This window comes from Streptomyces sp. SP17BM10, assembly GCF_036322405.1.
Classification (GTDB): domain Bacteria; phylum Actinomycetota; class Actinomycetes; order Streptomycetales; family Streptomycetaceae; genus Kitasatospora.
Window position 1 is genome coordinate 457,872 of record NZ_JAQYXB010000661.1, and the last position, 96,781, is coordinate 554,652.

General features: G+C 75.3%; 67 protein-coding genes and 1 pseudogene (1 of these 68 running past the window's edge). 34 read left to right on the forward strand and 34 right to left on the reverse strand.

The features are described 5' to 3' along the window. Both PUR71_RS32700 and PUR71_RS32705 read right to left on the reverse strand, forming a co-directional pair. On the reverse strand, positions 1-131 hold the 5' end (the start) of the coding sequence (locus tag PUR71_RS32700; protein ID WP_329930798.1) for an ABC transporter substrate-binding protein. 1,246 nt of this gene lie to the left of the window's left edge; the window shows 131 of its 1,377 coding nt (coding positions 1-131); its start codon is at positions 129-131; its stop codon lies beyond the left edge, outside the window. Then, on the reverse strand, positions 122-721 hold the full coding sequence (locus PUR71_RS32705; protein ID WP_329930799.1) for a hypothetical protein: 600 nt from the start codon (positions 719-721) through the stop codon (positions 122-124). The genes PUR71_RS32700 and PUR71_RS32705 overlap by 10 nt, the downstream gene beginning before the upstream one ends. A gap of 132 nt (positions 722-853) precedes the next feature. Here PUR71_RS32705 and PUR71_RS32710 point away from each other — a divergent pair, with 132 nt between their 5' ends. The 4 genes from PUR71_RS32710 (at position 854) to PUR71_RS32725 (ending at position 5,016) form a co-directional block, all read left to right on the forward strand. Continuing rightward, positions 854-1,480, forward strand: a complete 627-nt coding sequence (locus PUR71_RS32710; RefSeq protein ID WP_329930800.1) for a hypothetical protein — start codon at positions 854-856, stop codon at positions 1,478-1,480. Between the two features lie 5 nt (positions 1,481-1,485). Continuing rightward, positions 1,486-3,471 (forward strand): branched-chain amino acid ABC transporter permease, encoded by a 1,986-nt coding sequence (locus PUR71_RS32715; RefSeq protein WP_329930801.1) that lies wholly within the window; start codon positions 1,486-1,488, stop codon positions 3,469-3,471. A gap of 109 nt (positions 3,472-3,580) precedes the next feature. Continuing rightward, positions 3,581-4,324 (forward strand): ABC transporter ATP-binding protein, encoded by a 744-nt coding sequence (locus tag PUR71_RS32720; RefSeq protein ID WP_329930802.1) that lies wholly within the window; start codon positions 3,581-3,583, stop codon positions 4,322-4,324. After that, on the forward strand, positions 4,324-5,016 hold the full coding sequence (locus tag PUR71_RS32725; RefSeq protein ID WP_329930803.1) for an ATP-binding cassette domain-containing protein: 693 nt from the start codon (positions 4,324-4,326) through the stop codon (positions 5,014-5,016). The genes PUR71_RS32720 and PUR71_RS32725 overlap by 1 nt, the downstream gene beginning before the upstream one ends. Before the next feature lie 156 nt (positions 5,017-5,172). On the opposite strand, the gene PUR71_RS32730 is transcribed toward PUR71_RS32725, so the two are convergent. Then, complete coding sequence (locus PUR71_RS32730; protein WP_329930804.1) at positions 5,173-6,102, reverse strand: NADP-dependent oxidoreductase; 930 nt, start codon at positions 6,100-6,102, stop codon at positions 5,173-5,175. Between the two features lie 158 nt (positions 6,103-6,260). Here PUR71_RS32730 and PUR71_RS32735 point away from each other — a divergent pair, with 158 nt between their 5' ends. Continuing rightward, positions 6,261-7,637, forward strand: coding sequence for a helix-turn-helix transcriptional regulator (locus PUR71_RS32735; RefSeq protein ID WP_329930805.1), 1,377 nt, complete (start codon positions 6,261-6,263; stop codon positions 7,635-7,637). Positions 7,638-7,759: 122 nt separating this feature from the next. On the opposite strand, the gene PUR71_RS32740 is transcribed toward PUR71_RS32735, so the two are convergent. Then, the gene (locus tag PUR71_RS32740; protein ID WP_329930806.1) at positions 7,760-7,882 is read right to left on the reverse strand and encodes a hypothetical protein; all 123 of its coding nucleotides are present in this window, start codon (positions 7,880-7,882) and stop codon (positions 7,760-7,762) included. A 95-nt stretch (positions 7,883-7,977) separates the two neighbouring features. Here PUR71_RS32740 and PUR71_RS32745 point away from each other — a divergent pair, with 95 nt between their 5' ends. Together PUR71_RS32745 and PUR71_RS32750 are read left to right on the forward strand one after the other, a co-directional pair. Beyond that, positions 7,978-8,436: a protein-tyrosine phosphatase family protein gene (locus PUR71_RS32745; RefSeq protein WP_329930807.1), complete on the forward strand. Its 459-nt coding sequence runs from the start codon at positions 7,978-7,980 to the stop codon at positions 8,434-8,436. Next, positions 8,421-8,852 carry an SMI1/KNR4 family protein gene (locus PUR71_RS32750; RefSeq protein WP_329930808.1) on the forward strand — a complete coding sequence of 144 codons (432 nt, stop codon included), beginning with the start codon at positions 8,421-8,423 and terminating at the stop codon, positions 8,850-8,852. Before PUR71_RS32745 ends, PUR71_RS32750 begins: the two co-directional genes overlap by 16 nt. A gap of 44 nt (positions 8,853-8,896) precedes the next feature. Here PUR71_RS32750 and PUR71_RS32755 read toward each other — a convergent pair whose 3' ends face one another. The 8 genes from PUR71_RS32755 to PUR71_RS32790 all read right to left on the reverse strand — a co-directional run bounded on the left by PUR71_RS32755 (position 8,897) and on the right by PUR71_RS32790 (position 15,709). Beyond that, the gene (locus tag PUR71_RS32755) at positions 8,897-9,928 is read right to left on the reverse strand and encodes an urease accessory protein UreD (RefSeq protein WP_329930809.1); all 1,032 of its coding nucleotides are present in this window, start codon (positions 9,926-9,928) and stop codon (positions 8,897-8,899) included. Continuing rightward, complete coding sequence (ureG, locus tag PUR71_RS32760; RefSeq protein ID WP_329930810.1) at positions 9,925-10,545, reverse strand: urease accessory protein UreG; 621 nt, start codon at positions 10,543-10,545, stop codon at positions 9,925-9,927. The genes PUR71_RS32755 and ureG overlap by 4 nt, the downstream gene beginning before the upstream one ends. Before the next feature lie 41 nt (positions 10,546-10,586). Further along, positions 10,587-11,360 carry an urease accessory protein UreF gene (locus PUR71_RS32765; RefSeq protein ID WP_329930811.1) on the reverse strand — a complete coding sequence of 258 codons (774 nt, stop codon included), beginning with the start codon at positions 11,358-11,360 and terminating at the stop codon, positions 10,587-10,589. Beyond that, a complete protein-coding gene (gene ureC / locus PUR71_RS32770; RefSeq protein ID WP_329930812.1) occupies positions 11,357-13,081 on the reverse strand; it encodes an urease subunit alpha in 1,725 nt (574 codons plus the stop codon). The genes PUR71_RS32765 and ureC overlap by 4 nt, the downstream gene beginning before the upstream one ends. Further along, positions 13,081-13,491: an urease subunit beta gene (locus tag PUR71_RS32775; RefSeq protein ID WP_329930813.1), complete on the reverse strand. Its 411-nt coding sequence runs from the start codon at positions 13,489-13,491 to the stop codon at positions 13,081-13,083. Before PUR71_RS32775 ends, ureC begins: the two co-directional genes overlap by 1 nt. A gap of 108 nt (positions 13,492-13,599) precedes the next feature. Continuing rightward, on the reverse strand, positions 13,600-14,427 hold the full coding sequence (locus PUR71_RS32780; RefSeq protein ID WP_329930814.1) for a cobalamin biosynthesis protein CbiX: 828 nt from the start codon (positions 14,425-14,427) through the stop codon (positions 13,600-13,602). Then, a complete protein-coding gene (locus PUR71_RS32785; protein ID WP_329930815.1) occupies positions 14,428-14,733 on the reverse strand; it encodes an urease subunit gamma in 306 nt (101 codons plus the stop codon). A gap of 67 nt (positions 14,734-14,800) precedes the next feature. Next, the gene (locus PUR71_RS32790) at positions 14,801-15,709 is read right to left on the reverse strand and encodes an urea transporter (RefSeq protein ID WP_329930816.1); all 909 of its coding nucleotides are present in this window, start codon (positions 15,707-15,709) and stop codon (positions 14,801-14,803) included. A 746-nt stretch (positions 15,710-16,455) separates the two neighbouring features. On the opposite strand from PUR71_RS32790, the gene PUR71_RS32795 reads away from it, so the two are divergent. From PUR71_RS32795 to PUR71_RS32820, 6 genes are all read left to right on the forward strand, one after another. Further along, positions 16,456-16,767 carry a hypothetical protein gene (locus tag PUR71_RS32795; RefSeq protein WP_329930817.1) on the forward strand — a complete coding sequence of 104 codons (312 nt, stop codon included), beginning with the start codon at positions 16,456-16,458 and terminating at the stop codon, positions 16,765-16,767. 686 nt (positions 16,768-17,453) lie between these two features. Then, positions 17,454-20,288: a sensor histidine kinase gene (locus tag PUR71_RS32800; RefSeq protein WP_329930818.1), complete on the forward strand. Its 2,835-nt coding sequence runs from the start codon at positions 17,454-17,456 to the stop codon at positions 20,286-20,288. Then, the gene (locus PUR71_RS32805; protein WP_329930819.1) at positions 20,285-20,746 is read left to right on the forward strand and encodes a roadblock/LC7 domain-containing protein; all 462 of its coding nucleotides are present in this window, start codon (positions 20,285-20,287) and stop codon (positions 20,744-20,746) included. Before PUR71_RS32800 ends, PUR71_RS32805 begins: the two co-directional genes overlap by 4 nt. Positions 20,747-20,808: 62 nt before the next feature. Beyond that, on the forward strand, positions 20,809-21,171 hold the full coding sequence (locus tag PUR71_RS32810) for a DUF742 domain-containing protein (RefSeq protein ID WP_329930896.1): 363 nt from the start codon (positions 20,809-20,811) through the stop codon (positions 21,169-21,171). Positions 21,172-21,173: 2 nt separating this feature from the next. After that, positions 21,174-21,749, forward strand: a complete 576-nt coding sequence (locus PUR71_RS32815) for a GTP-binding protein (protein WP_329930820.1) — start codon at positions 21,174-21,176, stop codon at positions 21,747-21,749. A 34-nt stretch (positions 21,750-21,783) separates the two neighbouring features. Continuing rightward, positions 21,784-22,917: an FAD-dependent monooxygenase gene (locus tag PUR71_RS32820; protein ID WP_329930821.1), complete on the forward strand. Its 1,134-nt coding sequence runs from the start codon at positions 21,784-21,786 to the stop codon at positions 22,915-22,917. A 114-nt stretch (positions 22,918-23,031) separates the two neighbouring features. Here PUR71_RS32820 and PUR71_RS32825 read toward each other — a convergent pair whose 3' ends face one another. The 4 genes from PUR71_RS32825 to PUR71_RS32840 all read right to left on the reverse strand — a co-directional run bounded on the left by PUR71_RS32825 (position 23,032) and on the right by PUR71_RS32840 (position 29,733). Beyond that, the gene (locus tag PUR71_RS32825; protein WP_329930822.1) at positions 23,032-23,793 is read right to left on the reverse strand and encodes a serine hydrolase; all 762 of its coding nucleotides are present in this window, start codon (positions 23,791-23,793) and stop codon (positions 23,032-23,034) included. Positions 23,794-23,943: 150 nt separating this feature from the next. After that, positions 23,944-25,476, reverse strand: a complete 1,533-nt coding sequence (locus tag PUR71_RS32830; RefSeq protein WP_329930823.1) for a hypothetical protein — start codon at positions 25,474-25,476, stop codon at positions 23,944-23,946. Positions 25,477-25,576: 100 nt separating this feature from the next. Next, positions 25,577-26,329 (reverse strand): leucyl/phenylalanyl-tRNA--protein transferase, encoded by a 753-nt coding sequence (locus PUR71_RS32835; protein WP_329930824.1) that lies wholly within the window; start codon positions 26,327-26,329, stop codon positions 25,577-25,579. Next, positions 26,326-29,733, reverse strand: coding sequence for an amino acid adenylation domain-containing protein (locus PUR71_RS32840; protein ID WP_329930825.1), 3,408 nt, complete (start codon positions 29,731-29,733; stop codon positions 26,326-26,328). The genes PUR71_RS32835 and PUR71_RS32840 overlap by 4 nt, the downstream gene beginning before the upstream one ends. A 170-nt stretch (positions 29,734-29,903) precedes the next feature. Here PUR71_RS32840 and PUR71_RS32845 point away from each other — a divergent pair, with 170 nt between their 5' ends. Then, positions 29,904-33,110 carry a putative bifunctional diguanylate cyclase/phosphodiesterase gene (locus PUR71_RS32845; protein WP_329930826.1) on the forward strand — a complete coding sequence of 1,069 codons (3,207 nt, stop codon included), beginning with the start codon at positions 29,904-29,906 and terminating at the stop codon, positions 33,108-33,110. A gap of 6 nt (positions 33,111-33,116) precedes the next feature. Here PUR71_RS32845 and PUR71_RS32850 read toward each other — a convergent pair whose 3' ends face one another. From PUR71_RS32850 to PUR71_RS32865, 4 genes are all read right to left on the reverse strand, one after another. Beyond that, positions 33,117-33,359: a helix-turn-helix domain-containing protein gene (locus PUR71_RS32850; protein WP_329930827.1), complete on the reverse strand. Its 243-nt coding sequence runs from the start codon at positions 33,357-33,359 to the stop codon at positions 33,117-33,119. Between the two features lie 207 nt (positions 33,360-33,566). Further along, a complete protein-coding gene (locus tag PUR71_RS32855; protein ID WP_329930828.1) occupies positions 33,567-34,316 on the reverse strand; it encodes a hypothetical protein in 750 nt (249 codons plus the stop codon). 90 nt (positions 34,317-34,406) lie between these two features. Then, positions 34,407-34,940, reverse strand: a complete 534-nt coding sequence (locus PUR71_RS32860; protein WP_329930829.1) for a PadR family transcriptional regulator — start codon at positions 34,938-34,940, stop codon at positions 34,407-34,409. Between the two features lie 27 nt (positions 34,941-34,967). Then, a complete protein-coding gene (locus PUR71_RS32865; protein ID WP_329930830.1) occupies positions 34,968-37,007 on the reverse strand; it encodes an NADPH-dependent 2,4-dienoyl-CoA reductase in 2,040 nt (679 codons plus the stop codon). Positions 37,008-37,166: 159 nt separating this feature from the next. Between PUR71_RS32865 and PUR71_RS32870 the strand changes: the two genes are divergently transcribed. Then, positions 37,167-38,414 carry an FAD binding domain-containing protein gene (locus PUR71_RS32870; protein ID WP_329930831.1) on the forward strand — a complete coding sequence of 416 codons (1,248 nt, stop codon included), beginning with the start codon at positions 37,167-37,169 and terminating at the stop codon, positions 38,412-38,414. Between the two features lie 137 nt (positions 38,415-38,551). Here PUR71_RS32870 and PUR71_RS32875 read toward each other — a convergent pair whose 3' ends face one another. Beyond that, entirely contained in the window at positions 38,552-39,127 is a 576-nt protein-coding gene (locus PUR71_RS32875; RefSeq protein WP_329930832.1) for a TerD family protein, read from the reverse strand. A gap of 246 nt (positions 39,128-39,373) precedes the next feature. On the opposite strand from PUR71_RS32875, the gene PUR71_RS32880 reads away from it, so the two are divergent. Next, positions 39,374-39,667, forward strand: coding sequence for a hypothetical protein (locus PUR71_RS32880; RefSeq protein WP_329930833.1), 294 nt, complete (start codon positions 39,374-39,376; stop codon positions 39,665-39,667). Between the two features lie 18 nt (positions 39,668-39,685). Here PUR71_RS32880 and PUR71_RS32885 read toward each other — a convergent pair whose 3' ends face one another. Continuing rightward, the gene (locus tag PUR71_RS32885) at positions 39,686-41,263 is read right to left on the reverse strand and encodes a glycerol-3-phosphate dehydrogenase/oxidase (RefSeq protein ID WP_329930834.1); all 1,578 of its coding nucleotides are present in this window, start codon (positions 41,261-41,263) and stop codon (positions 39,686-39,688) included. After that, complete coding sequence (locus PUR71_RS32890; protein ID WP_329930835.1) at positions 41,260-41,898, reverse strand: TetR/AcrR family transcriptional regulator; 639 nt, start codon at positions 41,896-41,898, stop codon at positions 41,260-41,262. The genes PUR71_RS32885 and PUR71_RS32890 overlap by 4 nt, the downstream gene beginning before the upstream one ends. A 20-nt stretch (positions 41,899-41,918) precedes the next feature. Here PUR71_RS32890 and PUR71_RS32895 point away from each other — a divergent pair, with 20 nt between their 5' ends. Together PUR71_RS32895 and PUR71_RS32900 are read left to right on the forward strand one after the other, a co-directional pair. Continuing rightward, the gene (locus PUR71_RS32895; RefSeq protein WP_443077649.1) at positions 41,919-43,541 is read left to right on the forward strand and encodes an FAD-binding oxidoreductase; all 1,623 of its coding nucleotides are present in this window, start codon (positions 41,919-41,921) and stop codon (positions 43,539-43,541) included. After that, positions 43,538-44,443 (forward strand): diacylglycerol kinase, encoded by a 906-nt coding sequence (locus PUR71_RS32900; protein ID WP_329930836.1) that lies wholly within the window; start codon positions 43,538-43,540, stop codon positions 44,441-44,443. Before PUR71_RS32895 ends, PUR71_RS32900 begins: the two co-directional genes overlap by 4 nt. Positions 44,444-44,556: 113 nt before the next feature. On the opposite strand, the gene PUR71_RS32905 is transcribed toward PUR71_RS32900, so the two are convergent. From PUR71_RS32905 to PUR71_RS32935, 7 genes are all read right to left on the reverse strand, one after another. Beyond that, a complete protein-coding gene (locus tag PUR71_RS32905; protein WP_329930837.1) occupies positions 44,557-45,477 on the reverse strand; it encodes a DUF6891 domain-containing protein in 921 nt (306 codons plus the stop codon). 78 nt (positions 45,478-45,555) lie between these two features. Next, positions 45,556-46,914 carry a DUF2252 domain-containing protein gene (locus tag PUR71_RS32910; RefSeq protein ID WP_329930838.1) on the reverse strand — a complete coding sequence of 453 codons (1,359 nt, stop codon included), beginning with the start codon at positions 46,912-46,914 and terminating at the stop codon, positions 45,556-45,558. Positions 46,915-47,118: 204 nt separating this feature from the next. Then, on the reverse strand, positions 47,119-48,681 hold the full coding sequence (locus PUR71_RS32915) for a multicopper oxidase family protein (RefSeq protein WP_329930839.1): 1,563 nt from the start codon (positions 48,679-48,681) through the stop codon (positions 47,119-47,121). Further along, the gene (locus PUR71_RS32920; protein WP_329930840.1) at positions 48,678-49,148 is read right to left on the reverse strand and encodes a hypothetical protein; all 471 of its coding nucleotides are present in this window, start codon (positions 49,146-49,148) and stop codon (positions 48,678-48,680) included. The genes PUR71_RS32915 and PUR71_RS32920 overlap by 4 nt, the downstream gene beginning before the upstream one ends. 182 nt (positions 49,149-49,330) lie before the next feature. Then, entirely contained in the window at positions 49,331-50,122 is a 792-nt protein-coding gene (locus tag PUR71_RS32925) for an aminotransferase class IV family protein (protein ID WP_329930841.1), read from the reverse strand. A 61-nt stretch (positions 50,123-50,183) separates the two neighbouring features. Further along, complete coding sequence (locus PUR71_RS32930; RefSeq protein ID WP_329930842.1) at positions 50,184-51,065, reverse strand: GNAT family N-acetyltransferase; 882 nt, start codon at positions 51,063-51,065, stop codon at positions 50,184-50,186. Positions 51,066-51,304: 239 nt separating this feature from the next. Next, positions 51,305-52,273, reverse strand: a complete 969-nt coding sequence (locus tag PUR71_RS32935; protein ID WP_329930843.1) for a DMT family transporter — start codon at positions 52,271-52,273, stop codon at positions 51,305-51,307. Between the two features lie 154 nt (positions 52,274-52,427). On the opposite strand from PUR71_RS32935, the gene PUR71_RS32940 reads away from it, so the two are divergent. From PUR71_RS32940 to PUR71_RS32955, 4 genes are all read left to right on the forward strand, one after another. Further along, positions 52,428-53,324: a LysR family transcriptional regulator substrate-binding protein gene (locus tag PUR71_RS32940; protein ID WP_329930844.1), complete on the forward strand. Its 897-nt coding sequence runs from the start codon at positions 52,428-52,430 to the stop codon at positions 53,322-53,324. A 144-nt stretch (positions 53,325-53,468) separates the two neighbouring features. Then, the gene (locus tag PUR71_RS32945) at positions 53,469-54,953 is read left to right on the forward strand and encodes an MFS transporter (protein ID WP_329930845.1); all 1,485 of its coding nucleotides are present in this window, start codon (positions 53,469-53,471) and stop codon (positions 54,951-54,953) included. Further along, a complete protein-coding gene (locus PUR71_RS32950) occupies positions 54,943-55,926 on the forward strand; it encodes an Lrp/AsnC family transcriptional regulator (RefSeq protein WP_329930846.1) in 984 nt (327 codons plus the stop codon). The genes PUR71_RS32945 and PUR71_RS32950 overlap by 11 nt, the downstream gene beginning before the upstream one ends. A gap of 279 nt (positions 55,927-56,205) precedes the next feature. Beyond that, complete coding sequence (locus PUR71_RS32955) at positions 56,206-57,411, forward strand: carbohydrate-binding protein (RefSeq protein WP_329930847.1); 1,206 nt, start codon at positions 56,206-56,208, stop codon at positions 57,409-57,411. A gap of 155 nt (positions 57,412-57,566) precedes the next feature. On the opposite strand, the gene PUR71_RS32960 is transcribed toward PUR71_RS32955, so the two are convergent. The 3 genes from PUR71_RS32960 to PUR71_RS41380 all read right to left on the reverse strand — a co-directional run bounded on the left by PUR71_RS32960 (position 57,567) and on the right by PUR71_RS41380 (position 60,974). Further along, complete coding sequence (locus tag PUR71_RS32960; RefSeq protein ID WP_329930848.1) at positions 57,567-58,403, reverse strand: hypothetical protein; 837 nt, start codon at positions 58,401-58,403, stop codon at positions 57,567-57,569. Between the two features lie 162 nt (positions 58,404-58,565). Next, positions 58,566-60,008, reverse strand: a complete 1,443-nt coding sequence (locus tag PUR71_RS32965; RefSeq protein ID WP_329930849.1) for a glyceraldehyde-3-phosphate dehydrogenase — start codon at positions 60,006-60,008, stop codon at positions 58,566-58,568. 453 nt (positions 60,009-60,461) lie between these two features. After that, on the reverse strand, positions 60,462-60,974 hold the full coding sequence (locus PUR71_RS41380; RefSeq protein WP_443077651.1) for an ATP-binding cassette domain-containing protein: 513 nt from the start codon (positions 60,972-60,974) through the stop codon (positions 60,462-60,464). Between the two features lie 174 nt (positions 60,975-61,148). Here PUR71_RS41380 and PUR71_RS32975 point away from each other — a divergent pair, with 174 nt between their 5' ends. Further along, positions 61,149-61,580, forward strand: a complete 432-nt coding sequence (locus PUR71_RS32975; RefSeq protein WP_329930851.1) for a PPOX class F420-dependent oxidoreductase — start codon at positions 61,149-61,151, stop codon at positions 61,578-61,580. A gap of 85 nt (positions 61,581-61,665) precedes the next feature. On the opposite strand, the gene PUR71_RS32980 is transcribed toward PUR71_RS32975, so the two are convergent. Next, the gene (locus tag PUR71_RS32980; RefSeq protein WP_329930852.1) at positions 61,666-62,550 is read right to left on the reverse strand and encodes an LLM class flavin-dependent oxidoreductase; all 885 of its coding nucleotides are present in this window, start codon (positions 62,548-62,550) and stop codon (positions 61,666-61,668) included. A 307-nt stretch (positions 62,551-62,857) separates the two neighbouring features. On the opposite strand from PUR71_RS32980, the gene PUR71_RS32985 reads away from it, so the two are divergent. The 11 genes and pseudogenes from PUR71_RS32985 to PUR71_RS33035 form a co-directional block, all read left to right on the forward strand. After that, entirely contained in the window at positions 62,858-73,717 is a 10,860-nt protein-coding gene (locus tag PUR71_RS32985; protein WP_329930853.1) for a type I polyketide synthase, read from the forward strand. A gap of 82 nt (positions 73,718-73,799) precedes the next feature. Beyond that, a pseudogene (locus PUR71_RS32990) lies at positions 73,800-76,586 on the forward strand (beta-ketoacyl synthase N-terminal-like domain-containing protein); the annotation flags it as partial. Between the two features lie 80 nt (positions 76,587-76,666). Then, positions 76,667-77,107, forward strand: a complete 441-nt coding sequence (locus PUR71_RS32995; protein ID WP_329930855.1) for an ester cyclase — start codon at positions 76,667-76,669, stop codon at positions 77,105-77,107. A 45-nt stretch (positions 77,108-77,152) separates the two neighbouring features. Continuing rightward, positions 77,153-79,519, forward strand: coding sequence for an acyltransferase domain-containing protein (locus PUR71_RS33000; RefSeq protein ID WP_329930856.1), 2,367 nt, complete (start codon positions 77,153-77,155; stop codon positions 79,517-79,519). Further along, a complete protein-coding gene (locus PUR71_RS33005) occupies positions 79,516-86,064 on the forward strand; it encodes a non-ribosomal peptide synthetase (protein WP_329930857.1) in 6,549 nt (2,182 codons plus the stop codon). Before PUR71_RS33000 ends, PUR71_RS33005 begins: the two co-directional genes overlap by 4 nt. Continuing rightward, entirely contained in the window at positions 86,054-89,131 is a 3,078-nt protein-coding gene (locus PUR71_RS33010; RefSeq protein ID WP_329930858.1) for a type I polyketide synthase, read from the forward strand. The genes PUR71_RS33005 and PUR71_RS33010 overlap by 11 nt, the downstream gene beginning before the upstream one ends. Further along, entirely contained in the window at positions 89,128-93,552 is a 4,425-nt protein-coding gene (locus PUR71_RS33015; protein ID WP_329930859.1) for a non-ribosomal peptide synthetase, read from the forward strand. Before PUR71_RS33010 ends, PUR71_RS33015 begins: the two co-directional genes overlap by 4 nt. Position 93,553: 1 nt before the next feature. Further along, the gene (locus PUR71_RS33020) at positions 93,554-94,396 is read left to right on the forward strand and encodes a methyltransferase domain-containing protein (protein WP_329930860.1); all 843 of its coding nucleotides are present in this window, start codon (positions 93,554-93,556) and stop codon (positions 94,394-94,396) included. A gap of 2 nt (positions 94,397-94,398) precedes the next feature. Beyond that, positions 94,399-94,605 (forward strand): MbtH family protein, encoded by a 207-nt coding sequence (locus tag PUR71_RS33025; RefSeq protein ID WP_329930861.1) that lies wholly within the window; start codon positions 94,399-94,401, stop codon positions 94,603-94,605. 238 nt (positions 94,606-94,843) lie between these two features. Beyond that, positions 94,844-96,385: a DHA2 family efflux MFS transporter permease subunit gene (locus tag PUR71_RS33030; protein ID WP_329930862.1), complete on the forward strand. Its 1,542-nt coding sequence runs from the start codon at positions 94,844-94,846 to the stop codon at positions 96,383-96,385. A 207-nt stretch (positions 96,386-96,592) separates the two neighbouring features. Beyond that, positions 96,593-96,781: aspartate 1-decarboxylase (locus tag PUR71_RS33035; protein ID WP_329926540.1), on the forward strand; the 189-nt coding region annotated here is incomplete at its 3' end.

The window sequence follows — 96,781 nt, forward strand, 5'->3', positions numbered from 1 at the left end:
CCCGGGCCGCTGGGGGTGGGGCGGGCGGTGAACGCGCCCACCGGGAGCCGGGTGCCGCAGGCCGTCAGCAGCAGCAGGAGCACGGCCACCAGGGCGGCGGGCACCCGGCGGGGGACGCCCGTCAGCTGCATCCGGGGATCGGGGTGCCGCTCGCGCCCGCGGCCTGGGTGAGGAGGCCGCAGAGCGTGGCGCGGCCGACCTTCCAGGTGCCGCCCTCGAGGACGGCCTGGCCGGTGGCGTTCGGCTCGACGACGGTGCCCTGGAGGGAGAGCGCATAGGTGACGGTGGCATGGGTGGCGTCGGTGAACGTCACGTCGGAGACCTTGGCCTGCACCTGGCCGACCCTCGGGTCCTGCGAGAAGCCCTGGAGGACGGGGAGCAGCACGTCACCGTTCTGGAGCAGCACGGCCTTGTCCGCGATGGGGGTGGCCGGGTCGAAGAACTTCTCCCAGTTGGCGGTGATCTCGGCCTTCGCGGCGGCCGGGTCGGCGGGCGCGGTGCCGCTCGCGGAGGCTCCGGGGGACACGGCGGCGCTCGCGCTCGCCACCGCCGACGAGATGGCGGCCGACGCCGAGGCCGCGGCCGACGTCGCCGCCGAGGACGCCGCCGACGAACCGGACTTGCTGCTGCTGCACGCGGCCACCGACCCGGCCAGCAGCAGCGCGAGCAGGGCGCTCGCCGTCCGCAGGGCCCTGGGCTTGCCGCTCTCCGTCATTGGCATTGCTGTTCCCTTTCGGGTGTTCCCTCGCGGGTTGGTTCCCGAGGCCGATCGCGTGGTGTGGCGCGTGGTGTCCCGGATGCCGTTCCAGGCCAATCCTGGAAACGTCGCAAGTGACACCATGAAGGCGGATCCATGGACGAATCGCAATCCGGCGGACGAACCGCCCGGAACGCCGCGCGGGAGTCCCCCGCGCGGCGTGGCGCCCGTCCGCCGCGGGCCCTGAAGGGCGCGCGCGAGTGGGCCGGCTGGCTGCTCGTCGCGGCTGGGGCGGTGCTGTGCGTGCTGGGCTGGTACGGGGTGTCCGGCGAGCGCTTCGCCGAGCAGCAGATCCCCTACCTGGCGTCGTCCACGATCCCCGGCGCGGCGCTGATCGTGGCGGGCGCGGTGCTGGTCGCACTGCGGCCGCCGCCCCCGCCCGGGCACGGGGACCCGCGCGGAGACCTGACCGACCTCCGGGTGGAGCGGCTGTACGCGCTCCTGGTCGAGCCGGACGGGCCGGGGGAACCGGCTTCGTCCCCACCCGCCGAGGGAGGCGAGTGGCTCACCGTGCCCGGCGGCACGCACTACCACCGGCCGGACTGCCCGCTCGTCACCGGGAAGGACACGGCCGTACGGGTGGACCCGGAGGCCCTCCGGGCCCGGGGGCTGACGGCCTGCCCGGTCTGCGAACCCCCCGCCGCACCGGACGACCGCCCGGGCCCTCCCGGTGGCCCCGCCCCCGCCACCCGTCCGGGCGAGTCCGCCCCGCCCGCCGGCTGAGCCCGATGGCAGCCTCCGACTCCCTCGGCCTCACCGTCGACCTCGCCCTCGCCGGGCTCACCGTCGGCAGCGCCGCCGCGCTCAGCGGCATCGGCCTGGTGGTGTGCCACCGCGCCACCGGCGTGCTCAACATCGCGCAGGGCGCGCAGGCGATGGCCATCGCCTACCTGCTGCGCGACCTCGTCGTGGTGCGGCACTGGCCGGTGTGGCCCGCGGTCGCGTTCTGCCTGCTGCTCGTCGCCCCCGTGCTCGGGGTCCTGCTGGACGTCCTCGTCTACCGCCCCTTGCAACGGCGCGGCGCCGGCCCGGCCGACACGATGGTCGCCGGGCTCGGCGTGTTCGTGCTGCTCATCGGCGTCGTCGTGCTGCTGTGGGGCGCCGCGCCGCTGGCCGGGGCGCCCTCGCCGCTCGGCGGCGCGCCGATCCGGCTGCCCGGCGGGCACGCGCTGCGGCCCGACACCGTCGCCCAGCTCGCCGCCATCCTCGCGCTCGCCCTCACCGTCGCCGCCACCACCCGCTGGACCCGCTTCGGCCTGCACCTGCGCGCCGTCGTCGACGACCGCCGCCTCGCCGGCCTCGCCGGGGTGGACGCGAACCGGGTCTCTGCCGCCGGGTGGGCGTTCGGCTCGTTCACCGCCGGACTGGTCGGCATCGCCCTCGCGCCGTACCTGCTGCTCGACCCGTACGGGCTGCCGCTGCTCGTCATGGAGACCATGGCGGTCGCCGTCGCGGCCCGGCTGCGCAGCATCCCGGTCGCCGTCGTCACCGGGCTCGGCCTCGGCATCGCCCAGGCCGAGCTCACCCGGCTGCGCCCGGCCGGACAGCTCCTGCCGCTGGTGCAGGCGGTGCAGTCGAATCTGTTCGTGATCGCCCTGCTCGCCACCGCGCTGCTCGCCGGTCCGCGCATCTCCGGGGAACGTGCCGGCACTGCGTCACTCGCGGTGCCGCGGGCGGCAGGGCGCGGCGGCGGGGCGGCAGGGCGCGGCCGCGGGGTGGCGGGGCGCGGCCGCGGGGTGGCGGCGGTGTGCCTCGTTCTGCTCCTGCTGCCGCTCGGGTTCCGGGGCAACGACCTGCGCAGCGCCCTGCTCGTGCCGGCGCTCGCCCTCGTGCTGCTGTCGATCGTCGTCGTCACCGGGTACGGCGGGCAGATCTCCCTCGGCCAGGCCGGGTACGCGGGGATGGGCGCGCTCGGCACCGCGCTGCTGATGTCGGGCCGGGTGCCGGGGCTCCCGCCGCTGCCGGCCGCGCCCGCGCTGCTGCTCGCCGTGCTCGCGACCGCGCCGCTCGGGCTGCTCACCGGCTGGCCGGCGATCCGGCGGCGCGGGCTGGCGCTCGCCCTGGTCACGTTCGCGGTCGGGACGGCGATGAGCCGCTTCGTGTTCCAGCAGCCGTACGCGACCACCGGGCTCACCCTCGACCGGCCGGCCTTCCTGGCCGGGGACCGCGCCTTCTACGTCGCCGAACTCCTGCTGCTGGGGCTCGGGTTGGCGGTCGTGCGCGGCCTCCACCGGGGGCGCCCCGGGCGGGCGCTCACGGCGATGCGCGACCATGAGGCGGGCGCCGTCGCGGCGGGGGTGGACGTACCCGGCTTGAAACTGCTCGCCTTCGTGGTGGGCGCGGCGCTCGCGGCGCTGGGCGGCGGGCTGATCGGACTCGCGGGGCGGGCCTTCGACGCGGCTTCGTTCGACCCGGTGCGAGGGCTGCTGTGGTTCGCGGCGGTGGTGGTCGTGGGGGCGGACAGCGCGTTGGGGGCCGTCCTGGCCGCCGCACTGCTGATCGGCCTCGACGCCGGCACGGTCGCGGGCGTGTCGGCGGTGGCGGTGGGCGTGTTCGCCACGGCCATCGGCCGGCTCCCCGGCGGACTCGCCGCCCTGGCCGGCCGCGGGCCCGCACAGGCTCCCCCGTCGCTGCCGCCCGGACGCCTCACACCGGCGGGGCGGCGGGTGCGGGCGATGATCGCGGGGCGGGTAGCCGGGGAGGCGCGGCGGTGAGCGGGCGGGCCTCCGCCGCCGCGCAGCGGACGGCGAACAACTTTCAGATCACAGATTTCAAAATCTGTTATCTGAAAGTTGTCATCTGTCACTCCCCCGCGAGGCTCCCATGACCGCCCGCCTCACCGCCCGCGGCATCGTGCGCCGTTACGGCGGGATCGAGGCGGTCGGCGGCGTCGACCTCGTCGCGCCCGCCGGGCGGATCACCGCGCTGATCGGGCCGAACGGGGCCGGGAAGAGCACGCTGTTCGACTGCCTGGCCGGGACGGTCCGGCCCGACGCCGGCCGGGTGCTGCTCGGCGGACGGGACGTCACACGGGTCGCGGCGCACGCGCGGGTACGACTGGGGCTCGCCCGGACCTTCCAACAGATCGCCGTCTTCCCCACCCTCTCCGTCGCCGACAACGTCCGCGTGGGCGCCGAGCAGCGGCGCGACCGGGCGGACGTCCAGGGGCGCACGGAGCGGGCCCTCACGCTGCTCGGGCTGCGGGACGTGGCGGGCGAGTCGGCCGGCGCACAGCCGACCGGCGTGCTGCGCCTGGTGGAGCTGGCCCGGGCGCTGGCGGGCGAGCCGAGGGTACTGCTGCTGGACGAGCCCGCGGCGGGGCTGGATTCGGCGCAGACGGCTCGGCTGGTGGCGGTCCTGCGGGGGCTGGCGGGACGCGGGATGGCGCTGCTGCTGGTGGAGCACGACGCCGGGCTGGTCGCCGAACTCGCCGACACCGTCTACGTGATGGCGGACGGCCGGGTGGTGGCGGCCGGTCCGGCGGCGGCGGTGCTGGCGGAGACGCGGGTGGCCCGGGTGTGGGGCGGGGCGGCACCGGACGGGGTGACGCCGGACGGGGTGACATGATGCCGGTAGAGATCGCGTTGCGGTCGGCGCGCGTCCGGTACGGGCCGCTCGAAGCGCTGCACGCGGTGGATCTGGCGTTCCCGTCCGGGCTGGTGAGCGTCCTGCTCGGGCCGAACGGCGCCGGGCGCACGAGCGTGCTGCACGCCATGGCCGGGCTCGTGCGACTGTCCGGGGGCCAGGTGCTGTGGCGGGGCCGGGACGTCACCGGGCTGTCGGTGCGCCGACGGGTGCGGATGGGGCTGACGCTGGTGCCGTCGGAGCGGGCGGTGTTCGCGTCGCTGACGGTGGCCGAGCACCTCCGGCTCGCCTCCCGCGACGGAGGAACGGAGTCGCTCGACCTCTTCCCCGAGCTCGCCCCACTGCTCCCCCGCCGGGCCGGCACTCTCTCCGGCGGGCAGCAGCAACTCGTGGCCCTCGCCCGGGCGTTGGCCTCCGATCCCGAGCTGCTGCTGCTCGACGAGCCCGGGCGCGGCCTGGCCCCGGGCGTCGTCAACCGCCTGCACGCGCACTTGCTCGCCGCCGGCACCACGGTCGTCCTGAGCGCCCAGGAGCTCCCCCGCACCCTGGCCGGCGCCGCCGTCGTGCACGTGTTGCACCGCGGCGAGGTCGCGTTCTCCGGCGAGCCCGGCGAACTCACCGCTCCTCCTGGGCGAGGCAGCCGCCGTCCACCGGGGGGACGGCCACCGCGATGAACGACGCCTCGTCGGAGGCCAGGAAGCACGGCCGTCGCGACCTCCGCCGGGGCCAGGAACAGCACGGCCGCCGCGACCCCGCCGGGGAGCCGAGCCGTGCCCATCGGGTGGAGCTTCTCGATCGCGGTGAGGCACTCGGGCCCGCCCGCCCGGGCCTCACACCGTGAGGACGATCTTCCCCCGCAGGTGCCCGTGCTCGCTCACCCGGTGCGCCTCCGCCGCCTCCGCGAGCGGGAGCACGCGGTGCAGCGGCAGCCGCAGGTCCCCCGCGGCGTGCAGCGCGAGCGCGGCCTCGAACGCGCGGCCGTAGTAGGGCTCGACGCCCTCGGCGCCGCCGGTGAAGCGCACCCCGTGCTCCGCGGCGCCCGCGAAGTCGGCGATCGTCAGCACCCGGTCGGCGCCGCCCGTCAGCTCGATCGAGAGCGGCAGCACCCCGCCGGCCCCGGCCGCGTCCAGCACCTTGTGCACGCCGCCGGGCGCGGCGGCCCGCACGCGCTCGGCCAGCCCGTCGCCGTACTCCACCGGGATCGCGCCGAGCTCGCGCAGGTGGGCGTGGTTGGCCTCGCTCGCGGTGCCGACGACGGTGATGCCGCGGGCCCGGGCGAACTGCAGCAGCACGGTGCCGACCCCGCCGGCCGCGCCGTGCACCAGCAGCGTCTCGCCGGCCCGGACGTCCAGGAGGTCCAGCGCCCGCTCGGCGGTTTCCGCCGCGACCGGGATCGCGGCGGCCTCCGCCCACCCCAGCGTGGCGGGCTTGCGGGCCAGCTGGGCGGCGGGCACGAGCACGTGCTCGGCGTGCGCGCCGCCCATGACCACGCCGAACACCTCGTCGCCGGGCGCCCACGCGGTGACGTCCGCGCCGACGGCCCGGATCACGCCGGACAGCTCGAAGCCGGCGACGAAGGGGAAGGCGACGGGGAACAGGGCGGTGAGCAGGCCGGCACGGATCTTGTGGTCCAGCGGGTTGACGCCCGCCGCACGGACCTCGACCAGGACCTCACCGGCGCCAGGGGCGGGCAGGTCGAGGTCGATGGGGCGCAGCACGTCCGCGCCGCCGTACTCGGAGAAGGCGATCGCCTTGGTCATGGGAAAGTCCTTGCCGTGTCGAGGAGTTCGTGGACCCCGTGTTCTCGTACGGCTCCATCCTCGGCGCCCGGCGGGCACGCCCCGGCCCGCCTTTCGGACGGTTCCGCCCCTCCTGATGGCCAGGTCGGCCGGACGCTCCCGCCGCTAGGCTGGAGGGCATGAGCGGAGTGAGCGCGGGCGTGGACTGGCAGAGCGTGTGGGGACGTCCGGAGGACGCGCTGGCGCGGGCCGTCGAGGTGCTGCGTGCGCCGCGGCCGACGCTGCTGGTCCGGCTCTCCGAGGTGCTCGGCACGCTCGTCCCGCACGTGGCGCTCGCCCAACTCAGCGGCATCTGCACGTACTCGCCCGCGAACACCCTCGGTCTGCCGGAGGTCGCCGGGGAGGTCGCCAGCCTGGAGCTGGCCCGGCTCGCCGAGGCCACCGCCGACGCGACCGCGCAGGGCCGGCCGTGGCAGGGCGAGACCCTGCTGGCGGGGCGTCTGCGGCCCGTCGTGGTGGCCTCGGCGGCGCCGGGCACCGGTGGCGCGGTAAACGCCGAGCCCCCCGGCCCCGGCGGAGCCGCGCTGCTGGTGCTGGTCCGCGCGAGCGCCGAGCCGGTGCCCGAGGGCGCGCTGGCCGTCCTCCAGCAGCTGTGGGAGCTGCTCGTGACGCACTCGCACCACCGCGCCACCGACGCGGGCCCCAAGCACGCGGCGACGTCCCGGGCCTCGGCGAACGCCCGGGCCCGCGCGATCGCCGAGTTCACCGGCATGCACAGCGCCGCGCTCACCGCGATCCTCGGGCCGCTGCGCTCACCCGCCCTGGACGACGCGACCGCGCGCCGCAGCGCCGCCGAACTGGCCGTCACGGCGCTGCTGGACCTGCGCGCGGGCGCCGAGCTCGACCGCACGCTCAGCGAGGAGCCGGCCGACGCCGCGTTCGCCCGGCTCGCCGAGGAACTGCGCCCGCTGCTGCGGCACGGCCGGGTCCGGCTGGACCTGGTGCCGCCGGCGGAGTCCGCCCGGTCCGTCCCCGCGGACACCGCGCACACCGCCCGGGACGCCGTCCGGGCGACCGTGCTCACCATGCTCGACCAGGACGGGCTGACACGGCTGCACGTGAGCTGGACGTTCGCCGGTGACGTGCTGCGGGCGGTGGTGCGCGACGACGGCCCCGGCCTGCTCGCCGCCGACGCCCTCACCGTGCACCGCACCGCCGACCGGATCGCCGCCCTCGGCGGCCGGGCCGCCGTGGAGGCCGTGCCCGGCTGGGGCAGCACGGTGACGGTGGACCTGCCGCTGGTCGCCCCCGGACCGGCCCTCGCCGGGGACCCCCTGGACGGCCTGCAGCCGCGCGAGCTGGAGGTCCTGGACCAGGTGGCGCGCGGCCGGCGCAACCGCGAGATCGCCCGGGAGCTGCACATCAGCGAGTCGACGGTGAAGTTCCACGTCGCCAACATCCTGGCGAAGCTGGGCGTCGCCTCGCGCGGCGAGGCCGCCGCCCTCGCCCACCGCGCCGGGATGCCGACGGCGGCGGGGTTGTACGTCGCGTCGTGACCGACGCTCAGGAGTTCTTCGGCACCTGATCGGATCAGCGCCTCATCGGATCCGTGGTTCAGAGGATCCGTGCTTCAGAGGATCCGTGGTTCAGAGGATCCGTGCTTCAGTGCTTCAGCAGTTCAGCCGGCCGCGCCCGGGACGGCGTTCCAGCCGGTGTCGTTGGTGCCGGAGTCGGAGCCCGACCCGGAACCGGAGCGGATGGCGGCGCAGGAGGAGACCGGACAAGGGACGTACGCAATCATGGACATCTCCCTCGACAAGGGGCCGGACAGCGACCCTGGCGACGATTAAAATCGCCAGCCTCGCTCCAGCACAAGCGAAAATCCGAAGGGATGACGTGCCCGAGACAACGTGGGACCCGAACGCCCCCGGCATCCTGCGGCTCCCGTCCGGCCGCCTCCTGCGCGGCCGGGGTCTCAGCCGCCCGCTGCCGCCCGGCCCCGCCCCCGACTTCGCGCTCCACCTCCTCGGCCACCGCCCCGCCCGCGTGCCGTGGGAGGCGCGCTGGGTGCGCTGGCCCGACTTCCGCCTGCCCGCCGACCGCGCCGACGCCCGCGCCGCCTTCCTCGAGGCGTGGCGGCGCTGCGCCGCCGAGCGCGTCGAGGTGGCCTGCCTCGGCGGCCGCGGCCGCACCGGCACCGCGCTCGCCCGCATCGCCGTCCTGGACGGCGTCCCGCCCACCGAGGCCGTCGCCTACGTACGGGCGCACTACGGCCCGCACGCCGTCGAAACGCCCTGGCAGAAGCGCTACGTCCGGCGGGCTCTGGAAGACTCCCCTCCATGTGGCGACAACTGATCCTCGAACTGGCCCCGGACGCCGAGCTCGCTGCTCCGGCCTCGGACGACACCCTGGCGGACGTCGAGCGGGCACTCGGACAGCGGGTGCCGCCCGACCTCGCCGGTCTGCTGCGGGAGTGCGACGGCGTCGTCCGCCGCGGGCTGGACGTCGTGTGGGACGCCGCACGGATCGCGCGGGACAACCGCGGGTTCCGGACGACCGAGGACTTCCGGCAGCTCTACATGCCGTTCGAACCGCTGATGTTCTTCGGGGACAACGGCGGCGGCGACCTGTTCGCGTTCGTCCGCACGCCCGAGCGCGACCACGACGTGTTCGTCTGGGACCACGAGACCGACAGCCGCTCGATGGTCACCGGCAGGCTCCGGCAGTACCTCGAACGGAGCCTGCGCGAAGCCGGGGACTGGTACCTCTAGGGTCACGGCGCCGGGCCCGTGGTCCCTGGCCCCCTGGATGCCCGTCAGGTCTTGCGCAGGTCCGGGGCCGGGGCGCCGATCAGGAGGCGGCGCACGGCGTCCCAGGCGGTGCGCAGCGCGGCGGCGCAGGCGCGGGTGTCGTCGCCGAGCACCCGCAGCCAGGCGCCGGCGTCGTGCGGCAGGACGCTGACGCCGTACAGCAGGGCGCGGTCGGCGAGGGCCTCGTGCAGGGTGTCGGCGACCTGCGTGGCCGGGGCGAGCGGCGTGATCGCGTACAGGCTGGCCATGACGTCGTGTCCGGCGAGCACCGCCGGACCGGTGACCCCCGCGCCGGGAGGACGGCCGGGGGGAGCGCCGGGCTCCAGGCGGACGGTGTCCAGGGCGACCAGCCGGCCGTCCGGGCGCCGCACTTCGAGGTCGGAGGCGAACACCCGGTAGGCGTTGCGCTCGCCGCGGGCCAGGCGTCCGGCGAGGACGGTCTCGCCGGCGAGGACGGTGGCGGTGGGGTCGACGGTGAGGACGGTGCGCTGGTAGAGGCGGGAGTCGACGAAGGGGATGACGGGCTCGGGCAGGTACTCGACGTAGGCGCGGGGGCCGGCGTGCAGGTTGACGAGCTGCGTCGCGTAGTCGAACTCCATCCGGTAGACCTTGGTGGCCGCCTGGGTGGTGAGGTGTACCGCGGTGTCGGCGCCGCAGTGGAGGTCCGTGCGCAGCCGGTCGGCCTGGAGGATGCCGCCGCCGGTGGACATCAGGAGGGTGACGGCGAGGTCCGGGCGGGCCGGGTCGTAGTAGAGCGGGCGCATGATCTGCAGCGGCGACTTCTGGTAGTGGCCGGTGAGTTCGGTGCGGGCGCCGATCTTCTCGAAGGCGAGTTCCAGGAGGCCGACCTTGCCGGGGCGTCCGACCCCGAGGGTGTCGGGCGTCCCGGCGTGCCGGCGGACCTCGGCCGGGACACGGGCCGGCTCGTAGTGCCGGGGGTCGAGCCGCGGTGGTGGCGCGTCCGCGGCCACTTCGGCGGCCGCGCCCGCGGGCGCCTGCGGAGCCACGTCCGGGCCCGCCTGCGCAGCGGCCGTCATGCGGCGGCCTTGCGGAAGGTCTCCAGGAAGTCGGCGATCTCCTCCAGTCCGTCTCCGGTCAGGCAGTTGGTGAGGACGACGGGTCCGCCCTCGCGGACGCGGTGGGCGTCGGACTCCATGACGCCGAGGTCGGCGCGGACGTACTGGGCGATGTCGATCTTGTTGATCACCAGGAGGTCGGACTCGGTGATGCCCGGGCCGCGCTTGCGGGGCATCTTCTCGCCCTCGGCGGTGTCGAGGACGAAGAGGAAGAGGTCGACGAGGACGGGGCTGAAGGTGAGGGTCAGGTTGTCGCCGCCGGACTCGTACAGCAGGGTGTCGACGTCCGGGAAGCGTTCCAGGAGCTCGGCGCCGGCGGCGAGGTTCATCGTCGGGTCGTCGCGGACGGCGGTGTGCGGGCAGGCGCCGGTCTCGACGCCCACGACGCGTTCGGGGTCGAGCAGGCCGGCCAGCGTGCGGCGCACGTGCTGGGCGTCCTCCTGGGTGTAGATGTCGTTGGTGACGACCGCCGGGCGGTGGCCGCGGGCGATCAGGACCGGGACGAGGGCCTCGATCAGCGCCGTCTTGCCGGAGCCGACGGGGCCGCCGATGCCGACGCGGAGCACGTTCTCGGTCAAGTTTCCTCCTCTGGTGCGGTGTTGCCGGTTCCTCTGCGTGGTCAGCTCATGAACAGCCGGGCCTCGGCCCGTTCGTGCCGGCCGGACATCGCGTCCGCGACCGGCGCGCAGCCGCCGAGGTCGGCCAACTCCCGTTCGAGGGCCGCCCGGACGACCTCCTGGAGCACCGGCGCGAGCGACCGCAGCACGACCTGCGCCTTGCGGTGGTCGGTCAGGCGCAGCCTCAGCGCGGCGCCGACGAAGCTGGTGCAGAAGGCGAACAGGTCGCCGGCCAGGGCCTGTTCGGCCGGGACTCCGGCGGCGGCGTACGCGACCCCGGCGGCCACGGCCTGGGAGCCCGGGGCGCGTTTGTCGGCGACCAGTTCGGCGTACCGCTCCAGCGGTTCGCCGCCGAGCGACTCCCGGGCGATGTCCAGGAGTTGGCGCCCGGTCCGGGTGGAGGCCAGGCGCAGCTCGCGGTTGAGCTTGGTGGCGTGGAGCCGCTCGTCGACCTCGGCGAGCAGGTCCCAGTCGCCGGCCGTCGCGGCGCGGTGGGCGAGGGCGAGCGCGGTGGCGTCGCCCGGGCCCACCGAGTGGCGCAGCAGGTCGGTGAGCAGGTCCGGCATGGTGTCCGGGGTGACGGCCTTGGCCTGGGCGTAGCCCTCCAGCCCGTGGGAGAGGGTGTAGAACCCGCTGGGGAAGGCGGAGTCGGTGAGCTGGAGGCAGACCAGCAGGGCGTCCAGGGCTCCCGGGTCCGGGGCGACGGGGCCACCTCCGACGGGACCACCTCCGACGGGGTCGACTCCGACGGGGCCACCTACAACGGGGCCGCTCATGCGAGGTAGAACAGGTGGTTGAGCGGGAGTTCGCGGGCGGGTTCGATCGTGGCGGGCTCGCCGTCCAGGGTGACCTTGTAGGTCTCCGGGTCGACCGCGATCTTCGGCAGGGCGTCGTTGCGGACCATGTGCTGCTTGCCGACCGAGCGGCACCGCCGCACCGGCAGGACGCGGCTGTCGAGGCCGAGCGTGGCCGGGACGCCGAGGTCGACGGCGGCCTGGGACATGAAGGAGACCCGGGTGGCCTGCTTGGCGCGGCCGAGCGCGCCGTACATGGGCCGGTAGTAGACCGGCTGCGGGGTGGGCAGCGAGGCGTTGGGGTCGCCCATGAGGGCCCAGTTGATGACGCCGCCCTTGATGACCATCTTGGGCTTGGCGCCGAAGGAGTTGATCGGCCAGAGCACGATGTCGGCGAGCTTGCCGGGCTCCAGGGAGCCGATGTGGTCGGCGGTGCCGGAGGCGATGGCCGGATTGATGGTCAGCTTGGCGAGGTAGCGCAGGACCCGGAAGTTGTCGTTGCGGTCGGTGTCGCCGGCGAGCTTGCCGCGCTGGTCCTTGCAGTGGTGGGCGGTCTGGAAGGCGCGGGTGAAGGACTCGCCGATGCGGCCCATGGCCTGCGAGTCGGAGGAGAAGATCGAGATGACGCCCTCGTCGTGCAGGACGGTCTCGGCGGCGATGGTCTCGGCGCGCACCCGGGAGTCGGCGAAGGAGACGTCCTCGGGGATGTCGTGGCTGAGGTGGTGGCAGACCATCACCATGTCGAGCAGCTCGTCGACGGAGTTGACGGTGTAGGGCAGCGTCGGGTTCGTCGAGGACGGCAGGACGTTGGCCTCGCCGGCGATCCGCATGATGTCGGGGGCGTGGCCGCCGCCTGCGCCCTCGGTGTGGAAGGTGTGGATGGTGCGGCCGTCGATCGCGGAGAGGGTGTCCTCGAAGAAGCCGCCCTCGTTGAGGGTGTCCGTGTGGATGGCGACCTGGACGTCGTACTCGTCGGCGACGCGCAGAGCGGTGTCGATCGCGGCCGGGGTGCTGCCCCAGTCCTCGTGCACCTTCAGGCCGCACACGCCCGCCTCGACCTGTTCGCGCAGGGCGCCGGGCAGCGAGCCGTTGCCCTTGCCGAGGAGGCCGACGTTGACCGGGAGGTCCTCGACGGCCTGGTACATCCGGCCGATGTTCCACGGGCCGGGCGTGCAGGTGGTGCCCTTGGTGCCGTCGGAGGGGCCCGTGCCGCCGCCGATGAGGGTGGTGATGCCGTTGCTCAGGGCCTCCTGCGCCTGCTGGGGGGCGATGAAGTGGATGTGGGTGTCGATGCCGCCGGCGGTGGCGATCAGGTGCTCGCCGGAGATGACATCGGTGCCGGGGCCGATCACGAGCTTGGGGTGCACGCCGCTCTGGGCGTGCGGGTTGCCGGCCTTGCCGACGGCGGCGATGAAGCCGTCCTTGACGCCGATGTCGCCCTTGACGACGCCGAGGACCGGGTCCAGCACGACGACGTTGGTGATGACCAGGTCGAGCGCGCCCTGGACGGAGGTGGCGGCCGGGTCCTGGGCCATGCCGTCGCGGATGCCCTTGCCGCCGCCGTAGACGGCCTCGTCGCCGTAGTGGCCCTGGTTGAAGTCCTTCTCGACCTCGACCACGAGGTTGGTGTCGGCGAGGTGGAAGCGGTCGCCGACGGTGGGCCCGAACAGGTCGGTGTACTGCTTGCGGGAGAGCATGGCCATCAGCGGGTGCCTTCCTTGCGGTCGTCCTTGTGGTCGAGGTTGGTGCCCTTGAAGCCGAGCGCGATCGCCCGGCCGAGGGCGCGGGCGCGCGTGTCGGGGGACTTGATGCCGCCGTCGACGAGGTTGGCGAAGCCGACCAGGCGGCCGTGGCCGCCGAACTCGACGAGCGTGACGTCCTTGGTGTCACCGGGCTCGAAGCGCACGGCGGTGCCGGCCGGGATGTCCAGGTGCTTGCCGTAGGCGGCGTTGCGGTCGAAGTCGAGGGCGCGGTTGGCCTCGAAGAAGTGGTAGTGGGAACCGACCTGGATCGCCCGGTCGCCGGTGTTGCCGACCGTGACGGTGACCGTGGCGCGGCCGGCGTTGATCTCCACCGGATCGTCGCCGTACAGGTACGTGGCACCACCAGACATGGCTGGCCCTTCCTCTCCCTCGGTTCAGTGGGGCTCGTTGAGCGGGGGTCGCTTGGCGGGGGTCGCTTGGCGGGGTTCGTTGGGCGGGGTTCGTTGGGCGGGGTTCGTTCAGCGGTGCGCGTGGATGTGCGCGTGGCCGGGACCGTGGCCGTGGCCGTGCCCGGGTCCGTGGCCGTGCGCGCCGCCCGGGCCGTGGCTGTGGGCGTAGCCGTGCCCGTGCTCGGCGTCGAGTCCGGCCGCGATGCCGTCCTCGCCGTGGCCGAGCAGGTGCAGGGCCGCTGCCGTGCGGGCCGCGACCACCCCGGCGATCGCGGAGGGGCGCAGCAGCGGTCCGCCGTCGCGGACGCCGACCGGTGCCCCGGGCGCCACCGCCCGTCCGAAGGAGGCCGGGACGGCGGTGACCGTGCGGGCGCCGAGGAGGCGGCAGCGTTCGGCGCCCTCGGCGGGGTCGGGGTCGCCGCCGGCGAGGGCCACCTCGACCCAGCGGTGGTGCCCGTACTGGCGCACGAGCCGGGCGATCCGGAAGAGTTCGGCGTCCTCGAACGGGCCGGCCGCCGGCGCGGTGACCAGGACCGCGCCCTCGGGGTCGGGGCCGGTGCCGGCCGCGGCGCGCAGCCAGCCGACGAGGTGTCCGGCGGCGCCGAACGGCGCGGTGAGGGCGAGCCGGCCGCGGGCCTCTCCGGCGGCGAGCCAGTGCAGGGCACGGGCGCTGTCGGCGACGAGTTTCGGGTCGCGGCCGAGCGTCATGGGGACGACGCACACCGGTCCGCCGGTGGCGGCGAGCGCCGAGCGGACGGCCGCGGCGAGGTCGCGTCCCGGGGCGGCCGCCGCGTGGACGGCGGGCTCGCGGTCCACGAGGGGGGCGAGGTCGCGGGCGTGGCCGCTCTCGTGCCCGCCGGCCAGCACCACGGTGGCGGCCCGGCGGTCGGCGGTCACTCAGGCACCGACCGGGTCGTGGCAGGAGACGAGCTTGGTGCCGTCGAGGAAGGCGGCCTCGACCTGGAGCAGCGGGAGCATCTCGCGCACGCCGGGCATCACGTCGGCGCTGCCGACGACCTGCTTGCCGATCTCCATGCACTCGGCGACGGTGCGCCCGTCGCGCGCGCCCTCCATGATGGCCTCGCTGATCAGCGCGCAGGCCTCGCTGTAATTCAGTTTCACGCCGCGGTCGCGGCGTTTGCGGGCCAGATCGGCCACGACGTAGACGTACAGCTTGTCCATCTCGCGCGGGGACAGGTTCACGGGGACCACGCTTCCTTTCCGGCTTTTCGGAGAAACCCAGGGGGAGTTCGGGGAACGGGACGGACCCTCAGATTCGGCGCAGCCTCGGAACACCCGGCACCGCCGCGAGGAACAGCAATGTGGTAACGACGAACGGCCACGTGAAGGCATGGCTGCCGAAGGGCGCGGCGACGGCGTCGAGCGCCGGGGTCAGCACGGTCGCGGTGACCGCGCCGAACAGCGCGTAGGCCGCGCTCCAGGGGCCGGGGGCGACGAACACGCCGCACAGGGCCATCGCCACCAGCACGCCGTTGTAGCCGAGCACTCCCTCGCCGACGGCTTCGGCGGGTGCGCCGAGGGCCCAGGCGGTGACCAGCGCGGTGGCGCTGCCCGCGCAGGCCGCGAGGGCGGCGAGGCGGCTGGCCGCGAGGAGTCCGGCGAGGAGCAGCAGGCCGACGTACCACTGGGGCATGAAGAAGATCTGGCCGATGTTGGCGAAGAAGCCGTGCCACAGCTGGTCCCCGTTCGGCCCGGTGGGGCCGGTGGCGGGCAGGGGCAGGGCGGCCGGGGTGGGGGCGCCGTGCCACAGCTGCCGCAAGCCCGGCGCCGCGGCCGTGGTCGCGGTGGCCACGAGGCAGAACGGCGCGGTGAGCGCGGGCAGCCCGCGGGCGGCGAGCAGGGTGGTGAGGCCCGCGGTGAGGACGACGGAGCCGACGGCGCCGAGCACCGCGACGACAAGGGTCGCCGGGTGTCCGGGGTCGTGGAAGACCGCGCAGCTCAGGGCGACCAGGCAGCCGTTGCAGCCGAGCAGTCCCGCCCGGACGGCGCCGGGTGCGAGCTGCAGCGCGTACGCGGTGCCGGTGCCGACCGCGCTGCCGAGCAGGCCGTACGCGCCGTACCGCCAGCCGGCGGCGAACAGTGCGGCCGCGAAGAGGAGGCCGCACACCGCCGACGGCAGGAATTCCACCTGGGCTACTCCGCGCAGGACTTCGATCACCCATCTGACGGATATCGGGCGAGTGGCCTCCCGCGCCGCTGGTCCGTCCTTTTCCTGACCCATTCGTCGCACCAATTCCCGCTACGGCTTTCGGCCGCATGGCGAAGTACTCCGCGAAGCTGTTCGACGTGCTCTCACGAACGACCCGCGATTCCTTCGGAACCGTACTCCTGCGGATCGCCGACATGCTCGCACACGTCAGGTTACGGGCGAATGACATCGGGTGATCATCTCGGCGCTGAGCTGCAACAATCTGTTGAATCTGCAGGTCGGGCCCCGCCTGAAGAAGCCCATTCTTTGCGAAGTTTTACTCATCACCAACGAAAAGGAGGGGTGGCCGTGTCCATGGATTCCACCCGAATCCCCTCCTGACCGGCAATTCGGACACCCGGCTCCGCGGGAAGCGAGCGGTTTCCGTACCCGGGTGGACTCGGGGAGGGCGAGGAGGTGCTCGGGGGAGAACCGCAGAACGACCGGGACGACGAGCTCCGGGCCTTCATCGTCGCGGCTTGGCCGCGGCTGCTGCGGACGACACGGCCACCGAGCCGCCGCTCGTCACCACCGGGGACCCACCGGCCCGGTGGATCACGGCGCCCCGCAGGGCCGGCACCCGGGCCGAGACCTGGCGGCCATTCGGCCGCGGCGGCGCCGAGCCCCCGAACCGGCCGCCCGGGTTCCTGAAGTGACGGCGGGTTTCCCGGCGTGACACCGGCGTCGTCCGGTCCGCGGCGGGTAGGGGGTCGGGCATGGATGCGATATTGGTGGAAGAGGACTTCGCCCACATCGACGGCACCGACATGAACGCGATCCTCGAACTGCTCGGTCGGCTCGCCCTCGAGGCCGAGCCGACCGCCCCGCGCGGTGGCGGCGGCCGGGGCCGGCAGTGGGAACTGACGATGCACTGGCAGGCGACCGGTCCGATCTCGGAGGCCACCGAGGCCGGACTGCGCGACACGGCCGCCAGGATCAGGGAGCACTTCGTCACCGCCGGCAAGCAGGCCCCGTCCCGGGTCGTCCTGTGCGGGCGGGACGGGCTCGTGCTCCGGACCTTCCAGTAACCCGACCGGCACCGCCCGGCAGCGCCCGAACGGGAATGGGAAGTCGGCCCGGCCGACTTCCCGCTCCCGCACGCTCAGCCCCGCGCGCGACCGACGGTGCTCGGTACCGCCCGGACGTCGACGCCGACCTCACCTGAGCTACCGCCAACACACTGCACTCGCACCCTCCCCCTACGTCACCGCGCCGGACGTCCGACCCCGCTGTCCGCCGGGGCCGCAGCGTTGCCCTGGAGGCCACGCGGGCGCGGCCACTGGGGACCTGATGGCATGTCCGCGATGGGCGTCACACACTCTTCACACGGGCGCCACTCTCCGGGCGGCCACGTGCATGACACTGGGCCGCACGGCCGCGAGCAGGGGCCGTTCGCCGGCGAACGGTCAACGGGAAGGTGACATTGTGTCGGAGCGGTGAGCGAGCACCGTCCAGACAGCGAACGGGCTTTCACTCCAATAACACGGTATGACTAGTATCGCTTCGTCAAAAAGCCCGCCCTAAGGAGTCAGCTCTGCGCGCGCGTGCGAATCGGCGGCCCCCGGCGCCGAAGGCCCCCCGCAGGCGTCCGCGCCTGTCCCTGCGGACGGCGCTGCTCGTCCTGGCCGTCGTCCCCAGCATCGCCCTCGCCCTGCTCTGGGCGGTCACCAGCGGCGAGACGCTCTCCTCCTTCCAGCGGCAGGCCGCCCAGGGCATGCTCGCCCAGAAGGCCGGACAGCCGTCCAACATCGTCTACTACAACCTCCAGGAGGAGCGCCGGCTCAGCGCCGAGGCGCTCGCCCGGCCCGGTGCCAACGCGGACCAGCTGCGCCGGCAGCGCCAGCTGACGGACGATGCGGTGCGCCAATTCCAGGCGCTGTCCGGCGAGACCGCCGACGAGGCCCCCGCCGAGGTGCGCACCGCCGTCGCCGAGGCCCGCCAGGCGCTCGGCCGGCTCGGCGAGCAACGCGCCGCCGTCGACCGCGCCACCATCGACCAGCAGTCGCTGTACGCCTACTACACCGACCTGATCGCCGTGGACCTGCGGCTGTTCACCGCGCTCAGCCACGTCGACACCGGTGAGATCACCTGGATCTCCAAGACCCTCGTCAACGCCTTCTGGGCCAAGGAGATGCTCGCCCGCGAGGACGCCATCCTGGCCCGTGGCTGGCCCTCCGGGCGGCTCGGCGTCGCCGAGTACCAGCAGGTGCAGGAGGCGATCGGGGCGCAGGACCACCTGTTCACCGTCCAGATCGCGCCCTACGTCCCCGCCGGGGAGGCGCCGGCCTGGCACGACCTGATGAACAGCCCGTCCTGGCAGGCCAAGACGGCAGTCGAGCAGGCGCTCACCAAGCCGACCCCCGCCGAGCCGGGCGGCGCCACCGTCAAGCTGCCGCCGATGCAGGACCAGTGGCGCCAGGCCGTCGACCAGGTCAACCCGCAGCTCGTCAAGGCGATCGAGACCCGCACCGACGGCGTGGTCAAGGTCGGCCTGAACTCGATCCTCTCGCTGCTGACCACCGTCGTGCTGACCGCGGTCGTCGGCCTGGTCGCCGTCATCGGGATCGGCATCGCGAGCTGGCGCCTCAGCCGCTCGCTGCGCCGCCGGATCAAGGAGCTCCAGACCCAGGCCGAGGAGCTGGAGCGCACCCTGCCCGAGGTCGTCGAGCGCCTCGGGCGCGGCGAGCAGGTCGACGTCGAGGCCGAGAGCCGGGCCATCACGGCCGCGGCCGGCACCCTGCGCGGCGGCGGCACCGACGAACTCGCCGCCCTCGGCCAGGCACTCAACGCCGCCCGCACCTCCGCCCTGGCGACCGCCGTGCGCCAGGCCGAGCAGCACCGCGGCTTCGAGCGGCTGCTCCAGCGCATCGCCCGCCGCACCCAGCTGCTGATCGGCCGCCAGCTGCGCCGCCTGGACGAGCTGGAGCGCAAGCACGAGGACCCGGAGGTCCTGGAGGGCCTGTTCGACCTCGACCACCTCACCGCGCGCCTGCGCCGCTACGAGGAGAACCTCGTCATCATGGCCGGCGGCCAGCCGCAGCGGCGCTGGCGCAAGCCCGTCCCGCTGCTGGACGTGCTGCGCGCCGCGCAGGGCGAGGTGCAGGACTACCGGCGGATCATGCTGGACGTCGAGGGCCACCCCTGGCTCTCCGAGCGGGCCGTCGGGCCGGTCGCCCACGTGCTCGCCGAGCTGATGGAGAACGCCACCACCTTCTCCAAGCCGCCGACGCCGGTCGAGGTCAGGGCCGCCATGGTCGGGCGCGGGCTCGCCGTGGAGATCGAGGACCGCGGCCTGGGCATGGACCCGGAGCAGTACGACGCGGCCAACGCGCTGATGCTCCGCCCGCCCGCGCGCATGGACGTCCTGGAGCGCGGCGACGACATCCGCCTCGGCTTCCACGTCGTGGCCCGGCTGGCCGCCAACACCGGTCTGAAGGTCGAGTTCCGCCCGTCCGCGTTCGGCGGCACCCGGGTGGTGGTCCTGGTGCCGACCGAGCTCGTCATCGACGGCGACGCCGGGCTGCCCGACGCCGCCCACGGGCCGGCCGCGGCGACCGGGCCGATCCCGCTCGTACGGCGCTCGCGCAAGGCGCTGATGACGGCCTCCAACGAGGTGCCCGAGGCGCGGCCGGTCCAGGTGCTCGCTCCGGCGGAGGCCTTCGGGACGGCCGACTCCTTCGGACGCGTCGAGCACGCCGGGCAGGTCGAGCACGCCGGGCAGGTCGGACACGCCGGGCAGGTCGGACACGCCGGGCAGGTCGAGCACGCCGGGCAGGTCGGGCACACCGAGTACGCCGGGCCGACGACCGGGGCGCCGCACGAAGGGCCGTCCCCGGACCAGTACGCCCTTCAGCCCGCCGGCCAGTACGCCGTTCAGCCCGCCGGCCGGCACGCCGACCAGCCGATCGAGCACAGCTCCCCGGCCCCGGAGACGGCCCTCGACCAGGCCACCTCGCACGACGTCCCCGCGCACGACGTCCCCGTCCAGGACGCCCCCGCGCACGACGCGCCCGCCTACCCGGACATCGCCTACGCCCTGGTGACGGACGCCGAGGCCCCGTACGCCGACGAGCAGTACCGCCCGGCCGACCACTACCGGCTCGCCGAGCGGCGGCGCCGCCGCGAGTACGCCTCCGCCGTGCCGCTCAGCCCCGCCGACGGCCACCAGCCGCCGCTGCCGCAGCGCATCCGCCAGGCCAGCCTCGCGGCCGAGCTGCGCGTCCCGCCGCCCGCCGCGCAGGCCGAGCCCCGGCGGCCCGCGCCGGCCGCCCCCGCGGCGGACGGGCAGCCCGTCGGCGGCCCGTTCCAGCGCCCGGTGCGCCGCTCCGGCGCCACCATCGGCGCCTTCCAGCGCCAGTCCCGCGCGGCCCGCGCCCAGGGCCTCCAGGGCGGTGTCCAGGACGGTGGGGAGGCCGCCCTTCCCCGGGCCGCCGCCCCGCCGGTTCCCCCCACCGCCCCGGCCGGCTCCTCGACACACGCACCGGAGTCCTCCCCCTGGGCCCTGCCGGCCGCGGACCCCCGAACGACACGAACGGATGACCAGTCATGAACCGCACCACCGCCACCCACCAGGACCTCGACTGGCTGCTGGACGGACTCGTCGACTCGGTCCCCGGGACCAGGAACGCCGTCCTGCTCTCCGACGACGGCCTGGTCGTCAGCCACTCCCGCAGCATCGAGCGCGCCGACGCCGAGCGCCTGGCCGCCGTCGCCACCGGCCAGCAGAGCCTGGCCCGGGGCGTCGGCCAGCTCTTCGACGGCGGACCGGTCCACCAGGTGATCGTCGAGCTCGCCGAGTGCTGGCTGTTCGTCATCGCCGCCGCCCAGGGCACCCACCTCGCCGTCGTCGCCTCCCAGGAGGTCGACGCCGAGGTGATGTCCGTCGCCATGCACACCCTCGTACAGCAGGTCGGCCAGAAGCTCGGCACCCCCGTCCGCGGCGAGGCCGTCCCCGGCTCCTTCGACGCGTTCGCCGCCCGCCGGCCCGGCGCCACCGGACGGGGCTGACGCGGGTGGTCCCGCACTGGAGCGAACTCGACGACGAGGACGACGACTTCGACGCCGGGACGATGGTGCGCCCGTACACCATCACCCGCGGCCGCACCGCGCCCGAACGCGACGACCTCACCCTGATCACGGTGCTCACCACCGACGAGGAGGAGGCCGACCGGGCCCTCGCGCGCAGCCTCGGCGGCGTGCGCGCCCTCCAGCCCGAGCACCGGGCGATCCTCTACCGCTGCCGTCGACCGGCCGCGGTCGCCGAGGTGGCCGCCGGGCTGGACCTCCCGGTCTCGGTCACCAAGATCCTGCTCGGCGACCTGGTCGCCCAGGGCCTGCTGCGGGCCCGTGCGCCGCTCTCGGTGGCCCGGGCCGCCGGCGGCGCGGACCTCGGCCTGCTCACGGCCGTACGCGAAGGACTCCGGAGACTGTGACCATGGCAACGCCCCACCCCGCGGCCCCCGCCGCCGTCAAGATCCTCATCGCGGGCGGCTTCGGCGTCGGCAAGACCACCCTCGTCGCCTCGGTCAGCGAGGTCGCCCCGCTGCGCACCGAGGAGTACCTCACCAAGGCCAGCGTCGGCGTCGACGACCTGGCCGGGGTCGACCAGAAGGACACCACGACCGTCGCCCTCGACTTCGGGCGGATCACCGTCAGCCCGGAGCTCGTCGTCTACCTGTTCGGCACGCCCGGCCAGGAGCGCTTCTGGTTCATGTGGAACGACCTGGTCAACGGCGCCCTCGGCGGCATCGTCATCGCCGACACCCGGCGGCTGGACACCAGCTTCGCCTCCATCGACTTCTTCGAGAGCCGGGGCATCCCGTTCGTGGTCGCGATCAACTGCTTCCACGGCCACAACACCCGCACCCCCGAAGAGATCCGGGCCGCGCTCGACCTCGACCCGCAGGTGCCGATGCTGATCGGCGACGTCCGCGACCGGGCCTTCGGGCGCGACCTCCTGCTCGCCCTCGTCGACCACCTGATGGACCTCGCCGCCGCCCCCGTCGGCTGATCCGGCCCGCGCCCTTCACACCCTGGAGCCCCGCATGACCTCTCCCCTGCGCATACTCGTCCACGGCGGCGGCATCGGCGGCCTCACCCTCGCCACCGCCCTCGCCCGGCGCGGCCACCACGTCGACGTCGCCGAACTGCGCGACGGCCTGGAGGCGTCGGGCGTCGGCATCATCCAGCCGTCCAACGCCCTGCACGTGATGCGCGAGATCGGCGTCCTGGACGCCTGCCTGGCCGCCGGCTTCGAGTGGGAGGTGCTGACCATCTGCGACCCGGCCGGCACCACGCTCGCCGAGATCCCGCAGCCCCGCATGGGCGACGCCCCCGCCAACAACGGCATCCCCCGCCCCGCCCTCGCCGAGGTGCTCGCCGGCGCCGCCACCGCGGCCGGGGCCCGCCTGCGCTTCGGCACGACGATCGCCGAACTCGCCGACGACGACGCCGGGGTGGACGTCACCCTCACCGACGGCCACAGCGGCCGCTACGACCTCGTGGTCGGCTTCGACGGCATCGGCTCGCCGCTGCGCCGGCGCATCTACGGGGAGAAGTACGCACCCGCGTACACCGGCTTCGCCAACTGGCGTGTGACGCTGCCGCGTTCGCCCGAGGTGCGGGGCGTCGTGATGTCCGCCGGGAACCTCGAGGCCAAGGCGCTGCTCACCCCGATCAGCACCGAACTCATGTACCTGGGCTCGGTGTTCGCCGAGGCCGAGGACTTCCGGCCGGACCCGGAGCGCGCCCACGAGCAGCTCGCCGAGCGCCTCGCCGGCTTCGGCGGCCCCATCGCCGCGGCTCTCGCCCAGGTCACCGACCCGGCCGCGGTGGTCTACTCGCGCATCTCCCAGGTGACCGTCGAGGAGCCCTGGCACATCGGACGCGTCGCCCTCGCCGGCGACGCCGCCCACGCCAGCACCCCGCACCTCGCCCAGGGCGCGGCGATGGCGGTCGAGGACGCGCTCGTGCTCGCCCAGAGTCTGGACGCCGCCGACTCCGTCGAGGCCGCCCTGACCGCCTGGGAGGAGCGCCGCCGCCCGCGCGCGCTGTGGGTGCAGGCGCTCTCCCGCGCGATCCTCAAGCAGGAGACCGGCACGCCGACCACGCCGGAGGAGGACGAGCTCCTGAAGGTCGGCATCCCCGGCGCGGCGCACGTGCTCGTCAAGCCGTACTGACGGGCGGCCGCATGACCGACGGCCGATCCACGGGCGGCCTGACGGCAGGACGGTTCAGGGGCGGACGGTTCAGGGACGGACGGTTCAGGGACGGACGGTTCAGGGACGGACGGTTCAGGGGCGTGCGGTGATGTCTCGGCGGCGGTTCCAGACCGCCGCCGAGATCCGCGCGACCAGGCGGGCCGCCGGGTCGGCGGTGCCGTGGCCGGAGGCGAGCGGGCCGGTGTAGCAGACCGCGATCAGGTAGGGCGGGCAGTCGTCCGGGTGGACGACGCCCACGCTGTGCCGGGCGCCGGTGACCCAGCCGTTCTTGAACGCGATCCGGGTGCCCGGCGGCAGCCCGGCCGCGAGGTCCACCCGGTAGGCGTTGCGCTCCAGGAGGGCCAGCAACTCCGGCTCCCCGTCGAGGGACCGCAAGAGCCGGACCAGGTCGCGGGCGGTCACCAGGTTGTCGACGCCGGCCTCGCGCGCGGCGGCGTCCTCGATCCCGCGCGGGGTGGCGCTGTGCGTCGCCCCGGCCCGCCGCCAGACCTCGGCCACCGCCCCGGCGCCGACGGCGGCGAGGCACAGGTTGGTGGCCAGGTTGGAGGAGTGGGTGATCATCCGCTCGGCGAGCGTGCGCAGCGGAGCGGTACCGCCGAGGAGCTCCCAGGGCAGCGGATCGCCGTCGCCGTCACGGGTGTTGGTGAAGTCGCCGCCCACGGCCGAGTCGAACCGGTTCACCACGGGCACCTCGGCGTCCAGGTCGACGCCGCTGCGGTGCAGGGCCGCGAGCACGGCGACCTTCATCGTGCTCGCCGCGTAGTGCCGCACGTCCGCCGCCCGTCCGAACACCGGCTCACCGCTCCCCCAGGGAGCCACCACCACAGACAACATCCGGCAAGCGTAGGCCCGGACGACGGCCGACGGGCGACGACGAACAGAAAACCGCTGACAGCTGACAGATAACAGATAACAGATTTCGAAATCTGTTATCTGTCAGCTGTCAGTGCGTCACTCGCCGTGTGCCGCCGCGCGCTGCGGCCGTCAGCTGCTCGGACGCGGGGACGGGAGGGCGGCCGTGCCCGCGAGGAGCGGCCATTCGCGGTGGAAGGGCGGCAGCGGGAGCTTGCCCTCGATGATCGGCGTGCCGAAGATCTTCAGGTGCGCGGTGAGCGCGCCGTTCAGGTCGACGCCCCCGACCACCGACCAGTTGCCCTGCGCCTGCGGGGTGCCGCCCGGGACGTCGGCGCTCAGCGAGCCCTCCGCCTTCGCGCTCAGGTAGGGCGCGACCGTGGTCTCCACGCCGACCGTGTCGTACAGGCCGACGCTGGCCTCGGCGCCGAGCGCGGCGCGGACGCCGGCCTTGCCGTTCAGCCGCAGATGGACCGGGGACACCTTGGTGTCGGCGGCGTCGCTGATCGGGGCCCAACCCTTTCCGCCGGTGTAGTCGGCGCGCACCGACCAGGTGCCGGTGGCCTCCTGCTCGGCCTCGACGTGGACCTGGCCGTCGGCGCTGATCTCCAGGTAGCAGGTCAGGCCGAGGTTGACGACGACGGGCAGGCCCGCGACGGTGAGCACCGGGCTCGCCTGGAGCTTGGCGAACGGCAGCCGCACGGGCGCCGCGCCGGTGGTGCGGGCGAGGTCGCCGGTGACCTTCCAGTGGGCGTCGGCCCCGAGGTCGAAGCCGATGGACGCCGTGCGCGGGCTGCCCGCGGCGGCGCCGTGGTAGGCGAAGTGGACCGCGGGGTGCAGTCGGAGGGAGCCGGTCGCCGCCACGCTCGCGCCCTCGGGCAGCGGGATCGGGGCGTTGACGTCGACCTCCAGCGTGCCGGAGGCGTCGGCCTGCACGCCGCCGGAGCCGGCACCGACGCTCGCCTTGAGGTCCTTGACCAGCGGCGTCACCTTGATGCCGTGCGGGTCCACGGCGACCTTGCCGTCCGCCTCGGTGCCGCCGAGGAGTTCGGCGAGCGTGGCCGGGCGGGTGGCGAGCTTGATGCTGTCGCCGGCGCCGGGCTGCACGGCGGTGACGGCGACGAGCGCGCCCTGGGGCGCGGCGGCGGTCGGCGGGCTGGCGATCAGAGCGCCGGGCTGCACGGCGGGGGCGGCGGTCGCGGACGCGCTCAGTGCGGCCTTCGAGGGCGCGGCCGACGGGGCGCTCGGGCTCGCGGTCGGCGCGGCCGTGCCCGGGGCTGCCGACAGGACGGCCGTGCCGCCCGCCGGGTCGTACGCCGTGAGCTGGAGGTTGTTCGCGGCGGCCGTGACGGCGCCGCCGTCCTTGCCGGGCGTGCCGATGGCGGCCTGCTGGGCTCCGGCGGGGGCGGCCGCGACGGTCGCGGAGACCGTCGGGCGCCCGGTGGGCGCGGCGGCGGCCGTGGTGGCGCGGGCGCGCGGGGCGCCGGCGGTCGGAGCGGCGCCGGCGGGGCCGGAGCCGGTCGCCGTGGCGGCGACGGGGGTCGAGGCCGGCTCGGTGGCGGCCTGGGGAGTGCCGGGGGACGTCGGCCCGCACGCGGCGGCCCCGGTCAGGACGAGGGTGAGGAGGGCGGGGCGCACGGCCCTGCCTATCGAGCTGCTGAACACGCGGCGTCATGTTACTGACGGGGAATAACTTTGTCGAAGACAGGCCAAGTCGGGTAGGGGGCAACGGACCGGAGCCCGGTTCAGCCGCGCTCGGCCCCGTTCAGCCCAGCCGGGCCGCCGGCAGCCGGTCCGTGTCCAGCGGGCGGAGGTCCGCGGGCGCCGCGAGTTCCTCCAGGTAGTCGGCGCGGGGCAGTGACACCGCGCCGAGGCTGCGCACGTGCGGGCCGTCCCACTGGGCGTCGAGGAGCCGGCCCCCGGCGGCGGCGAAGCGGGCGGCGAGGTCGGCGACGGCGACGCGGGCCGCGTCGGGGCGGCGGTGGAACATCGAGTCGAGGCTGAGGACGGGCCCGGCGACGACGCCGAAGACCCCGCCGACCAGCTCCTCCCCCTCCCACACCTCGGCGCTGTGGGCGGCGCCGAGCGCGTGCAGCCCGGTGAGGCCGTCGATCAACTCGGCGGTCAGCCAAGCAGGTTGGCGCCCCTCCGCGCACCGCGCGAGGACCTCGCCGAAGGCCGCGTCGGCGCTGGTCCACCAGCCGAGCCGGTTGCGCAGCCGCCGCGCGAGCCGATGCCCGAGCCGGACCCCGCCGGGCGGGATGACGGGCCGGGGGTCGGGCGACCACCACGCGACGGCGTACGGGTCGTCGCCGCCGAGCAGGGCGATCTCCCCCGCCTCGACGGCCTCCTCGAAGCGCGCCTCGTTGTAGGCGATCGCGAACTCGTCGGCGGCCGGCAGGGGGAAGAGCCCGCACCGGTAGGCGGCGAGGATCCGTTCGGCCCCGAGCGCGGACCCGAACGCCACCGGCCCGTCGCCGGGTGCGGCCCGCAGGTCGACTCCGGCGAACGCGTTCACGGTCCCGCCCTGAGGTACCCGTCCGCCTCCAACTGCCCGAGGTAGAGGTCGAGCAGTCCGGCGTCCACCGCCGGGAGCCGGATGCCGCTGCCCGCGAGCGCCGCCTCGGTGTTGGTCCGGTCGAAGCGCGGGAACGTCGGCTGGAAGTACATCTCGCTGATCGACATGGCCGCGCCCGGGGCCCGGTCGACGAACAACGGGACGAAGGGGGCGATCGGGTGGGTCGGGTGCGCGGCGGCGTACCGGACGAGGCCCTGCACCCACTCCCGGTAGGGGACTTGGGACACCGGGTAGCCCCGCACCCGTAGCCGGTCGGCGAGGTCGGAGAGGTCGGCGGGCAGCGGCGAGGTCACGTGGTACACCTCGCCGTCGGCGGGCGCGTGGGCGGCGATGTGGACCACGGCGCGGGCGAAGCGGTCGGCGGGCACGTAGTCGAGTGCGAGTCGCACGTCGGGGCAAGTACCGCTGTCGGCCATGTACTTGATCAGCGCGCACATCTCGGTGCCGTGGTTCATGACGCCCGTCGCCAGGTCCCCGGTGACGTCGTTGGTGCGCAGGACGGTGACGGGAAGTCCGGCCGCGGCGGCATTGTGCAGCAGTTGTTCGGCGACCCACTTGCTCTCCACGTACCCGACGCCCAGCCGCTCCGGGTGGGCGAGCGGCGTCCGTTCGGTGACCTCGCGGATGCCCGCCGCGCCGAACCCGGCGATGACGGCGAGCGTGGAGAGGTAGTGCACGGGCACGCCCCGGCTGAGGCCGGCGAGGCGGACGACCTCGCGGGTGCCGCCGACGTTGGGGCCGCGCAGCTGGTGGTAGGGGTAGATGAAGTTGACCTGCCCACCGAGGTGGTGGACGGCGTCCAGGTTCCCCGCCATCCAGTCGAATTGACGCTTCGTCATGCCGAGCATCGGTTCGCCCAGGTCGCCGACGACCGGCACCACCCGGGCGTCCGCCAGGTCGTGGCGCAGGAAGCGCTGCTGGGTGGCGCGCAGCCGTTCGAGGGCGTGTTCCTCGTCGGGGGCGCGGACCAGGCAGTGGATGCGGGCGCGGGTGGTGGCGAGCAAGGCGTTCAGCAGGTGGGCGCCGCAGAAGCCGGTGGCGCCGGTGAGCAGGATCTCGGCGGGTTCGGCGCGACAGGGCGCGGGGTGCCAGGACTGGCCGACGGGGTGGCCCAGTTCGGCCTCGGCCGACCAGTCGACGGCGGTCTCGCGGGTGCCGGTGCCGCCCGCCCGCGCGTCCCGGACGGCGGCGGCGAAGGCGCGCAGCGTGGCGTCGCGAAGGAGGGCGCGGGTGAGGACGCGGATGCGGGTGACGTCGATGCCGAAGACGAGGCGGGCGCGGGCGAGCATCTCCATGGCGAGCAGGGAGGTGCCGCCGAGGGCGAAGAAGTCGTCGGCGGGGTGGACGAGTTCGACGTCGAGGAGTTCGGCCCACAGGTGTCCGACGGCGTCCTCGACCGCGCCGGCCGCGCCCGCTCCGGCGCCCGTTCCCGGGCTCGCGACTGAGCCCGCGGTGGAGTTGGTGCCGGCGCCGGTGTTGCCGGCGCTCCTCGCGGCCCCGCGCACCTGCGGCTCGGCCTGCGGGAGGCGGCGGCGGTCGACCTTGCCGGCCGGGGTGAGCGGCATGGCGTCCAGGGCCACGAAGGAGGCCGGGACCATGTACGCGGGCAGGCGTTCGGCCAGGTAGGAGCGGAGGCCGTCGCGGCGCCCGTCGCCGTCGGAGGCGGCGTGCTCGGCGAGCGTGTAGTAGGCGGTGAGGCGGCGGGAGCCGTCGGCCTCGGCGCCGTCGGCGGCGACCCTGGCCTGCCGGACGTCGGGGTGGCCGGCCAGGACGGCCTCGATCTCGGCCGGGTCGACCCGGTAGCCGCGGACCTTCACCTGGTCGTCGAAGCGGCCGAGGATCTCCAGCTGTCCGTCGGCCCGCCAGCGGCCGGCGTCGCCGGTGCGGTACATGCGCTCGCCGGGGACGGGGGCGTACGGGTCGGGCAGAAAGGATTCCGCCGTGAGGCCGGGGGCCCGCCAGTAGCCGCGGGCGAGGCCCGGCCCGCCGAGGTGGATCTCGCCCTTCTCGCCGGGCCGCACGGGGCTCATCCGGGAGTCCAGGACGTGCACCCGCACGCCCGGCAGCGGCCGGCCGATCGGCACCGGCGCGGCCGGGGCGGCCGCGCCGGCGTCCAGCACCGCGGCCGTCACCTCGCACAGCGTCGAGGTGACGGCCGCCTCGGTGAGGCCGTACGCGTTGACCAGGCGGACGCCGGGCAGCCGGTCCAGGCAGGTGCGGCAGTCGTCGGCGTGCACGACGTCCCCGCCGACGACGATCAGCCGCAGCGCCTTCGGTCCCGGCTCGCCGGCGGGCAGCAGCGCGAGCACGTGGTGCCAGTAGGCGGGGGTGAGGTCGGCGACGGCGAGGCCGAGTCCGCTCAGCCGGGCGACGAGCTCGAAGGGCGCCCAGGTGCGGATGCCGCCGAGGACGAGGGTGGCGCCGGAGAGCAGGGCGGCGAGCACCTGTTCGAGCGCGGTGTCGAAGCCGAGTGCGGCGAGCTGCAGGACGCGGTCACCGGGGGTGAGGCGGTAGGCGTGGATGACGCGGTCGAGCGTGAAGACGAGCGAACGGTGCGTGACCGCGACGCCCTTGGGGGTGCCGGTGGTGCCGGAGGTGTAGATCAGGTAGGCGAGGTCGTCGGGGGCGGCGGCGTCGGGCACCGGGGCCGGCGTCGCCTGGCCTCCCACCGGGACGGTCTCCATCCCCGGGACGGCACCGATCGCCACCTTGGCCCCGCTGTCCTCGACGAGCCGGGCCAGCCGCCGCTGCGGATTGGCCGGGTCCAGCGGCAGGAAGGCCCCGCCCGCCTTGAGCACCCCCAGCCACGCGACCACCAGGTCCGCGCCCCGTGGCAGGCAGACCGGCACGACCTGCTCCGCGCCGACGCCCCGGGCCCGCAGCGCGGCGGCCAACCGGTCGCTGCGCCGGTCCAGTTCGCGGTAACTCAGCGTGGCGTCGTCGGTGATCACCGCGGCCGCCTCCGGGTCGTGCGCGGCCCGCGCCCGGAACAGCCCGTGCACGGTGTCCGCGAAGCCGGCCGGTGCCCGGACGGCGGTGGCGTCCCGGCCTCCGGGCCGCCCGGACGACACGAACCCCAGGTCGTCCGGCCGCCATTCCCGCTCGACGTGCGCCCGGCACTCGGCCCGCCCGGCCGGCCCGAAGACGCGCCGCCAACCGTCGGGAACCGTCAAGTCGCCGGGCCAGATCGCATACTGACCGTTGTCATTGCGGACCACGGCGTGACGACCGGGGTCCGCGTCCCGCGGTGCGCCCTGTGCGCTGTCGACTGCGTCGTCCACCGGCTTGACCTCGTGGTGTGGCGGCAGAATGCTGGGAGGTGCGACATTTCCGACTATACGCACTCACGGCACATTGGGAACGTCCGGTGGTGATCCGCCGGAGGTCCCGGCACCGGACGGGACCGGGCGCCCCAGGACCGGACACCCGGCGACCGGACGCCCGGCGAGCCGCGCGCCCCCGTCACGCGCCCCCGCCCGACCGGCGGGGTGAAGTCGCGGAGGAGGTAGCCTCGTTGACACGCCGGCGACAACGCCTGATGGTCTGTTACCTGCTGTGGATGGTGGCCTTCATCGCGGCCTACTACTCCGACCCCTCGCAGCGGATCATCTGGTGGACGGGCATCGGGCTGGGCGGCGTGGCCGCCATCGTGATCGGCGTCCGCCTCAACCGCCCGTCCCACGCGCTGCCCTGGTACCTGCTGGCGCTCGCGAACCTCAGCTTCACCGCGGGCGAGGTCGTCCAGGCCGTCCAGTTGCAGATCCTGCACCTCGACAACCCGTTCCCGTCGGTGGCCGACGGCTTCTACCTCGCCGAGTTCGTGCTGTACGCGGCCGGCGTGCTCGGCTTCATCCGCTGGCGGACGGCCCATCAGGACCGCGCCGGCCTCCTGGACGCGCTCATCCTCACCATGGGCCTCGCCCTGCTCTCCTGGATCTACCTGATCCTCCCGAACGCGCGGAACGCCGACCTCGACTGGTTCCCGAAGGCCGTCTCCATCGCCTATCCGCTCGGCGACGTCGTCGTCCTCGCCCTGCTGTTGCGCCTGCTGACCCCGCGCGGCGGCAACAGCCGCTCGCTGCAGCTGCTCACCGTCGGCACCCTCGGCATCCTCACCTCGGACGTCCTGTACGGGCTGATCCAGTTGCACGGCACCTGGCACATCGGCGGGCCGGTCGAGCTCGGCTGGGCCGCCTTCTACACCGCGTGGGGCGCCGCGGCGCTGCACCCCTCCATGGTCGAGCTGACCCGGCCGGTGCCCACCCAGCAGCCCGACCTCGGGCGCGGCCGGCTCGCGCTGCTCACGCTCGCCTCGCTGATCGCCCCGGCGATCCTGATCATCGAGTCGCTGAACGGCAACACCAGCAACGCGGGCGTGATCGGCGCCTTCTCCGCCCTCCTCTACCTCCTGGTCCTGGCCCGCCTCGCGGTCGTCGTCGTGGCCCGCCGGGAAGCCGTCGGCCGCGAGCGCGCACTGCGCGTGGCCGGGGCGTCGCTCACCGCCGCCGTCGCCGTCGAGGAGGTCGCCGACGCCGTCCAGATGGCCGCCTCCACGCTCATGCCCACCGAGGCCGGGCACGTCGCGCTGCTGGCCGTCACCGAGGGCGGTGTCCTGCACGTGCGGCACGCCGAGCGCGGCGCCGCCCGGCACGCCGCCGCCGAGCACCCCGGCGGCCCGGACGAGGTGCTGGCGCTCGCCGTCTACCGCGAGACCCGCCTCCTGCCGGTCGAGGACATCGGCAGCGGCCTCGCCACCCGCCTCGACGGCATGCCCTGCGCGCTCCTGTGCCCGCTCACCCTCGCCGAGCGCCCCTCCGGCGACCCGCTGATCGGCGCGCTCATCGTCACCGGCACCGAGCAGGAGCTCACCAGCCTCTGGGGCTCGCTGGAGATCCTCGCCGCGCAGGCGGCGCTGGCCGTCGAACGCGTCATGCTGAGCCGGGAGATCAACCGCCGCAACAGCGAGCTGTACTTCCGCACCCTCGTCCAGAACGCGAGCGACGTCATCCTGATCCTCGACGCCGACGACTGCATCCGCTACGCCTCGTCCTCGGCCGAGCGGGTCCTCGGCTACCCCGAGCTGGAGGGCACCCAGTTCACCGAGCTCGTGCCGCCCGAGGACAGCCGGGCCGTCGGCAAGGCGCTGTCCCGCATGCGCGGACCCGCCGACCCGCCCGGGGCGCCGGAGCACTCCGGCGAACGGCCCCGCGACGCGCACCGCGAGCAGCAGCGCGAGCACTGGCGGCTGCTGCGCACCGATCGCACCCCCATCGAGGCCGAGGTCCGCCACACCGACCTCCGCAGCGACCCCACCGTCGGCGGCCTCGTGCTCACCCTGCGCGACGTCACCGACCAGCGCCGCATGGAGCGCGAGCTCACCCACCGTGCCTTCCACGACTCGCTCACCGGCCTCGCCAACCGCGTCCTGTTCCTGGACCGGGTCGGCCACGCGCTGTCGCGCGGCGAGCGCACCGGCGCCGTCACCGGGGTCCTGTTCATCGACCTCGACGACTTCAAGGTGGTCAACGACACCCAGGGCCACTCCGTGGGAGACGAACTGCTGGTCGCCGTCTCCCTGCGGGTCTCCACCGCGCTGCGCTCCTCCGACACCGCGGCGCGCCTCGGCGGCGACGAGTTCGCGGTGCTCGTGGAGGACGTGCTGCGCCCGGACGACGTGGACGCGATCGCCGAGGGCGTGCTGTCGGTGTTCGCCGAACCGTTCAAGCTGAGCGCCGGCGCGGTGCGGGTGACGGCGAGCATCGGCGTGGCGACGACCGAGGACAGCGTGGACGCGGCCGAACTGCTCACCCACGCCGACCTCGCGCTGTACTCGGCGAAGGCGGCCGGGCGCCGCCAGTCCTGCCACTACCAGCCGTCCTTCCAGGCCGGGCTGGTGGAGCGGCACGAGCTGAACGAGAACCTGGACACCGCGATCGCCGAGTCCGCGTTCAAGCTGTACTACCAGCCGATCGTCGACCTGCGCACCGGCGACCTGGTCTCCTTCGAGGCCCTGGTCCGCTGGCCGCACGACCGGCGCGGCATGGTGCTGCCCGACGAGTTCATCGCCCTCGCGGAGGAGAGCGGCCAGATCGTCCCGCTCGGCGCGTGGGTCCTCGAACGCGCCGCCCAGGAGGCCGCCGCGTGGCACGAGGCGAGCTCCGCGGCGCGCGCCGCCTCCGGGCGGCCGCCGCTGCGCGTCAACGTCAACGTCTCCGCCCGGCAGTTCCGCGACGCGGGCTTCGTCGACGTCGTGCGGCAGGCGGTCGCGGCCTCCGGGATCGACCCGCGCACGCTCGTCCTGGAACTCACCGAGTCGGTGCTGATGCGCCGCGACGAGCGCGTCCACGACGACATGAGCACCCTGTCCGGCCTCGGCGTCGGCATCGCCATCGACGACTTCGGGACGGGCTACTCCTCGCTGTCCTACCTGCGCGAGTTCCCCATCTCGATCCTGAAGATCGACAAGTCGTTCATCGACGGCCTCAGCTCCTCGCAGCAGCAGTACGCCCTCGTCGAGGGCATCGCCCGGATCGCCGACACGCTCGGCGTCCAGGTCATCGCCGAGGGCATCGAGCACCCCGAACAGCGCGACCTGCTCGCCGCCATGGGCTGCCCGCTCGGCCAGGGCTACCTCTTCGCCCACCCGCTCACCTCCGAGCAGGCGCGGGCGCTCGTGCGCACGACGACGAACGAGCCCGCCCGGCCGGGGGCCGCCCGCTAGGAGCCGCTAGGCGGTGAACGCGGTGCGCAGCGCTCCGGCGAGGACGGTCAGGAGCGGAAGGGTCGGCGCGGCACGGCCCGCCTCGATCGCGCGGATCCGACCTTCCGTCAACCTGGTTCGCTGCGCGAGCTCTTCGACGGAGAGCCCGAGGGCGGTGCGGCGCTCGCGGACGGCGTGGGCGAGGTCGGCGGCCGGGTCGCCGCCCGGGTGGGCGGGGAAGTCCTCGATCGGGCGTCTCGGCTCGCTCACTGCGTCTCCTCGTCTGCACGTGCCCGCGCGGCGGTGGGGCGCACAGCGTGGCACACCGCCGGATCCGGGCGTGCGAAGCGGCGGTCAAGGATCCTTGACCGCCGCTTGGGAGTTCGGGGGCCGGCCCGCTGAGGTGGTGGGACACGGCATCGTCGTAGCAGCACCGACCGCACCGCACCCCGACGACGCTCGCGGCCCGCCGCCGGCTCAGACCACCGCCGGCCGGGTGGTCGTGGCCGTGGCCGTGGGCAGCGTCGGGGGCGTGGTGCTGCCGGCGGTGCTGCCGAGGGTGCGTTCGGCCTTGGCCACGGCCGTGCGGTACTGGAAGGACGCCTCCTGGGAGCCCGCGTCCTGGCGTTGGAAGTAGCCGAAGACCATCGCGACCGTGCCGAAGCGCTCGATGCCGATGTAGGCGTTGAGCTGGACGCCGGCCAGGGTGCCGTCGAGGCGCACGGCGGGGGCGTCGGGGCGGTCGCCGAGGGTCACCGGGGCGACGGTGAAGCTCACCGAGTCCTCGGTGCCCGCGTTGAAGGTGATCTGGTGACAGCTGCGGAACGCGTCGGTGGCCGTGGTGAAGTCGGTGGTGAGCTTGCCCGCGTCCTCGGCGGTGAGGTTCTCGGTCACCATCGGGTTGCCGTCCTCGCCGTCGAGTTCGACCTCGACGTGCGGGCTCCCGGGCGTCGGGGTGGCGTCCGCGTGCATGTTGACGAGCGCGCTGAGGGCGTCACAGCCGCTGGCCGGGGACGGGTTCTCGCCGGGGCTGGGGCTGGCGGTCGTGGGGACCTCGGTGTAGCCGGGGCCGACGTCGTCGACGGTGAGCAGGGCCGCGCTGAGCTGGTCGGCCGTGGGGAGGTCCTGGGCCGGCGCCGCCGCGGCGGCCAGGTGCGCCGGGCCCAGGACGACCGCCGCGACGAGCGCTGCGGCGGTGAGGGCGTGGAGCGGCCTGGAGTGGGACATGCGGGCCCCCGGTCGAGAGTTCGGGCAGGGACAGGCCACCAGTGTCCCACCGGGGTCGGCGCGGAGCGCGCGGGGACGGAAAGCCGCAGGTCAGTCGCCCGGCAGGGCGTCCAGCGTCTCGGTGAGCCACTCCACCCAGAACGTCTCCAGACCGATGCCGGCCCGCAGCACGGCGTGGTGGAGCCGGTTCTCGTCGGCGGCGCGCTCGGGCGGGAAGTCGTGCCGCTCGATCGCCAGGTAGTCGTCCACCTGCGCCCGGTGGAGCTCGAGGTGCCGCCGCAGTTCGGCGTCGAGCCCGGCCGTGCCGACGACCGCTGCGGCGCGCAGCCGCAGCAGCAGCGGTTCGCGGACGGCCCGCGGGTCGGAGCCCTCGGCCGTCCAGCGTTCGAGTTCGGCGCGGCCGGCGGCCAGCACCTCGTACTCCTTCTTCTGGCCGCGCGCCGGGCCGGCCTGCGGGAGGGCCCGGATGTGTCCGGAGGCCTCCAGCCGGCCCAGCTCGCGGTAGATCTGCTGGTGCGTGGCGGACCAGAAGAAGCCGATCGACTTGTCGAAGCGCCTGGTCAGCTCCAGCCCCGAGGAGGGTTTCTCCAGGAGGGCGGTGAGGATGGCGTGGGGCAGCGACATGCGGTCGATCCTAGGGGCCGCGGCGGGTCAGAGCGCCGCCGCCAGCTCGGTGCCCTGCTTGATGGCCCGCTTGGCGTCGAGTTCGGCGGCCACGTCGGCGCCGCCGATCAGGTGCGGGGCGTGGCCGAGGGCGCGCAGCTCGGCGTCGAGGTCGCGGCGCGGTTCCTGGCCGGTGCACAGCACGACGGTGTCGACGGGCAGGAGCTGGCGCTCGCCGTCGATGGTGACGTGCAGTCCGGCGTCGTCGATGAGGTCGTAGGTGACGCCGGCGACCATCATGACGCCGCGGTGCTTGAGTTCGGTGCGGTGGATCCAGCCGGTGGTCTTGCCGAGTCCGGCGCCGACCTTGGTGGTCTTGCGCTGGAGCAGGTGCACCTGGCGCGGGGGCTTGGGCGGCTCGGGGCGGCGCAGGCCGCCGCGCTCGCGGTACTCCGCGTCGATGCCCCACTTGGCCTGGAAGACGGGCGGGTTGAGGCTGGCGGCGTCGCCCTGGTCGGTGAGGTACTCGGCGACGTCGAAGCCGATGCCGCCGGCGCCGAGGATGGCGACGCGCTCGCCGACGTGGGCGCCGTCGCGCAGGACGTCGAGGTAGCCGACCACGCTGGGGTGGTCGACGCCGGGGAGGTCGGCGGGGGTGCGGGGGGTGACGCCGGTGGCGAGGACGATCTCGTCGAAGCCCTCGGCGGCGAGCTCGCCGGCGGTGACGACGGCACCCAGGCGCTGGGTGACGCCCAACTCGGCCAGCCGGGTGCGGTAGTAGCGCAGCGTCTCGTCGAACTCCTCCTTGCCGGGGATGCGGCGGGCGATGTTCAGCTGCCCGCCGATCGTGTCGGCGGCGTCGAACAGCGTGACGTCGTGGCTGCGTTCGGCGGCGGAGACGGTGAACGCGAGCCCGGCCGGGCCGGCCCCGACGACACCGATGCGCTTGCGGAGCTTGGTCGGCGAGAGCACCAGCTCGGTCTCGTGGCAGGCGCGTGGGTTGACCAGGCAGGAGGTGATCTGGAGGTTGAAGGTGTGGTCGAGGCAGGCCTGGTTGCAGCCGATGCAGGTGTTGATGGAGTCGGCACGGCCGTCGGCGGCCTTGGCGACGAAGTCGGCGTCGGCGAGCAGCGGGCGGGCCATCGACACCAGGTCGGCGTAGCCGTCGGCGAGCAGCCGCTCGCCGATCTCGGGGGTGTTGATGCGGTTGGTGGTGACGAGCGGGATGCCGACCGAGCCCATCACCTTCTTGGTGACCCACGCGAAGCCGCCGCGCGGCACCGAGGTGGCGATGGTCGGGATGCGGGCCTCGTGCCAGCCGATGCCGGTGTTGATGATGCTCGCGCCGGCCTCCTCGACGGCCTGGGCGAGCTGCACGACCTCGGCGAGCGTGGAGCCGCCGGGCACGAGGTCGAGCATGGAGAGGCGGTAGACGATGATGAAGTCCTCGCCGACCCGCTCGCGGACCCGGCGGACGATCTCGACCGGGAAGCGCATCCGCTGCTCGTACGCGCCGCCCCACTCGTCCTCGCGCTGGTTGGTGGCCGCGACGATGAACTCGTTGATCAGGTAGCCCTCGGAGCCCATGATCTCGACGCCGTCGTAGCCCGCCCGGCGGGCGAGCTCGGCGCAGCGCGCGAAGTCCTCGACGGTCTGCTCGACCTGCTCGGCGGTGAGCGCGTTGGGGACGAACGGGCTGATCGGCGCCTGGAGCGCGCTGGGGGCGACGAGGTCGCGGTGGTAGGCGTAGCGGCCGAAGTGCAGGATCTGCATGGCGATCTTGCCGCCGGCCGCGTGCACGGCGTCGGTGACGACGCGGTGCTTGTCGGCCTCCTCCTCGGTGGTGAGCATCGCGCCGCCCTCCCAGGGGCGCCCGGCCTCGTTGGGGGCGATGCCGCCGGTGACGATCAGGCCGACGCCGCCGCGGGCGCGCTCGGCGTAGAAGGCGGCCATGCGGTCGAAGCCGTCGGGGGCCTCCTCCAGGCCGACGTGCATCGAGCCCATCACCACGCGGTTGGGCAGGGTGGTGAAGCCGAGGTCGAGCGGGCTGAGCAGGTGGGGGTAGGGGCTGCCGGGCGTGGCGCTCATCGACGTCTCCTGGGTCCTCGGGGCGCGGGTGCTCTGGATGCGGGTGCTCTGGTTACCGCAGAGTAGGGGACGCCCTGAGCCATGTGCAACTAGTTGCATAAGGACGCGGCGGTATCGTCCTGGTGGCATCGGAAGCAGTTGCGCAGGAGGGGGACGGACATGCGGGGTGGCTCGGTCGCCGTGGTCGGCGGCAGCATCGCGGGAAGCGCCTTCGCCGGGGTGGCGGCCCGGCAGGGGGCGGAGCGGGTCGTGGTCCTGGAGCGCAGTCCCGGCCTGCTGGAGGACCGCGGCGTCGGCCTCTGCATGCAGGACGCGCGGTTCGCGGAGCTCGTCGACGCCGGGCACGTCCCGGCCGACGTCCGCCGCCACCGCCTCGCCCTGCGCCGCTGGGTCACCCGCGACGACGCGCCGGGCGGCGACGGCGACGCTCGTGGACGGCGGCTGTGGACGCAGCCCTTCGAGTTCCACTCCTTCCACTGGGGCGTGCTCTGGCAGTCCCTGCGCGCACGGACGCCCGCGGAGGTGGAGTTCCGGCTCGGCACGACGGTGACGGAGGTCGGCGGTGACGACGACGGCGCCTGGGTGACCGACGGCGACGGGAGCCGCGAGACGTACGACCTCGTGATCGGCGCGGACGGCTACCGCTCGGCGGTCCGCGAGGCCGTCTGCCCGCGGGTCGGGCCCGAGTACGCCGGGTACGTGTGCTGGCGCGGCAGCTACGACGCCGCACTGCTGGAGCGGTTGCCCGGCGGCGCGGCGGCGTGGCCCGAGGAGGAGTGCGCGACCGTCTGCTTCCCGGGCGGCCAGGTCGTGCTCTACCGCATCCCGGGCGTCGATCCCGGCACCACGCAGGTGAACTGGGTCTTCTACGCGCCCACGCCCGACTGGCTGCGCCTGAGCGGGCCGACCAGCATCCCGGCGGGCGCGCTGGACGCCGGGCGGGCGGGCGGACTCGCCGAGCTCGCCGAACGGCGGCTGCCGCCGTACTGGGCGGCCGTGGTCACCCTGACCCCGCCGGAGCGCACCTTCCTCCAGCCGATCTACGACCTCGCGACCCCGCGGCGCACGGCCGGGCGCCTGGTGCTCGCCGGGGACGCCGCCACGGTCGTCCGCCCGCACAACACCAGCGGCGCGGTGAAGGCGCTCCAGGACGCGCACGCGTTCGAGGAGGCGGTGCGCGGCGCCGACGGTTCGTGGACCACCGCGCTGTCCGCCTACGAGCGCGAACGGGGCTCGGCCGGGCTGGAGTTGGTGGACCTGGGCCGTCGGCTCGGCGCCGCGCAGGTCGTCGACGCGCCGGACTGGTCGGCCATGGACGAGTCCGCGATGGCCGCCTGGTGGCACCGGCAGGTCACCGGCAGCGGAGGGTTCGGCGGCAGCCCCCTCGGCTCACGGCCGGGGGCCTGAGCACAGGGAAGCCAGAGCCCGGAAGCCTCACGCCCGGGGGAAGCCAGAGCCGGGGGGGAAGCCCGGACGAACGCACCGAGCGGGCCGCGCTCTCGCACGGCCCGCTCGCGCCGGCCCCGTGAACACGGGCCGGACGATCAGACGTTGACGCCGTAGTCGCTCGCGATGCCGCGCAGGCCGGAGGCGTAGCCCTGGCCTATCGCGCGGAACTTCCACTCGCCGCCGTTGCGGTAGAGCTCGCCGAAGACCATCGCGGTCTCGGTGGAGGCGTCCTCGCTCAGGTCGTAGCGGGCGATCTCCTGCCCGTTGGCCTGGTTGACGACGCGGATGAACGCGTTGCGGACCTGGCCGAAGTTCTGCATGCGCGCGTCGGCGTCGTAGATCGACACCGGGAAGACGACCTTCGCCACGTCGGCGGGCACCCGGGCCAGGTCGACCTTGATCTGCTCGTCGTCGCCGTCGCCGCCACCGGTCAGGTTGTCGCCGCTGTGCTCGACCGAACCCTCGGGGCTGCGCAGGTTGTTGAAGAACACGAAGTGCTGGTCCGACACGACCTTGCCGAGGGCGTTGCAGAGCAGCGCACTGGCGTCCAGGTCGTAGTCCGCACCGGTGGTGGTCCGGACGTCCCAGCCGAGCCCGATGATCACGGCGCTCAGGCCGGGCGCCTCCTTGCTCAGCGAGACGTTGCCGCCCTTGGCCAGCGAAACTCCCACGATTCCCTCCTCGGATCTCTCCCTGCGGAGGAATCTACAACACTGTAGAGATCACGAGAATCCACCTGCGGTCGCTGCCGTCCCCCGGCTTTTCTCAGGGGTGCGCGGGCCCGCTTCCCGCGCGGACGGGCAAGGCTCCTCCGCAGAAGGGCCGGGCTCCTTCGCGGAAGGGCCCGGCCCGGGCGGCCGACCTACACTGGCCGTGCGGGCGGGGCGCGCCGCCCGGCGACCGCGCGGGAGGTTCCCATGCGCCAGCGGCACAGCTTCCACCTCGACCAGGCCGGCCACTCGGTCACCGTCAACGTCCGCTCCGGCTGGATCACCGAGACCGAACTGCTGGTGGACGGCAAGGAGTGCGCGTTCCACCGCGTGCACGGGCACGGCTCCTACCCGCTGACGTTGGCCGGGCAGCTCGCCGAGGAGCCGCCGGTGCCGCTCGCCGTGCGGCTGGACCGCACGGGGGTCGCGGAGCACCCACTCACGTGCGTGCTGGAGCTGGCCGGCGCGGCGCGGGCGATGCCGGAACGCGTCGGTCGCTGAGGCGAACCACTCGGCACCTCAGCCTTCCTGACGCTCCGCCAGGATCTCGTCGACGGCCTTCGCCGCCCGCTGCGCGTCGTCCGCCACCAGGCCGATCCTGGTCCGGCGGTGGAGCACGTCCGCCGCGTCCAGCGCGCCCTCGTGCGTCACGGCGTACGCGATCTCCGCGCGCGTCACGTCGATCCCCTCGGCGACCGGCGTGAGCTCGCCGGCCTCCAGCACCTCCGCCGCCGTGCCGCCGTGGCGGGCGAGCAGCGAGGCGGGCACGCCGCGCTCCGGCAGCGGGCGGCTGTCGCGGTGTCCGGGGGCGCCGACCAGCGGCAGCCGGGCCGTCCAGCACGCCCGCGCCGGCAGGCCGCGCAGGCGGACGGCGGCGTCCACCGCGTCCTCGGCCATCCGCCGGTAGGTGGTGAGCTTGCCGCCGACCACCGTGACCATCCCGGACGGGGACTCCAGCACCGCGTGCTCGCGGGAGATGTCGGCGGTGTTCCCACCGCCGGTGTCGATCAGCGGGCGCAGCCCGGCGTAGGCGCCGCGGACGTCCGCCCTGGTCAGCGCGGTGCTCAGGGCCGCGTTGACGGTGTCCAGGAGGAAGGTGATCTCGCCGTCGGTCGGCACCGGCTCGTCCGGGATCGGGCCCGGCGCGTCCTCGTCGGTCAGGCCGATCGCGACCCGGCCGAGCTGCTGGGGCAGTGCGAAGACGAAGCGGCTGGTCGAGCCGGGGACCGGCACGGTGAGCGCGGCCGTCGGGTGGCCGAGCGCGGCGGCGTCGACCAGGACGTGGGTGCCGCGGCTCGGCCGCAGCCGGATCGACGGATCGACCTCGCCCGCCCACACGCCGGTGGCGTTGATCACGGCGCCGGCACTGATCGTCAGCTCGTGGCCGCCCACCGTGTCGACCAGCCGGGCCGAGCCGCCGGTGACGTCCTCGGCGCGGACCCGGGTCAGCACCGTCGCACCGTACTGCGCGGCCGTCCGGGCCAGCGCGAGCACCAGCCTTGCGTCGTCCACGAGTTGGCCGTCGTGCGCGACGAGCGCGCCGCGCAGCCCGGCCGTCCGGACGCCCGGCACCAGGCGGCGGGTCCGCTCGGCGTCGATCCGGCGCACCCGGGGCAGCAGCGCGCCGGGCGTGCCGGCGCTCAGCCGCAACGCGTCGCCGGCGTGGAAACCGGCCCGGATCAGCGCGCCCTGCCCGGGGCGCAGGAGGTCCGGGAGCAGCGGCACGAGCTGGGGAAGGGCCCGGACGAGGTGCGGCGCGGTGCGGGTCATCAGCACCCCGCGCTCGACGGCGCTCTCGCGGGCCACGCCGATCCGCCCGGAGGCCAGGTAGCGCAGGCCGCCGTGCACGAGCTTGGAGCTCCAGCGGCTGGTGCCGAAGGCGAGGTCGCGGGACTCGACGAGCACCGTGCGCAGGCCGCGCGCAGCGGCGTCCAGGGCGACCCCGGCGCCGGTGACGCCGCCGCCGATCACGAGCAGGTCGACCTGCGGCCGGCCGGCGAGCGCGTCCAGCTCCACCGCCCGCCTGGTGCCGTTGAGCCGGCTCGACCCCGCGAAGGGGCCCGCGGGCGGCACGGAGGGAGTGGAGGGAGGCGTCATGGCGCGAGGTATCCGTTCAACGCTCGGGCCAGTTCGCGCCGCCAGGCCGCCTCGGGCAGCAGGGAGGCGACCATGCGGTGCGACTGGACGGTGGACTGGGCGATGAGGAGCACCATGGCGGCCAGTTCGAGCGGCTCGCCGGCCCGGATCGAGCCGTGCGCCTGGCCCTGCTCGATGCCGGTGCGCAGCGCCTCCAGAAGGCCGCGCTGGCTGGTGCCGAGCCGTTCGACGACGTACTCCAGGAGCAGGTCGGAGTCGTCGGAGTGCAGCAGGGCCCCGAGCACCGGGTGGTCGCGCAACCGGACGGCGACCTCGACGACGCGGTCGACGAAGGTCTCGCGGTCGTGCACGTCCAGCACGTCGCCCTGCTGGGTGGCCGCCAGGATCTCCCGGGTGAGCAGCGCTCCGATCACCGCCTTCACGTCCGGCCAGCGCCGGTAGACGGTCGGGCGGCTGACCCCGGCGCGGCGCGCGATCTCGGCGAGCTGCGTCCGGCGCACGCCGAGGTGCACGATCAGCTCTGCGGCGGCGTCGAGGATCGCATCGTCGGTGCTGCGCGGCCGGTCCGGGGCATCGGCGTCCGGCGCGCCCGGGGCGTCCTGGGAGGCCGGGGAGGTGGCGTTACTACTTGACATGATGTGTGAAACTGTAACGCATGGCACCTGAGACGCAAGCGGGCCCGGCCGACGCCGCGCTGCCGCTCCCCCCGATGAAGTGGGACGCCTGGGGCGACCCGGCCCTCGCCAAGGAGCTGTCCGCGGACATCAAGGGACTGCTCGCGGCCGCCCTCGGTGTCACCGGCGACGCCGAGCCCGGCCCCACCGCCGACGAGGTCCGCCTGCATCCCTCCCGGCTCACCGACGCCGACCTGCTGGCGCTCGCCGCCGTCGTCGGCGAGGCGCACGTGAGCGCCGCCGACGCCGACCGCCTCCCCCGCGCCGGCGGCAAGTCCACCCCCGACCTGCTGCGCCGCCGCAGCCGCGAGCCGCAGGACGCGCCCGACGCCGTCGTGCTGCCCGGCAGCGAGGACGAGATCGCCGCGCTGCTCGCGGTGTGCGCCGAACGCCGCATCGCCGTCGTGCCGTTCGGCGGCGGCACCAGCGTGGTCGGCGGCCTCGACCCCGAGCGCGGCGCCCTGAACGCCGTCGTCTCGCTCGACCTGCGCCGATTCGACCGGCTGCTCGACCTCGACGAGACCTCCGGCGAGGCCCTCCTCGGCGCCGGCCTCACCGGCCCGGCCGCGGAGGCGCTGCTCGCCGAGCGCGGCCACGAACTCGGCCACTACCCGCAGAGCTTCCGCTTCGCGACCATCGGCGGATTCGCGGCCACCCGCTCCTCCGGCCAGGACTCGGCCGGCCACGGGCGCTTCGACGACATGGTGCGCGGTCTGCGCGTCGTCACCCCGGTCGGCGTGCTGGACCTCGGCCGCGCCCCGGCCTCCGCCGCCGGCCCCGACCTGCGCGAGCTCTTCCTCGGCTCGGAGGGCGCCCTCGGCATCATCACCGCCGTCCGCGTCCGCGTGCACCCCCTCCCGGCCGTCAAGGCCCACGAGGCCTGGAGCTTCCCCGACTTCGCGACCGGCGCCGCCGCGCTGCGCGCCGTCGAGCAGCAGGGCACCGGACCGACCGTCATCCGGCTCTCCGACGAGGCGGAGACCATGGTCAACCTGGCCATGACGGAGCAGATCGGCGGGTCCCCCGCGGTCAGCGGCTGCCTCGCCGTCACCGTCTTCGAGGGCACCGCGGAGCAGGTCGCCGCCCGGCACCGGCTCACCCGCGAGGTGCTCCTCGCGGCCGGCGGCACCTCGCTCGGCGAGGCCCCCGCCCGCGCCTGGGAGCACGGCCGCTTCAACGCGCCCTACCTGCGGGACTCCCTGCTCGGCGCCGGCGCGCTCTGCGAGACCCTGGAGACGGCGACGAACTGGAACCGCCTGCCGCAGCTGCGGGCCGCCGTCACCGAGGCGCTCACCACCGCGCTGCCCGGCGCGCTCGTGCTCTGCCACATCTCGCACGTCTACCCGACCGGCGCCTCGCTCTACTTCACCGTCGTCGCGGCCCTCGGCGAGGACCCGCTCGCGCAGTGGGGCGCCGCCAAGCACGCGGCGTGCGACGCGATCGTCGCGGCGGGCGCCACCATCACCCACCACCACGCCGTCGGCGCCGACCACCGGCCCTGGATGACCGACGAGATCGGCGAGTTGGGCGTGCGGATCCTGCGCGCGGTCAAGGCCGAGCTCGACCCGGCGGGCATCCTCAACCCGGGCAAGCTGATCCCGTGACGACGCGCGCGCCGAGAACCGTCGCGCTGCTGGCCAACCCGGCGGCGGGCGCGGGACACGCCGCGCCCGCAGCCGAGCGGGCCGTCGCCCGGCTGCGGGCCCTGGGCGTCGAGGTCCGGCGCCACGCCGGGCGCGACGCCGAGGACTCCGTCCGCCTCGCCCGCGAGGCCGTCGCGGGCGGGGCGGACGCGCTGGCCGTGGTCGGCGGGGACGGCATGGTCAACCTCGCGCTCCAGGCCGTCGCCGGCACCGCCGTCCCGCTGGGGATCGTCCCCGCGGGCACCGGCAACGACCACGCCCGCGAGTACGGCCTGCCGCGCGACGCCCCCGAGGCCGCCGCCGACGTCATCGCCGCCGGACGGACCCGCACCGTCGACCTCGGCCGGATCACCGGCCCGGACGGGACGGCCCGTTGGTTCGGCTCCGTCCTCGCCACCGGCTTCGACTCCCTGGTCAGCGACCGCACCAACCGCCTGCGCTGGCCGCGCGGCCGGATGCGCTACAACCTCGCCATCCTCGCCGAGTTCGCCAACCTGCGCCCGCTGCCCTTCCGCATCACCCTCGCCGACGGCACCGTCATCGAACGCGACCTCACCCTGGCCGCCGTCGGCAACACCCGCAGCTACGGCGGCGGCATGCTCATCTGCCCTGCCGCGATGCCCGACGACGGCCTGCTCGACGTCACCGTCGTCGCCGCGATGCCCCGGCTGCGGATCGCCCGTTTCTTCCCGACCGTCTTCCAGGGCACCCACGTGCACCACCCCGAGGTGGAGACCCACCGCACCCCGTCCCTGCGGATCGAGTCCCCCGGCATCACGTCCTACGCCGACGGCGAGTTCATCGCCCCGCTGCCGGTCGAGGTCACCGCCGTCCCGGGCGCCCTGCACCTGCTCGTCCCTTAGCGCCCTACGAGGTGCCGGCCCACCAATCGGCACTGTCCACCCCGGCCGCCCAGCGCCCCGGGGGTGGACCTCGTGCGGCGCAGGCCACCTTCCGTCCGAACCTCGCCCACCGCTCAGCCCACCAGTCGCTTGCGCCAGAGCAGCGGGCGTATCTCGATCGCGTGGCCGGCGTCGCCGTTCCACACCACCGGGAAGCCGGCGTCCGCGAGGGCGGCCACCACCTCGTGGCCGACGGCGGTCGTGGTGAGCGGGGAGCCGTCGAAGCCGCCGTAGAGGAGGGAGAGGCCGTGGCCGCTGGCGGCCGACTCCGTGCACTGGGAGTGGAAGTAGACGAAGCCGCGGGCGTCGGGCGCGCCCTCGGCGGCGATCTCGGCCTCCCCGCAGGTGCGGCAGCAGGTGAAGTGCTCGCGGGCGGTGATGCCGGCGGCGTCCAGCGCGGCGAAGGCGCGGGCGAGGCGTTCCGGGTCCGTCTCGCCGACCCAGCCGGTCTGCTCGCCGACGCGCTCCAGCCACAGCCGGTCGGCGAGCTGCTCGGCCTGCTCGCGGGAGACCGGACTGCCCTCCGGGGAGAGCAGGTACTCCGCGGCCTCCTCGGCGAGCGCGGCGCGGGTGGTGTAGCCGCAGGCCAGCGTGAGGCGCAGCCGCTCCTCGAGGTCGCGGCGCTCGCCGGGCGGCAGGTCGAGCGGGGGCGCCGGCTCGGGGGCGGGGCCCATGGCGAGCGGCTTCCAGTCCAGCCCGTCGCCCCAGCCGGGCTCGCGGCGCGCCCAGCCGAGCATGGCGGTGACCACCGGCTCGGGCCCGTCGAGCGTGACCTCGTAGTGGCGGTCGGCGGAGCCGTCCCGGTACTCCAGGGCGTAGTCGCCGCCCTCGGCGTGCCAGACCTGGATGTAGACGTCGGGCAGGTCGGGCACCCGCTGGACGACGACGAAGTTGTCCCCGTCCGCGCCCAGCCGCCCGACCAGCGCGCCGAGGGCGTCCGCACCCGCCCCGACGTGTCGCGTCCCGTCGTTCTCCTGCACCGTGATCGCCAGCATGGGGTCACCCTGGCACACGCCACTGACAATGCCGCTGACGGTCGGTCGGACGGACGGAGGGGCCGGCCGGCCGGCCGCTCACACGCCCCGCGTGGCCCTGATCCGCCCCTCCCCGATCGCGGCCACCAGTTCCGCGTGGTCGAGTCTCGTGCGGTCCGCGTACAGCACCGCGAAGTCGGCGATCGCCTCCGCGAAGGTGTCGGCCGAGCCGAGGTAGCCCGCGATGGCGAGCCGGTCGCCGGTGCGGGCGTGGGCGCGGGCGAGGGTGCGCCCGCACAGGTCGGCATAGGCGCGCAGGCCGGCCGGGGCCATGTCCGAGACGTCCGCCGAGCCCTTCATGTCGCGCAGCTGGCGGCCGTAGAAGTGCCGCCCGGCCGGGCCCGTCGTCCAGCCGAGGAAGATGTCGCTCGCCGCCTGCATGAGGTGCTGGCCGGTGACGACGCGCCGCCCGCCGTGGTGCGCGGCGACCTCGGCGTCCACCCGCGCCGCCGGCAGGTGCTCCTCCAGCACCGAGCGCCCGGCCTCCTTGAGCTGGAGGAACAGCGGGTCGCGCCCGTCCCGGCCCTCCAGCAGGACGATGTAGCAGCGGGTGCCGACGCTGCCCACCCCGACCACCTTCACCGCCGCGTCGACGAAGCGGAAGCGGTCGAGCAGCACCCGCCGGTCCTCGGCGAGGGTGGCCCGGTAGTCGCTGAACACCTGGCCGACGGAGCCCAGTTCGGCCTTCGACAGCCGCTCGACCAGCGGCGGCGCGCTGACGATGCGCCGCCGGCCGTCCCGCTCCTCGGTGAGCTTGCCGAAGGCCTGGAGGCTGGTGCGGCGCCGGGCGGCGGCGAGGTCCGCCTCGACCCGCCGGCGCTGCCTGCCCCGGCGCACCAGCGGCAGCAGGTCGGCGCTGTCGAAACGGCTGTACCAGACGTCGAGTTCGCCCATCCCGGCCAGCCGGCGCAGCGCGGCGGCGTAGCCGCGGCCGGCGCTCAGCGCGGCGCGGCGCACGCGCTCCTCGCCGTGCCCGTTGTCGCGGGCGGCGACGGCGACGCTGGCGGCGAGGCGCTTGACGTCCCACTCGAAGGGGCCAGGGTACGTCTCGTCGAAGTCGTTGACGTCGAAGAGCAGGGCGCGCTCCGGCGAGGCGTAGAGCCCGAAGTTCACCAGGTGGGCGTCGCCGCAGAGCTGGACGGTCAGGCCGGTGTCGGGCCCGGCGGCGAGGTCGGCGGCCATGACGGCGGCGGCGCCGCGCAGGAACGCGAAGGGGGTGTCGGCCATCCGGCCGTAGCGGATCGGCAGCAGCCGCGCGACCCGGTCCTCGCCCTGCCGCTCGAGCACCGCGACCGGGTCGGGCCGGTCGGCGGCGGGGATCCACCGGCCGTGCGCGGAGCGGGGGACCCGTTCGCGGGCGGCCCGGCCCCGGCGGCGGCGTTCGGCGGGCGTGGTCATGCGCGGCTCCTCGGTCGGCCTCGGCGGGTACCCCTCCGGGCGACGCTAGGCGACTGCCACCGGAGGGGCACCGCGCGCCCTCCGGCGCTGCGCCGAACGGATGATCCCCCGGTTCCTGCGCCGCCATGCCCGGGTCCCGTTCACCGGGGCGGTTTCCGGACGTCGCCTCCGGTCGCCGGCGGGCGGCCGTCCCCGGGGCCGCGGTCACCGCACGGCGAAGTCCGCCATCATCGCCATGTCCTCGTGCTCCAGGTTGTGGCAGTGCAGCATGTACGTCCCCGCGTAGTCGGTGAACCGCACGAGCACCTCCACCTCCTCGGCCGGCCGCAGGTCGACGGTGTCCTTCCACCCGGCGTCGTAGGGGCCCGGCTCCTTGCCGTTGCGCGACAGCACCTGGAAGTGGTTGAGGTGCACGTGGACGGGATGGTGCAGGTCGGTGGACAAGCGCCAGATCTCGGTGGCCCCGAGGACCGGGTCCGCGACGTCGCGGCCGGGTTCGTACGGGTCGCCGTTGATCGTCCAGCCGTCGCCGCGGCTGCGCCGGAAGGCGAAGTCGCGGGTGGCCGCGGCGGCGGAGGCGTCGAGCGCCTCCACCGCGGACAGCCGCTCGGGCACCGTCGCGTCGTCGGTGACCTGCCGGGAGGTGACGTCGAAGCGCATGACCTCGGCGGTCCTGCCGCTGCCGAAGCGGTTCAGCAGGCGCACGGCCGTGCCGGGCGGGTAGCGGGAGAAGTCGACGACGACGTCGAAGCGCTCGGCGGGGGCGATCTCCAGGGCGTCGTGGGCGACGGGGGCCGCCAGCAGGCCGCCGTCCGAGCCGATCTGGACGAGGGCGTCGCCGCCGGACGGCTGGGGGTCGAGTTCGAGGCGGTAGAGGCGGGCGTTGGAGGCGTTGAGGAACCGCAGCCGGTAGCGCGCCCGGTCCACGTCCAGGCGGGGCCACGGCGCGCCGTTGACCAGGATGACGTCGCCGAGGACGCCGTTCGCGTAGTCGGAGGTGACGCCGGGCCGGTCGGCGCCCTGCGCCGGGTACAGGAACGAGCCGTCCTCGGCGAAGGAGCGGTCGGCGAGCATGAGCGGGAGGTCGCGGTCGCCGTGCGGCAGCGGCAGGGCGCCCTCCTCGTCGTCGTGGACGAGGTGGAAGCCCGCCAGGCCGCGCCAGACGCCCTGGCCGGTGAAGCCCATCCGGTGGTCGTGGTACCAGAGGGTGGCGGCGCGCTGGTGGCCCGGATAGGTGTGGACGCGCTCGCCGGTGACGGACCTCCCGGCCGCGTGGTGCTCCATGCCGGGCATCCCCGCCATGGCGTCGACGCTCGCGCTCGATCCGACGGGCAGCAGCAGGTCGACCGGGTAGCCGTCGCTGTCGGCCGGGGTGTGGCCGCCGTGGAGGTGGACGACGGACGGCACCGGCAGCTCGTTGCGGTGCTTGACCACCGCCGCCCGGCCGGAGCGGGTGACCACCGTCGGGCCGGGCCAGCTGCCGCCGTACGTCCAGGCCTCGGTGCGCACGCCCGGCAGGATCTCCAGCTCGGCGACCCGCTGCACGATCTCGTACCGGTCGGCCGCGGCGTCGCCGCCGACCGGCTTGAGCACCGGCGGCACCGGCAGCGGCACCTGGAACGCGGGCGGCGGTTGGAGCCCGCTGCTCAGCAGCCGGCCCGGCCGGCCCTCGGCCAGCAGCCGGGCCGCCGAGGGCCCCGCGACGGCGGCCAGCGTGCCCGCGCCGAGGACGGAGGCGCCGATGCCGAGGAAGCGGCGCCGGTTCACTTGGCCACCTCCACGGGCCCGCCCGGCCGGGGCAGCCGCCCGCTGCCGTCCGGCTCGGGAGCGGCGGCGGCGCGGGCGGGCAGCGGCTCGCGCCAGGCGCCGACCAGCGCGAACAGGATGCCGCTGACCAGCAGGACGCCGAGCGTGACGTGGACGCCGACGGCCCGGCCGTAGCCGGCGGCGATCTGGCCGATGACCGCCACCGCCAGGAGGGCGGTGCTCCACAGCGGCCACAGCGGCCCGCGCCCTGGCCACCGGACCAGGACGGCCACCGCGAGCTGCAGCACGGCGACGGTGGCCAGCGTCATCGCGTTGCCCTCGTGGTCCTCGAGCGACTCGTAGGTGCCGTTGAGGAAGCTCCCGGCCAGCACGGTCTGGAGGACGGCCAGCAGGCCCAGCGTGGTCGAGGTGACGCGCAGGAGGATCAGCGGCCAGCGGGGCGCGGGGGCCGCGGGAGGACTGGTCATTGCGAGGTCGCTCTCTGCTCGGCGGGTCGGGCGGGGCGGGCGAGAGCGTAGCTGATCCGGCATCACGATCGGCGGCAATGCGGATGGTTGGGCGTCCGGGTGATCCCTTTGCGCCGGTTCGGCCCGCCGGGTTCACCCGGTCGGGGGACGGACCGGGCACCGGGGGCGCCCCCGGCCCCGGCTCACACCGGGTCGGCCGTCACCCCCTCGTAGGCGGTGCGGAGTTCGCCGAGGACGGGGTGGTCCGCGTCGAAGCGCGTGCCGTCGACCGCCGCCACCGGACGGACGCCGACGCCCGCGTTCACCGCGAACGCGGCCTTGAACCGGTCGAGCTCGACGGCGTCCACCGGCCCGCTCTCCTGAGGCCCGCCGTACGCGCGGGCGAGCAGCGCGGCGGTGACACCCGGCAGGCTCGGGCCCTGCGGCCAGACCACGCGGCCGCCGTCGTCGACGAAGCCGACGTTCCAGGTGGCGCCCTCCGTCACCCGGCCCGCCGGGTCCACCAGCAACGCGTCGTCGAACCCGGCGAGTTGGGCCTCGCGACGGTGGCGGATCAGGCCGAACAGCCCGACGTGCTTCACCTGCGGCGCCTCCCGCACGTAGGCGACCGTGCGCACCCGCAGCGGGCCGGGCACGGCGGCCGGGGCCGGGCGGGTGGTGACCAGCAGGCTCGGCGCGGCCGGACCGGACGGGCGCTCCAGACCGAGCTCCGGGTCGTAGACGGTGACCCGGACGATCGCCTCCGCGCCGTCCGGCGGCAGCACCGCGCGGATCCGCCCGCGCACGACGTCCGGGTCCAGTTCGGCGCCGAACAGCGCCCGGCAGTCCCGCACCAGCCGCTCCAGGTGCAGCGCCAGGCCCCGGACCCGGCCTGCCCCGACCCGCAGGGTGGTGAAGTGCCCGTAGTTCAGCAGCCCCAGCGCCGCCACCCGCGCCGCGTCGGCGGGGGCGCCGTCGATCTCGATCTCAGCCATGGGGCGAGTCTGGCAGGACCGCGGCGCGATTGCGCCTAGAGCCGGTGGTGGGACCGGGGTCCTACGGGGAGACCGGGCGGTACGGGGTGACGAACCGCCGGCCCGCCGCGGCGGCCAGTTGCTCGAAGTGCTCGATCTTGTGGGCGAGCCCCTCCGGTTCGCCGGTGTCCGCCCAGCGCCACGCCTCCGCCCACCACTGCGGCCCGCGCACCAGCGGGCGGCCGGCGAGCGCCAGGTGCAGCGCGAGCGTCGAGCGCGCGTAGCCGTGCACCCAGCCGTCCGTGGCCCGGTAGGCGGCCGTCTCGTCCAGCCGCAGCCAGCGGCCCTCGCACCCGGCGGCCAGCAGCGGCACCCACCCCTGGGCGCCGTCCTCGACCAGCAGGAGCAGCCGCCCGTCCTCCTCCCGCACGCGGTAGGGCGGCAGTTGGGGCATCCGCGCGAGGGCGAGCGAGTGCTTCCAGCCGACCACCCACAGGCCCCGGCGCAGGTAGTAGCGGACAGCGTGCTGCCAGGTCCAGTGCGCCTCCAGCCGGTAGCCGGGCAGGCCCTCGGCGGCCGCCGCGCGGTACACGTCGTCCAGTACCCCGGCGGCCAGGCCGCGCCCGCGGGCCTCCGGCCGCAGGTAGAGCGAGGAGACGGCGAGCTGGCCGGGCCCCCGCGTCCAGTTGTCGACGGCGACCGTCCCGGCGACCGCGCCGTCCGCGCCCAGCACCCAGTACCGGCGCCGGTACAGCTCGCCGCCCGGCCACTCCCGGCCGCTCTCGCCGAGCCGCTCCCGCCACCGCCGCTCGACATCCGGCGCGAGGGCGTCCGGGTCCACCCGCTCCCCCAGCTCGCCCTCCACCAGGGACGCCAAGTCCCAGAGCGCGAAGCGCCGTTCGTCCCCCTCGAGCACCACCGTCAGCCGCGGCCCCGCCGCCAGCCGATCCTGCGCCCGTTCCACCGCTGCATCCCAAGACCTCACCACACGGCCACGATAGACCCGTGGTGGGCACGGATCGTAATTCGGTGGACACCGAACGTCAGATCGGATACGAATTCAGCCGTCCGCTTCGTGACGGTCGTGACGGTCGTGACGGGGTGCCGTCGTACGAGTGGTGCCGTCGTCCCCGGTGGTGCCGGTGGCGCCTGGGAAGGGAGTTCCCGATGTCGGTGTCCGTACGTCCACGAGCAGTGCGTCCGTCAGCCGTGTGCCGCTTCGGCGCTCGCCCTCTCCGGGGCCTGCGCCGGGCTCTCCGGGGCCTGCGCCGGGCTCTCCGCGACCGCCTCCGCCCGCGCGGGTCGGGTCAGTACGACGGCGGAGATCACGGCCACGCCGCCCACGAGGGCGTTCCAGCCGATGGGTTCGGCGAGGAAGGCCGCGCCCAGGGCCATCGACCAGACCGGTGTCACGTAGGTGACGGCCGAGGCCACCGCGGTGCCCGCCGCACGGACGAGGCCCAGGTTGAGCACGTACGCGAAGCCGGTGCCGGCCGCGCCCAGGGTCAGCAGCGCCCCCGCGGCGCCCGCGCCGGGCCAGTGCGGCGCGCCCGCGCCGAGGGGTGCGACGACGGCCAGTTCCGCCGCGGCGCAGGTGATCTGGGTCGCCGACAGCGCCGTGACGCCGTACGGCCGGCCGCTCAGGAAGCGTCGCAGGTAGGCGAAGCCCGCGCCGTAGCAGCATGCCGCGCCCAGGCAGGCCAGCCCACCGGCGAGCTCGCCCGAGCCGATGCCCCGCCAGACGCCGAGCACCGTCAGCACACCGGCGAAGCCGAGCACCAGGCCGCTCAGCCGGCGCGCCCCCGGGCGGCGTTCCCCCGCCACCGCGGCCACCGCGAACAGCAGCGTGAACAGCGGCGTGGTGGCGTTCAGCACCCCGGCGAGCACCGAGCTGACCTTCGTCTCGCCGAACGAGAAGAGCGTGAACGGCACGGTGTTGAGCAGCACCGCGACCACCGCCGAGTGCCCCCAGACCGCGCGCTCGCGCGGCACCCGTTCGCGCCGCAGCGCGAGGACCGCCCACAGCGTGGCCGCCCCGAGCACGCACCGCCACAGCGCCACCCAGACCGGCGGCACCCCCGCCGCCAGCGCGACCTTGATCAGGGCGAAGCTCGCGCCCCAGATCGCGGACAGCACCACGAACCCCGGCCACCATCTCCGCGTTCCGTTCACGTCCGTCCTCCCCGTCTCCCCGTCCGGGACGGCCCGTACCGCGGCCGTCCGCTCCAGGACGGTCCGCACCGGGCCGTCCGTCCTGGACAGAGGGTGGCCCCGCCGGGGAGCATGAGTCCAACAAGTGATGATGCCGGACGGATGAGGAAGTCTCATGGCTTCGGAGGTCAACCTCGCCCAGCTCAGGGCGCTGATCGCGGTGGCCGACGCCGGCGGCTTCGGCGCCGCCGCCGACGACCTGGGCATCACCCAGTCCGCCGTCTCGCACGCGGTCGCCGCCCTGGAGCGCACCCTCGGAGCGCCCGTGCTGCACCGCGGCAGCCCCGCCCGGCCGACCCCGCTGGGCGAGCAGATCCTGCCGCACGCCCGCACGGCGGTCGCCTCGGCCTGCGCCGTCCGCGCCATCGCCACCCGGCACTCGGGCGGCCTCACCGGCACCGTCCGGCTGGCCGCGCCCACCACCGTCTGCCAGGTGCTGCTACCCGGGCTGCTCCGGGACTGGGCGGCGGCGCACCCGCAGGTGACGGTCTCGATCTTCGAGGGCGAGGACACCGAGCTGGCCGTCTGGCTGGAGGCGGGCACGGTCGACGCCGCCGTCCTGGTCGACGCCGGAGCGCCGCCGCCCGGCGCGGTCCCGCTCGGCGCGGACTCCATGCACGCGCTGCTCCGGCGCGACCACCCCCTCGCCGCGCAGGAGTCCATCCACGTCGCGGACCTCGAGGACGACGACTTCCTGCTCTCCGAGGGCGGCTGCGAGCGACACATCCGCGAGGCGTACCGCCGGGCCGGCACCCGCTTCTCCCCGCGGCACCGGATCCGTGACCTCAACACGCTCATCGGCATGGTCCACGCGGGCGTCGGCGTCTCGGTGATGCCCGCGCTCGCGCTGACGATGATCCCGGCGGGCTGCGTCCTCATCCCGATCCGGCCCGCCGTCCACCGCACCCTGACGCTCACCGGACCGGCCGGCCGGCCGTGGTCCCCCGCCGTGAGCGGGCTGCTGGCGGCGGTGTCCCCGGCGCCGGCGGCGGAGGCCCTCGCGGAGGCGTGAACCCGGCGCGGGCTCCGGCGCATTTCTGCGGCCGGGGCGTCCTCGGTGGAACTTTTCGTGGCTGGAGCATCGGTCGGCTGGATCCGGTGCTGCGCCGACCGCAGGGTGACGGGCGTTGCCCGTCCGCTCTCCGAGGGAGCCCCGTTGTCCACCTCCGCACCGCACCACCGCCGTTGGGCGGCGCTCGCCGCGCTGCTCACCGCCGAGGCGATGAACCTCCTGGACGCGACGATCGTCCAGGTCGCCGCACCGCGCATGCACGCCGAGCTCGGCGGCCCGGTCTCCGCCGTGCCGTGGCTGACCTCCGCCTACACCCTGCCGTTCGCCGTCCTCCTGCTCGCCGGCGCCCGGCTGGGCGACCGGGCCGGGCGGCGGCGGGTGTTCCGCGTCGGGGTCGCCGGGTTCCTCCTGGCCTCCCTGGCCTGCGCCGCGGCGCCCACGCTCGGCGCGCTGATCGCCTTCCGTGCCGTCCAGGGCGCGGCGGCGGCGCTGATCGTGCCGCAGACCATCGGCCTGATCAAGGCGATGTTCCGCGGCGAGGAGACGGCGAGGGCGCTCGGCAGCATCGGCCCGGTGATGGGGCTGGCGGCCGTGTGCGGCCCGGTCCTCGGCGGGGTGCTGACGCACGCCGACCTGTTCGGGTCCTCCTGGCGGGCGGTCTTCCTGGTCAACGTGCCGCTCTCGCTCGCCGTCCTCGCCCTCGCCCCGCTCCTCGCCGAGGACCGCGCGCCCCTACGGCCCGGCCTCGACCCGGCGGGCACCGCACTCGCCGCGCTCGCGACCGCCCTCCTCGTCCTCCCGCCGCTGCGCTCCGGCGGCACGCTGACGGGCGGTCCGGCGCTCGCGTCGCTCGCCACCGGGTGCGTGGCCGCGGTGGCCTTCGCCGCCCATCAGCGCCGTGGCGCGCGGCGCGGGCGCGGCACGCTCGTCGAGACCAGCCTCTTCGCGTCCGCCCGCTTCCCGGCCGCGCTGGTGTGCTCCGCGCTGTTCTTCGGGGCGGGCACCGGGCTCACCCTCGTCGTCGTGCTCCAGCTGCAAGTCGGTTCCGGAGCCGACGCGTTGACCGCCGGGCTGACGCTCCTGCCGTGCTCGGCCGGGATGGCCGTGGCGTCCTGGTGCGCCGGCGCCCACCTGGTCGGCCGGTACGGGTCGCGGGTGCGCGGCGCCGGGCTCGCGGTCATGGCGGCGGGCGTCCTGGCGACCGCCGGGGCGTTCGGCGCGGGCGGCCACCCGGCGCTGCTGCCGTGCGCGCTCGCGGTCGTCGGCGTCGGGCAGGGTCTGTTCACGCCGTCCTTCTTCACCGCCGCGCTGGCGCCGCTGCGACCTCAGGAGATCGGCTCCGCCGCCGGACTCCTCAACGCCGTCCAGCAGTTCGGCACCACCGTCGGCGTCGCCGTGCTCGGCCGGATCTACCTCGAGTCGGCGGACACCGCCGGCGCGCAGCGGGCCTGTTGGGCGGGCCTCGCCGCGCTGGCCGTGGTCGCGGTGGCCGGGCGGGCGCTGCGCGCGAGCGGTCCGGGCCGGGGTGGCGGTCCGGACGCGGTCAAAGACCCGGGGCCGGGCCGGGCAGAATCGGAGACCGCTCCGGAACCGGCCGCCGAACCCCTGGAAGCCCCGCATGCTCGATGAGCTCGACCGCGCACTCGTCCACGCCCTGCGGATCGACGGCCGCGCTCCGTTCAGCCGCGTCGCCACGGTGCTCGACGTCTCACCGCAGACCGTCGCCCGACGCTACCGGCGGCTGCGGGCGGAGGCGTGCCTGCGGGTCGTCGGGCTCGCCGACCCGCGGCGGGCCGGGCGCACGCAGTGGCTGCTGCGCCTCACCGCCGGTCCGCACGCCGCCCAGGGCGTCGCCCGGGCGCTGGTGCGGCGCAGCGACACGGCCTGGGTGCACCTGACCTCGGGCGGCACCGAGATCACCGCCATCGTCGAGACCGCGCCCGGCGACGACGACCACGCCCTGCTGCTGCGCGACGTGCCGCGCACGGCCACCGTCACGGCCGTCTCGGCGCACTGCCTGCTGCACACCTACCGGGGCGGTCCCACCGTGTGGCCGGGCGGGGCCTGCACGCTCAGCGAGGAGCAACAGGACCTGCTGCGCCCGCCGACCCCCGGACCCGCCCCACTCACCCCGCCGGCCTTCGACGCGGCCGACCGGGCGCTGCTCGCCGTGCTCCACCACGACGGCCGTGCCGCTCTCGGCGAGCTCGCCGCTGCCACCGGCCGCACCCCCGCGACGGTCGCCCGCCGCCTCGCCCAACTCCGTGCCGAGGGCGCCGTCTTCCTCGACGTCGAGCTGGACCCCCGCCTGCACGGTGCCGGCCTGCAGGCGCTCCTGTGGATGACCGTCGCCCCCGCGCGCCTGGACCGGGTCGCGCTCGCGCTCACCGGCCACCGCGAACTCGCCTTCGTCGCGGCGACGACGGGCCGCACCAACCTCGTCGCCACCGCGCTCTGCGCCGGCCCGGCCGACCTGCACCGCTATCTCACCCGTGACCTCGCCGCCTTCCCCGAGATCACCGTCCTGGAGTCCGCGCCCGTCCTGCGGACCCTCAAGTCCTCCGGCCCCGTCCCGCCGCCGCCCACCCGGGCCCCGCAGTGACGCTTGACCGTTTCGGGGTTGACCACCCTTCCGAAACAGGTCTATACCAGTGACAGTCCTCGGCAACGACCCCCCGCCGACGGGCCGTTCGGCCCGCGCGCCCACCCCCACGTCCGGCGCGGACGGGTCACCTCCTCCTGCCGTTTCCTGGAAAGGCTTCCGATGGAACGCGCTCTTCCCCCACACGCCGCGCCCCACAGAGCCCCCGGGGCCCGCGGGCCCCGCACCGGCCGGACCGCCCACAGGGCCTCGCGCCGGACCGCCCTCGCCGTCGCCGGCGTGCTCGGACTGGTCGCGGGCGGCGTCACCGCCGTCAGCGCCTCCGGCTCCGCGTCCGCCGACACCACCGCCACGGCCGGCCTGGGCAGCAACTGGTACGCCTCGGCGCCGTACCTGATGCCCGAGGACAACAGCCCGCCGGACGCCGCCGCGGTGATGGACGCCACCGGGCAGAAGGCCTTCCAGCTGGCCTTCGTCCTCGCGCAGGGCAACAACTGCGCCCCCGCCTGGGGCGGGACGTCCTCGATCGACTCCGACACGACGATGCCATCGGTGATCCGGACGATCCGCGGCAAGGGCGGCGACGTCTCGGTGTCGGTCGGCGGCTACGGCGGCACCAAGCTCGGCCAGGTCTGCGGCACTGCGGAGGCGACCGCCGCCGGCTACCAGCAGGTCGTCACCAAGTACCAGCTCAAGGCGATCGACTTCGACCTGGAGGAGCCGGAGTACGAGAACACGGCCGCGATCCACAACGAGATCGGCGCGGCCCGCATCCTCCAGCAGAACAACCCCGGCCTGTACGTGTCGATCACCACGGCCGGCACCACCGCGGGCACCGGCTGGTTCGGCACCCAGATGCTCAACGAGGCCAAGTCCGTGGGCTTCACGCCCGACAACTTCTCGATCATGCCGTTCGACGGCGGGTTCAACGGCGCCGCCGCCCAGACGGACGCACTGGTGAAGTTCAACCAGATCCTGCAGAACACCTTCGGCTGGTCCGAGGCCACCGCGTACGCCCACGAGGGCGTGTCGATGATGAACGGCCGCACGGACGCCGCCGAGTACTTCCACCAGGCCGACTTCCAGACCGTGCTGGACTTCGCGACCGCGCACGGCCTGGCCCGCTACACCTTCTGGTCGGTCAACCGCGACCGGCAGTGCCAGGGACCGGTGGACCCGGGGCTGTCCGGCTCCTGCTCCAGCGTGGCGCAGGGCGACTGGGACTTCACGAAGTACACGGCGAAGTTCGCCGGCGCGACGCCGCCCACCACTCCCCCGAGCACGCCGCCCACCACTCCCCCGACGACTCCGCCCACGACCCCGGGGGCCTGCACCCTCCCGGCGTGGAGCGCGAGCACGACGTACACCGCGGGGAACAAGGTGTCGTACAACGGGCACGACTACCACGCCAAGTGGTGGACGCTGAACGAGGTGCCGAGCGCCAGCGGCCAGTGGGGCGTCTGGGCCGACGACGGCCCCTGCTGACGGTCCGCGCCTGGAAGGGGGGGCGGGCCCGGTGCTGCCACCGGGTCCGCCCTGACAGATAACAGATAACAGATGACAGATTTCAGCGAACAGATTCTGTCATCTGTTCGCCGTCCGGTGTCCGCGGCGCTCACCCGGCGGTCAGGAGCGGGCTGTCAGAGCGCGGCGAGCCCCGCGTCCGGCGTCCGGCCGGCCTGCGCCTGCTCGATCCGCTTGACCAGCATCGTCGCGAACCGCCGCGTCGCCGCGATGTCCACCGGGCCGCCCTCGGTCGTCACGCTCGCCACCACCGTGCCCGAGCGCAGCACGATCCCGACCCCCTCGCTGCCCGCCAACTGCCCCTGGAACACCTGGCTTTCACTTCCCAGCACTGCGGAGTCCACGGCCTTGAACGGTCCGCTGCGGTACGAGGCGCTGGTCTCCTTGAGGCGGTCCTTGGCCGCGTCCCGGGTCGGCAACGTGTCGATCATGAACCGGGCCACGACGTCGCCCGAGGAGAACCGGACCGAGCCGCTGAGCGGCTTCCCCGTGCAGGGCGCCGCCGCCGTGCAGGTGGTGGCGTGGTCGGCGGTGTCGACGCGCCGCTTCTCCTCCTCCCACCCGGCCATCGTCTTGACGTCCGGCAGCACTTGGAGGACGAGCTTGTCGTCCAGCAGCACGGCGTCCGAGTCCGCCCCGGGCGCCCCGACCCCGGCCCCGCCCGCGGCCGGCGACGGCACGGACCCGTCGGCGCCACCCGCCGGCGGTGTCGCCGCACCGGGCGCAGGCGCCGAAGCCGCATCACCCGCGGCACCACCGGCAGCCGGGCCGGACGCCCGGGCGCCGGCCGCACCGGCCGCGCCGCTCGCCGCCGCCGACGCGCTCGACCCCGAACTCGCCGTCCCCGCGGCGTCCTTGGCGGCGCCCTTGTCGCCCGACGCGCACCCGCCGAGCACCCCCACCAGCACTCCGGCCGCCACTACGGCGGCCGTCCGCCGACCGATCCTGCCCATCGCCCGCTCCCTCCCGGTGTCCGTGACCCATCAAGATAGCCGTTCGCCCCCGGGCCGGCGGCGGGGAGCCCCACCGCCCCGGGAACGCGGAACGGCGGTGGGCGGCGACCTCTCGCGAGGCTGCCGCCCACCGCCGTCACGGTGTCACGCGGTGCGGACGGTTCAGACCGCCGGGGCCGGGAACGTCGGGTACTCGACGCCCGAGATGTACTGGACGACCCGGACGACCTGGCACGAGTAGCCGAACTCGTTGTCGTACCACAGGTAGAGGATCGCGTTGTCGCCCTCGACCTTGGTCGCGCCGGCGTCGACGATCGAGGCGTGGCGCGAGCCGATGAAGTCGCTGGAGACCGCGTCGGGCGAGTCGATGAAGTCGATCTGGCGCTTCAGCGGCGAGGTCAGCGAGACCTCGCGCAGGTGGTCCAGGACCTCCTCGCGGGTCGTCTCGCGCTTCAGCTGGAGGTTGAGGATGGCGATCGAGACGTCCGGCACGGGCACGCGGATCGAGCTGCCGGTGATCCGCGCCTTGAGGTCCGGCAGGGCCTTGGCGACGGCCGAGGCGGCACCGGTCTCGGTGATCACCATGTTCAGCGGCGCCGAGCGGCCGCGGCGGTCGGCCTTGTGGTAGTTGTCCAGCAGGTTCTGGTCGTTGGTGAACGAGTGGACGGTCTCCACGTGGCCGCGCACGACGCCGTACTCGTCCTCCATCGCCTTCAGCGGCGGGACGATCGCGTTGGTGGTGCAGGAGGCGCAGGAGATGATCTGCTCGTCCGGCTTGATCATGTCGTGGTTGACACCGTGGACGATGTTCGGGACGTCGCCCTTGCCCGGCGCGGTGAGCACGACCTTGGCGATGCCGGGGCGCAGGTGCTTGGACAGGCCCTCGCGGTCGCGCCAGCGGCCGGTGTTGTCGATCAGGATGGCGTCCTTGATCCCGTACTCCGTGTAGTCGACCTTGGTCGGGTCGTCGGAGTAGATCACGGTGATCTCGTTGCCGTTGGCGATGATCTTGTTGTTCGCCTCGTCGACGGTGATCGTGCCCTGGAACTGGCCGTGGATCGAGTCGCGGCGCAGCAGCGAGGCGCGCTTCACGAGGTCGTCGCCGCCGCCGTTGCGCACGACGATGGCCTTCAGGCGCAGGCCGTTGCCCGAGGCCTTCTCGATCAGCAGGCGGGCGACGAGGCGGCCGATGCGGCCGAACCCGTACAGCACGACGTCCTGGGCGGACCGGCGCTCCAGCTTGTTCTCACCGGTGGCGCCGGCGACGGCGCGGGCGGTGAACTCCTCGACCGACAGGCCCTGGTCGTCGGCCCGGTAGGTGCTGGCGAGCATCCCGAGGTCGATCTGCGAGGGACCGAGGTCCAGGGCGGTGAGCGCCTGGAGGAACGGCATGGTGTCGGTGACCGAGAGCTCCTCGCCGGCTATCTGGCGGGCGAAGCGGTGCGTCTTGAGGAGGCTGACCACCGACTTGTTCACCAGGGACCGGCTGTGGAGCAGGACGGTGACGTCCTTCTCGCGGTGCAGTCGCCCGATGATCGGGATCATCGACTCCGCGATCTCCTCGCGGTTCTTCCAGTCCGTGAACACGTCGTCGTTGACAGTCACAAGTCCATCTTTCGAGCTGAGGGTGTTGCGCACATGGTAGCTTCGCGGATTTTCGCTCCGTCGGCCTCCCCCGGCCGCCGTCGACCGGAGGGCCCGCCGACTCGATTGTGAACGCGTTCAATTCGCCCGGAGGCGCAATCGGCGAAAAGCTCGTCGAAAGTGTCGGACAACGGGTGGTCAAGCGCACCTCCGGGGCGCCGACACGGACGGCCGCCCCGGCCCAACGCCGCCCTCCCACCCGGGCTTTACGCGTCCGGCTACGCGTGAAGGACGTCCGCGGCGCGTGGCTGACGCCGGGCGCTCCTGCGCTGCCCACGCCGCCGGCCCACCGCGCCCGCCGGAAGCCCGGCCAGCCACGGCGGTCGTGCCACGCTTCTCGGAAGGGTGTCGTACAACACACCGCCGACAGCGGGACGCAGCGCGCCGACCGAGCCGGCCGGCAGGACCCTCTGGTCAGGCCGGGGTGCAGCGCGATGGCCAGCCCCATCCGTTCGCGCAGCCCGGGATCGTAGTCCGGCGCCGGGGTGCACTGCCCGCCGTCGAGTTCGAGCAGCGCGAGCAGCGCCCCCGCGCGGGCCTGCGCCGCCGGCCCGTCCTCGCCGCCCAACCGGCCGAGGGAGCAGAGCAGTTCGCGACCCGTCGGCCGTGGCGGCAGGGCGACCGAGTCCGGCACGAGCCCGACCGACGGACGGGCGCGCTGCGGATGCGTCGGGAGGCCCACCCGAAGACCTCCGCCGTGCCCTCGTCCGGCCGCACCAGACCCGCCGCCAGCGCCAGGACGGTGCCCTTGCCCGCCCCGCGCGGGCCCACCACCCCGTAGCAGGACCCGCGCGGCACACTCAGCTCCACGCCGGCGACGGCCGTCGTCCGCCCGAACCGCTTGCGCAGCCCCGACAGCCGCAGCGCCGGCCCGTGCACCACCCCCACCTGCGCACCTCCCGTCTCCTCGATCCCGGGCCACCGCACCTCGATGGCCCGGGATCGACGCTATGCCGCCCGCCGCCGCGACGGGATGTGCCTTTCTGCAGGGTTCGGGTGCACCTAGCCGCACCCCCGGCGGCGAATTGTGCCGATCGGCAGGGTCCGACACGCCCTGCCGGGGTTGACCTTCCCATCGGTGTGAAGGGAGACGATGGGCGCATGACCGACAACGGATTCGACCCGTACGCGTTGCTGGAGGCGAGCAGGCTCGGGGTGCTCGCGACGATCAAGGGGGACGGGCGGCCGCAGCTGTCGCCCGTGCTGCCGTACTTCGACCGGGCGGCCGGAGTCGTCCTGATCTCGACGACCGAGGGACGGGCGAAGACCGCGAACCTGCGGCGCGACCCGCGGGCCGCGCTGGAGGTCACCGGGCCGGACGGCCGCTCGTGGGCCACGGCCGAGGGGACGGTCACGCTCACCGGGCCGGGGACGGACCCGCACGGGCCCGAGGTCGAGGCGCTCGTCGCGTACTACCGGACGGCGGCCGGGGAGCACCCGGACTGGGACGAGTACCGGGCGGTGATGGTGGCGGACCGGCGGGTGCTCGTCACCATGGCGGTCGACCACGTGTACGGCGCGGACCTCGCCTGAGGGGTCGGGGGAAGCCGGAAGAACGCGTGAGGGCCCCGAGGCGGATGCCTGCGGGGCCCTCACGCATGCGGCGACGACGTCCCGCTCACCCCAGCTGGGCCAGGCCCTCGGTGGCGATGCGCTCGAACACGGCGAGGTCCGCCGCGAAGCACGAGTCCGGGATCGGCCAGTGCACGACCAGCTCGGTGATCCCCGACTCCCGGTACGTGCCCGCCCATTGGACGAAGGCGTCGAGCGAGTCGAGCGGCCGCTCGCCGGTGAAGCCCTGCAGGAGCAGCCGGTCGATCGAGGCCGCGTCCCGTCCCTCGGCCGCGCACGCGGCCGCGAGCTCGGCGAGCTGCGCGGCGACGACGCCCGGGGCCCGGTCCGCCGGGACGTCCGGGTCGGCCGGGTCCCCGCAGGTGACCCAGCCCTGGCCGTACCGGGCGGCGAGCCGCAGCCCGCGCGGGCCGGTCGCGGCCACGCAGAAGGGCACGCGCGGGCGCTGGACGCAGCCGGGGACGTTCCGGGCCTCGACGGCCGCGTAGTGCCGGCCGTCGTGCGTGGTCGCGTCCCGGCGCAGCAGCGTGTCCAGGAGGGGCAGGAACTCGCCGAAGCGGTCGGCCCGTTCCTTCGGCGACCACTCCTCGTGGCCGAGCACCTGGGCGTCGAAGCCCGTCCCGCCGGCGCCGATTCCGACCGTGAGCCGTCCGCCCGAGACGTCGTCGAGCGTGATCAACTCCTTGGCCAGGGTGACCGGGTGGCGGACGTTGGGGTTGGTGACGAGGGTTCCGAGGCGGATGCGCTCGGTCGCCGTGGCCGCCGCCGTCAGGGTGGGCAGCGCGCCGAACCAGGGCTCGTCGCGGAACGACTGCCACGACAGGTGGTCGTAGGTGTAGGCGGCGTGGAAGCCGAGCTCCTCGGCCCGCCGCCAGAGCTTCCGTCCCTCGCCCCACCGGTGGACGGGGAGGATCACGGTGCTGAGGCGCATGCGGCCGACTGTAGCCCGGCGATGCCGCGCGCCCGCGGCGACGGGCCAGGGCCGCCCGGCCTGCTGCCCCTGTCCGGCCCCTGTGCCGGGGGCCGGGGTAGGGGTCGGGGTTAGGGGTTTCGCACGCCCGGCCGCATTGGGACATTGACGTCGAGCAAATGATCGACGGGCGGCCGATGCGGGGCGTGAGGCCGCTCTCGAAATCCTCCGGAGAGGTCGGGGTCCGCCGCGCTGGGCGGTCGGCCCCCGTGAGCCACGGTCACCGCCCCCTCGACCCACCTCTGTGCCCGAGGAGTGACTGGACCCCATGTCGGAAGAGAAGCTGCGCGGTTATCTGAAGAAGGTCACCACCGAGCTGCACCGCACCCGCCAGCGCCTGCGCGACATGGAGGACGCGGAGCACGAGCCGATCGCGATCGTCGGGATCGGCTGCCGCTTCCCCGGCGGGGTGCGCTCGCCGCAGGACCTGTGGCGGCTGGTGGCCGACGAGGTGGACGCCGTCTGCGACTTCCCGGTCAACCGCGGCTGGGACCGCGAGGGCCTGTACGACCCGTCCGGCACGCGGCCCGGCACCTGCTACACCCGCAACGGCGCGTTCCTGTACGACGCCGACGAGTTCGACCCGGAGTTCTTCGGGATCAGCCCCCGCGAGGCGCTCGCGCTGGACCCGCAGCACCGGCTGCTGCTGGAGACCAGCTGGGAGGCGATCGAGCGGGCGGGCATCGACCCGGCGGACCTCAGGGGTTCGCGCACCGGCGTCTTCACGGGCCTGATGTACCACGACTACGGCGGCCGCCTGCTGCGCGCGCCCGAGTCGCTGGAGGGGCACGTGCGGATCGGCAGCCAGGGCGGGGTGGCGTCCGGACGGGTCGCGTACACCTTCGGGCTCCAGGGGCCGACGCTGTCGGTGGACACCGCGTGCTCGTCCTCGCTGGTGGCGCTGCACCTGGCGGTGCGCTCGCTGCGCGCCGGGGAGTGCACGATGGCGCTGGCCGGCGGGGTCACCGTGATGGCGACGCCGCAGATGCTGGTGGAGTTCTCCAAGCAGCGCGGCCTGTCGCCGGACGGGCGCTGCAAGTCCTTCGCGAAGGCGGCGGACGGCACCGGCTGGGCCGAGGGCGTCGGCGTGCTGCTGGTGGAGCGCCTGTCGGACGCGCGCCGCAACGGGCACCCGGTGCTGGCGGTGATCCGCGGCAGCGCCGTCAACCAGGACGGTGCGAGCAACGGGCTGACGGCGCCCAACGGGCCCGCGCAGGAGCAGGTGATCCGGGACGCGCTGGCGGACGCGCTGCTGGAGCCGGGCGACGTGGACGCGGTGGAGGCGCACGGCACCGGCACCGTCCTCGGCGACCCGATCGAAGCGCAGGCGCTGCTCGCCGCCTACGGGCAGGACCGGCCGCAGGGCCGGCCGCTGCGGCTGGGCTCGCTGAAGTCCAACATCGGCCACGCGCAGGCGGCGGCCGGCGTGGGCGGCGTGATCAAGATGGTCGAGGCGATCCGGCACGGCGTGCTGCCGCGCACGCTGCACGTCGACGAGCCGTCGCCGCACATCGACTGGGCGGGCGGCGCGGTGTCGCTGCTGACCGAGCGGGCGGCGTGGCCGCAGACCGGCGCCCCGCGCCGCGCCGCCGTGTCGTCGTTCGGACTGGGCGGCACCAACGCGCACCTGATCCTGGAGCAGGCGGAGGAGGAAGCCGCCGCACAGACCGAGACCACCGCCCTGCCCGCGCTCCCCTGGCTGCTGTCCGCCCGCACCGAGGCGGGTCTGCGCGAGCAGGCCGAGCGGCTGCTCGCCGAGGTCGAGCGGCGGCCCGAGCTGCGGGCGCAGGACGTCGCGCACACGCTGGCGGGCCGCGCCCGGTTCGGGTTCGGCGCCGCCGTGGTCGGCCGGGACCGGGGCGAACTCCTCGAAGCGCTCGCCGTGTTCCTCGCCCGCGGCCGCCGCGCGGACGTCGTCGCGGCGGGCGAGGACGGCGCGCGCACCGCCTGGATGTTCTCCGGCCAGGGCGCCCAGCGCCCCGGCATGGCGCGCGAACTGTACGGCGCCGCACCGGAGTTCGCCGAACTACTGGACGAGGTGTGCGCGGAGCTGGACCGCCACCTGGACCGCCCGCTGCGCACGCTGATGTTCGCCGACCCGGACAGCCCCGAGGCCGCGCTGCTGAACGAGACGCAGTACACCCAGTGCGCCCTGTTCGCCGTCGAGGTCGCGCTGCACCGGCTGCTGGCGCGCTGGGCGCCGGAGCCGGACTTCCTGATCGGCCACTCGGTGGGCGAGCTCGCCGCCGCGCACGTCGCCGGGGTGCTGTCCCTCGCGGACGCCTGCACCCTGGTCGCCGCGCGCGGGCGGCTCATGCAGGCCCTGCCCGCCGGCGGCGCGATGGCCGCCGTGGAGGCCACCGAGGACGAGGTGCTGGCCGCGCTCGCCGGCCGCGGGGAGCGGGTGGCGGTCGCCGCCGTCAACGGGCCGCGCTCGGTCGTCGTCTCCGGCGACGAGGACGCCGTCACGGAGCTCGTCGCCCGGTGGCGCGAGCAGGGGCGGCGCACCAGCCGGCTGCGCGTGTCGCACGCCTTCCACTCGCCGCGCATGGACGCGGTGCTCGACGACTTCCGGGCGGTCGCCGCGGGCCTGTCGTTCGCCCCGCCGCGCATCCCGATCGTCTCCAACCTGACCGGCCGCACGGCCGACGCCGCCGAGCTGTGCACCCCCGAGTACTGGGTGCGGCACATCCGCGAGGCCGTGCGCTTCGCGGACGGCGTGCGCCACCTGCGCGCCGAGGGCGTCACCACGTTCGTCGAGCTCGGCCCGGACGCGGTGCTCACCGCGCTGGCCGAGGAGGTCCTCGCCGGGGACGACGCCACCGTGTGCACCGCCGTCCTGCGGCGCACCGTTTCCGAGCCGGTGGCCGCCGTGGGCGCGCTCGCCCTGCTGGCCGCCCGGGGCGCACCCGTCGACCTCGCCGCCCTGCTGCCCGGTGCCCACCTGCCGGGCCTGCCCACCTACGCGTTCCAGCGGCAGAGCTACTGGGTGAACCCGGTCGAGCGGCGCGTCGAGGACGTCGCGTCGGCGGGCCTGCGACCGGTCGGGCACCCGCTGCTCGGCGCCGCCGTCGGCCTCGCCGACGAGCGCGGCGGCCTGCTGCTCACCGGGCGCCTGTCGGTGGCGGCGCAGCCGTGGCTGGCCGACCACCGGGTGCACGGGCGGATCCTGGTGCCCGGCACGGCGCTCGCCGAACTCGCCCTGCGGGTCGGCGCGGAGGCCGGCTGCGACCGGCTGGAGGAGCTGACGCTGGAGGTGCCGCTGGTCCTGGAGGAGGACGACGGCGTGGACCTCCAGGTATCGGTGGGCGCCCCGGAGGCCGACGGACGGTGCGCGTTCCGGCTGTACTCGCGCCCGCGGGACGCGGCGGCCGACGCGCCGTGGACCCGGCACGCCTCGGGCGGCCTGAGCGCTCTCGAAGTGACCGAAGGGGACTGGGACTTCGCGCTCGCCTGGCCGCCCGCCGGGGCGCGGGAGCTGGACGGCGAGCAGGCGTACGCGGGCTTCGCCGCCGCCGGCATCGAGCACGGCCCGGCCTTCCGCGGGCTGCGCGGCGCGTGGCGGCACGGCCGGGACCTGTACGCCGAGGTGGCCCTGCACGACGCCCCCACGGGCGACTTCGGGCTGCACCCGGCCCTGTGGGACGCCGCGCTGCACGCGGTCGGCCTGGGCGAACTGCCGGACGTGGCGGCCGGATCGCTCCCGTTCTCGTGGTCGGGCGTGACCCTGCACGGCGCGGGGGCGGACGGGCTGCGCGTACGGATCTCCCCGACCGGGCCCGGCACGGTGGCGCTCGCGCTGGCCGACACCGCCGGGAACCCGGTCGCGTCGGTGGCCGCGCTCGCCGTGCGGCCGGTGCCGTCCGGGGCGCTGCGGAGCACGGCCGACGCGCTGTTCCGCGTGGCGTGGACGGCGCTGCCGGCCGCCGGCCCGGCGGCCGTCCCGGCGGACTGGGCGGTGCTGGGCGACGCGCTCGCCGGGCCCGTCCCGGCCGTGCGCCACGCGGACTTCGGTGCGCTGGCCGCCGCCGTCGACGCGGGGGCGCGGGTGCCCGGCACGGTGCTGGTCGCCGTCGATCCGGCGAACGGCGCCGTGTCGGTGCCGCAGGCCGTCCGCGGGATGACCGGCGCGGTGCTGGAGCTGCTGCACGCGTGGTCCGCCGACGAGCGCTTCGCGGACTCCCGGCTCGTCCTGCTGACCCGGGGCGCGGTCGCGGCGGGCGACGGCGAGGCCGCCGACCCGGTCCGGGCCGCCGTCTGGGGTCTGGTCCGCTCGGCGCAGACCGAACAGCCGGGCCGGTACGTCCTGGTGGACCTCGACGTCACGGCGGCGGAGGCCGGACTCCGCCCGCTGGCCGCCGCCCTGGCCACCGGCGAGCCCCAACTCGCCCTGCGCGGCGCCACGGTGAGCGCCGCCCGCCTGGAGCGATGCGCCGCCGCGGCCGACGTGGAGCCGGCGTGGGACGCGGACGGCACCGTCCTCGTCACCGGCGCCACCGGCGCGCTCGGCCGCCTGGTCGCGCGGCACCTGGCCGCCGTCCGGGGCGTGCGCCACCTGCTGCTCGTCAGCCGGCAGGGCGCGCACGCGCCGGGTGCCGCCGAACTCGCTTCCGAACTAGCCGAGTTCGGGGCGGAGACGACCTTCGCCGGGTGCGACGTCGCCGACCGCGCCGCGCTGGCCGCCGTCCTCGACGCGATCCCCGCCGACCGCCCGCTGACCGCCGTCGTGCACGCCGCCGGCGTCACCGACGACGCCACCCTGGGCGCCCAGGGCGCGGCCCGCCTGGACCGCGTGCTGCGTCCGAAGGCGGACGCCGCCTGGCACCTGCACGAGCTTACCCGGGACCGCACGCTCGCCGCGTTCGTCCTCTTCTCCTCCGTCGCGTCCGCCCTCGGCAGCGCCGGCCAGGCCAACTACGCCGCCGCCAACGCCTTCCTGGACGCCCTCGCCCAGCACCGCCGGGCCGCCGGCCTGCCCGCCGTGTCCATCGGCTGGGGCCTGTGGGACCTCGCGGACGGCATGGCGGGCGCCCTCGACGAAGCGTCGCTGCGCCGCCTGGAACGCTCGGGCCTCGCGCCGATCGGCGCCGAGGACGGTCTGGCCCTGTTCGACGCCGCGCTGGCCGCGGCCGAGCCCGCCCCCGTCGCCGCCCGGCTGGACCGCGCCGCGCTGGGCTCCCTCGCCCAGGCCGGCACCGTGCCCGCACTGTTCGGCGCCCTGGTGCGCACCCCGGCCGCCCACGAGCGCAAGACCCCGGCGGCCGCCGCGCCGCTGCGGCGGATCGCCGCGCTGCCGGAGGCGGAGCAGCAGGCCGCGCTGCTGGAGCTGGTGCGCGCCAAGGCGGCGGCCGTGCTCGGCCACCCGTCGGCCGACCGGGTCGACCCGGAGAGCAACTTCAGCAAGCTGGGCTTCGACTCGCTCATCGCCCTCGAACTGCGCAACGAGCTCACCGAGGCCACCGGCCTGCGGATGCACTCCACGGTGATCTTCGACCACCCGACCCCGACCGCCCTCGCCGCGCACCTGCGCGGCGAACTCGCCGGCGGCCGGGAGCCGGCCGCCGTCACGGCGAACCGGGCCGACGCCGACGAGCCGCTGGCGGTCATCGGCATGGCCTGCCGCTTCCCCGGCGGGGTCCGCTCCCCCGAGGACCTGTGGCAGCTCGTGCTCGGCGAGACCGACGCGATCGGCCCGCTGCCCGAGGACCGCGGCTGGGACCTCGACGGCCTCTACCACCCGGACCCGGACCACACCGGCACCAGCTACGTGCGCGACGGCGGGTTCCTGTACGACGCCGCCGAGTTCGACGCCGACTTCTTCGGCATCACCCCGCGCGAGGCCCTCGCCATGGACCCGCAGCAGCGGATCCTGCTGGAGACCGCCTGGGAGGTCCTGGAGCGGGCCGGCATCGACCCGGCCTCGCTGCGCGGCACCGACACCGCCGTGTTCGCCGGCCTGATGTACCACGACTACGCGACCGGCCTGGCCGCCGTGCCCGACGGCGTCGAGGGCCTGCTCGGCACCGGCGGCGCGGGCAGCGTCGCCTCCGGCCGGATCGCCTACACGCTCGGCCTGGAGGGCCCCGCCCTCACCGTCGACACCGCGTGCTCCTCGGCGCTGGTCGCGCTGCACCTGGCCGGCGAGTCGCTGCGCCGCGGCGAGTGCTCGCTGGCCCTGGCCGGCGGCGCGACGGTGATGTCGACGCCGAGCACCTTCGTCGAGTTCAGCCGCCAGCGCGGGCTTTCCCCGGACGGCCGCTGCAAGCCGTTCGCGGCCGGCGCGGACGGCACCGGCTGGGCCGAGGGCGCGGGCTGGATCCTGCTGGAGCGGCTGTCCGACGCGCGCCGCAACGGCCACCGGGTGCTCGCCCTGGTGCGCGGCAGCGCGATCAACCAGGACGGCGCCAGCAACGGCCTCGCCGCCCCCAACGGCCCCGCCCAGGAGCGGGTGATCCGCCGGGCGCTGGACGCCTCGGGCCTCACGCCCGCCGACGTCGACGCCGTGGAGGCGCACGGCACCGGCACCGCCCTCGGCGACCCGATCGAGGCGCACGCGCTGCTCGACGTCTACGGTCGGGAGCGCCAGGGCGGGGAGCCGCTGTGGGTCGGCTCGGTGAAGTCCAACATCGGGCACACCCAGGCCGCGGCCGGCGTCGCCTCCGTCATCAAGACCGTCATGGCGATGCGCCACGGCGTGCTGCCGAGGTCGCTGCACATCGACGAGCCGTCCCGGCACATCGACTGGGCCTCGGGCGCGGTGGCGCCGCTGGCCGAGGCGACGGCCTGGCCGGAGACCGGGCGCCCGCGCCGCGCCGGCGTGTCCTCGTTCGGCATCAGCGGTACCAACGCGCACGTCCTGCTGGAGCAGGCCGCCGAGGAGGAGCCGGACACGGCGTCCCGCGCCGCACTGCCCGCGCCGCTGCTGCTCTCCGCCCGCAGCGAGCCGGCCCTGCGCGAGCAGGCCCGCCGGCTGCGCGCCCGGCTGGCCGACCCGGCCGGGCCCGCCCCGCTGGACGTCGCCCTCGCGCTGGCCACCACCCGCGGCGCGCTGGAGCACCGGGCCGCCGTCACCGGCGCCGACCGGGACGAACTGGTCGGCGCCCTGGACGCGCTGGCCGCCGGCCGGCCCTCGCCCGAGGTGGTGCAGGGCATCGCGGCCGGCGCCCGCAAGGTGGTCTTCGTCTTCCCCGGCCAGGGTTCCCAGTGGGCCGGCATGGCCGCCGAACTCCTGGACACCGCACCGGTGTTCCGGGCCCGGATCGAGGAGTGCGAGCGCGCGCTCGCGCCGCACACCGACTGGTCGCTGACCGAGGTGCTGACCGGCGCGCAGGGCGCCGCCGCACTGGAGCGGGTCGACGTCGTGCAGCCGGTGCTGTGGGCGGTCATGGTCTCGCTGGCCGCGCTGTGGCGCTCCTACGGCGTCGAGCCGGCCGCCGTGATCGGCCACTCGCAGGGCGAGATCGCCGCCGCCGCGGTGGCCGGGGCGCTGTCCCTGGAGGACGCGGCGCTCGTCGTCGCGCTGCGCAGCCGGCTGATCCGCACCGAGCTCGCGGGCAAGGGCGGCATGGTCTCCGTCCAGCTGTCCGAGGACGAGGTCGTCGAGCGGACCGCCCCCTGGGGTGAGCGGATCTCGGTGGCGGCCGTCAACGGCCCGCGTTCGGTGGTCGTCTCGGGCGACCCGGAGCCGCTCGCGGAGCTCGTCGAGCGGTGCGGGGCGGACGGCGTGCGGGCGCGGCGGATCGACGTGGACTACGCGTCGCACTCCGCGCAGGTGGAGTCGCTGCGCGGGCAGCTGCTGGAGATCCTGGCGCCGATCCGGCCGCGCCGCTGCGACGTCGCGTTCTACTCCACCGTCGAGGCCGCGCTCCTCGCCGACACCTCCGTGATGGACGCCGACTACTGGACGCGCAACCTGCGCCAGACCGTGCGCTTCGAGGAGACGAGCCGGCTGCTGCTCGCCGACGGGCACGGCGCGTTCGTGGAGTCCAGCCCGCACCCGGTGCTCGCCATCGGACTCCAGGAGACGGCGCTGGACGCCGGCGCCGACGCCGTCGTGTGCGGCTCGCTGCGGCGCGGCGAGGGCGGCCTCGACCGCTTCCTCTCCTCGCTCGCCGAGGCGCACGTGCGCGGCGTACGGGTGGACTGGCCGGCCGTCTTCGCCGGCAGCGGCGCCCGCCCGGCGGAGCTGCCGACCTACGCCTTCCAGCGCAAGCGCTTCTGGCTGGAGAGCACCGGGACGGGCTCCGCCGACGTCGCCGCGGCCGGGCTGACCGCCGCCGGGCACCCGCTGCTCGGCGCGGCCGTCGACCTCGCCGACGGCTCCGGGCTGGTGTTCACCGGGCGCCTGTCGCTGCACACCCACCCCTGGCTGGGCGACCACGGCGTGGCCGGCACCGTCCTCGTGCCGGGCACCGGCCTGCTGGAACTCGCCCTGCGGGCGGGCGCCGAGGCCGGCTGCGGCCGGGTCGAGGAGCTCACCCTGCAGGCCCCGCTGGTGCTGCCGCAGAGCGGCGCGGTGCGGGTGCAGGTCACCGTCGGCGCGCCGGACGCCACCGGGCTGCGGCCGCTCGGCATCTACTCCCGCGCGGAGGACGGCGGCGAGGAGCGGCCGTGGCGCAGCCACGCGGCGGGCCTGCTGGCCGCCGACCCGGCCCCGGCCGGGGCGCAGCTGGGCGCGTGGCCGCCGCCCGGCGCCGAGGAGCTGGACGCCGCCGGGATGTACGACGCGCTGGCCGACCGCGGCTACGACTACGGGCCGGTGTTCCGGGGCGTGCGCGGGCTGTGGCGGCGCGGCGGCGAGTACTTCGCCGAGGTGGCGCTCGCCCCCGCCGAGGCGGAACCGGCCGGCGGGTACGCGGTGCACCCGGCGCTGCTGGACGCGGCGATGCACGCCGCGCTGGTCGGGATGTTCGACGGGGAGCGCCCGGTGCTGCCGTTCAGCTGGAACCGCGTCGCGGTGCACCGGCCGGGCGCGACGGCCGTGCGGGTGCGGATCCGGCGCGACGGCGAGCACGCGGTGAGCGCCGACCTGGTGGGCCCGGACGGCCTGCCGGTGGTGACCGTCGGCTCGGTGTCGGGGCGGCCGGTGGAGCCGGACCAGCTGTCCGACGCGGCGGCCCGGCTGGAGCGGCTGCGCTACCGGGTCCGCTGGGCGCCGGTGCGGACCGAGGGTTCGGTGCCCGTGCACGGCACCTGGCTGCTGCCGGTGCCCGCCGGACTGCTGCACGACGGCTGGGTGCTGGGCGTCGTCCGGGCCCTGGAGGAGCACGGTGCCCGCGCCGTCACCGTCCCCGTGGACGGCGCGACGGTCGACCGCGCCTCCTTCGCCCGGCTGCTCGCCGAGCACGCGGACGTCACCGGCGTCCTCGCGCTGCTCGCGGCCGACGAGGAGCCGCACCCGGGGCACCCGGCGGTGCCGCGCGGCCTGGCCGCCGTGCTGGCGCTGCTCCAGGCGCTGCGCGACGGCGGCAGCGCGCTGCCGCTGTGGCTGGCGACCCGTCAGGCCGTGGCGGCGGCGCCCGGCGAGCGGGTGACCGGGCCGGTGCAGGCGATGACGTGGGGCCTGGCCCGGGTGGCGGGGTTGGAGGAGCCGGGCCGGCTGATCGGCCTGGTCGACCTGCCCGAGCGCCTCGACGCCCGGGTGGCGGCGCACCTGTCCGCCGTCCTCGGCACGGGCGGCGACCGGCACACCGGCGACGTCGAGTACGCGGTGCGCGCCGCCGGCCCGTACGTCCGCCGCCTGGAGCGCGCCGCGGCCGCCCCGGAGCCGGCTGCCGAGCCGTGGCGGCCCACCGGGACGGTCCTGGTCACCGGCGGCACCGGCGCCCTCGGCGGGCACGCCGCCCGCTGGCTGGCCCGCTCGGGCGCCGAGCACCTGGTGCTGACCAGCCGGGCCGGCCTGGCCGCCGCCGGCGCCGGCGAACTCGCCGCCGAGCTGCGGGAGTCGGGCGCCGGGGTGACGGTCGCCGCGTGTGACGTCGCCGACCGGACGGCGGTCGAGGAGCTGCTGCGCACCCTGGCCGAGGAGGGCCGCACCGTCCGCGCGGTGGTCCACACGGCGGGCGCGGGCGACACCTTCCCGCTGGCCGACGCCACCGTGGCCGAGGTCGGGACCGTCCTGGCCGGCAAGGCGGCCGGCGCCGCGCACCTGGCCGACCTGCTCGGCGACGGCCTCGACGCCTTCGTCCTCTACTCCTCGGGCGCGGGCGTCTGGGGCAGCGCCGGCCAGGGCGCCTACGGGGCGGCCAACGCCTACCTCGACGCCCTCGCCGAGCACCGGCGCGGCGCCGGCCTGGCCGCCACGTCGGTGGCCTGGGGCCAGTGGGGTGGCGGCGGCATGGCCGACGAGGAGATCGGCGCCCGGCTCGACCGGTTCGGCGTGCTGGCGATGGCCCCGCAGACCGGGATCGCCGCGCTCGCCACCGCGCTCGAGCGCCAGGACACCGCGGTGGTCGTCGCCGACATGGACTGGAAGCGCTTCTACCCCGTCTACACGGCCACCCGGCCGGGCCCGCTGCTGCGCGAACTCCCCGACGTCCGCCGCCTGGTGGCCGCCGAGAAGGAGCCCGCCGGGGCCGACGGCGGCTCGGCCGAGCCGCTCGCCGAGCGCCTCGCCGCGCTCCCCGCGCCGGAGGGCGAGCGCCTGGTGCGCGACCTCCTGCGGGCCCACGTGGCGGCCGTGGTCGGCCTCGCCGGGCCGGACGACGTCGAGCCCGACCGCGCCTTCCGCAGCATGGGCTTCGACTCGCTGTTCGCGGTCGAGCTGCGCAACCGGCTCTCCGCCGCCACCGGGCTGCGGCTGCCCGCGACGCTCGTCTTCGACCACCCGACGGTCGCCGAGCTGTCCGCGCACCTGTACCGGCTGGCGGGCGAGGGCGCGCCGCAGCCCGGGGCCGCGCCCGCCGTGGCGGCCGGCGACCCGGCCGCGGACCTCGACCGCCTGGAGGCGAGCCTGCTCGCGGCCGGCCCCGACGGGCCCGCCGGGCCGGTCCGCCCGGAGCTCGTCGAGCGGCTGCGCGCGCTGCTGGCCAGGGTCGCCCCCGCCGAGCAGCCCGCCGAGGCCGCGCACCTGGCCGACGCCGACGTCGACGAGGTGCTCGCCTTCATCGACCAGGAGCTGGGGGTCTGACGCCGTGACCGCCACGCCCACACCTCCCGCACACACGAAGGACTCGGACATGCCGAACGACGCCCGGCCCGCGGCCACCCGGCCGACGGACGCCAAGCTCGCGGAGTACCTCAAGCGCGTCACGATGGAGCTCGCCGCCACCCGCCAGCGCCTCCAGGACCTGGAGCAGGCCCGCCGGGAGCCGATCGCCGTCGTCGCGATGGGCTGCCGCTACCCCGGCGGGGTCACCTCCCCCGAGGAGCTGTGGCAGCTGCTGCTGGACGGCCGCGACGCCGTGTCGGACGTGCCCGGCGACCGCGGCTGGAACCCCGGGGAGCTGTACGCGCAGGACGCCGACGCGCTCGGCCGCAGCTACACCCTGGAGGGCGGGTTCCTCAGCGGCGCGACGGAGTTCGACCCGCTGCTGTTCGGCATCAGCCCGCGCGAGGCCACCGGCATGGACCCGCAGCACCGGCTGCTGCTGGAGGTCTCCTGGGAGGCCTTCGAGCGCGCCGGGATCGACCCGCGGGGCCTGAAGGGCTCGCGCACCGGCGTGTACGTCGGCGCGATGTACAACGACTACTGGCGCCTCCTGCAGGCCGAGCCCGAGAGCTACGAGGGCCACCTGGTCAGCGGCAACGGCACCAGCGTCGCCTCGGGGCGCCTGTCCTACGCCTTCGGCCTGGAGGGCCCGGCCGTCTCGGTCGACACCGCGTGCTCGTCGTCGCTGGTCGCCGTGCACCTCGCGGTGAAGGCGCTGCGCGCCGGGGAGTGCTCGCTCGCCCTGGCCGGCGGCGCGACCGTCATGGCGACGCCCGAGATGCTGGTCGAGTTCAGCCGGATGCGGGCGATCTCCCCGGACGGGCGCTGCAAGGCGTTCTCCGCCGACGCGGACGGCTTCGGCATGGCCGAGGGCGTCGGTCTGCTCGTCCTGGAGCGCCTGAGCGACGCCCGCCGGCTCGGCCACCCGGTGCTCGCGGTGCTGCGCGGCACGGCGATCGGCCAGGACGGCGCCAGCAACGGCATCACCGCGCCCAGCGGCCCGGCCCAGGAGGGCGTGATCCGCGAGGCGCTGGCCGACGCGGGCCTGACCGCCGCCGACGTCGACGCGGTCGAGGCGCACGGCACCGGCACCCCGCTCGGCGACCCGATCGAGGCCGCCGCCCTGCTCGCCACCTACGGCCGGGGCCGGTCCGCCGACCGGCCGCTGCTGCTCGGCTCGATCAAGTCCAACCTCGGCCACACCCAGGCCGCGGCGGGCGTGGCGGGCGTCATGAAGGCGGTGCTCGCGCTGCGGGCGGGAACGGTGCCGCGGACCCTGCACACCGAGCGGCCCACCGAGCACGTCGACTGGGACGCCGGCGTGCTGCGGCTGGCGGACGAGGCCCTGCCGTGGCCCGAGACCGGGCGGGCACGCCGGGCAGCGGTGTCGTCGTTCGGCATGAGCGGGACCAACGCGCACGTGATCGTCGAGCAGGCACCGGAGGCCGGGCCCGCCGCCGCGCCCGACACCGGGGAACCGGTCCGGACGCCGTCCACGCTGCCGTGGCCGGTCAGCGCCCACAGCCCCGCCGCGCTGCGCGGCCAGGCCGCCCGTCTGCTCGCGCACCTGGCCGAGCACCCGGACGCCACCGTGGCGGACCTCGGCTACTCGCTGGCCACCACCCGCGCGCGGCTGGAGCACCGGGCCGTCCTGCTGGTCGACGACACCCTCGGCGCGGCCGAGGACCTGCGGGCGCTCGCCGCCGACGGCACGTCGCCGACGCTGCTGCGCGGCAGCGCGCGGACCGAACCGGACCTCGCGCTGGTGCTGCCCGGCGAACCCGACACCGTCCGCACCTGGCGCCTGCTGGCCGACCAACTGCCGTTGGACGCGCCGGTGTTCGCCGAGCGGATCGGCGCGTGCGAGCGGGCCCTGGCGGGCCTGGTCGACTGGTCGCTGTGGGCGGTGCTGGCCGACGAGCCGGACGCCCCCTCCCCCGTGCTGCCACAGGTCGCCGCGCCCGTGCTGTTCTCCGTCCTGGTCGCGCTGGCCGCGCAGTGGCGCGCCTGGGGCGTCCGCCCGACGGCGGTGTTCGGCACCGGTGTCGCGGGGGAGGCCGCGGCGGCCGTCGCGCAGGGCCGGACGGCGCTCGCGGACGGGCTGCGTGAGGTACTCTCGGGACGAGCCGGAAACAGTGAACTCCCTACCGGCAAGGGCCTGTTCCTCCTCCCGCTGGCCTCGCGGACCGCCGCCGCGGCGCTCGGCCCCCACGCCACCGTCCTCGCCCCCGAGGCCGGCCAGGACGCCGGTGCCCGGCTCGCCGGCGAGCTGTTCGTGCGGGGCGTCGAGCTCGACTGGGAGGCGTTCCACACCGGTCTGGGCGCGCGCCGCACCGACCTGCCGAGCTACGCCTTCGCCCGCGAGCGCTACTGGCCCGACCTCGCCGCCGAGCGCTTCCACAACGCCGGCCGCACCCGGCCCGCCGAGGCCCCGGCCGGCCTGCGCACCGCCTGGCAGGCGACCGACGGGCTCCCGGCGGCCGCCGGGGACACCTGGCTGGTCGTCGCCCCCGCCACGGGCGCCGACGGCCCCGAGGCGGACGCCGCACTGGAGCGGCTCCCCGCCGGCGTCCGCACGGTGCGCGTCGACCTGCCCGGCTCCGGCGCCGGACGCCGGGAGCTCGCCGGGCTGCTGCGCACGGCCGCCGCCGAGGCGCCCGCCGTCGCCGGCGTCCTCTCGCTGCTCACCCTGGACCGCACCCCGCTGCCGGGCGCCCCGGCGCTCCCGGCCGGCGCGGCGGCCACCGCCGCCCTGGTCGGCGCGCTGCACGACACCGCCCTGCGTGCGCCGCTGTGGTGCGCGGGCGAGGACGCGCCGGGCGCCGTCCGGGTGCCGCTCACCGCATGAGCCGCCCCGAGCGGCCGTGCGGGCACCCCCCAGACCACCCGAACCACCGCGACACACCCACCGAGAAAAGGAATCCACGCATGAACGTCGAAGAGCAGAAGGCCGCCGAGGCGCTCCTCGGGCGCTACCTCTCCGAGCACCTGAACGGCCGCAACGACGACGTCCTGGACGAGTTCATCCACCCGGACTTCGTCCACCACACCGACGAGTCGGCGCTCGGCTTCGAGAACACCGAGCCGGACCTCGCCGGCATCAAGGCCGGCATGGTCGAGATGCGCGAGAAGCTCGACCCCACCTACGAGTTCGAGATCGTCAAGTGGGAGGACGACTGGGTGCACCTCAACTGGACCTTCCACGGCGTGCACCGCGGCACCGTGATGGGCCTGGAGGCCACCAACAAGCCGTTCACCATCCACTACACCGGCCGCACCCGCTTCAAGGACGGCCGCATCATCGACGCCCAGAACGAGTGGGACCCGGCCGCCACCCTCGAGGTCGTCAAGGCCCAGATCTACAGCTGAGACGACCGGACACCCCAGGAACCGAGGCCCGTGGAGGGGAATCTCATGCACGCGCACCACGGACGACCGCAGCCGGTCGCCCTGCTCCCCCTGTCCGGGGAGGACCCACAGGCGTTCGCCGACCGGGCCGCCGCCCGGGCGCAGGCGCCGGAGCAGGGCCGCGGTGAGCTCGCCGGCCCTCTCCACGGAGCCGCCGTTCCCGGCGCCCGCCACCGCTACCGCCGGGCGGTGCGGGCGGACTCGCCGGAGCAGGTCCGCCAGTGGGCGGCCGGGCTCCGGCACGAGCCGCCCGCACCGGCCCCCGGCACCGGGCCGGTCGCCCTGGTCTTCTCCGGCCAGGGCAACCAGTGGCCCGCGATGGTGGCCGGGCTGCTCGCGGCCGACCCGGTCGCGGGCGAGGTGCTCGCCGACTGCGACCGCGTCCTGCGGGAGGCGGCCGGCTGGTCCCTGCTCGCCGCCTTCGGCCCGGACGCCGCCCCGGACGCCGCCGAGCGGCTCGAGGACCCGGCGGTGCTCCAGCCCGTCCTGGTCGCCCTGCAGGTGACGGTCGCCCGGGTGCTCGCGCACTGGGGCGTCACGTGGTCCGCCTGCGTGGGCCACAGCCTCGGCGAGCTGTCGGCGGCCGTGGTCGCCGGAGTGCTGGACCTCGGCACCGGCCTGCGGCTGGCCGCCGCCCGCGGCGCGCTGATGCGCGACGCGGTGGGCACCGGCCTGACCGCCCTGCTCGGCCGACCGGCCGAGGACGTCGCCGGGCTGCTGGAACGGCTCGGCCCCGGCACCGACGTCGCCGCGTGGAACGGTCCGAGCTCCACCCTGATCGCGGGCCGCGAGGACGAGGTGCGCGCGATCGTGGACGAGCTGGCGGGCGAGGGCGTGTTCGCCCGGGTCCTGCCCGGCACCGTCGCCTTCCACAGCCGCCACCTCGAGCCGCTGCGCGACCGACTCACCGCGCGGTTCGGCGACCTGGCACCGTCAACGGGCGACAGCGCGCTCGTCTCCACCGTCACCGGCGACTTCGTCGACCCCAGCGCGCTGGACGGCGCCTACTGGGGGGCGAACCTGCGCGAGCCGGTGCGCTTCGTCCAGGCCGTTCGCGCCCTCGCGGCGGCCGGCTACCGCACCTTCGTCGAGGTCGGCGCGCACCCGACGCTCCAGCCCTCGATCCGCGAGGCGCTCGGCGACGGCTGCGAGGTCGTGCCGACGCTCCAGCGCGACCACGACCCCCGCACCACCCTGCTCGACGCCGCGGCCCGCCTCTTCGAGGCCGGCGCCGACCTGGACTGGGACGCCCTCGCGGGCCACCCCGCCGAGGCGCCCGCGGCCGTCACCGAGGAGCGCACCGATCTCTGGCAGGCCGTCACCACCAGCGGCTCCGCCGGACACCGGCCGGGCACGGCCCGCACCGAGGCCGTGCTCATCGCCGCCGGCACGCCCGCGCCGGGCACGGTCGTCGACGTCCGCCTGGCCCCCGGCACGCCCGCGCCCGACGAGGAGCTCGTCGCCGTCGCCACCCGCACCGGCACCGTCGAGGTGTACGGGCACGGCGCCGCCGGCTGGACCCGGCGCGCGGCCGCCACCACCCGCGCCGCGGGCCCGGCCCCCGAGGCCCCCGACCTGGCCGCCGACCAGGCCCGCTTCCACGTCGAACAGGCCACCGGCGAGCGCGAGTTGGTCGACCTGAGGCTCACCGGGAACGCCGACGGCAGCGGAGCGCGCCTGCTGCGGCTCCTGCCGCACGGCCTGTCCCCGCTGGAGGCGCTGCTGCACCCCGAGGTCGTCCCCGGCCCACCGACCGCCCTCGTCGGGTGGGAGCAGCCGGACGGCCGGGGCCAGCAGGCCCGCTGGATCCGGCTGACGCCCGCCACCGCCGTGCCCGCCACCGGCCCGCAGTACGGCGCCGCCGTCCTCGACGCCGCCGGGGCCGTCCTGGCCTCCGCCGAGCGGATCGTCCTGGCCGCCGGCACGGAGACGGCCGCCCCGGTGGAGGAGGCCTCGCCCCGCGAGGCCCTGCTCGCCGCCGGCGGCGAGGAGCGCGTCCAGGGCGTCGCCGCCTACCTGGCCCGGGAGGCCGAGCGGGTGCTGCGGCTCCCGGCGGGCGGCCTCGACCACGACCGGCCGCTCAACTCCCTCGGCCTCGACTCGATCATGGGCCTGGAGCTGTCCCGCCGGATCGAGGCCGACCTCGACCTCGCGGTGCCGATCGTGCGCCTGCTGCGCGACGCGTCGGTGGCCACGCTCGCCCCCGAGTTCGCCGCCGAACTCGCTCCCCCGGCCGCCGCCGACGGCGCGCCGCTCACCCTCGACGACCCCGACCGGCTGGACCAGCTCCTCGCCGACGTCGACTCGCTCTCCGCGGAGGAGGTGGACTCGCTGCTCGCCCAGTTCGGCGCCGAGGCAGCGGGCGAACGATGACCACACAGACCGCTCCCACCACGCCCGCCCAGCCCGCTCCCGCCACACCCGCCCAGGCGGCCCCCGCCACCCCCACCGAGGCCGAGCGGCGCGAACAGCTGCGCGCGCTGCTCAAGGCCCGCGCCGCGCGCGGCGGCCCGCGCTCGCACCCGGTCGCCGAGGGCCAGCAGGCCCTGTGGACGTTCCAGCAGATGTACCCGCAGTCCCCGGCGTACAACGTCGGGGTGGCCGCGCACGTCCACGGCGACCTGGACGTCGCCGCGCTGCGCACCGCGCTCCAGCGCCTGATCGACACCCACCCGGCGATGCGCACCGCGCTGGTCGCCGAGGACGGGCGACTGCGCCAGCGCGTGCGGGCCACGGTGGCGCTGGACTTCACCGAGGACGACCTCACGGGCCGCACCCCGGGCGAGATCGACGCGGCCGTCGCCGCCTTCAACGAGCGCCCGTTCGACTTCGCGCGGGACGCGATGCTGCGCGCGGCGGTCGCCCGGCTCGACGGCGGCACCCACCTGCTGATGCTCTGCGCCCACCACGTGGCCAGCGACCTGTGGACCTTCGACGTCCTCATGCGCGACCTGGAGCAGCACTACCGCGCGGTCAAGGCCGGTCGTCCGGCCGGGGCGCCGCGCCCCGAGGGCGAGTACCTGGACTACGTCCGCTGGCAGCGCGACTGGCTCGCCACGCCCGCCGGGCAGGCCGCCGAGCGGTACTGGCTGGAGCAGCTCGACGGCGACCTCCACCCGCTGGACCTGCCCACCGACCGCCCCCGCCCGGCCACCCCGGCGCACCGGGCCGGCGCCCACACCTTCCGCCTGCCCGCCGAGCTGACCGCCGCGCTCAAGGACCTCGCCCGCGAGTGCGGCGCGACCCCGTACGCGGCCTCGCTCGCCGTCTTCCAGCTGCTGATGCACCGCTACACCGGCCAGCACGACGTCCTGGTCGGCTCGGTCGCCTCCGGGCGCAGCCGGGCCGCGTTCCAGCAGGTCGCCGGGTACTTCGCGAACCCGCTGGTGATCCGCGCCGACGTGCGCGGCGAGCGGAGCTTCCGGGAGCTGCTGGCGCGCACCCGCACCACCGTGCTGGACGGCCTGCAGCACGGGGACTACCCGTTCCCGCTGCTGGCCCGGCGCCTGGCCGAGCGGCGTCCGGGTTCGCCGTCCGGGCTCTACAACGTGACCTTCTACTACGAGTCGGCGTCCTGGGACGCGCAGGACGGCCTGTCGCTGTTCGGCACCGGGCACGCGGACGCGACGATGCGCTTCGCGGACCTGACGCTGCGCCCGTACCCGCTGGCCGTGCAGGGCAACGAGCACGACCTGACGCTGTTCGTCGAGGAGGTGGACGGCAGCCTGTGCGGTTCGCTGCGCTACGCCGTCGACCTGTTCGACGCGGCGACGGCGGCCCGGCTGGCCGAGCACTTCGTGAGCTGCGCCGCCGCGTGCGTGGCGCAGCCGGACGCGCCGATGGGCACGCTGCCGCTGCTGACCGGGGAGGAGCACCGGCTGCTGGCGTCCTGGAGCCGCCCGGACGACGGCGTGGCGAGCGCCGACTCGCTGGTGCACGACCTCGTCCTGGCGCAGGCGCGGCGCACGCCGGACGCGGTGGCCGTGGACGCCGGCGACGACCGGCTCACCTACCGCGAACTGGTCGAGCAGGCCGGCCACCTGGCGGCGGTGCTGCGCGGGCGGGGGATCGGCCCGGAGGACAAGGTCGGCCTGAGCGTCGACGGTTCGGTGCGGCTGGTGACCGGCATGCTCGGCGTGCTGCTGGCCGGCGGCGCGTACATCCCTATGGATCCCAACTACCCGGTCAAGCGCCTCGAGTACATGATGGAGGACTCCTCCGTCCGGCTGCTGCTGACCGAGCGCCACCTGCTGGCGAAGCTCCCGGACGCGGGCGTGCCGGTGCTGTGCCTGGACGAGGAGCACCCGCTGCCCGACCCGCTGCCGGAGCCGGCCGCGCCGCGTGCCGACAACCTGGCGTACGTGATCTACACCTCGGGCTCCACGGGCCGTCCCAAGGGCGTGATGGTCGAGCACCGCGGCCTGGTCGACCTCGACCTCGCGCACCGCGAGGCGCTGCCGCCGCAGCCGGGCCGCCGGGTGCTGCAGAACGCCTCGATCAGCTTCGACGTGTCCACCTGGGAGTGGATGTCGGCGCTGTGCACCGGCGCCACGCTGTGCGTCGCGCCGCGCGAGGAACTGCGGCCCGGGCAGCCGCTGGTGGACACCGTCCGCCGGCTCGGCGTCACCGCGCTCAGCGCGACCCCGTCCGTCCTCGCCACCATGGACCAGGCCGACGTGCCGACCATCACCGAGCTGACCTCGGTGGGCGAGGCCGTCTCCGCGGACCTGGTGCGCTCCTGGGCGGGCGGGCGGCGGATCGTCAACGCGTACGGGCCCACCGAGATCACCGTGTTCTGCACCACCGAGACGCTGGTCGCCGACGGGCGCACCCCGCCGGTCGGCCGGGCGCTGGCCGGCACCGAGCTGTACGTCCTGGACGAGCAGCTCCAGCGGGTGCCGATCGGCGCGGTGGGCGAGCTGTACGTCGGCGGGACCGGCGTGACCCGCGGCTACCAGAACCGGCCCGACCTGACCGCCGACCGGTTCGTCCCGCACCCGTTCTCGGCCGCGCCCGGCGCCCGGCTGTACCGCACCGGCGACCGCGTGCGCTTCGACACCGAGGGACGCCTGCACTACCTGGGCCGCTCCGACCACCAGGTGAAGATCCGCGGCGTGCGGGTCGAGCCGGGCGAGGTGCTGGAGGCGCTGGCCGGGCACCCGGCGGTGCGCGAGGCCGTGGTGCTGGCCCGGCCGGTGCGCGGCGAGCTCCAGCTCGTCGGGTACGTCGTGCCGCGGGCCGGTGTGAGCGCGCCCGACGCGGCCGGGCTGCGCGCCCACCTGGCGCAGCGGCTGATGCCGACGATGATCCCCACCTACCTGCTGGTGCTGGACACGTTCCCGCTCAACCCGAACGGCAAGGTGGACCGCGCCCTGCTGCCGGACCCGGAGCAGCTCGACCTCCAGGCCGACTCCGCGCCGCCAGAGGGCCCCACCGAGCAGGCGGTCGCGGACATCTGGTGCGCGGTGCTCGGCCTGCCGTCGGTCGGGCGCGACGACGACTTCTTCGACCTCGGCGGCCATTCGCTGCTCGCCACCAAGGTGGTGGGCCGGCTCCGCGAGGCGCTCGCGGTGGACCTGCCGCTGCGCGAGCTGTTCGAGGGCCGCACCGTCCGCGTGCTCGCCGAGCGGGTGGACGCCCTCACCGGCACGGGCAGCGGCGCCGCCGGCGACGCGCCGATCGCCCGCCTGGAGCGGGCCGGGAGCGGGCTGCCGCTGTCCTTCGCGCAGCAGCGGCTCTGGTTCATGGAGCAGCTGCGCCCCGGCGACCAGGCCTACCGCATCGCCGGCGAGCTGCGGCTGACCGGCGCGGTGGACGCCGCCCTGCTCAACCGGGCGCTCGCCGAGGTGATCCGGCGCCACGAGGTGCTGCGCACCGTCTACCGCGAGGTCGACGGCGAGCCCCGGCAGATCGTCGGCCGCACCCCGGCCGAGCCGCTGCCGCTGCTCGACCTCACCAACTCGGTGGCGATGACGGCCGACGAGGCCCTCACCGCGCACACCGAGGCCTTCGACACGACGCCTTTCGACCTGACCCGCGGCCCGCTGCGGGCCCGGCTGCTGCGCGTGGCGGAGGACCGGCACGTGCTGCTCCTCGCGCTGCACCACATCGCCTCCGACGGCTGGTCGATGCGCATCCTGTTGCGCGAACTCACCGACGTCTACCGGGCGTTCACCGCCGGCCAGGACGCACCCGAGGGCGGCCCGGCGGTCCAGTACGCGGACTTCGCGTCCTGGCAGCGCGAGCGCCAGGAGACCGCGCAGGGCGCGGCGGCCCTCGCCTACTGGGAGCAGCGCCTGGCCGGCAGCCCGCCGGCCATCGACCTGCCCGCCGACCGGCCGCGCACCCGCCCGGGCGGCTCCGCCGCCGGCAGCATCGGCACGCGGCTGGCCGACGGCCTGGTCGCGGCCCTGGAGAAGACGGCCTCCGGCGCCCGGGCGTCGCTGTCGATGGTGCTGCTGAGCGCCTTCAACATCGTGCTCTCGCGCTGGTCGGGGCAGCGGGACGTGCTCGTCGGCATGCCGGTGGCCGGGCGGCTGCGCACCGACCTGGAGAACACCGTCGGCCTGTTCGTCAACACGGTGGTCGTCCGCACCGACAACGCCCCCGGCCAGACCTTCCGTGAACTCCTGGGCGCCGTACGGAAGTCCACGCTGGACGCGGACGCCCACCAGGAGACGCCGTTCGAGCGGATCGTCGAGCGGATCGCGCCGGTGCGCGACCTCACCCGCACACCGCTGTTCCAGGTCGTCTTCAACATGCAGAACCTGGACCCGTTCAGCGCCGCCCTGCCCGGCGTGGACGTCGAGCTGGTGGAGGCCGAGGACGTCAACGCCCGCTTCGAGCTGACCCTGTACGCCGTCCCCCGGGACGGGCGGGTCGACCTGCGGCTGGTGTACGACGCCGGGCTCTACCTGCCGGAGACGATGCGCGCGATGCTGGCGCAGCTGGTGCACGTCCTGGAGCAGGTCGCGGCCGACCCGGAGACGGTGGTCGGCGAGCTGTCGCTGGCCGCCGGCGGGCCCGTCCAGGAGCCGGAGAGGCCACTGCCGGCCGCGCCGTGGACCGCCGCCGTGCACGAGCGCTTCCTCGCGGCGGCCCGGCGCACCCCGGACGCCCCGGCGCTGTCGCTGCCCGGTGGCGGCACCGTGGGCTACGCCGAACTCGCCGACTGGAGCGGCCGGCTGGCCGAGCGCCTGCGCGAGCACGGGATCGGCCCGGGCGACCGCGTCGTCGTCGACGCCGAGCGCACCCCGGGCCTGGTGGCCGCCCTGATCGCCGTCCTGCGCACCGGCGCGGCCTTCTGCGTGCTCGACCGCGCCCACCCGCTGGAGCGCCGCGAGAGCTGCGCCCGGCTGCTGCGTCCGGCCGCCTGGCTGGACGCCACCACGGCGCCCGCGGTCGAGGCGCCGCGGCTGCCCGGCCTGCGCTGCACGCTGCGCGCCGACGACGAGCGGCACACCGGGGGCACCGGCGGCCCGGACCTGCCCGCCACGCCCGACGGCCTCGCCTACGCGGCCTTCACCTCCGGCTCCACCGGCACGCCGAAGGCCGTCCTCGGCTCGCACGCACCGCTCGCGCACTTCGTCGACTGGTACACGGAGACGTTCGGGGTGGACGCCGGCGACCGGTTCGCGCTCACCGCCGGACTCTCCCACGACCCGCTGCTGCGCGACGTGTTCGTGCCGCTGAGCGTCGGCGCCGTGCTGCACGTGCCCGAGCCCGCGCGGCTCGCGGCGCCGGAGGGCCTCGCCGCCGAACTGACCGACGCGGGCGTCACCGTGTGGCACCTGACCCCGCCCACCGCCCGCTTCCTGTCCGGGCTGCCCGCCGGGTCGCTGCCGACGCTGCGCCACGCCTTCTTCGGCGGGGACGTCCTGACCGGCCACGAGAGCGGCCTCCTGCGCGCCCTCGCCCCGCAGGCGCGGCTGGTCAACTTCTATGGCGCGACGGAGACCCCGCAGGCGCACGCCTTCCACGTGCTGGAGCAGGACGTGGAGGGGCAGGTGCCGCTCGGCACCGGCATCGACCGCTCGCAGCTGCTGGTGCTGCGCGACGGCCGGCCCACCGGCGTCGGCGAGCTCGGCGAGATCACCGTCCGCGGCCCCTACCTGGCCGAGGGATACGCCGAGGACCCGCGGGCCACCGCCGAGCGCTTCCTGCCCGCCGGCGCGGCCGGCGAGCGGGCCTACCGCACCGGCGACCTCGGGCGGCTGCGCGCCGACGGCACGGTGGCCTTCGCGGGCCGCGCCGACCGGCAGACCAAGGTGCGCGGGTACCGCGTCGAGCCGACCGAGATCGAGGCCGCGCTGCGCGCCGAGCCGGAGGTCCGCGAGGCGCTGGTCGACGCGGTGACCGACGGCTCCGGCGAGACCGTGCTCACCGGCTACGTGCTGGTCGAGGCCCAAGGGGCGGGCCGGCCGGTCGGCCCGATCGAGCTGCGCGCCCGGCTGGCCGGGCGGCTGCCCGCCCACCTGGTGCCGGCCGTGGTGGTGGCCGTGGAGGCCTTCCCGCTCACCGCCAACCGCAAGGTCGACCTGCCCGCCCTGCGCGCCCTCGGCCGGGCCGCCCGGCCCGCCGTCGGCGGCCCGAGCCCGGCGGACGGCCCGGAGGCGAGGATCGCCGAGCTGTGGCGCCGCCTGCTCGGGGTCGAGCGGGTCGGCCGGGACGAGAACTTCTTCGACCTCGGCGGCCACTCGCTCATGATGGTGCGCCTGCACACCCTGCTGCGCGACGAACTGGGCCACGACGTCCCGGTGGTGGACCTCTTCCGCTTCCCCACCGTCGCCGCGCTGGCCGCCCACCTGAGCGGGCCCGCGGAGCAGCCGACCGCACCCGCCGCACCGGCGGCGAACTCGAACCACTTGCGCGCCGCCCGCCGGCGCCGCCTGAAGGGGGAACACGACGGTGGCCGATGACCTGCTGGACCACGAGGACGAGCCGCTGGAGCGGATCGCCGTGGTCGGAATGGCCTGCCGGGTGCCGGGGGCCGGGAGCGTCGACGCGTTCTGGGCGAACCTGCTCGGCGGGGTCGAGTCGCTGCACCGGGCGGACGGCGGACCGGACGCGCCCGCGGGCTACGTCCCGGCCACCGGACGGCTGGAGGGCGTCGAGGAGTTCGACGCCGAGTTCTTCGGCATCCCGCCGCGCGAGGCCGAGCTGATGGACCCCCAGCACCGGCTGTTCCTGGAGCAGTGCCAGGCGGCCCTGGACGACGCCAACTACGGCTGCGGGCGCCCCGGGGACCGGGCCGGCGTGTGGGGCGGCAGCGGCTTCAACGCCTACATGCTGCTCAACCTGGCTCCGCACTACAGCCGTTCGCAGCTGCTCTCCGAGTACCCGGCAGCCCTGCTGCACGGCAACGACAAGGACTACCTGACCACCCGCGTCGCCTACCGGCTGGGGCTCACCGGCCCCGCCGTCACCGTCCAGACGGCGTGCTCGTCCTCGCTCGTCGCCGTCGCCCAGGCCTGCCAGTCGCTGTTGGACTACCAGAGCGACTTCGCGCTGGCCGGCGGCGTCTCGGTCAAGCTCCCGCAGGACTGGGGCTACGTGCACGAGGCGGGCGGCATCCAGTCCGCCGACGGCCACTGCAAGCCCTTCGACGCCGACGCGAGCGGCACGGTCTTCGGCAGCGGCGTCGGCGTGGTCGCCCTCAAGCGGCTGTCCGACGCCCTGGAGCACGGCGACCGCATCCACGCCGTCATCCTCGGCACCGGGCTCACCAACGACGGCGCCGCGCGCGCCGGTTACACCGCGCCCAGCGTCGACGGGCAGGCCGGGGCGATCGCCACCGCCTACCGCGAGGCCGAGGTCGATCCGCGGACGATCGGCTACGTCGAGGCGCACGGCACCGGCACGGCCGTCGGCGACCCGATCGAGATCGCCGCGCTGGACGCCGTCTACGGCCCGGCCGGGGCGCCGCCGGACTCCGTCCCGATCGGCTCGGTGAAGAGCAACGTCGGCCACCTGAACGCCGCCTCCGGCGTGATCGGGCTGATCAAGTCCGTCCTCGCGGTGCGCGAGGGGCAGCTGCCGCCCAGCCTGCACTACCGCAAGCGCAACCCGCGGATCGCCGAGAAGAGCGCCTTCGCGGTCAACGACCGCCTGCGGGCCTGGCCCGCGCAGGACGGGCCGCGCCGGGCCGCGGTCAGCTCCTTCGGCGTCGGCGGCACCAACGTGCACGTCGTCCTGGAGGAGCCGCCCGCCCCCGGGCGGGGTGGCGGCGACGCGCGCCGCCACCAGGTGCTGACCGTCTCCGCCCGCACCGCGCCGGCCCTGGAGCAGGCCCGCGCCGACCTCCTCGGCGTGCTGGCCTCGGCCGGGCCCGACGACCTGCCGGACATCGCCCACACCCTGCAGGTCGGCCGCCGCCGCCACCCGCTGCGGCTGACCGCCGTCGGCGCCACGCCGGCGCAGGCCGCCGCCGCCCTGGCCGCGGCGCCGGCCCGGGAGGCCGCCGAGGGCACCCCGGTCGCGTTCCTCTTCCCCGGCCAGGGCAGCCAGTTCCGCGGCATGGCGGCCGGCCTGCTCGCCGCCGAACCGCGCTTCGCCGCCGCCGTCCGGGAGTGCGTGGAGGTCCTGGAGCCGCTGCTCGGCGTGGACCTCCTGGACCTGCTCGCCACCCCGGCGCCGCCCGGCACGCCCGACCCGCTGACCGACACGGCGCTCGCCCAGCCCGCGCTGTTCACCGTCGAGTACGCGCTCGCCCGGTGGTGGCGCGGGATCGGCGTGGAGCCGACGGCGATGCTCGGCCACAGCATCGGCGAGTGGGTGGCCGCGACCCTCGCCGGGGTGTTCGAACTCCCCGACGCGCTGCGCCTGGTGGCCGCCCGTGGCCGGCTGATGTCGGCGCTGCCCTCCGGCGCGATGCTGGCCGTCGAGCTGGCCGAGGCCGAGGCCGGCCCGCTGCTCGGCCCCGGCCTGTCGCTGGCCGCCGTCAACGCGCCCGACCGGTGCGTGCTGTCCGGCACCCACGAGGCGGTCGCCGCCGCCGAGGCGCGCCTGACCGCCGAGGGGCGCAGCACCCAGCGCCTGCACACCTCGCACGCGTTCCACTCCGCCATGCTCGACCCGATCGTGGAGCCCTTCGCCGCACTCGTCGCACAAGTGCCGCGCAAGGAGCCCCGGATACCGTTCCTCTCGAACGTGACCGGCACCTGGATCGGCGCCGCGGACGCGACCGACCCGCGCTACTGGGCCCGCCAGGCCCGCGGCGCGGTGCGGTTCGCCGACGGGATCGCCGCCCTGGTCGCCGGGGAGCGCCCGGTCCTGCTGGAGGTCGGCCCCGGCCGATCGCTCGGCCGGCTCGCCGCCCGGGTGGCGGGCCCCGGGGTCGCGGTGGCCCAGGCCATGCCGCACGCCAAGGAGGAGACCCCGTCCGACGCGGTGCTGCTGGCCGCGGCCGGACGGCTCTGGGAGGCCGGCGCGGTGCTCGACTGGGCGGCCTTCGCCGGCGAGGAACGGCGCGGCCTGACCACGCTGCCCGGCTACCCCTTCCAGCGGCGCCGCCACTGGGTGGAGCCGCCGGCGCAGGTCGCCGGCGCGCTCCCGGCGGTCGCGGCCGCCGACCCGGCCGGCGGGGCGCTGCCCGGCCAGGGCCGGGAGCGGCCGGACGCCGGGACGGCCGGACCCGAGACGGACCGCACGACCCGCATGGTGCACGTGCTGTGGCAGGAGATGCTCGGGGTCAGCTCGGTGGGCCCGGAGGACAACCTGTTCTCGCTCGGCGGCGACTCCCTGCTCGCCACCAAGCTCGTCTCCCGGGCGCAGAAGCTCTTCGACACCGAGATCCCGCTCGACCGGTTCCTCGACGACCCCAGCGTCCGCACGATGGCGGCGCTCGTCGGCGGCGCGGCCGACCCTGCCGACCCGACCGACGCCCCCGGCGCGACCGAGGGGACCGACGTCCCCGATGTGACCGACGTGACCGACGTGACCGACGTGACCGACCCCCAGGATCCGCACGAGGCGGTAGACCAGTGACCATCACCCCAACGAACCCGCGGCAGGGCCTCGCGCCCGTGCCGCGCGACCCGGCCGCGCCGCGACCGCTGTCCTACGCGCAGCAGCGCATGTGGTTCGCCGAGCAGCTGGCGCCCGGCACCGCGCTGCAGAACGTGCCGCTCGCCGTCCGGCTGACCGGGCGGCTGGACGCGGACGCCCTGGCCGGGGCGCTGCGCCGGATCGTGGCGCGGCACGAGACGCTGCGCACGTCGTTCGCGGTGGTCGACGCGACGCCGGTGCAGCGGGTCCACGCGGACGCCGAACTCGTCATCGACCGGCGGGACTTCACCGCTCCGGCGCCGGAGGGCCGGGAGGCCGCCCTGCGAGAGTGGCTGGACGCGCTCGCCACCACGCCGTTCGACCTGGACCGGGCACCGCTGCTGCGGGTCGGCCTGGCCCGCCTCGGCGAGGACGAGCACGTACTCGCCGCGACCCTGCACCACCTGGTCGCCGACGGCTGGTCGACCGGCGTGCTGATGCGCGAGCTCAGCGCGAACTACACCGAGCTGACCGGAGGCGCCCCCGCCGACCTGCCCGAACTTCCCGTGCAGTACGGCGACTTCGCGGTGTGGCAGCGCGAGCGGGTGGAGGCCGGCGGCCTGGACGGCGCGCTCGACTACTGGCGCGGGCACCTCGCCGACGAGGACGGAGCGCCGCTGGAGCTGCCCGTGGACCGGCCGCGCCCCGAGGAGCCCGGTTACCGCGGCGCCCGCGCCCGCCGGCCGATTCCGGGCGAACTCGTGTCCCGGGTGGGCGCGTTGGCGCGCAGCACCGGCGCCACCCCGTTCATGGTGCTGCTCGCCGGGTACGCGGGCCTGCTCGGCCGGATCACCGGCCGCGGCAGCGTCGTGGTCGGCACCCCGATCGCGGGCCGCAACCGGCTGGAGACCGAGCAGCTGATCGGCCTGTTCGTGAACACCCTCGCACTGCGCGTCGACCTGGCCGGCGACCCGGAGTTCACCGAGCTGGTCCACCGCGTGCGCAAGGCAGCGATCGGCGGGTTCGCCCACCAGGAGCTACCGTTCGAGAAGATCGTCGAGGCGCGCCGGCCGGACCGCGCGAGCCACCTGTCACCGCTCTTCCAGACGATGTTCGTGCTGCAGAGCGCCACCGGCGACGAGTTCCGCCTGCCCGGCCTCGACGCCGCGACCGTCGAGACGGACACCTGCACCGCCCGCTTCGAGCTCCAGCTGTTCGTGAGCCTGCGCCCCGAGGGCTGGGTCGCCACCCTGGAGTACGACACCGACCTGTACGACGCGGCGACGGCCGACGCGATGCTGGAGCGCTACCTCGGCCTGCTCGCGGGCGCGGTCGCCGAGCCCGCCACCCGGCTCTCCCGGCTGCCCGTGCTGAGCGCCGAGGACGACCGGCTCGCGATCGAACTCGGCCGCGCCACCGCCGAGTTCCCGGTCGAGCAGTGCCTGCACGAGCTCTTCGCCGAGCAGGCCCGGCTGCGCCCGGACGCGATCGCCGTGCGCTGCGCCGGCGAGGAGATCACCTACGCCGCCCTCGACGCCCGCGCCGAGGAGGTCGCCGCGCGGCTGCTGGTGGCCGGGCTCGGCCCCGAGCAGCTGGTCGGGCTCTTCCTGGAACGCGGCATCGACACCGTCGTCGCGATCCTCGGCGTGCTGAAGACCGGCGCCGGCTACGTGCCGATGGACCCGCTCTACCCCCGGCCCCGGCTGGCCCGGATCCTCGGCGACGCCCGGCCGCGGGTGGTGCTGGTGCACGAGAGCCTGCGCGAGCTGCTCCCGCCGTACGAGGGCCGGCTGCTCCCGATGGACGACCAGGCGTCGTGGGGCCCGGCCGGGCCCGCGCCCGCCACGCGGGTGCGGCCGCGGCCGGACAACGCCGCGTACGTCATCTACACGTCCGGCTCCACCGGCACGCCCAAGGGTGTCCACACCACGCACTCCCAGGTCGTGCGGATGTACGCGGCGATGCGCGCCGCCACCGACGCGATGGCCTTCGACGAGCACGACACCTGGGCGCTGTTCCACTCCTTCGCCTTCGACGTGTCCGTCGTCGAGATGTGGGGCGCGCTGCTGCACGGCGGCCGGCTGGTGATCGTGCCCGCCGACACCATCCGCGACATCGAGTCCTACCGCGAGCTGGTGTGCGCCGAGGGCGTCACCGTCCTCAACCAGACGCCGTCCGCCTTCGCCCAGCTCTCGCTGGTCGACGCGGCCCACGACCCGGCCGGGTTCCCGGTGCGCACCGTCCTGTTCGGCGGCGAGGCGCTGGAGCCAGGCGCGCTGCGCGGCTGGTTCGAGCGCCACGGCGAGCACGGCCCCCGGCTGGTCAACCTGTACGGCATCACCGAGACCATCCACGTCACCGCCCGCGAGATCACCCCCGCCGACCTGGCCCTGGCCGGGCGCAGCCCGATCGGCCGCCCGATGCCCGACCAGCAGCTGTACGTGCTGGACGAGCTGCTCCAGCCGGTGCCGGTCGGCGTGAGCGGCGAGCTGTACGTGGGCGGTGCGGGCCTGGCCCGCTGCTACTTCGCCGACCCGCACAAGACCGCCGACCGGTACGTGCCGAACCCGTTCGGCGCGCCCGGCGAACGGCTCTACCGCAGCGGCGACCTCGCCCGGGTGTCGCGCCGCGGCGAGCTGGAGTACCTCGGCCGCGCCGACCACCAGGTGAAGATCCGCGGCTACCGGATCGAGACCGCCGAGATCGAGGCCCGGCTGCTGGAACACCCGCTGGTGCACTCCGCCGTGGTGCTGGCGCTGCCGTCCGCCACCGGCGAGCTCCAGCTGTACGCGTGGGCGACGCTCGACTCCGGCGCCGTCCCGGCGGACGCCGGCACCGTGCTGCGGGCCCACCTGGCCGAGCAGTTGCCCGGCTACATGGTCCCGACGGCCGTCGTCGTGCTCGACGCGCTGCCGCTCACCGTCAACGGCAAGGTCGACCGGCGGGCGCTGACCCGCCCGGACACCGAGCGGCAGGACGCCGGACACGCCTACGTCGCGCCGCGCACGCGGACCGAGCGGCGGGTCGCCGCGGCCTGGTCGGAGGTGCTCGGCCGGGAGCGGATCGGCGTCCTGGACAGCTTCTTCGACCTCGGCGGCCACTCGCTGCTCGCCACCCGGCTGGTGTTCCGGCTGCGCGAGGAGTTCGGCACCGAGCTGCCGCTGCGCACCCTGTTCGCGGTGCCCACGGTGGCCGGCGTCGCCGAGGCGCTGGACGGCGGCGGGGGCCGCGCCGACGGGCCCGACCTGGACGGCGACGCGGCGGTGCTCGGCGACGGCATCGCCGGCTACCCGGCCCCGTCCGCGCCCGGCGGCACGAACGAGGTGCTGCTCACCGGCGCCACCGGCTTCCTCGGCGCCTTCCTCCTCGGCGACCTGCTGACCCGCACCGGCGCCGTCGTCCACTGCGTGGTCCGCGCCGCCGACGAGGCGGCCGGGCGCGAGCGGATCGAGCGGACCCTGCGCGGCTACGGCCTGTGGCAGGACGCCTGGGCCGCCCGCATCCGCCCGGTGCCCGGCGACCTCGGCTCGCCCCGGCTCGGCCTGTCCGACGCCGACCACGAGCGCCTGGTCGCCGGCGTCGAGGCGGTCTACCACTGCGGGGCCGAGGTCAACCTCGTCTTCCCGTACGAGAAGCTGCGCGCCGCGAACGTCGACGGCACCCGCGAGGTCCTGCGCCTCGCGACGGCCACCGGCCGGGCCCCGGTCCACCTGGTGTCCACCGTCGGCGTCTTCGCCGGCGCGCCCGAGGACGGCTCGGTGCTCGCCGAGTCCGCCCCCACCGGCCCCTCCCGGCTGCTGCGCCAGGGCTACACGCAGAGCAAGTGGGTGGCCGAGCAACTGGTCTTCCGCGCGCGGGACCTGGGCGTGCCCGTCACCGTGCACCGCCCCGGCCGGATCTCCGGCCACTCCGGCACCGGCGCCTGCCAGGCCGACGACTTCCTCTGGCGGGTCGTCAAGGGCTGCGTCGAGGCCGGCGCGGTCCCCCGCGGCGTCGACGTGCCGATGAACCTCGTGCCCGTCGACTACGTCAGCGCGACCGTCGTGGAGGTCTCCAAGCGCCCCGAGGCGCTCGGCGGCGCGTACCACGAGGTCAACCCGGTCGACGTCTCGCTCGGTGCCGTCTTCGGCCACCTGCGCGACTTCGGCTACGAGCTCGAACTCCTGGACACCGACGACTGGCTGGCGCGCATCCGGGCCACCCCGGAGAACTCGGCGTTCCCGCTGCTGAGCGTCTTCGAATCCGGATCCGAGGGCGGTTTCGGCTACGTCGCCTTCGGCTCCGACCGCACCCGCGGACTGCTGGAGGGCACCGGCGTGCGGTGCCACGAGCCCGACGCGGAGCTGTTCCGCACCTACCTGTCCTACTTCGCATCCACCGGTTACCTGCCCCACCCGGCTTCCTCAGAGATTGGCGAGTGAGATGACCACCACCGCGCCCCGCCCCACCTCCTACTACCTGCCCGGCGAGCACCCGAAGCCGGAGAACGAGCTCGCCCGCCTCGCCCGCCAGGCCACCCTGTCCTGGGCCAAGGAGGCCAACCTGCTGCGCGCGTACGGCCTGCGCGCCGACCACGACGTCCTGGAGGTGGGCTCCGGCCCCGGCTACATCAGCGAGCTCATGCTGCGCGAGATCCCCGAGGGCACGCTCACCTGCCTGGAGCTCGAAGAGCACCTGATGGACTACGCCCGCGGCTACCTCGCCGACGCCGGCCCGCGCCTGACCCTCGTCAACGGCTCCGTCCTGGACTCCCCGCTGGCCGACGAGTCCTTCGACCTCGCCTACGCCCGCCTGGTCATCCAGCACGTGCCCGGCCCGGAGAAGGCCCTCGCCGAGATCCACCGCATGCTGCGCCCGGGCGGGCGCGTCGTCATCGCCGACGTCAACGACGAGGTGTGGGGCTGGGTCTCCCCCGACCTCGGCACCCCGGCCTTCCAGGAGGTCCTCCAGGCCCGCATCGACCTCCAGGTCGAGCGCGGCGGCGACCGCCTGATCGCCCGCCGCCTGCCCCGCCTGCTGCGCGAGGCCGGCTTCACCGACGTCCGGGTCGACGCCGTGCTGGTCTCCAGCGACGAGTTCGGCATGGACGACCTGCGCCCGCAGATGGACTTCCGCTCCCGCACCGCCGCCATGGTGGCCGCCAAGCCGGAGTCCGGCCCGGCCGTCGAGGCCACCGCGGACGCCGTCGACGAGTGGGTCAAGGACGAGAACGCCTCGGTCACCATGCTCATGTACCTGATCTCCGCCACCAAGCCGGAGGCCTGAGCATGAGCGCGCCCGAGGCGGGCTCCCGCACCTGGCTGGTGGTCCTCAACCACGAGGAGCAGTACTCGGTGTGGCCGGCCGACCGGCAGCCCCCGGCGGGCTGGACGGCGGTCGGGGTGCAGGGCACCCGCGAGGAGTGCCTGGCCCACATCGGCACCGTCTGGACGGACCTGCGGCCGCTGAGCCTGCGCCGCCGCATGGCCGCCTGAGCACCACCCCACCGACCGCGGAGCGCGGGCCGGCGGCGCTCCCCCGAGCTGCCGGCCCGCGCTTCGCCATGCATGCTTGACGGTGCGTCAACTCCTCTTCGTGTCCGCACGATAGGGGTACCCCTGACTTGTCGCGGACGCGTTGAGCAGCCAATTGGTGACCCATAGCTTTGAAGCGTCGGAATGTCAGGACGCCGAACCCCCCGGCGTCGAACAACCCCAAGGAGGCGAAGGAGCCGTGGCAGAGCACAAGGCCCAACCTCGCAAGTGGGCGATTCTCGCGGTATTGGCGGTCGCGGTCTTCGTGGTCTCCATCGACTCGACGATCCTCAACGTCGCCCTGCCCACGCTGGGCGAGACCCTCAAGGCGAGCACCGACCAGCTGCAGTGGATGGTCGACGCCTACTCCCTCGCGATGGCCGGCCTGCTGCTGCTGTCCGGCGCGCTGTCCGACCGCTTCGGCCGCAAGAAGCTGCTGATCCTCGGTCTGCTGCTGTTCGGCGTCGCCTCGGTGGCGGCCGCCGTGTCGAGCGACGCGTGGGAACTGATCGCCGCCCGCGCCGTGATGGGGGTGGGCGCCTCGGCGTTCATGCCCGGCACGCTGTCGATCCTGGTGCACGTCTTCCCCGAGGAGGAGCGCGAGAAGGCGATCGGCATCTGGGGCGCCGTCACCGCGCTCGGCGTGGTCTTCGGCCCGCTGCTCGGCGGCGTGCTGCTGGACCACTTCTGGTGGGGCGCGGTCTACCTGATCAACGTCCTGGTGGTGGCGGTCTCGGTGATCGGCGCGCTGGTCCTGGTGCCGGAGTCCACCGACCCGGGCGCCCACCCGCTGGACGTGCTCAGCACGCTGCTGTCGGTGGCCGGCGTGACCGCGCTGGTCTACGGCGTCATCGAGCAGCCGCACTTCGGCTGGGGATCCCCGCGGGTGCTGGCCGGCCTGATCGGCGGCGGCGTCACCCTGGTGCTGTTCTTCGTCCGCCAGGCCACCGCGCGCCACCCGATGGTCGACCTGCGGATCGTGCGCAACTCCCGCTTCCTCGGGTCCAGCGGCACCATGGCGGTGCTGATGTTCTCGCTGACCGGCATCCTGTTCGTCCTGACCCAGGAGCTGCAGCTGCGGCTCGACTTCTCGCCGCTGCTGGCCGGCGCCGCGATCCTGCCCGCCGCGGGCGCCCTGATGGTCGCCTCCCCGCTGTCGGCCGTGCTGTCCAAGGCCATCGGCACCCGCAACACCGTGGTCCTCGCCCTGGTGGTCTTCGCCGGCGGCTTCGCCACGCTCGCCCAGTTCACCAAGGACCAGGGCTACCCGGCGATCGCGGTCGCCATGGTCCTGCTCGGCGCCGGCATGGGCCTGTCCCAGCCGATCGTCAACGACGTCCTGATGTCGGCCGGCCCCAAGGAGCAGTCGGGCCTGCTGTCCTCGATGAACGACACCGTCCAGGAGCTCGGCGCGGCCTTCGGCATCGCCGTGGTCGGCAGCGTGCTCGCCGCCCGCTACACCTCCTCCTACCACCTGACCGGCGGCGCGCCGAGCGCCTCGCACTCGCTCGGCGAGGCCGAGGTCGCCGCCCAGGGCATGCCCACGGACGCCGCCGCGACGGCCGTGCACGCCGCCAAGTCGGCCTTCGACTCGGCGTTCTCGACCTCCGCCCTGGTCTGCGCCGGGGTGGCGCTGCTCGGCGCGGTCGCCGCGATGGTGCTGCTGCCGGCCCGGCTGCGGACCGCAGACGAGGAACAGGCCGCCGAGGAGGCCCCCGTGGAGCCCGCGCTCGTCGCGTAACGCGGGCTGTTCGACGCGCACGGCTCCACACGCTGTCGGCGCACTCCTCCCGGGGAGTGCGCCGACAGCGTTTTGGCATGTCCCGGCTTAGTTGTGTGCGCGGTGTGGAGTAGGGGTCGGCAGGGGTGCCCCGGGCCGCCGCCCGCTGCCTACCGTCGAGTCGCCGACCTTCCGGCACACCCCTCAGCCACCGGGAGTGCGATCCCCATGTACCGCACCATGTTCAAGTCGAAGATCCACCGCGCCACCGTGACCCAGGCCGACCTCCACTACGTCGGCTCCGTCACCATCGACGCCGACCTCCTGGACGCCGCCGACCTCCTGCCCGGCGAGAAGGTCGACATCGTCGACATCGACAACGGCAACCGCCTGTCCACCTACGTCATCGAAGGCCCC

Bases quoted from the DNA above. Each gene is read 5' to 3' on its own strand.
- PUR71_RS32705 (WP_329930799.1), bottom strand. From the start codon at position 721: ATGCCAATGACGGAGAGCGGCAAGCCCAGGGCCCTGCGGACGGCGAGC.
- PUR71_RS32710 (WP_329930800.1), top strand. From the start codon at position 854: ATGGACGAATCGCAATCCGGCGGACGAACCGCCCGGAACGCCGCGCGG.
- PUR71_RS32715 (WP_329930801.1), top strand. From the start codon at position 1,486: ATGGCAGCCTCCGACTCCCTCGGCCTCACCGTCGACCTCGCCCTCGCC.
- PUR71_RS32720 (WP_329930802.1), top strand. From the start codon at position 3,581: ATGACCGCCCGCCTCACCGCCCGCGGCATCGTGCGCCGTTACGGCGGG.
- PUR71_RS32725 (WP_329930803.1), top strand. From the start codon at position 4,324: ATGCCGGTAGAGATCGCGTTGCGGTCGGCGCGCGTCCGGTACGGGCCG.
- PUR71_RS32730 (WP_329930804.1), bottom strand. From the start codon at position 6,102: ATGACCAAGGCGATCGCCTTCTCCGAGTACGGCGGCGCGGACGTGCTG.
- PUR71_RS32735 (WP_329930805.1), top strand. From the start codon at position 6,261: ATGAGCGGAGTGAGCGCGGGCGTGGACTGGCAGAGCGTGTGGGGACGT.
- PUR71_RS32740 (WP_329930806.1), bottom strand. From the start codon at position 7,882: ATGATTGCGTACGTCCCTTGTCCGGTCTCCTCCTGCGCCGCCATCCGC.
- PUR71_RS32750 (WP_329930808.1), top strand. From the start codon at position 8,421: ATGTGGCGACAACTGATCCTCGAACTGGCCCCGGACGCCGAGCTCGCT.
- PUR71_RS32755 (WP_329930809.1), bottom strand. From the start codon at position 9,928: ATGACGGCCGCTGCGCAGGCGGGCCCGGACGTGGCTCCGCAGGCGCCC.
- PUR71_RS32765 (WP_329930811.1), bottom strand. From the start codon at position 11,360: ATGAGCGGCCCCGTTGTAGGTGGCCCCGTCGGAGTCGACCCCGTCGGA.
- ureC (WP_329930812.1), bottom strand. From the start codon at position 13,081: ATGGCCATGCTCTCCCGCAAGCAGTACACCGACCTGTTCGGGCCCACC.
- PUR71_RS32775 (WP_329930813.1), bottom strand. From the start codon at position 13,491: ATGTCTGGTGGTGCCACGTACCTGTACGGCGACGATCCGGTGGAGATC.
- PUR71_RS32795 (WP_329930817.1), top strand. From the start codon at position 16,456: ATGGATGCGATATTGGTGGAAGAGGACTTCGCCCACATCGACGGCACC.
- PUR71_RS32800 (WP_329930818.1), top strand. From the start codon at position 17,454: ATGCTCGCCCAGAAGGCCGGACAGCCGTCCAACATCGTCTACTACAAC.
- PUR71_RS32805 (WP_329930819.1), top strand. From the start codon at position 20,285: ATGAACCGCACCACCGCCACCCACCAGGACCTCGACTGGCTGCTGGAC.
- PUR71_RS32810 (WP_329930896.1), top strand. From the start codon at position 20,809: ATGGTGCGCCCGTACACCATCACCCGCGGCCGCACCGCGCCCGAACGC.
- PUR71_RS32815 (WP_329930820.1), top strand. From the start codon at position 21,174: ATGGCAACGCCCCACCCCGCGGCCCCCGCCGCCGTCAAGATCCTCATC.
- PUR71_RS32820 (WP_329930821.1), top strand. From the start codon at position 21,784: ATGACCTCTCCCCTGCGCATACTCGTCCACGGCGGCGGCATCGGCGGC.
- PUR71_RS32825 (WP_329930822.1), bottom strand. From the start codon at position 23,793: ATGTTGTCTGTGGTGGTGGCTCCCTGGGGGAGCGGTGAGCCGGTGTTC.
- PUR71_RS32855 (WP_329930828.1), bottom strand. From the start codon at position 34,316: ATGTCCCACTCCAGGCCGCTCCACGCCCTCACCGCCGCAGCGCTCGTC.
- PUR71_RS32860 (WP_329930829.1), bottom strand. From the start codon at position 34,940: ATGTCGCTGCCCCACGCCATCCTCACCGCCCTCCTGGAGAAACCCTCC.
- PUR71_RS32865 (WP_329930830.1), bottom strand. From the start codon at position 37,007: ATGAGCGCCACGCCCGGCAGCCCCTACCCCCACCTGCTCAGCCCGCTC.
- PUR71_RS32870 (WP_329930831.1), top strand. From the start codon at position 37,167: ATGCGGGGTGGCTCGGTCGCCGTGGTCGGCGGCAGCATCGCGGGAAGC.
- PUR71_RS32880 (WP_329930833.1), top strand. From the start codon at position 39,374: ATGCGCCAGCGGCACAGCTTCCACCTCGACCAGGCCGGCCACTCGGTC.
- PUR71_RS32885 (WP_329930834.1), bottom strand. From the start codon at position 41,263: ATGACGCCTCCCTCCACTCCCTCCGTGCCGCCCGCGGGCCCCTTCGCG.
- PUR71_RS32890 (WP_329930835.1), bottom strand. From the start codon at position 41,898: ATGTCAAGTAGTAACGCCACCTCCCCGGCCTCCCAGGACGCCCCGGGC.
- PUR71_RS32895 (WP_443077649.1), top strand. From the start codon at position 41,919: ATGGCACCTGAGACGCAAGCGGGCCCGGCCGACGCCGCGCTGCCGCTC.
- PUR71_RS32905 (WP_329930837.1), bottom strand. From the start codon at position 45,477: ATGCTGGCGATCACGGTGCAGGAGAACGACGGGACGCGACACGTCGGG.
- PUR71_RS32910 (WP_329930838.1), bottom strand. From the start codon at position 46,914: ATGACCACGCCCGCCGAACGCCGCCGCCGGGGCCGGGCCGCCCGCGAA.
- PUR71_RS32920 (WP_329930840.1), bottom strand. From the start codon at position 49,148: ATGACCAGTCCTCCCGCGGCCCCCGCGCCCCGCTGGCCGCTGATCCTC.
- PUR71_RS32925 (WP_329930841.1), bottom strand. From the start codon at position 50,122: ATGGCTGAGATCGAGATCGACGGCGCCCCCGCCGACGCGGCGCGGGTG.
- PUR71_RS32940 (WP_329930844.1), top strand. From the start codon at position 52,428: ATGGCTTCGGAGGTCAACCTCGCCCAGCTCAGGGCGCTGATCGCGGTG.
- PUR71_RS32950 (WP_329930846.1), top strand. From the start codon at position 54,943: ATGCTCGATGAGCTCGACCGCGCACTCGTCCACGCCCTGCGGATCGAC.
- PUR71_RS32960 (WP_329930848.1), bottom strand. From the start codon at position 58,403: ATGGGCAGGATCGGTCGGCGGACGGCCGCCGTAGTGGCGGCCGGAGTG.
- PUR71_RS32975 (WP_329930851.1), top strand. From the start codon at position 61,149: ATGACCGACAACGGATTCGACCCGTACGCGTTGCTGGAGGCGAGCAGG.
- PUR71_RS32980 (WP_329930852.1), bottom strand. From the start codon at position 62,550: ATGCGCCTCAGCACCGTGATCCTCCCCGTCCACCGGTGGGGCGAGGGA.
- PUR71_RS32985 (WP_329930853.1), top strand. From the start codon at position 62,858: ATGTCGGAAGAGAAGCTGCGCGGTTATCTGAAGAAGGTCACCACCGAG.
- PUR71_RS32995 (WP_329930855.1), top strand. From the start codon at position 76,667: ATGAACGTCGAAGAGCAGAAGGCCGCCGAGGCGCTCCTCGGGCGCTAC.
- PUR71_RS33000 (WP_329930856.1), top strand. From the start codon at position 77,153: ATGCACGCGCACCACGGACGACCGCAGCCGGTCGCCCTGCTCCCCCTG.
- PUR71_RS33005 (WP_329930857.1), top strand. From the start codon at position 79,516: ATGACCACACAGACCGCTCCCACCACGCCCGCCCAGCCCGCTCCCGCC.
- PUR71_RS33020 (WP_329930860.1), top strand. From the start codon at position 93,554: ATGACCACCACCGCGCCCCGCCCCACCTCCTACTACCTGCCCGGCGAG.
- PUR71_RS33025 (WP_329930861.1), top strand. From the start codon at position 94,399: ATGAGCGCGCCCGAGGCGGGCTCCCGCACCTGGCTGGTGGTCCTCAAC.